The sequence below is a fragment of the Corallococcus exiguus genome (assembly GCF_009909105.1).
Taxonomy (GTDB): domain Bacteria; phylum Myxococcota; class Myxococcia; order Myxococcales; family Myxococcaceae; genus Corallococcus; species Corallococcus exiguus.
Map to the genome: position 1 here is coordinate 683,949 of NZ_JAAAPK010000005.1, position 112,655 is coordinate 796,603.

Annotated in this window: 102 protein-coding genes (2 of these 102 cut by a window edge); 36 read left to right on the forward strand and 66 right to left on the reverse strand. The window is 70.1% G+C overall.

Annotated elements, in window-relative coordinates; genetic code table 11:
- The 6 genes from GTZ93_RS23010 to GTZ93_RS23035 form a co-directional block, all read left to right on the forward strand.
- Nucleotides 1–479, forward strand: partial view of a type IV toxin-antitoxin system AbiEi family antitoxin domain-containing protein gene (locus tag GTZ93_RS23010; RefSeq protein ID WP_139922665.1) — the 3' portion only. Its footprint begins 103 nt before the window's first position; only the last 479 of its 582 coding nucleotides appear in the window; the start codon falls outside the window, past its left edge; its stop codon occupies nt 477–479.
- Complete coding sequence (locus GTZ93_RS23015) at nt 476–649, forward strand: hypothetical protein (RefSeq protein WP_180946173.1); 174 nt, start codon at nt 476–478, stop codon at nt 647–649. Before GTZ93_RS23010 ends, GTZ93_RS23015 begins: the two co-directional genes overlap by 4 nt.
- 81 nt (nt 650–730) lie before the next feature.
- Nucleotides 731–2,227 (forward strand): hypothetical protein, encoded by a 1,497-nt coding sequence (locus tag GTZ93_RS23020; protein WP_180946172.1) that lies wholly within the window; start codon nt 731–733, stop codon nt 2,225–2,227.
- 84 nt (nt 2,228–2,311) lie between these two features.
- Nucleotides 2,312–2,743, forward strand: coding sequence for a VOC family protein (locus GTZ93_RS23025; protein ID WP_121760966.1), 432 nt, complete (start codon nt 2,312–2,314; stop codon nt 2,741–2,743).
- Between the two features lie 11 nt (nt 2,744–2,754).
- Nucleotides 2,755–3,117, forward strand: coding sequence for an ArsR/SmtB family transcription factor (locus GTZ93_RS23030; RefSeq protein WP_120577149.1), 363 nt, complete (start codon nt 2,755–2,757; stop codon nt 3,115–3,117).
- Nucleotides 3,114–3,599 carry an SRPBCC domain-containing protein gene (locus GTZ93_RS23035; protein WP_139922662.1) on the forward strand — a complete coding sequence of 162 codons (486 nt, stop codon included), beginning with the start codon at nt 3,114–3,116 and terminating at the stop codon, nt 3,597–3,599. Before GTZ93_RS23030 ends, GTZ93_RS23035 begins: the two co-directional genes overlap by 4 nt.
- A gap of 14 nt (nt 3,600–3,613) precedes the next feature.
- Here GTZ93_RS23035 and GTZ93_RS23040 read toward each other — a convergent pair whose 3' ends face one another.
- The 3 genes from GTZ93_RS23040 to GTZ93_RS23050 form a co-directional block, all read right to left on the reverse strand.
- Complete coding sequence (locus GTZ93_RS23040; protein ID WP_161662987.1) at nt 3,614–4,558, reverse strand: hypothetical protein; 945 nt, start codon at nt 4,556–4,558, stop codon at nt 3,614–3,616.
- Nucleotides 4,559–4,752: 194 nt separating this feature from the next.
- Nucleotides 4,753–6,321 carry a PAS domain-containing sensor histidine kinase gene (locus GTZ93_RS23045; RefSeq protein WP_161662988.1) on the reverse strand — a complete coding sequence of 523 codons (1,569 nt, stop codon included), beginning with the start codon at nt 6,319–6,321 and terminating at the stop codon, nt 4,753–4,755.
- A 207-nt stretch (nt 6,322–6,528) separates the two neighbouring features.
- Nucleotides 6,529–9,558, reverse strand: coding sequence for a TonB-dependent receptor domain-containing protein (locus tag GTZ93_RS23050; protein WP_180946168.1), 3,030 nt, complete (start codon nt 9,556–9,558; stop codon nt 6,529–6,531).
- A 360-nt stretch (nt 9,559–9,918) separates the two neighbouring features.
- On the opposite strand from GTZ93_RS23050, the gene GTZ93_RS23055 reads away from it, so the two are divergent.
- Entirely contained in the window at nt 9,919–10,338 is a 420-nt protein-coding gene (locus GTZ93_RS23055; protein ID WP_139922504.1) for a hypothetical protein, read from the forward strand.
- Nucleotides 10,339–10,346: 8 nt separating this feature from the next.
- Here the strand turns inward: GTZ93_RS23055 and GTZ93_RS23060 are convergent, their stop codons facing one another.
- From GTZ93_RS23060 to GTZ93_RS23080, 5 genes are all read right to left on the reverse strand, one after another.
- Complete coding sequence (locus tag GTZ93_RS23060; RefSeq protein ID WP_223639461.1) at nt 10,347–10,760, reverse strand: helix-turn-helix transcriptional regulator; 414 nt, start codon at nt 10,758–10,760, stop codon at nt 10,347–10,349.
- A gap of 311 nt (nt 10,761–11,071) precedes the next feature.
- Nucleotides 11,072–11,680 (reverse strand): putative glycolipid-binding domain-containing protein, encoded by a 609-nt coding sequence (locus tag GTZ93_RS23065; protein ID WP_139922501.1) that lies wholly within the window; start codon nt 11,678–11,680, stop codon nt 11,072–11,074.
- A gap of 13 nt (nt 11,681–11,693) precedes the next feature.
- Nucleotides 11,694–12,521 carry a DUF4157 domain-containing protein gene (locus tag GTZ93_RS23070; protein WP_257979476.1) on the reverse strand — a complete coding sequence of 276 codons (828 nt, stop codon included), beginning with the start codon at nt 12,519–12,521 and terminating at the stop codon, nt 11,694–11,696.
- A complete protein-coding gene (locus GTZ93_RS23075) occupies nt 12,481–12,858 on the reverse strand; it encodes a hypothetical protein (protein WP_233597259.1) in 378 nt (125 codons plus the stop codon). The genes GTZ93_RS23070 and GTZ93_RS23075 overlap by 41 nt, the downstream gene beginning before the upstream one ends.
- Before the next feature lie 173 nt (nt 12,859–13,031).
- Entirely contained in the window at nt 13,032–14,279 is a 1,248-nt protein-coding gene (locus GTZ93_RS23080) for a metallophosphoesterase (protein WP_390624900.1), read from the reverse strand.
- A gap of 522 nt (nt 14,280–14,801) precedes the next feature.
- Here GTZ93_RS23080 and GTZ93_RS23085 point away from each other — a divergent pair.
- Nucleotides 14,802–15,176, forward strand: a complete 375-nt coding sequence (locus GTZ93_RS23085) for a DUSAM domain-containing protein (RefSeq protein WP_139921810.1) — start codon at nt 14,802–14,804, stop codon at nt 15,174–15,176.
- Nucleotides 15,177–15,221: 45 nt separating this feature from the next.
- Here GTZ93_RS23085 and agmC read toward each other — a convergent pair whose 3' ends face one another.
- The 4 genes from agmC to GTZ93_RS23105 are packed head-to-tail and all read right to left on the reverse strand — an operon-like array spanning nt 15,222 to nt 19,477.
- Nucleotides 15,222–17,615 carry an adventurous gliding motility protein AgmC gene (agmC, locus tag GTZ93_RS23090; protein WP_139921812.1) on the reverse strand — a complete coding sequence of 798 codons (2,394 nt, stop codon included), beginning with the start codon at nt 17,613–17,615 and terminating at the stop codon, nt 15,222–15,224.
- A gap of 51 nt (nt 17,616–17,666) precedes the next feature.
- The gene (locus GTZ93_RS23095) at nt 17,667–18,167 is read right to left on the reverse strand and encodes a hypothetical protein (protein ID WP_139921814.1); all 501 of its coding nucleotides are present in this window, start codon (nt 18,165–18,167) and stop codon (nt 17,667–17,669) included.
- A gap of 15 nt (nt 18,168–18,182) precedes the next feature.
- Nucleotides 18,183–18,683: a cupin domain-containing protein gene (locus GTZ93_RS23100; RefSeq protein ID WP_139921816.1), complete on the reverse strand. Its 501-nt coding sequence runs from the start codon at nt 18,681–18,683 to the stop codon at nt 18,183–18,185.
- A gap of 14 nt (nt 18,684–18,697) precedes the next feature.
- Complete coding sequence (locus GTZ93_RS23105; protein ID WP_139921818.1) at nt 18,698–19,477, reverse strand: class I SAM-dependent methyltransferase; 780 nt, start codon at nt 19,475–19,477, stop codon at nt 18,698–18,700.
- A 101-nt stretch (nt 19,478–19,578) separates the two neighbouring features.
- On the opposite strand from GTZ93_RS23105, the gene GTZ93_RS23110 reads away from it, so the two are divergent.
- Together GTZ93_RS23110 and GTZ93_RS23115 are read left to right on the forward strand one after the other, a co-directional pair.
- Entirely contained in the window at nt 19,579–21,003 is a 1,425-nt protein-coding gene (locus GTZ93_RS23110) for a citrate synthase (protein WP_139921821.1), read from the forward strand.
- 95 nt (nt 21,004–21,098) lie between these two features.
- Nucleotides 21,099–21,386 (forward strand): hypothetical protein, encoded by a 288-nt coding sequence (locus tag GTZ93_RS23115; RefSeq protein WP_169822075.1) that lies wholly within the window; start codon nt 21,099–21,101, stop codon nt 21,384–21,386.
- A gap of 96 nt (nt 21,387–21,482) precedes the next feature.
- Here GTZ93_RS23115 and ychF read toward each other — a convergent pair whose 3' ends face one another.
- The 6 genes from ychF to GTZ93_RS23145 all read right to left on the reverse strand — a co-directional run bounded on the left by ychF (nt 21,483) and on the right by GTZ93_RS23145 (nt 25,428).
- Nucleotides 21,483–22,592 carry a redox-regulated ATPase YchF gene (ychF, locus tag GTZ93_RS23120; RefSeq protein WP_120598655.1) on the reverse strand — a complete coding sequence of 370 codons (1,110 nt, stop codon included), beginning with the start codon at nt 22,590–22,592 and terminating at the stop codon, nt 21,483–21,485.
- Between the two features lie 45 nt (nt 22,593–22,637).
- A complete protein-coding gene (gene atpF / locus GTZ93_RS23125) occupies nt 22,638–23,186 on the reverse strand; it encodes a F0F1 ATP synthase subunit B (protein WP_139921823.1) in 549 nt (182 codons plus the stop codon).
- Between the two features lie 139 nt (nt 23,187–23,325).
- Complete coding sequence (locus tag GTZ93_RS23130; protein WP_120560834.1) at nt 23,326–23,556, reverse strand: ATP synthase F0 subunit C; 231 nt, start codon at nt 23,554–23,556, stop codon at nt 23,326–23,328.
- Nucleotides 23,557–23,699: 143 nt separating this feature from the next.
- Complete coding sequence (gene atpB / locus GTZ93_RS23135) at nt 23,700–24,752, reverse strand: F0F1 ATP synthase subunit A (RefSeq protein WP_139921825.1); 1,053 nt, start codon at nt 24,750–24,752, stop codon at nt 23,700–23,702.
- The gene (locus GTZ93_RS23140; protein WP_139921827.1) at nt 24,752–25,165 is read right to left on the reverse strand and encodes a hypothetical protein; all 414 of its coding nucleotides are present in this window, start codon (nt 25,163–25,165) and stop codon (nt 24,752–24,754) included. The genes atpB and GTZ93_RS23140 overlap by 1 nt, the downstream gene beginning before the upstream one ends.
- Nucleotides 25,162–25,428 carry an AtpZ/AtpI family protein gene (locus GTZ93_RS23145; protein WP_120560831.1) on the reverse strand — a complete coding sequence of 89 codons (267 nt, stop codon included), beginning with the start codon at nt 25,426–25,428 and terminating at the stop codon, nt 25,162–25,164. The genes GTZ93_RS23140 and GTZ93_RS23145 overlap by 4 nt, the downstream gene beginning before the upstream one ends.
- A gap of 384 nt (nt 25,429–25,812) precedes the next feature.
- Between GTZ93_RS23145 and GTZ93_RS23150 the strand changes: the two genes are divergently transcribed.
- Nucleotides 25,813–26,307, forward strand: coding sequence for a YbhB/YbcL family Raf kinase inhibitor-like protein (locus GTZ93_RS23150; protein WP_139922745.1), 495 nt, complete (start codon nt 25,813–25,815; stop codon nt 26,305–26,307).
- A 15-nt stretch (nt 26,308–26,322) separates the two neighbouring features.
- On the opposite strand, the gene GTZ93_RS23155 is transcribed toward GTZ93_RS23150, so the two are convergent.
- The 7 genes from GTZ93_RS23155 to GTZ93_RS23185 form a co-directional block, all read right to left on the reverse strand.
- The gene (locus tag GTZ93_RS23155) at nt 26,323–26,937 is read right to left on the reverse strand and encodes a hypothetical protein (protein ID WP_139922748.1); all 615 of its coding nucleotides are present in this window, start codon (nt 26,935–26,937) and stop codon (nt 26,323–26,325) included.
- Nucleotide 26,938: 1 nt separating this feature from the next.
- Nucleotides 26,939–27,769 carry a DUF692 domain-containing protein gene (locus GTZ93_RS23160; RefSeq protein ID WP_139922751.1) on the reverse strand — a complete coding sequence of 277 codons (831 nt, stop codon included), beginning with the start codon at nt 27,767–27,769 and terminating at the stop codon, nt 26,939–26,941.
- 4 nt (nt 27,770–27,773) lie between these two features.
- Entirely contained in the window at nt 27,774–28,616 is an 843-nt protein-coding gene (locus GTZ93_RS23165; RefSeq protein ID WP_139922753.1) for a class I SAM-dependent methyltransferase, read from the reverse strand.
- A gap of 21 nt (nt 28,617–28,637) precedes the next feature.
- On the reverse strand, nt 28,638–30,767 hold the full coding sequence (locus tag GTZ93_RS23170) for a carbohydrate binding family 9 domain-containing protein (RefSeq protein WP_139922756.1): 2,130 nt from the start codon (nt 30,765–30,767) through the stop codon (nt 28,638–28,640).
- Nucleotides 30,764–32,080 carry an MFS transporter gene (locus GTZ93_RS23175; RefSeq protein ID WP_139922759.1) on the reverse strand — a complete coding sequence of 439 codons (1,317 nt, stop codon included), beginning with the start codon at nt 32,078–32,080 and terminating at the stop codon, nt 30,764–30,766. The genes GTZ93_RS23170 and GTZ93_RS23175 overlap by 4 nt, the downstream gene beginning before the upstream one ends.
- Nucleotides 32,077–32,700, reverse strand: coding sequence for a hypothetical protein (locus GTZ93_RS23180; protein WP_139922762.1), 624 nt, complete (start codon nt 32,698–32,700; stop codon nt 32,077–32,079). The genes GTZ93_RS23175 and GTZ93_RS23180 overlap by 4 nt, the downstream gene beginning before the upstream one ends.
- A gap of 561 nt (nt 32,701–33,261) precedes the next feature.
- A complete protein-coding gene (locus tag GTZ93_RS23185; protein ID WP_161662989.1) occupies nt 33,262–33,540 on the reverse strand; it encodes a PqqD family protein in 279 nt (92 codons plus the stop codon).
- Between the two features lie 318 nt (nt 33,541–33,858).
- On the opposite strand from GTZ93_RS23185, the gene GTZ93_RS23190 reads away from it, so the two are divergent.
- Nucleotides 33,859–36,528, forward strand: coding sequence for a GAF domain-containing protein (locus GTZ93_RS23190; RefSeq protein ID WP_180946105.1), 2,670 nt, complete (start codon nt 33,859–33,861; stop codon nt 36,526–36,528).
- Between the two features lie 15 nt (nt 36,529–36,543).
- Here the strand turns inward: GTZ93_RS23190 and GTZ93_RS42910 are convergent, their stop codons facing one another.
- Together GTZ93_RS42910 and hemL are read right to left on the reverse strand one after the other, a co-directional pair.
- The gene (locus GTZ93_RS42910) at nt 36,544–39,138 is read right to left on the reverse strand and encodes a serine/threonine protein kinase (protein ID WP_261778768.1); all 2,595 of its coding nucleotides are present in this window, start codon (nt 39,136–39,138) and stop codon (nt 36,544–36,546) included.
- Nucleotides 39,122–40,417, reverse strand: a complete 1,296-nt coding sequence (hemL, locus tag GTZ93_RS23200; RefSeq protein WP_139919818.1) for a glutamate-1-semialdehyde 2,1-aminomutase — start codon at nt 40,415–40,417, stop codon at nt 39,122–39,124. Before hemL ends, GTZ93_RS42910 begins: the two co-directional genes overlap by 17 nt.
- A 193-nt stretch (nt 40,418–40,610) precedes the next feature.
- On the opposite strand from hemL, the gene GTZ93_RS23205 reads away from it, so the two are divergent.
- The 5 genes from GTZ93_RS23205 to GTZ93_RS23225 all read left to right on the forward strand — a co-directional run bounded on the left by GTZ93_RS23205 (nt 40,611) and on the right by GTZ93_RS23225 (nt 45,508).
- On the forward strand, nt 40,611–41,918 hold the full coding sequence (locus tag GTZ93_RS23205; RefSeq protein ID WP_139919819.1) for an AAA family ATPase: 1,308 nt from the start codon (nt 40,611–40,613) through the stop codon (nt 41,916–41,918).
- A complete protein-coding gene (locus GTZ93_RS23210) occupies nt 41,915–42,610 on the forward strand; it encodes an HNH endonuclease (RefSeq protein WP_139919820.1) in 696 nt (231 codons plus the stop codon). Before GTZ93_RS23205 ends, GTZ93_RS23210 begins: the two co-directional genes overlap by 4 nt.
- A gap of 38 nt (nt 42,611–42,648) precedes the next feature.
- Nucleotides 42,649–43,035 (forward strand): lactoylglutathione lyase, encoded by a 387-nt coding sequence (gene gloA / locus GTZ93_RS23215; protein WP_120575573.1) that lies wholly within the window; start codon nt 42,649–42,651, stop codon nt 43,033–43,035.
- A gap of 199 nt (nt 43,036–43,234) precedes the next feature.
- The gene (gene mgtE / locus GTZ93_RS23220; protein WP_120575572.1) at nt 43,235–44,563 is read left to right on the forward strand and encodes a magnesium transporter; all 1,329 of its coding nucleotides are present in this window, start codon (nt 43,235–43,237) and stop codon (nt 44,561–44,563) included.
- Between the two features lie 21 nt (nt 44,564–44,584).
- Nucleotides 44,585–45,508 (forward strand): DUF6929 family protein, encoded by a 924-nt coding sequence (locus tag GTZ93_RS23225; protein ID WP_120575571.1) that lies wholly within the window; start codon nt 44,585–44,587, stop codon nt 45,506–45,508.
- A 72-nt stretch (nt 45,509–45,580) separates the two neighbouring features.
- On the opposite strand, the gene GTZ93_RS23230 is transcribed toward GTZ93_RS23225, so the two are convergent.
- From GTZ93_RS23230 to GTZ93_RS23240, 3 genes are all read right to left on the reverse strand, one after another.
- Nucleotides 45,581–46,330 carry an SDR family NAD(P)-dependent oxidoreductase gene (locus GTZ93_RS23230; RefSeq protein ID WP_139919821.1) on the reverse strand — a complete coding sequence of 250 codons (750 nt, stop codon included), beginning with the start codon at nt 46,328–46,330 and terminating at the stop codon, nt 45,581–45,583.
- Between the two features lie 112 nt (nt 46,331–46,442).
- On the reverse strand, nt 46,443–47,363 hold the full coding sequence (locus GTZ93_RS23235) for a tetratricopeptide repeat protein (RefSeq protein ID WP_120575569.1): 921 nt from the start codon (nt 47,361–47,363) through the stop codon (nt 46,443–46,445).
- A complete protein-coding gene (locus GTZ93_RS23240; RefSeq protein WP_167548271.1) occupies nt 47,363–47,590 on the reverse strand; it encodes a hypothetical protein in 228 nt (75 codons plus the stop codon). Before GTZ93_RS23240 ends, GTZ93_RS23235 begins: the two co-directional genes overlap by 1 nt.
- Before the next feature lie 200 nt (nt 47,591–47,790).
- On the opposite strand from GTZ93_RS23240, the gene GTZ93_RS23245 reads away from it, so the two are divergent.
- Entirely contained in the window at nt 47,791–48,624 is an 834-nt protein-coding gene (locus tag GTZ93_RS23245; protein ID WP_120575568.1) for an SDR family NAD(P)-dependent oxidoreductase, read from the forward strand.
- A gap of 4 nt (nt 48,625–48,628) precedes the next feature.
- On the opposite strand, the gene GTZ93_RS23250 is transcribed toward GTZ93_RS23245, so the two are convergent.
- From GTZ93_RS23250 to lspA (GTZ93_RS23275), 6 genes are all read right to left on the reverse strand, one after another.
- On the reverse strand, nt 48,629–49,003 hold the full coding sequence (locus GTZ93_RS23250; RefSeq protein WP_257979305.1) for a hypothetical protein: 375 nt from the start codon (nt 49,001–49,003) through the stop codon (nt 48,629–48,631).
- A 197-nt stretch (nt 49,004–49,200) separates the two neighbouring features.
- Nucleotides 49,201–49,716: a KdsC family phosphatase gene (locus GTZ93_RS23255; protein ID WP_139919823.1), complete on the reverse strand. Its 516-nt coding sequence runs from the start codon at nt 49,714–49,716 to the stop codon at nt 49,201–49,203.
- A 12-nt stretch (nt 49,717–49,728) separates the two neighbouring features.
- On the reverse strand, nt 49,729–50,844 hold the full coding sequence (locus tag GTZ93_RS23260; protein WP_139919824.1) for an MXAN_5187 C-terminal domain-containing protein: 1,116 nt from the start codon (nt 50,842–50,844) through the stop codon (nt 49,729–49,731).
- A gap of 39 nt (nt 50,845–50,883) precedes the next feature.
- Entirely contained in the window at nt 50,884–52,185 is a 1,302-nt protein-coding gene (locus GTZ93_RS23265; RefSeq protein WP_139919825.1) for a prolipoprotein diacylglyceryl transferase, read from the reverse strand.
- 86 nt (nt 52,186–52,271) lie between these two features.
- Complete coding sequence (gene lspA / locus GTZ93_RS23270; RefSeq protein WP_139917510.1) at nt 52,272–52,886, reverse strand: signal peptidase II; 615 nt, start codon at nt 52,884–52,886, stop codon at nt 52,272–52,274.
- A gap of 32 nt (nt 52,887–52,918) precedes the next feature.
- Complete coding sequence (lspA, locus tag GTZ93_RS23275) at nt 52,919–53,548, reverse strand: signal peptidase II (protein WP_120575561.1); 630 nt, start codon at nt 53,546–53,548, stop codon at nt 52,919–52,921.
- Nucleotides 53,549–53,689: 141 nt separating this feature from the next.
- Between lspA (GTZ93_RS23275) and GTZ93_RS23280 the strand changes: the two genes are divergently transcribed.
- Nucleotides 53,690–54,049 (forward strand): hypothetical protein, encoded by a 360-nt coding sequence (locus GTZ93_RS23280; RefSeq protein WP_233596744.1) that lies wholly within the window; start codon nt 53,690–53,692, stop codon nt 54,047–54,049.
- Between the two features lie 64 nt (nt 54,050–54,113).
- Here GTZ93_RS23280 and GTZ93_RS23285 read toward each other — a convergent pair whose 3' ends face one another.
- Entirely contained in the window at nt 54,114–55,367 is a 1,254-nt protein-coding gene (locus GTZ93_RS23285) for an endonuclease/exonuclease/phosphatase family protein (RefSeq protein ID WP_139917512.1), read from the reverse strand.
- Nucleotides 55,368–55,607: 240 nt separating this feature from the next.
- Here GTZ93_RS23285 and GTZ93_RS23290 point away from each other — a divergent pair, with 240 nt between their 5' ends.
- Nucleotides 55,608–56,375 carry a Mut7-C RNAse domain-containing protein gene (locus GTZ93_RS23290; RefSeq protein WP_139917514.1) on the forward strand — a complete coding sequence of 256 codons (768 nt, stop codon included), beginning with the start codon at nt 55,608–55,610 and terminating at the stop codon, nt 56,373–56,375.
- A 112-nt stretch (nt 56,376–56,487) separates the two neighbouring features.
- Nucleotides 56,488–57,276 carry a hypothetical protein gene (locus GTZ93_RS23295; RefSeq protein WP_139917516.1) on the forward strand — a complete coding sequence of 263 codons (789 nt, stop codon included), beginning with the start codon at nt 56,488–56,490 and terminating at the stop codon, nt 57,274–57,276.
- Nucleotides 57,277–57,285: 9 nt separating this feature from the next.
- Here the strand turns inward: GTZ93_RS23295 and ileS are convergent, their stop codons facing one another.
- The 8 genes from ileS to GTZ93_RS23335 form a co-directional block, all read right to left on the reverse strand.
- On the reverse strand, nt 57,286–60,180 hold the full coding sequence (ileS, locus tag GTZ93_RS23300; protein WP_139917518.1) for an isoleucine--tRNA ligase: 2,895 nt from the start codon (nt 60,178–60,180) through the stop codon (nt 57,286–57,288).
- Between the two features lie 53 nt (nt 60,181–60,233).
- Nucleotides 60,234–60,530: a hypothetical protein gene (locus GTZ93_RS23305; RefSeq protein WP_120575555.1), complete on the reverse strand. Its 297-nt coding sequence runs from the start codon at nt 60,528–60,530 to the stop codon at nt 60,234–60,236.
- A 30-nt stretch (nt 60,531–60,560) separates the two neighbouring features.
- Complete coding sequence (locus tag GTZ93_RS23310; protein ID WP_139917520.1) at nt 60,561–61,250, reverse strand: hypothetical protein; 690 nt, start codon at nt 61,248–61,250, stop codon at nt 60,561–60,563.
- Between the two features lie 13 nt (nt 61,251–61,263).
- A complete protein-coding gene (locus GTZ93_RS23315; RefSeq protein ID WP_139917521.1) occupies nt 61,264–61,593 on the reverse strand; it encodes a hypothetical protein in 330 nt (109 codons plus the stop codon).
- 1 nt (nt 61,594) lies between these two features.
- On the reverse strand, nt 61,595–62,596 hold the full coding sequence (locus GTZ93_RS23320) for a TadE/TadG family type IV pilus assembly protein (protein ID WP_139917522.1): 1,002 nt from the start codon (nt 62,594–62,596) through the stop codon (nt 61,595–61,597).
- Nucleotides 62,596–64,266 (reverse strand): pilus assembly protein TadG-related protein, encoded by a 1,671-nt coding sequence (locus GTZ93_RS23325; protein WP_139917523.1) that lies wholly within the window; start codon nt 64,264–64,266, stop codon nt 62,596–62,598. The genes GTZ93_RS23320 and GTZ93_RS23325 overlap by 1 nt, the downstream gene beginning before the upstream one ends.
- A gap of 5 nt (nt 64,267–64,271) precedes the next feature.
- The gene (locus tag GTZ93_RS23330) at nt 64,272–65,063 is read right to left on the reverse strand and encodes a TadE family protein (protein ID WP_120575550.1); all 792 of its coding nucleotides are present in this window, start codon (nt 65,061–65,063) and stop codon (nt 64,272–64,274) included.
- A 168-nt stretch (nt 65,064–65,231) separates the two neighbouring features.
- Nucleotides 65,232–66,668 carry a sigma 54-interacting transcriptional regulator gene (locus tag GTZ93_RS23335; RefSeq protein WP_172812962.1) on the reverse strand — a complete coding sequence of 479 codons (1,437 nt, stop codon included), beginning with the start codon at nt 66,666–66,668 and terminating at the stop codon, nt 65,232–65,234.
- Nucleotides 66,669–66,745: 77 nt separating this feature from the next.
- On the opposite strand from GTZ93_RS23335, the gene GTZ93_RS23340 reads away from it, so the two are divergent.
- Nucleotides 66,746–67,765: an ATP-grasp domain-containing protein gene (locus GTZ93_RS23340; protein ID WP_139917524.1), complete on the forward strand. Its 1,020-nt coding sequence runs from the start codon at nt 66,746–66,748 to the stop codon at nt 67,763–67,765.
- A 195-nt stretch (nt 67,766–67,960) separates the two neighbouring features.
- A complete protein-coding gene (locus tag GTZ93_RS23345) occupies nt 67,961–68,632 on the forward strand; it encodes a DsbA family oxidoreductase (RefSeq protein WP_139917526.1) in 672 nt (223 codons plus the stop codon).
- Between the two features lie 59 nt (nt 68,633–68,691).
- Here the strand turns inward: GTZ93_RS23345 and GTZ93_RS23350 are convergent, their stop codons facing one another.
- Nucleotides 68,692–69,678 carry a hypothetical protein gene (locus GTZ93_RS23350; protein ID WP_139917528.1) on the reverse strand — a complete coding sequence of 329 codons (987 nt, stop codon included), beginning with the start codon at nt 69,676–69,678 and terminating at the stop codon, nt 68,692–68,694.
- Between the two features lie 184 nt (nt 69,679–69,862).
- Between GTZ93_RS23350 and GTZ93_RS23355 the strand changes: the two genes are divergently transcribed.
- The 4 genes from GTZ93_RS23355 to GTZ93_RS23370 all read left to right on the forward strand — a co-directional run bounded on the left by GTZ93_RS23355 (nt 69,863) and on the right by GTZ93_RS23370 (nt 75,292).
- Nucleotides 69,863–70,801: a hypothetical protein gene (locus GTZ93_RS23355; RefSeq protein WP_139917530.1), complete on the forward strand. Its 939-nt coding sequence runs from the start codon at nt 69,863–69,865 to the stop codon at nt 70,799–70,801.
- 218 nt (nt 70,802–71,019) lie between these two features.
- A complete protein-coding gene (locus GTZ93_RS23360; RefSeq protein WP_139917532.1) occupies nt 71,020–71,868 on the forward strand; it encodes a carboxypeptidase-like regulatory domain-containing protein in 849 nt (282 codons plus the stop codon).
- 150 nt (nt 71,869–72,018) lie between these two features.
- Complete coding sequence (locus GTZ93_RS23365) at nt 72,019–73,992, forward strand: sensor histidine kinase (protein WP_161662990.1); 1,974 nt, start codon at nt 72,019–72,021, stop codon at nt 73,990–73,992.
- A gap of 112 nt (nt 73,993–74,104) precedes the next feature.
- Nucleotides 74,105–75,292: a Fic family protein gene (locus GTZ93_RS23370; protein WP_139917534.1), complete on the forward strand. Its 1,188-nt coding sequence runs from the start codon at nt 74,105–74,107 to the stop codon at nt 75,290–75,292.
- Here the strand turns inward: GTZ93_RS23370 and GTZ93_RS23375 are convergent.
- Nucleotides 75,289–76,335, reverse strand: coding sequence for a TolB family protein (locus tag GTZ93_RS23375; RefSeq protein ID WP_167548352.1), 1,047 nt, complete (start codon nt 76,333–76,335; stop codon nt 75,289–75,291). The genes GTZ93_RS23370 and GTZ93_RS23375 overlap by 4 nt on opposite strands.
- A gap of 76 nt (nt 76,336–76,411) precedes the next feature.
- Complete coding sequence (locus GTZ93_RS23380; protein WP_139917536.1) at nt 76,412–78,022, reverse strand: golvesin C-terminal-like domain-containing protein; 1,611 nt, start codon at nt 78,020–78,022, stop codon at nt 76,412–76,414.
- Between the two features lie 395 nt (nt 78,023–78,417).
- Here GTZ93_RS23380 and GTZ93_RS23385 point away from each other — a divergent pair, with 395 nt between their 5' ends.
- Nucleotides 78,418–79,155 (forward strand): metallophosphoesterase, encoded by a 738-nt coding sequence (locus tag GTZ93_RS23385; protein ID WP_139917537.1) that lies wholly within the window; start codon nt 78,418–78,420, stop codon nt 79,153–79,155.
- Between the two features lie 174 nt (nt 79,156–79,329).
- The gene (locus tag GTZ93_RS23390) at nt 79,330–79,911 is read left to right on the forward strand and encodes a DUF2378 family protein (RefSeq protein WP_126933256.1); all 582 of its coding nucleotides are present in this window, start codon (nt 79,330–79,332) and stop codon (nt 79,909–79,911) included.
- A gap of 64 nt (nt 79,912–79,975) precedes the next feature.
- Here GTZ93_RS23390 and GTZ93_RS23395 read toward each other — a convergent pair whose 3' ends face one another.
- Together GTZ93_RS23395 and GTZ93_RS23400 are read right to left on the reverse strand one after the other, a co-directional pair.
- Nucleotides 79,976–80,992 carry a hotdog family protein gene (locus GTZ93_RS23395; RefSeq protein ID WP_120575539.1) on the reverse strand — a complete coding sequence of 339 codons (1,017 nt, stop codon included), beginning with the start codon at nt 80,990–80,992 and terminating at the stop codon, nt 79,976–79,978.
- 400 nt (nt 80,993–81,392) lie between these two features.
- Entirely contained in the window at nt 81,393–83,390 is a 1,998-nt protein-coding gene (locus GTZ93_RS23400) for a potassium transporter Kup (protein WP_390624901.1), read from the reverse strand.
- Between the two features lie 183 nt (nt 83,391–83,573).
- Between GTZ93_RS23400 and GTZ93_RS23405 the strand changes: the two genes are divergently transcribed.
- Nucleotides 83,574–86,144 carry a sensor histidine kinase gene (locus GTZ93_RS23405; RefSeq protein WP_161662991.1) on the forward strand — a complete coding sequence of 857 codons (2,571 nt, stop codon included), beginning with the start codon at nt 83,574–83,576 and terminating at the stop codon, nt 86,142–86,144.
- Here GTZ93_RS23405 and GTZ93_RS23410 read toward each other — a convergent pair.
- From GTZ93_RS23410 to GTZ93_RS23435, 6 genes are all read right to left on the reverse strand, one after another.
- On the reverse strand, nt 86,141–87,157 hold the full coding sequence (locus GTZ93_RS23410; protein ID WP_139920025.1) for a hypothetical protein: 1,017 nt from the start codon (nt 87,155–87,157) through the stop codon (nt 86,141–86,143). The genes GTZ93_RS23405 and GTZ93_RS23410 overlap by 4 nt on opposite strands.
- Nucleotides 87,154–87,786 (reverse strand): hypothetical protein, encoded by a 633-nt coding sequence (locus GTZ93_RS23415; RefSeq protein ID WP_139920023.1) that lies wholly within the window; start codon nt 87,784–87,786, stop codon nt 87,154–87,156. Before GTZ93_RS23415 ends, GTZ93_RS23410 begins: the two co-directional genes overlap by 4 nt.
- 11 nt (nt 87,787–87,797) lie before the next feature.
- The gene (locus GTZ93_RS23420; protein ID WP_139920021.1) at nt 87,798–88,838 is read right to left on the reverse strand and encodes a hypothetical protein; all 1,041 of its coding nucleotides are present in this window, start codon (nt 88,836–88,838) and stop codon (nt 87,798–87,800) included.
- Nucleotides 88,835–89,524, reverse strand: a complete 690-nt coding sequence (locus GTZ93_RS23425; protein ID WP_139920019.1) for a hypothetical protein — start codon at nt 89,522–89,524, stop codon at nt 88,835–88,837. Before GTZ93_RS23425 ends, GTZ93_RS23420 begins: the two co-directional genes overlap by 4 nt.
- Nucleotides 89,525–89,547: 23 nt before the next feature.
- A complete protein-coding gene (locus GTZ93_RS23430; RefSeq protein WP_120579175.1) occupies nt 89,548–90,093 on the reverse strand; it encodes a hypothetical protein in 546 nt (181 codons plus the stop codon).
- Between the two features lie 90 nt (nt 90,094–90,183).
- Nucleotides 90,184–92,220: a S9 family peptidase gene (locus GTZ93_RS23435; RefSeq protein ID WP_139920017.1), complete on the reverse strand. Its 2,037-nt coding sequence runs from the start codon at nt 92,218–92,220 to the stop codon at nt 90,184–90,186.
- Between the two features lie 360 nt (nt 92,221–92,580).
- On the opposite strand from GTZ93_RS23435, the gene GTZ93_RS23440 reads away from it, so the two are divergent.
- Entirely contained in the window at nt 92,581–94,068 is a 1,488-nt protein-coding gene (locus GTZ93_RS23440; RefSeq protein ID WP_139920015.1) for a DUF4397 domain-containing protein, read from the forward strand.
- Between the two features lie 2 nt (nt 94,069–94,070).
- Here the strand turns inward: GTZ93_RS23440 and GTZ93_RS23445 are convergent, their stop codons facing one another.
- The 3 genes from GTZ93_RS23445 to GTZ93_RS23455 form a co-directional block, all read right to left on the reverse strand.
- Complete coding sequence (locus GTZ93_RS23445; protein WP_139920013.1) at nt 94,071–94,751, reverse strand: hypothetical protein; 681 nt, start codon at nt 94,749–94,751, stop codon at nt 94,071–94,073.
- A gap of 144 nt (nt 94,752–94,895) precedes the next feature.
- Entirely contained in the window at nt 94,896–98,477 is a 3,582-nt protein-coding gene (locus tag GTZ93_RS43295; protein ID WP_139920011.1) for an ABC transporter permease/M1 family aminopeptidase, read from the reverse strand.
- Nucleotides 98,474–99,400: an ABC transporter ATP-binding protein gene (locus tag GTZ93_RS23455; protein WP_139920010.1), complete on the reverse strand. Its 927-nt coding sequence runs from the start codon at nt 99,398–99,400 to the stop codon at nt 98,474–98,476. Before GTZ93_RS23455 ends, GTZ93_RS43295 begins: the two co-directional genes overlap by 4 nt.
- Before the next feature lie 107 nt (nt 99,401–99,507).
- Between GTZ93_RS23455 and GTZ93_RS23460 the strand changes: the two genes are divergently transcribed.
- Nucleotides 99,508–100,038, forward strand: a complete 531-nt coding sequence (locus GTZ93_RS23460) for a hypothetical protein (RefSeq protein WP_126933250.1) — start codon at nt 99,508–99,510, stop codon at nt 100,036–100,038.
- On the opposite strand, the gene GTZ93_RS23465 is transcribed toward GTZ93_RS23460, so the two are convergent.
- The 4 genes from GTZ93_RS23465 to GTZ93_RS23480 form a co-directional block, all read right to left on the reverse strand.
- Complete coding sequence (locus tag GTZ93_RS23465; RefSeq protein WP_161662992.1) at nt 99,947–101,326, reverse strand: FadR/GntR family transcriptional regulator; 1,380 nt, start codon at nt 101,324–101,326, stop codon at nt 99,947–99,949. The two genes, GTZ93_RS23460 and GTZ93_RS23465, sit on opposite strands and share 92 nt — an antisense overlap.
- Nucleotides 101,327–101,809: 483 nt before the next feature.
- Nucleotides 101,810–103,057, reverse strand: a complete 1,248-nt coding sequence (locus tag GTZ93_RS23470) for a hypothetical protein (protein WP_139923399.1) — start codon at nt 103,055–103,057, stop codon at nt 101,810–101,812.
- Nucleotides 103,058–103,148: 91 nt separating this feature from the next.
- Nucleotides 103,149–103,469: a hypothetical protein gene (locus GTZ93_RS23475; protein WP_139923401.1), complete on the reverse strand. Its 321-nt coding sequence runs from the start codon at nt 103,467–103,469 to the stop codon at nt 103,149–103,151.
- Nucleotides 103,466–105,016 (reverse strand): alpha/beta hydrolase-fold protein, encoded by a 1,551-nt coding sequence (locus tag GTZ93_RS23480; protein WP_139923402.1) that lies wholly within the window; start codon nt 105,014–105,016, stop codon nt 103,466–103,468. Before GTZ93_RS23480 ends, GTZ93_RS23475 begins: the two co-directional genes overlap by 4 nt.
- A gap of 217 nt (nt 105,017–105,233) precedes the next feature.
- Between GTZ93_RS23480 and GTZ93_RS23485 the strand changes: the two genes are divergently transcribed.
- A complete protein-coding gene (locus GTZ93_RS23485; protein ID WP_120599180.1) occupies nt 105,234–105,437 on the forward strand; it encodes a YtxH domain-containing protein in 204 nt (67 codons plus the stop codon).
- Nucleotides 105,438–105,544: 107 nt separating this feature from the next.
- Here GTZ93_RS23485 and GTZ93_RS23490 read toward each other — a convergent pair whose 3' ends face one another.
- Entirely contained in the window at nt 105,545–106,921 is a 1,377-nt protein-coding gene (locus tag GTZ93_RS23490) for a hypothetical protein (RefSeq protein WP_139923404.1), read from the reverse strand.
- A gap of 224 nt (nt 106,922–107,145) precedes the next feature.
- Entirely contained in the window at nt 107,146–108,510 is a 1,365-nt protein-coding gene (locus GTZ93_RS23495; RefSeq protein ID WP_161662993.1) for a hypothetical protein, read from the reverse strand.
- 190 nt (nt 108,511–108,700) lie between these two features.
- Between GTZ93_RS23495 and GTZ93_RS23500 the strand changes: the two genes are divergently transcribed.
- On the forward strand, nt 108,701–109,531 hold the full coding sequence (locus GTZ93_RS23500; protein ID WP_120581694.1) for an urease accessory protein UreD: 831 nt from the start codon (nt 108,701–108,703) through the stop codon (nt 109,529–109,531).
- Here GTZ93_RS23500 and GTZ93_RS23505 read toward each other — a convergent pair whose 3' ends face one another.
- Nucleotides 109,532–110,782: a kinetochore Spc7 family protein gene (locus GTZ93_RS23505; protein ID WP_139922154.1), complete on the reverse strand. Its 1,251-nt coding sequence runs from the start codon at nt 110,780–110,782 to the stop codon at nt 109,532–109,534.
- A gap of 123 nt (nt 110,783–110,905) precedes the next feature.
- On the opposite strand from GTZ93_RS23505, the gene GTZ93_RS23510 reads away from it, so the two are divergent.
- The gene (locus GTZ93_RS23510) at nt 110,906–111,691 is read left to right on the forward strand and encodes an urease subunit gamma (RefSeq protein ID WP_139922156.1); all 786 of its coding nucleotides are present in this window, start codon (nt 110,906–110,908) and stop codon (nt 111,689–111,691) included.
- Nucleotides 111,688–112,655: the 5' portion of an urease subunit alpha gene (ureC, locus tag GTZ93_RS23515; RefSeq protein WP_121780692.1), read on the forward strand. Its footprint extends 748 nt past the window's final position; the window shows 968 of its 1,716 coding nt (coding positions 1–968); its start codon is at nt 111,688–111,690; its stop codon lies off the right edge, out of view. Before GTZ93_RS23510 ends, ureC begins: the two co-directional genes overlap by 4 nt.

Below are 112,655 nucleotides of genomic sequence, written 5' to 3' on the forward strand. Positions count from 1 at the left end.
ACTCGCCCCAACTGCTCGCCCACTACGTGCGCATCGGACGAGCCTTGCGAATCCAGCGGGGCATCTACCGGCTGGTGCACTTCCCAGCGGGCGAGCACGAGGACCTCGTCGCGGTGTGGCTCTGGTCAGAACAGGTGGGAACCTTCTCCCATCAGACCGCGCTCGCGCTCTATGACCTCTCCGACGTCCTGCCCGCGCGGATCCATCTGACGATCCCGGAGGCGTGGAAGACGCGCCGCCTGCGCGTGCCAAAGCCCGTCGTGCTCCATTACGCCGACCTGCTCGACTCCGAGCGCCAGTGGGCGGGGGCCGTGCGGATCACGACTCCCTCCAGAACATTGGATGACTGCGCGCAAGGCGCGCTCACTCCGGACCTGATGCGTCAGGCCGCACAGCAAGCCCTGCATCGCGGCATGGTCAAAGGCGCCCTCCCAACCGTGGAGAAAGCACTGAAGCCCTTTGGAGGCCTCAACGCGTGACGGGCCGCACCTATGCTTCGCCAGCGGCCTTCAAACAGGCGCTGGAGCGCCTTCGCCAGGAGGCCCTGAAACGCAACCTGCCACTCGAACGCCAGCGCGAGCTGCTGGTCTTCAGCCGCTTCCTCCTGGTCCCCCGAGACCTGGAGCTGGAACCGATGAGCCCAGGCTGACGTCCAGACAGCCCCTCTGTCCTTTCCGGCGCGACATAGGCTTTACTGAGAGGCGCTTCGCATTTCTCCCGGGGGGGCAGAATGCATTGTCGTTGGCTCGTCGTCGCATTGACCCTGCTGTCCGTCGGCTGTGCCCATTCGAAGCGTGCACCCGAAGCGGCGCTGCCCAAATACGAGCACGTCTTCCAGAAACCCCTGACGGAGGCGCTCGCAGCCACGCGCCAGCTGCTGGAGGAACAGGGCTACACCTTCGAGGAAACGGAGGACCCCAACCAGCTCGTCACCGCCTGGTCCGAACCCGACCGGGCCGGCTCGCGCAACACCACATACACGCGCTACCTGGTGACAGGTATCGCGCTGAGCCCGCGCCAGTCCGTCGTGCGCATCTTCCGCATGACGCACCAGGCGGCGGGCAATGACGTTGAGTGGAAGAAGGTGTGGTGGAAGGTCTACCTGGAACGCGGGGAGCAAGTGTCCAATCCCTTCGTGAAGGAGGTGGACTTCGACCAGGACGACGCGATGACCAAGCGGCTGTCCATGCTGCGCGGCGCCCAGCAGGGCACCCGCGACCTGGACCTGGAGCAGGCGCTCACGTTGCGGCTGGAGTCCGCGCCCTCTGTCGAAGTCCTCGCCGGTAACGCGGCGGAAGACAAACGCCCCGCCCCCGTCCGCGCGCCGGAGTTCTACCTGGAGCGCTGGAAGGAAGAGGCCGTCGCGGAAGGCCCGTGCACCACGTCCGTGCGCGGCCTGCCGGAGCTGCTGCACCCGGGCCTCACGCTGCTCATCGGCGAGCAACTGGGCTCCAACGAAGTGCCGGAAGTGGTGGGCCACGTGGTGTGCCAGGCGGCCCAGTCCGGGCTCGCGGTGACACTGGGCCTGTCCATCCCCGACACGGAGCAGGCGCGCGTGAACGCGTACCTGTCCAGCCCCGGCGCCCCGGCCGACCAGGACGCGCTGCTGGAAGGTCGCTTCTGGACGCGCACGTACCAGGACGGCCGCAGCAGCCGCGCCGTCATGGAACTCATCGACCGCGTGCGGGCCCTGCGCGCGGCGGGACTGAGGGTGACGGTGGTGGCCTACGACACGGACTTGATGAACGGCAGCGAGCGCGACGCGGCCCTGGCCCAGGTCTGGACGAAGCGCCGTGCCGCGAAGCCGGACGAGGTCCAGGTGGTGCTCGCCGGCAACACGCACACGCAGATGGAGAAGGGCACGCAGTGGGACCCGTCCTTCACCCCCATGGCGCACCTGATGAAGGAGAACCGTTCGCTCGTCGTGCTGGACATGAGCTACGCGCAGGGCACGCGATGGGGCTGCGACCTGAACCGCGACAGCAAGCTGGTCTGCGGCATCGTGGGCGCCACGCCCGCGCCGGCGGTGGCCGCCCGCCCCGGCCTGAGCCCGTACCTCCAGCTGCGCGAGACCTCGCCCAACGAGCCCTTCCGGGGCCTGCTGTACGTGGGGCGGCTCACGGCCTCCCTACCGGCCATCCTCGGACCGCAAGAGGCGCCGTCCACCGACCCCGCCCAGGCCCCCCGGATGCCCGGCCGCGACCGGCCTCTGCCGGGCGTCTTCTAGCGGCTCACGGATTGACGACCGTTAACGTCAGGGTTAATCATTCACCCTGACGTTAACGAAATTCGTCCGCCCGGAGTCACCGCCATGAAGCCCATCCCCGAGGACTGGCCGCGCATCTCCTCCAGCCTCTTCTACGTGGACGCTCCCGCCGCCATCGACTGGCTGGAGCGCGCGTTCGGCTTCCAGACGCGCCTCAAGGTGGAGGGCGCGGACAACAGCATCGTGCACGCGGAGCTGGCCTACGGCGACGGCGTCATCATGGTGAACTCCTCCGGGCGCCACGGCCTCCACCAGAGCCCCCGGCTGCACGGGGGCGTCAACACGCAGACCCTCACGGTCTACGTGGACGACGTGGACGCCCACTGCGCCCAGGCTCGCGCGGCCGGCGCCGTCATCCTCATGGAGCCCGAGACCAAGAACTACGGCGACGACTGGGGCACCAACCGCACCTACGGCGCCGAGGACCTCGAAGGCCACCGCTGGTGGTTCACCCAGCGCGTCTTCGGCCCGAAGTAGGTTCGTCCGCCATGGCCACCCCGTCCGCGCTCGACCGCACCCTGGCCGCCCTCGCCGACCCCACGCGCCGGGGCGTCGTGGACCGGCTGCGCCACCGGCCCCACCCCGCCGGCGAGCTGGCCGCCGCGTTCGACATGAGCCCCCCGGCCATGTCCCGCCACCTGCGCGTGCTGCGCCAGACGGGGCTCGTGGAGGAGCGCATCGACTCGGACGACGCCCGCGTGCGCGTCTACTCGCTGCGCCCGGAGCCCTTCGCCGCCCTGCGCGGCTGGCTGGACGAGGTGGAGTCCTTCTGGGGCGACCAGCTGGGCGCCTTCAAGGCCCACGCCGAACGCACCCGCGGCACGAAGCCCTCCAGAGGCCGCAAGTCATGACGGCCGACCGCGCCCGCGTCACTACCTTCGTCGCCGTGTCCCCGTTGGACGCCTTCGAGGTCTTCACCGAGGAGACCGACCTCTGGTGGAAGAAGGGCCCGCGCTACCGCGGCCTGCGGAACCCTCGCGGCGTCCTGCGCTTCGAACCGCCCGGCCCCGGCGGCCGGCTGCTGGAGTCCTTCGAAAACGACATCTACGAAATCGGCCGCGTGCTCGTCTGGGAGCCCGGCGCGCGGCTCGTCTTCCAATGGCGCGCGAGCAACTTCGCCCCCGGAGAGACCACCGAGGTCGACGTCCGCTTCGAGCCCACCTTCGGCGGCACCCGCGTGGTGCTCGAGCACCGGGGCTGGGACGCCATCCGCATGGACCACCCCGTGCGCCACGGCCAGGATGGAGCGGCCACTGTCGCGACCATCGGCCGCTGGTGGGGGGACCTCGTCACGCGCTACCGGCTCCACGCCGCGCGGCCCCGCTCCACTTGAGGAAGCCCCGCTGACTACTTGCAGGGGCCGCAGTCCGCCGCGCAGCTGTCCGCCGTGTTGCTGCCGCCGCACTTCTCCGTCAGCTGACACACGCCGTCGCCGCAGCGGTAGATGTCCTGGGACAGCATGCGCGTGGTGATGGGCCGGTAGTTCACGCCGTTGTACGTGCAGCGCGTGTAGTACGTCCGCGTGGCGTCCAGCGTGCAGTAGTACCGGCACGCGCCCACGTGCTTCATCGGCGTGCACGCCGTCGTGTCGCTCCAGGACGACAGGCCGCAGGTGCGCACCGTGCTCTCGTCGTAGTCCAGGTACGCGCCGTCGTTCGCCGCGAACGTGCCTTCACCCGTGAAGAGGTTGCCGAAGAAGCACGCCTCCTTTTCGTTGTAGGTGCTCAGCTCGTCCGTGGAGTACGGCATCGTCCCGCCCACCGCGTCGCGCCCCAGCACGGAGATGTTCACGTGCACGCCGTACTTGTTCGCGTGCGCCGCCAGACACGCGCTCACCACCTGCTGCTCCGCCACCGTCGCCGGCTGCCCCCCGGCCCACCCCGGCGCCAATCCCAGACTCCCGTCCCACAGGTAGCTCTTCCCCGTGGACGGCGACTGGTAGGTCAGCGTCATCCCCGCCGCCATCGAGCACCTCACCACGTAGCGCATCACCATCTCCGCCGTGGCGGGGTCCTGGTGGAACCAGGTCTGGAATGCGTTCGTGGACAGGCCATTCACTGTCAGGCCATTCACCGTCAGCCCATTCACCGTCAGGCCATTCACTGTCAGGCCATTCACTGTCAGGCCATTCACCGTCAGCCCATTGGAGGAGACCAGCGCGTCCGAGGACTGGCCCGTCACCTCCGTGGCTTCGTTGATGGGAGCACCGCAGCCCACCAGCGCCGCGGCCAGACAGAGCGCCGTCCAGGGGGAGGAACGGAATGAAACATTGCGAGGGGGATTGAGACGCATGGGGACTGCCTCCGCGTGAGGGCCTCACGAGCCGTGCGGCCTGATCAACCGGTAAACGCACTCCGACGAAGCGAGCAGCGCCCCTGCCCTCCCGGCCCATCCCCTTCGGTCCTTCGCACAACACGCGCGGCGTGCGGCGGCGGACGCTCCCTCCCTCAGCGCATGGCTGCGAACGCTCACCCCTTCCAAAAAGGTCAGGCAGTCCGCGTCCGGCTCCGGCCGGCCTTCGCCTTCGCCTTCGGGCGCGGCGGCCGAGGCAGCCGCACCGTGAATGTCGTCCCCTCCTTCTGGGTCGACGTCACCTCCACCGTCCCCCCGTGGGCCAGGACAATCTCCTTCACGATGAACAACCCCAGCCCCAGCCCGCTGTTGCGCCGGCCGCCCTGCTCACGCTCGCCCTCGCCCTGGTGGAACGGATCAAACAGCCGCTCACGCAGCTCCTCCGGGATGGGCGAGCCGGGGTTCTGCACCTCCAGCACCTGGTGCTCGCCCTTCGCCCAGCAGCGCAGGAACACCGGCGCGTCCGGACTGCCGTGCTCCAGCGCGTTGCCCACCAGGTTGGAGAGCACCTGCGCCAGCCGCTCCGAGTCCCACTCCCCTTCCGCCTTGCCATCCACATCCACCGCCACCGCGCGGTCCGGGTACGCCGCGGACAATTCGTCCACCACCTGCTGACACACCGCCCCCAGGTCCGTGGGGCCCTTGCGCAGTGGGATGCCGCCGGCCAGCCGGGCGCGCGTCAAATCCAGCAGGTCCGCGATCATGTTCCCCATGCGCGTCGCGGAGGACTCAATCCGCTGCGCATGCTGCCGGTGCTGCTCCGGCGTGCACTCCAGCGGCCCCCGGCGCTTCTGCGCCCGCGCCGACAGCACGATGGCGTTGAGCGGGTTGCGCAGGTCGTGTCCCAGGATGCCGATGAAGCGCTCGCGGAAGCGCGCCTCCTCCACCATCGTCTCCATCTGGCGGGTGCGCTCGGTGACGTCCATCATGGAGCCGATCATCCGCACCGGGCGCCCCTCGTCGTCGCGCGCCAGCACGCCCCGGTCCAGGACATGCGCCCAGCTGCCGTCCGCGCGCAGGAAGCGGTACTCCTCGCTCCAGACGTCGCCCGTGGACGCGACGAACTCCACCAGCCGGTCCACCACCCGGTCCCGATCGTCGTCGTGCACGCGCTCGCCCCACCAGCCCAGCTTGTGCTCCAGGATGGACGTGGCGTGGCCGAACGCGTTCCCCGTGCCCGGGTCCCACCGCACGTGGTCCGTGGCGAAGTGCCAGTCCCACAGCACGTCGTGCGTGGCGCGCGTCGCCAGCCGGTAGCGCTCCTCCGCCTCGCGCAGCGCGCTCACCGTCTGCTCCGCCCTGGCCAGCGCGGCCTCCACCTCCTGCCGCGCCGCCCGCTCCCGCTCCGCCTGATGCGCGTCCGCCGCCTGGCCCTCGTCGCGAGGCAACAGCCACAGCGCCAATCCCTCTCCGTGCCGCACCACCACGTACCGCCGCCCCGCCGGGTCGCCCGGCAGCAGGCCCACATGCGGAACACCGCGCATCAGCACGCGCACGAACGTCGCCACGTCGAACAGCGCGGCGCCCTCCCGCGTCCACAGGGACACGTGACGGCCCAGCTCCAGGGAGCGCACCCAGCCCTCCGCCGGGACGTTCATGGACGTCCAGCGGAAGTCGAGCGCTTCGCCTGTCTCCCCGTGCAGCGGCTCGAGGAGGATGCAGGGCGTCTCGCTGTCAGCGGGCAGTTCCCATGCCGGAGCCATTCCCGGCCCCCAGGACAAACCCATCATCGTGCTCCCCCCGACGCTACAGGTCTGTTCCCCCACCCTTCACGTCGGTGCCGGGCAGGCTGGAAAAACCCGCGTCTCACGGAATACTGACACATCTGGCCACGAGTGGAGCAGCCCTGGAGGGCAGGGGGCGCGAAAATCGGTTCACCCCCGAGCAGTGGACCTGCCCTTCAGGACAGGTCAGTACCGGCCCTTGACGCCGATGATGGGCAGGGCAATGGGCAGTCCCACCGCACTCTTGGTCAGGGGTTGCCGGCTGTAGCCGCCGCCCAGGTAGTCGAAGCCCAGCGTCTCCGTGTTGAGGGTGACGTTGAGCATGTCCAGATAGGCCTCCAGGGTGAACGTCTCGTAGGCCCAGGCCTTGGAGACGCGCAGGTCGAAGCGGAAGAAGGGCGGCAGCCGGTCCACCTGATCGCGATCCACCTGCACCCACGCGGGGCGGCCGTCTGAGTCCACGCCCTCGCGGTGCGTCTGGCTTCCCAGGGTGCCGTACTCCGGGCGTCCGCTGTTGAAATGGAGCACGCCTCCCAGGGTGATGTTGTTGGAGAACTTGTGGCTGACCACCAGGTTCAAGATGTGTGTCTGGTCGAACGCGAAGGGCAGGTCCGCGGAGTCCTCGGAGATGGCCCGACCTGACGAGTCATATCGATAGAAGGTGGTGCGCCGCGTGCTGCGCTGGAGGCTGTACGAAAGCCAGCCGAACCAGTTGTTCCCCAGCGGGTAGCGGATGAGCACCTCCAACCCATACGCCAGGCCATGGCTGGTGAAGTCCGGGATGTCCCAGTCGTCCCGGCTGACAGGCGGTCTATCGACGTCGATCTGCCGCGCGCGCACCCGGCGGAAGCCGTCCTGGCGAGGCGGGCCCCCACCGGGCGGAGGCTCAACGACGTCCGGGTCCCCCGGGTCTCCGATGTCGTCCGTCAGGCCCTCGTCGGAGAAGGGCGTGAGCTCGATGGTGCGCAGCATGGGGTTCACATAGACGTCCAGCCCCACCTCCCACTTGTCGAAGGCCTTCCACTCCACGCCCGTGGAGAGCTGCACGCCTTCCTGGAGCCCCAACAACAGACTGCCCACGTCCACCACCGGCAGGCTGATGAGGGTGGTGGGCGGCTGGTGGAAGATCCCTGCGCCGCCCTTGAGCGTCACGGTGTCGGTGAGCTTGTGGCGCACGGTGAGGCGCGGCTCGATGACCTTGTGGTCGAAGCCGCCGGACAGGTGGTAGCTGTCCAGGCGCAGGCCGGGCACCACCGTCCATCTGTCATTGGGCGTCCACACCCCTTCCGCGTACGCGCCGGTGAAGGTGGCCAGCGCCACGGGCACGCGCACCGTGTCCTCCTCCACCTCCTGGCCGTTCTCCACCGTGAGCACGTCCACGATGGCGCGCTTGTGCTCCAGGTCCGCGCCCGCGCGCAGCAGCAGCCGCTCATCCCATGGCACGCTGTAGCCCAGGCGCCCGGAGAAGTTGTCCTGGTCGATGTAGATTTCGTTCCCGTTGTCCGGCCCGCGCGACACGACAGCGAAGCGGTCCAGGCCCCACGTCCCGCCAATCTCAAGCTCACCCTTGCCCAGCGGGTGGCGGCCGCGCAGGTCCACGCGGTGGAAGGCAACGGACTGGAGCGCGGTGTCGCCCTGGTCGTCCTGCGCCTCCGAGCCGAACGTGTCCGACGAGCCAAAGGCAAACAACCGCAGCTTGCCCTGCCCCACGTCCTGCTCCACGCGGGCCTGGTAGTCCCAGAAGTCCAACACCACCTTCGGGTTGGTGCGCCCCGGCGGCGGCGGGTCCTGCAACTGATTGGCCGCGAGCGCGATGATCCACGGCGTATAGGAATAGCGGCCCGCGAGGCTGACGCTGGTGCCGGTGGACTTGAAGGGCGTCTCGATGAAGAAGCCCGCGTTGATGAAGTCCGCGTAGGCGCTGCCGTGCACGCGGTCGTCGCGAGGCCGGGTGAGGCGCCCGTCGATGGCGCCGCCCATCAGCCGGCCGTACTGCGGCGGCGGCGAGCCCGGATAGAAGTCGATGGCGTCCAGGAAGTCCGGGTGGATGACCGCGGGCCCCAGGAACAGGTGGAAGAGGATGGGGATGCGGATGCCGTCCAGGAAGTAGCCGGTGGACGCGGGCTGGCTGCCGCGCACCACCGGGTACGCCACGCCGGACAGCATGCTGCCCACGCCCGGCAGCAGCATGACCACGCGGAAGGGGTCGCCCATGGTGCCGGGCACTTCCCGCAGCTCCGCGTCGTGCAGCGTGATGCGGCTCACCTCCGTGCGCTCACGGTCGCCGCGCACCACCGTCTCGTAGGGGTTCAGCACGAGCGGCTCCAGGCCGTAGACGACCTCCAGCGACTCGGTGGACTTCAGCGCCTCGCGGAACAGGCCGGGCTTGTGGCCGGGGGCGAACACGCGCACCGCCTGACCGCCCGTGGGGAAGCGCGCCTCGAAGCGGCCGTTCTCGTCCGTCTGCACCGGCGAGTCCGGCGCCGCGTCCGACACCAGCGTCGCCCCAATCAACGGCCGGCGGTTGCCCTTCTCCCGCACCAGGCCCTTGAGGGTGATGGGGCCCTGCGGCATGGGAACGCCGCCGTCCGCGTTGGTGGCCATCGGGACGGGCGCCTCGAAGCGGTACTCGAAGAACAGGCGCACCGCGACGGGCTGGCCCTCCATCATCGCGGGAGAGAAGCGCAGGGACGGCGCCGCGTGCAGCGCGGCCTCGTTGAGCAGCGGGTGCACGCCGTCCACCAGCGTGGCGGAGTCCACCTCGCCCGCCTCGTCCACCAGCAGCTCCAGCTTCACCGTGCCCGCCACGCCCTCGCCCACCAGCCGGGGCGGGTACGGCGCGGGCGAGTCCCTCACCAGCGAGGGCGGCACGAAGGCCGCCAGCGAGGGGCCTCCGTCCGTGCCAGCAGCAGCCGCACCGGGCTCCACCGCCCAGCCGCCATCGGTGGTGCGCTGGAGGTCCGCCTCCTTCGAGACCGAGCCCATGCCCCCGTCCTGGGGACCGTCCCCTTCCGTCCACGGTGCGCCCATGCTCCGCGGGGCAACGCCGGGGGTGAGGTTCTCCTCCGTGACGGGCAGGCCCGCGTCCAGGGTGTCGCCCAGCCGGGCACTGCCAGGGTCCGCTTCAGGAGATTGGGCTTGAGCCGGCCACGACAGGCACAGGCAAAGCACCAGCGCGGCGGCGTGCCAGGGGGTGCTCCTCTTCGCGAAGGTCATGGGCGATGGCGTTCGTGCAAGGAAGGTCCCGGCCAGCATCCATGAGGCCAGGGGATGTCCTCCCTGACAAGCGCTGCTCCGTGACGCGTGCCATCACCGCCCGCCCGGGGCCGTGCGGGCAGCGGACCTTTTCCGCTGGAGGACATTTGCACTCCGCGTCACGTCTCGCCGTGGATGACGGGACCGCTCCCCGGGACAGGGCGCCCCATTTCGGATCCATCCCCACCTTCCAGGAAGTCGCCCTTTCCCATTCCCGGACGCCATGCCCATGGTGGAACGCCCCAACCCTCCCAGAGCACTCTCCAACGACATGCACCAAGGCAGGGTTCGCGTGGCGCCCGGCGTCACGCGAGCCCGCTTATGATTCCCCCGCCGTCCCTGCGCTACCTTCCTCACGGACTGCTCGCGTCACTGCTGTTGGGCCTGATGTTGATGCCGCTGCTCTTCCCGCCGTCGCTGGCGCGCGCGGGCAATGAAGGACCGGACACGTTCATCGACGAAGGGCCCCCCGGGGCCACGCCCTCCAGGGAGGCCACCTTCGTCTTCACCGCCACCACGCTGAAGCCCGTGTTCTGGTGCTCGCTGGATGGCAGCCTCTACATCCCCTGCGAATCCCCATGGCGCCTGAAGGACCTGCCCGTGGGCGAGCACACCCTGGACGTGTACGCGGTGGACGTGAACACCGCGCAGCGCGACTCCACCCCGTCCGGGTGGGTGTGGCGGGTGACGAAAGCCGACCCGCGCTCGGGCACGGCCCGCCCGCCCGCGTCCGCGCCCTGAAGGCCCCTTTAGCGGCGCGTGGGCAGGATGGCGCTGGCCACCAGGCTCATCAGCTTGAGCTGGGGGCGCGGCAGCCGTCGCACCGCGCGGAGCAGGCGGCGCATCTCCGGCAGGTCGTCCTTGTCCGTGGAGTCCTCCTCCCACAGCCCCGCGCCCGCCGCCGCCGCCAGGGCCAGCCCCAGGGACGCGTCCGCGGACAGCTGCAGCGCCAGGCACAGGCGGAACAGCGTGGGGACGCTGGGCATCATCTTGCCCCGCTCCAGCCGGCCGTAGACCTCCGACGCGATGCCGACGCGATCCGCTACGTCCGCCTGCGTGAGGCCAGCCCGCAGCCGCGCGGCCCGGGCCGCCGCCCCCACACTGACCGCCAGCTTGCGCTCCAACTGCCGCCGCGACAGCGCCGCCGCCGACGCGGGCGCCACACGGGGCTTCTTCCGGAGGCGGCCGGAAGCGAGAGGACCTCGGGGGTGGGTTTTCACCACATCAACCTTGCACGTGACGTCCGGTGGGGTGGCCGCAAGGCTCGCGACCCCTCCACCGCCGGAGCGGTTCAGAGGTCGTTATAACCCGCCACGTCAGTCGGGCCCATCCCTATATGGCAGGTAGTCCTGCATTCCCTCGCCCACGGGAAGCGCGTCGTTCATGGCTCCATTAGCCCACATGAAACGACACGCGAATCCTGGAAGGTCTGGGAGATTGTCCGGGTTCGGGGCCCCGGGGTTGCGCCGGGGGGTCAACCGTCCGTCGAGGCGACGCGCTCCCAGCCGTCCGGGTAGTGCGTGACGAGCCCCGTGGCGTCGGTGTCCACCTCGGCGACGAAGGCGCCTCCCGCGCTCTCGTAGCGGTAGCGGGTGGAGGACAGCCGGGTGTAGCGCTGCTCCAGCCGCTCCAGGGACAGGTCCGGCAGCCGCACCCACGCGGCCGTCACGTCCCGGGACTGGCCCGGCTCCAGCCCCAGCCGGCGGATGGGCAGGGTGTTGGTGGAGGGGGTGACGCTCAGGTCCACGTCCACGCACCCGCGCAGCTCCGGCACCTCGCGCCCGTCTCGCCACCAGCGCTGGTGGTCATCCACCTGGAGCACCAGCGTGCGCCGCGTGCCGCCCTGGTGCACGGCCAGCCGCGCCTCGCGCGTGTGCCAGTCCGGGTCGCACGCCACGGTGTAGCGCACGAGCAGCGGAAGGCCCTCGCCCACCAGCACCACGGTGCCGGCGAGGAGCGGGCCTTCGGCGGACTCCCACAGCTCGAAGTGCTCGGTGCCGGGAGACTCCAGGCGTCGCCAGGTCAGGGCTTGCAGGCAGCGGCCCTCGGGCGCTCCGCCGGGCCGGGCGGTGCGCGCCGTCATGGGACGGGCGGCCTCACGGCGCGCCACGTCCGGCGTAGAGGCAGTCCAGGGCCTCGTCCAACAGGCACAGGGCGGCGTCGCTCCAGCCGCGCAGCCGCTGCTGGGGCGTGGGGCGGCCCACGTGGGGGATGAGCTGCGCGTCGGCGGCGTCCTCGATGAACTGCGCCTGCTGCTCCGGGTTGAGCTCCGCCCAGCGCCGGTGACCCACGGCCTTGCGCCAGTCGTAGCCGTCACCCAGGTATTGCGCGGCGAGCGAACCGCTCAGGTAGCCCGTGCCGCCGTGCTGGTGCTGCCACACGTGCGTGAGCTCGTGCACCAGCAGCCGGAAGCCCACCGCGCCGTAGCCGGGCGGGATGAAGAGGACATCCCCATGAGCGAACGCGCGGCCCGGCAGGCCCAAGAGGCCCAGGGCGCCTTCCTTCACGCGCACGCAGCGGTAGTCCAGGCTGTCGCCGAAGATGGGACGCAGCCGGTCCACCTCCGCGTCCGTCAGCCGGCGGCCCACGGGCTCCAGGCCCGTCACCACCTGCACGGCGGACAGCACGCGCCCGCCCAGCATCAGCACCAGGTCCACCGGCACCTGCGCCACGCGGAACAGGCAGCGCTTGAGCTGCGGCAGCCCGTCGCGGGAGCGCCCCGTCGCGCAGCGGGCCATGCCGCTGGCGAAGAGCATCAGCGCCAGGTACGCGCTGCGCGCGGCGCCCGCGGACGCCCCGGCGATACCGGTGAACAAACCGTGGCCCGCGTCCGCCACCCGCGCCGTCAACGGCGCCAGGCGGGGAGCGTCACCACGGCGGGAGTCACGGACTGCTTGCGGATTGAGCGAGGTGGGAGACCCCAAGGACCCTCTCCAAGAGCGAGCGCAGCTCACCGGCGCGCCAGGGCCGGCCGAGTGCGAAGTGGGTGTCACAAGCCGTCAGGAAGGTGGCGCTCGCTTCAGGACGGAAACCGGAGGACAGGAGGATGCGCGGACCGTGGAAGCCCCGGTCCACCAGACGGCAGAGGAAATCGCTCACGACGCGGCGATCCGCGTCCAGGTCCAGCACCAGCCCGTCCACCGCCACGCCCATGTCCAGCCGCCGGTCCGCCGACGTCGCCCCCAGCGACGTCACGATCCGGCACGCCAGCCCCACCTCACGCGCCACCGCCAGCCGGACCTCCGGGGCCTCGGAGACCACCAGCAGGACCGGCGCCGCCTTCCCCGTCCGAGGCGAAGCGACCGGGACCCGGGCCCCGCGCCGCGCACCCGGGACCGCGGGCGCCGTGGGACGGCTGAAAGCGAATTCCGGGACAAGGAGGGAAGATGGTGCGGTGGACACGCCCCAAACAATAAGCAGCAAGAACGGAAATATCAAGCTTGGCTTGAATCACCGTCAGAACGGGGAGCTCCTACCAGGGTGAGGGATGCGATCTCCGGGGCGGGGCCCAGGCGCAAGGGGGGGCCCCAGTAGCCCGTGCCGCGGTGCGTATAGACCCGGGTCCCGGCGACGGTGGCCAGGCCCTGGACGACGGGCTGCTGGAGCTTCACGAAGAACATGAAGGGGAAGATCTGCCCGCCGTGGGTGTGGCCGGACAGCTGGAGGTCCACGCGCAGGCCCTGCAGGGACAGGGCGGTGCGGGGCTGGTGGGCCAGCAGCAGGCGGGGCACGTCCGGCGGGGCGCCGGCGAGCGCGAGGTCGGGGCGGCTCTCCAGGGGCGGGTCGATGTGGCCGGCGTCGTGGTCGGTGACACCGGCGACGACGAGCCGGGCGCCGCCGCGCTCCACCACGCGGTGTTCGTTGGTGAGGACGGTGATGCCCAGCCGGGCGACCTCGGCCATCCAGGCGCGGGCGCCGTGGTAGAACTCGTGGTTTCCGGTGACGTAGTAGACGCCCAGCGAGGCCTTGAGGGACGCGAGCGGCGTCATCTGGTCGCGCAGCTCCTCCACGGAGCCGTCCACCAGGTCGCCGGTGATGGCGACGATGTCCGGCTTCAGGGCGTTGACCTGATCCACCACGCGCTGGAGCCACACGCCGTCCAGGGTGGGCCCCACGTGCACGTCGGACAGCTGCACGACGCGCAAGCCCTCCAGGCCCGGACCCAGGTCCTTGAGGGCCACGGTGGTGCGCTCCACGCGGGCCTTGCCGCGCGCGGTGACGAAGGCGAAGGCCACGGCGGGCACGACGGTGCCCAGCACGGCGGCCGCGCGGCCCCGGGCGAGCGCGTGCATGTCCGTGACGGTGCCGGACAGGGACAGCGCGGCGCCGACGACGTCCGAGGCCAGCACGGCGGTGAGGAAGATGCCGAACGCGCCCAGCCAGAGGTACGCGCCCCACTGGATGACGCGGGAGAAGCCGGTGGCCTCACGGCGGGCAGCGCGGAAACCCGCCAGCAGGACGAGGAAGCAGAGGCCCAGCAGTCCCCAGCCCACGGCGGCCCAGGGAGCGGGCCAGCCAGGCGCGGTGAAGAGGCGGAGGCCGATGTAGACGTGCAGCGCGACGGGCAGGCCCAACCCCAGGAGGAGGGACAGAACCCCCCGCCAGCCCGGAGCCCCGGCCGAGCGCCGGGCCCGCCGTGATGAAGCTTCTTCCGAGGACACGTCCGTCGTCACGCGCGCCACCCTGTCGTCCCGGGGGCCGGGACGCCTTCGAGCACGGGAAGATAACGGCCACCCCCACGGCGCGCCCGCCAGCCCCGCCGGACGCCTGGCGGGGCCGCCATAAGCTAGTATTCCTTGATAAACATGGAATCACGCCCTGGGTATTCCTGGCCCGCGCTGGCGCTGTGCAGCGTGTTGACGACAGGCTGCGCGACCGCGACGTGCTTCGACAGTGTGACGTGCTGCGTGGAGGCACATCCGGGCAATCCAGCCGCGTGTGGACTCACGGCGGGCGAAGCAGCAGCCCTCATGGGAGCCGCCGCAGGGGCCGGGACTGCTGCCGCGATCACGTCGTCTCAAGCCAAGGAGGATGAGTTCGCGCACAACGCCCACCTTCCCGAATGGAAGCAGCGGTGCATCCGCGCATGGAACGACGGTGCCGACGGTAGACTCGATGGTCCCTGCACAGCCTGTCTCCGCCGATGCGAGGGGCAACACGAGTGGCCTGTCGATATGTGCGGCCCGAAGCCGAGGAAGCGTTAGATGACCGCCCGACCCGATTGGGACGCGATACGGGACCTGTCGCGTCGTGTGCTGCGAGAGGGAGCACCCCTGGCCCTCACGCAGGACGTGCGCGCGCTCATCCTCCGCACCGCTGACGAAGTCGGCATCGACAGCGCCTCCGAAGCCCTCCGGACCGATGCCGGTGCGCTCACGCTCCTGCGCGAGTGCGCCCGCCGCATCACGGACGGATCCAACAGACTCATGGATGCGCTGCACCGGATGTTCCGGTACCAGGACGCGGGCGATTACGAGCGAGCGCGCCAGGAGATGCGCGACGTGCTCTCTGTCGAAGTCGTCCCCTACTACCGCGAGGCAGCACAGGGACAGCTCGACGACATGGCCGACGCGCCGTGACCGGTCTGGGCGCGGCGCCCCAAAGGCAGCCGCGCCCTGCCCCTGTCAGCTCCGCGCCCGGCGGCGGCGCACCAGGGCGCCCAGGCCCACCAGCGCCCAGAGGCTGATCATCCCCGCGGGCGCCGAGCCGCAGCCGCAGCCCACGTCCAGGTCGGTGGGGCCTCGCACCTGGAAGCCCACCTCCGGTGAACGCAGCCCCGCCTCGCCCTGCGGCGTCACGACCTGGGCGACGACCTTGTGCGCCCCCGTCGCGAGCGCCTTGTCCGCCGTCAGCACGTGGCGGAAGACACCTTCGTCATCCGCGGTGGCGGTCGCGAGCGCCGTGCCGTCCAGCTCCAACCGCACGGACGTGCCGGGCAGCGCCACGCCCACGAACATGAAGGTCGGATCCACCGTCGAGCCCTCCTCGGGCACGAGCACCATGGGCGTCGCAGGATCCACCGGGCCCGCGTCGGAGCCGCCATCCGTTCCGCCGTCCGAGCCGGCCACCACCACCTCGAAGCCCACGACGTCGGAGTACGGCCCGTCATCGCCCGCCTCGTTGTGCGAGTGCACCGTGACCTTGTGCGCGCCCACGCTCAGCGGCGCGGAGTCCGGCACCTGGTAGCGGAAGCGCCCCAACAGGTCCAACGGCACGATGTTGTCCGGCCCGTCGTCGATGACCACACCCACGCTGGCGCCATTGAGCGCGGTGCCGGCGAACAGCGGCGTGCGCCCCACCGTGTCCCCATTCGAGGGCACCACCAGCACGGCCATCTGCACGACGCCACCGTCCGCGAGCACCACCGCGGGCGTGGAGAAGCGCACCGGCGTGGAGGGCTTGCTCGCCACGCCCAGCGACTCCGCCCAAGCGATGACGTCATGCGCGCCCGCGCTCAGTGGCGTGGTGGGGTCGTAGGTGAAGCGGCCGTCCGCCCCCGGCACCGCCGCGCCAATCTCCCGCCCATCCACGACGATGTGGACGACTGGCCCGTTCGTGCCCGCGGTCCCTTCGAAGCGAGGGCGCGTGGTGGTGGACGCCTCGCCCGCCTCCGGCGCCGTGATGACGGGCGTGACGGGGACCTGGAAGGGCTGGGACACCTCCTGCACCGTCCCCGTGGACGTGCCCGAGCCCCCGTCCGGAGTGCCGGCATCCGACGTCGTGGTGGCCGGCCCCGCGCCGTACGAACCCGCGCCCGGGTAGGCGGACACGCCCGCGCTGCCCGCGCTCGCGTTGGGCACGCACGCGAGGGTCTTGCCCTCGAGCAGGATGCGGCCCCCGGCGCCACCACCGCCCGGCCCGAAGGGCTGCTTGTCCAACTGGGTGTTGCCGCCCGCGCCGCCCCGCGCCTCGACCCCGCCGCAGTTCACGATGTCCACCGCGCGCAGCACCACCGCGCCGCCCGCGCCGCCACCGCCCGCGCCGTCGTTGCCCGACGAAGCCCCCGCGGTCGAACCCGAGGCGCTGTAGATGCCCTTGCCCTCGAACGCCGTGGAGCGGATGAACACAATGCCGCCGCCCGCTGCGCCGTTGGAGCCGGCCGCGTCGGAGCCCTGCCCCGCGCCACCGCCACCGCCGAACGTGAAGCGCTCGAACACGGAGTAGCTCAGCGCCGCGCCGCCCAACCCGCCCTGGTCGCGCGCGCCGTCCGCGGAAGCCGTGCGCCCACCGATGCCGCCCACGCCGCCGTGCCCGCCACCGCCGCCGCCGGCCGCCGTGCAGTTGCCGCCGCCACCGCCGTTGGCCAGGTTGCCGCGCCCGGTGGCGATGCCGGTCCGGGACACCGTGCCCGCCACGCCCTCGCCGCGCGCGGATCCGCCCTTGCCATGCTCCAGCTCCAGCTCCGTGCAGCCCACCAGCCCCGCGGCGTCGGTCCGGAAGACGCCGCCCAGGTAGCCCAGTCCATCCGCGTCGATGCGGCCTTCGTTGGCGACCTTCCCACTCACCAGCATCGCGAGGATGCCGCCGGACTTGCCGTTCCACGGCGACACGGTGAGCCGCGCGCCCTCCGGGATGATGACGTCGGAGTACTCGGCCACGCGCACCACCTGGGCACGCCCCGTGGCGTACGCGTAGCGCAGCGGCGCGGTCAGCGTGAGGAGGGCGGGCGTGGAGGACGACACCTTCTCCAACCGCGCCAGCTCCCAGCGCCCCAGCGAGACCGTCCCCGTCAGCGTCACGGGCTTCGTGTTGCCCACGTCCGCCGCGGAGGACAGGCCGGTGCTCTCGTGGATCATCACCAGGTCGCCGGCGGAGAGTTTGAGGCCGGACACGACCAGCTCCTGGCCCCCCGCCGCGACGCTCTTCCCCAGCGGTGCGTGCGCGTCCAGGGCGAGGCCCTGTCCCGCGACGAGGTTGAGCAAGCCGTCGCGTCCGGTGCCCAGGTCAAAGGAATCCGGCTCCGCGCGAGCGACCTGCGCCAGGAGCAATCCAACGATGAGAGCCAGCGTGATGCGCATTCCCCCATGGTGCCCCACCGGGCGTCCGGGGTCGAGGGTGGCCCAGCCGCTTCAGCGGGACGGAATCAGGTCCTGGAGCCCCCGCGCGTTGACGGGCGCGAAGAAGGGCTGCCGCAGGAGCCGTCCCAGGGCGCGGCGCTCGACGCAGAGCAGTTGGAGCGAGTCCTCCCACTCCCCCAGCACGGCCACCGCGCGCACGTCGGCCGCGTCGCGGTACAGGTCGTTGAGGTTGTGCACGAGCGCGGACACGTCCTCCACCTCCCAGCGCTCCGTGACGTCGCCCGCCGCGACGTGCAGCTCCAGCACGGGGCGCTCGCGCACGTCCACGACTTTGAACTTCCGGGCCGCGCCGCCCATGGCCGCGGTGAGGGGGCCCACCAGCTCATCCGGTCGGACGCCATACCCCACGGTGAGCCCGCCCTCGAGCAGGCCCGCGTCGCACAGCCGCAGCAGCGACACGTGGGGAGGCTCGCCCTTGGGTACGAGCCCGGACGCGGCGGCGGAATCCTTGAGCAGCCGCTCGCGGTCGAGCGCATCCAGCAGGGAGGCCATGGCCGGGCCACCCTATCAGGGCTCCTCGCCCTCCCAGTAATCCACCTGCGCGTCCAGGGGCAGGTACGCCATCAGCGTGCGCGCGGCCTTGTCGCCTCCGGGAGCGGCGCCCGCGAAGACGCCCACCTTCTTCGAGTCCGGGTACACGAGCACGTCCGGAGCCTCCATGGTGGAGAAACACAGGTAGCGCAGCGGCTCCGAGCCGTCGTTGATGAGCTGGTGCGCGCACTCCGCGCCCGGCGGCAGCGCGACGTAATCCCCTTCGCGCACGGGCAGCGTCTCCGTTCCCAGGCGCAGCGAGCCCGTACCGGACAGGACGTAGACGGCCTCCTCATTGCCCAGGTGGTAGTGCAGCGGCCACGAGCGGCGGCCCGGAGGAAGCTCCACCAGGCTGCACCCGAGCTTGCGCCCATGCGCGGCTGCGCCCAGTTGCTTGCGCTTGAGCGCCACGCGGCTGCCGTGGGCGAGCTCGGTCCAGGGAACGTCTTCGGCGTGGATGAGGTGGGGCGAGGCCATGGAGGACTCCTGTTTCACGGACGCTCCGCGACGAGCGCGAACACGCGGTGGGGAACGGACATCGGCTCCTGGGGGAAGCGCGCGGCGAGGAGCGCGGCCAGCGCGGCGTCGAAGCGGGCCACCTGCTCTGGAGGCAGCATGGCGCCAATCCGCGCGTTGGCGCGCATCCGCCCGCGCCACGCTTCGTGGGTGTAGGGCGTGAGCGTGTCGAAGGTGAAGGATGTAAGGGACTGGAAGCCGGCCACGCCCACGTCACGGAACCACTGCGGGTAGATGCCCACGCCCTGGCCGAAGTGATCCACGGCCAATTTGACGCGAGGGCTGAACTCCTCCACCAGGGCCTCGGTGGCCTCCAGCAGGTTGCCGGGCAGGGCCGTCCAGTCGAAGTGACAGAGGATGAGCTTCCCGCCGGGCTTGAGCAGGCGGAAGACCTCACGCGCGGCGGCGGCGCGGTCGAACCAGTGCCAGCACTGGCCCGCGAACACGCGGTCGAAGGAACCCGAGGGCAGGCCGGTGTTCTCCGCGGGCGCCTCGCGGAAGTCCACGCGGAGGCCTTCGTCGCGAGCGAGTTGCGCCGCGGCCTCCAGCTGCGGCGCGGACACATCCAGGGCGGTGACGTCGCAGCCGCGCCGGGCCAGGTTGCGCGCGACGGTGCCGGTGCCAGTGCCCAGGTCGAGCACGCGCAGGCCGGACGTCAGCACGCCGTCCTGTTCAAGCCGTGTGTAGAAGGCCTCCGGGAAGCCTGCCCGGTGCTTCGCGTAGTCCGACGACGTGCGTCCGAAGTCCACGTTCATGGTCGTTCTCCCCGCCAGGTCATGCCTCGGCCATGGGGAGGCTCAGCTCGACAGGAGGGTCCAGTCGAGTCGAGACTCCGCTCCAGGGAGGCACGCGAAACATGGTGCGTCGTGCAGGGGGACGTTCTCAATCTCGATTCGACCATCCAGTTGAGGAGGAGCTGCTGCGCGCGGAGGAGGCGGCGGCCCTGCTGGGGGTAAAGCGGGCGACGCTCTACACGTACGTGAGCCGGGGGCTCGTGCGGTGCGTGCCGGAGAAGGGCACGAAGGAGAACCGCTACCTGCGCGCGGACGTGGAGCGGTTGAAGACGCGCCACGATGCCCGCGCGGGCCACGCGGCGGTGGCCTCCGGAGCACTGCGCTGGGGCGAGCCCGTCATCGACTCGTCGGTGTCGCGCATCAGCGAGGAGGGGCTCTCCTACCGGGGCCACGACGCGGTGGAGCTGGCCACGCGAGGCCACCGCTTCGAGGACGTGGCGGAGCTGCTGTGGACCGGGCATCTGCCACTGGAGTCCACGACGTGGCCCGCACCGGAAGCACCGTGGGACAACGCCGGGAGCACGGAGCCGCCGGTGCGAAACACGCGGTCATCGTCCTCGGAGCGCAGTGGCGCACCTTCGCGAGACACGCGGCAGTCGGCCTCGGAGCGCGTCGCTTCAGCGACCAGGGACGCGCTGCTCGTGTCCCCCAGCGCTCTCGCAGCGATGCTCCCGCGAGACACTCCGCCCCTGTCCTCCCTGGCCGCGCTGGTGCCGCTCCTCGCCGCGAGCGACGCGGGCCGCTTCGCCGCTCCCGTGGAACAGGACATGCTCCGCGCACGTCGGATCATCCGCCACCTGGGCGCGTGGGTCTGCGTGGCCCAGGCTCCCAGCCGCGTGTCGCGAGCATTGAAGGAACCCACGGTGGCCGCGTCACTCGCCACGGCCTGGGACGCGAGGCCGAAGCGGACCGCGGAGCTGATCAACCTGGCGCTGGTGCTCTGCGCGGACCACGAGCTGAACACCTCCACCTTCGCGGCCCGCGTGACAGCGTCCTCCGGCGCGGACCTGTACGCGTGCATCAGCGCGGCGCTCGCGGCCATCTCCGGCCACCGTCACGGCGGCGCCTGCGACCGCGTGGAAGCGCTCATCGCGGAGGTCGGCCGTCCGGAGCGCGCCGCGCAGGTCATTCACGGCCGCCTGCGCCGGGGCGAAGCCGTGACGGGCTTCGGCCACCGCCTCTACCTGAAGGGAGACCCGCGCACGCCGCCGCTCGTCGCCGCCGCGTTGAGCGTGAAGCCCGAAGCACCCAAGGTCCGCGTGGCCCGCGCCGTCATGGACACCATGCGGGACGCCGGCCATCCCCCGCCGTCACTGGACTGGGGACTGGTGATGCTCGCGGACGCGCTGGGCCTGCCTTCCGGCGCCGCCACCGTGCTGTTCAGCCTGGGCCGCACCGCGGGCTGGGTCGCCCATGTCCTGGAGCAGCGTGAACAGGGCCACCTGCTCCGCCCCCGCGCCCGCTACGTGGAGCCCCCGGCCCGGTAGCACCCTGAAACATGACGGGCGGCTGTCACATGGCGTGCACGCCGCGCGGCTTTCCGTTTGGCGCTCCGGGCTCCCGTGCACACACTGGCAGCCCCGTGAGCACCTCCCGTCCGACCCTGCCCTATCCCGCCCTGATGTTGCTCGGCAACGTGGCCTTCATCGCCTCGTGGATCGTCATCCTCAAGCGCCCCGAGGGCTGGCAGCTCGTCGGCCCCGTCCTCCTCGCCCTCTTCCTGGCCCTGCGCGTGGGCGGCGTGTGGAAGTACGCCCTGAACCACCCGGACCCCGCCGGCCGCACGAGGCGCTCCGCCATCCTCTCCACCGTGCTGGCCGTGCTCGCCGTGGGGCTCTGGGGCTATACGTGGATGAGCGGTCCCCGCTAGGTATGAGCTGCCCCCGGTAGCAAACGAAACGGGCGCCCCTTCCGTGAGTGGAAGGCAGCGCCCGTCGTCACTTCCAACAGCGGAAGCAGTCCCGCGTCAGACGTTGAAGCGGAAGTGCATGCAGTCGCCGTCCTGCACGACGTACTCCTTGCCTTCCACGCGCAGCAGGCCCTTCTCCTTCACCGCCGCCTCGCTGCCCAGCTTCACCAGGTCCGTCCACCCGAAGACTTCCGCCTTGATGAAGCCGCGCTCGAAGTCGGAGTGGATGACGCCCGCCGCCTGCGGCGCCTTGAAGCCCTTGTGGATGGTCCACGCGCGGCACTCCTGCTCGCCCACCGTGAAGTACGTCCACAGGCCCAGCAGCTTGTAGCCCTCGCGAACCACCTTGTTCAGGCCCGGCTCCGTCAGGCCGGAGTCCGCCAGGAAGCCGGGGCGGTCGGCCTCGGCGAGCTGCTGGATTTCCGACTCCAGCGCCGCCGCCAGCACCACCACGCCCGCGCCCTCCTTGGCGGCCATGTCGCGCACCTGCTGCACGCGCGGGTCGCTGTCTTCCTTGCCAATCTGCCCTTCGCTGATGTTCGCCACGTACAGCACGGGCTTGTCCGTCAGCAGGAACAGGTCCTGGATGGCCGCCTTCTCGTCGTCGGTGAGCTTCTGCGCGCGCACCGTGAGGCCTTCATCCAGCTTCGCCTTGATGCGGTCCAGCAGCGCGACCTCGGCCTTCGCCTCGTCGCCCGCCTTGCCACCCATCTTGGTGTTCTTCAGCGAGCGCTCGCGGCGCTTCTCCACGGTCTCCATGTCCTTGAGGCACAGCTCCGTGTCGACCACGTCCCGGTCCCGCACCGGATTCACGCCTCCCTCGACGTGAGTGACGTTGTCGTCCTCGAAGCAGCGCAGCACGTGGAGCACCGCGTTCACCTGCCGGATGTTCCCCAGGAACTGGTTGCCCAGGCCCTCGCCCTTGGACGCGCCGCGCACCAGGCCGGCGATGTCCACGAACTCCAGCGACGTGGGGATCTTCTTCAGCGGCTTGACGAGCGCCGACAGCTGGTCCAGGCGGTCGTCCGGCACCGGCACCACGCCCACGTTCGGCTCGATGGTGCAGAACGGATAGTTCGCCGCCTGAGCGCCCGCGGCGGACAGGGCGTTGAACAGGGTGGACTTGCCCACGTTGGGCAGACCGACGATGCCAATGGAGAGAGCCATGATGGATTCCTGGAACAGGCGGGCGCGGCGGAAGACTCCCGGCCGTTAGGCCGAGCGGCGGGTCGCCGTGGCGCTGGTGGCGCCGGGCAGGCCCTGCACGAACTGCTCGGCCAGCGCGCGGTGCTTGGCGTCGTCCATGCGCTCGCTCATGAGCTTGCCGGCCACTTCCATGGCCAGGTCCACGGCCATGGCGCGGACCTCCGCGATGGCCTTGGCCTTCTGGTCGTCAATCTCGCGGCGGGCGGACTGCTTCAGCTCCTCCGCCTCCTTGCGGCTCTTGGCCATCAGCTCGTCGCGGAACTTCTCCATGTCCGCCTGCACGCGGCGGGTGGTCTCCGCGGCCTCGCGGCGGGCCTCGGCGATGGCCGTCTTCTGGTCGGCGAGCAGCTTCTCCGCCTCGGCGCGCTCACGCTTCGCGCTCTCGATGGCGTTGGTGATCTGCTTCTCGCGCTCCTCGACGAGCGACAGGATGGGCCCCCACGCCTTCGCCCGCAGCACCAGCAGGACGATGACGAAGGTGACGATGGTCCAGAAGATGAGGCCCGGACGGACCTCCACGAAGCTGCTGGCGGCGAGGACTGAGGGCAGGAACATGGCGGGTCCCGGTGAAGCGAAAAGACAGAGGGAGGATGCGGGAGACTTCAGGTGAGACAGGTGCTGCGCACTGCGAGCCGGAACGCCGGCGCCGCTTCTTCCCGAAGCGGACACCGGCCCCCGTTGCGACCTGCCGGCCTTACTGCTTGATGGCGAGCAGGATGCAGACGACCAGCGCGAACAGCGTGGCGCCTTCGATGAGGGCCGCGGCGATGATCATCGTGGTGCGGATGTCGCCGCCCGCGGCCGGCTGACGGCCCGTGGCGTCCATGGCGGCGGCGGCCAGCTTACCGATGCCGAGCGCGGCACCGATGATGGAGAGGCCGGCGCCGATACCGGCGGCGAGGAAGGCAAGAGCGAGGTTGGTCATGGGAGCACGTCTTCTTTCGTGATGCGGGACCCGCTTGTGGGGGGGTCGTGGGGGCCCTTTAGGACTACCTCCGGCGGCCTTTCGAACCGCCGGGTCTTCAACCGGGGCGCGCCGTCGTTTCCGACAGGCGCCCCGTCAACTTGTCAGCCCAGGTGGTGGGCCTTGCCGTGGTCGTGGCTGGCGCCGGTCTCATGGTGGTCATCGTGGTGGTGGCCCATGGCCACGCTCATCCCGATGAACAGCGCCGACAGCATGGTGAACACGTACGCCTGCACGAAGGCCACGAACAGCTCCAGCAGGTAGATGCCGAAGGCGAACGGCACGCTCACCAGCGCCACCGCGGGGTTGCGGAGCATGAAGATGAGGCCCAGCAGGAAGAAGATGACGATGTGGCCCGCCAGCATGTTGGCGAAGAGACGGATGGTGAGCGCGAAGGGCTTGGTGAACAGGCCCAGGACCTCCACCGGAATCATGATGGGCCACAGCCAGGGGGCCACGCCGCCCGTCAGGTGCTTCAGGTAGCCACCGATGCCCGCGGCGCGGATGCCCGCCGCCTGCGTGACGAAGAAGGTGCACAGCGCCAGGCCGCACGTGACGGCGATGTTGCCCGTGGCGGTCGCCATCCAGGGGAACAGGCCCAGCAGGTTCATGAAGAGGATGAAGAAGAACGCGGTGAGCAGGTAGGGCACGTAGCGGGGGCCCTCCTCCTTGCCGATGTTCTTGATGGCCAGCTCGTCGCGAACGAACAGCACGAGCATCTCGAAGAGGTTCGCCCCGGCGCCGCGCGGCACGAGCTTCGTCTTGTCGCGGTTGCTCCAGATGAGCAGCGCGCCGATGAGCAGCAGCGCCGCCAGCCACATCATCACCGTGTGCTTGGTGATGGAGAGGTCCAGGCAGCCCTGGCCCAGGCCCGGGTACACCTCGCCGTGGCCCCCGTGCGTGTCCGCCATGGGCGTGCAGGCGCCCTCGTGGAACGGGATGAGGATGCGCGGCAGGTGGATGGGGATGTGGTTGTGGCTGAGGGGGACCTCGAACTCGTACTCGTTCGAGTCCGCCACGTGGTGGAGGATGTAGCCGGCGACGTCATCGCCCTCGGCGTCCTGGGCCTCGTTCGCGTAGCCGTGCTCGGCGGCCTGGTCGGAGGCCCATACGGCGCCCGCGAACAGACAGGCGAACAGCACCATTGCCTTGCGCATCACTCGTCTCCGCCCGCCGCGTCTTTCGACGCGGCCATCACGTAGCTGACTTCAATCCACTGCAGCGCGAAGTAGACGCCGAAGAAGCCGCCCACGAACGCGATCGCGCTCAAACCCCGGGACACCACCCACGCCAGCCCAATCCCCACGCCCACGCCCCTGAGGGCGAAGACCACACCAACCACCTTCAACGCCGCCTTCAAATCCGCCTGCATCGCCGCGCGTCGCTTCAGCACCAGCGCCAGCACGCCCGTCACCGCCGCGATTCCCACGCCCAGCAGCGCGGCGACCCGATCCTCCGTCACCTTCGGCAGCGCCGCCGCCACCACCGCGCCCACGCCCATCACCGCCGCCGCCAGCCCCGCGTGCGTCCAGAACGGGTCCCGCTTCGGCTGTCCACCCGTCCCCGTCACTTGCGCTTCCCCAGCCGCGTCATCGCATGGAGGAAGCCGTAGAACCCCACGCCAATCCCCACCAGGCTCAAGCCCAAGAGCAGCCAGGGCGACGTCCCCAGCCACTTGTCCAGGAAGTACCCTCCCAGGACCCCCACCACCGCCCCGCCCACCAGCTTCCAGACCGCGGAGATGTACGGCTCCGCCGCCCGCATCTGCCGGGCCGTCTCGCCCAGCTCACTGCCCGGCGCGTCCGCCTGCTTCCGAGGCTCCTGGTCTGCCATGCGGACGCCTCACCAAACCCCGGGAAAGTCTTGGGTTTCCTTCACCAACCCCGACCCCGCCCATACACGCGCGGGCGCCGCTTAGCACCGAATGAGCGGCGCGTGCAACCGGTACGGGGGCGCGGGGCACCCCACCGCCAGCAGCGGTTGCGGCACCCGCAAGCGCAGCTACCACGGCGCTGGGACCGAAGGGGTGGTTTCTCCTCTGTAGGAGGGGCTCAAAGGAGCAGGCGGCCCTGGGGGCGCCCGGTGGATCAGCAACGGCACAGCCCCAGGGAGGTGACGGGCGGCCGGGCGGAGCGCCCTCCGTCTCTCAGCACCGGGACTCCGGCATCGCCAGCTTGGCAGGGGTCACGTTGGCCGTTCATGCCCAAGGAGTCACGCATGCCGAAGCCGCTCGAACTCACCTCGCCGAAGTTCAAGGACGGGATGCCCATCCCCATCGCCTACACCGGCGAGGGCGACGACAAGGCGCCTCCCCTGCACTGGGAGAACCTCCCCGCCGGGGCCAAGAGCCTGGCGCTCATCGTGGAGGACCCGGACGCGCCGGACCCGGCGAACCCCCAGCGCACCTTCTGCCACTGGGTCCTTTATAACCTCCCGATCAACACCCAGAGCATCCCGGACGGGGCGACCCTGGACGTGCTGCCGGACGGGGTGAAGCTGGGGCGCAACGACTTCAACCGGCAGGACTACGGCGGCCCCATGCCGCCCATCGGCAGCCACCGGTACTTCTTCAAGCTGTACGCCCTGGACACGGTGCTGCCGGACCTGAACCAGCCCAACCGCACGCAGCTGCTCAAGGCGATGGAGGGCCACATCGTGGGGGAGACCCAGCTCATGGGCACCTACGAGAAGACGCACCACCGCAAGCACTGAGGTGCACGGAGCACCTCAAGGTGACGGCAGCTCGCGCGTCATCACGGCGGGCAGGTGGGGCACCTTGAGGTACTCCACGCGCGTGGGCTTCGGCTCCACCAGGGGCCAGCCCGGCGCATCCAGCGCGGCGAGCAGCGTGAGCACCGGGTAGTCGAAGGACTCCACGAGCGGGCCTGACGCGGGCATGGGAGCAAGACCCCATGCGAGCGACAGGCGCAGCCGTTCGCACCGCGCCAGCTGTGGCACGTAGGCGGGCAGACGCTGGAGGAGCTTCGCGTGCGGGGCGTGCTCGCCCGCTTCCAGGAAGCGGTAGTACGCGATGGCCTCTTCGCGGTTGAGCACTTCAGGCAGCACGTCCTGGAGGAAGCGCGCTCGCAGCGGGCCCAGCTCCGGCCGCTTCGCTTCGTCCACCCAGGCGAGCTGTTCGCGCACGCGCTCGGTGCGGTGGAAGTCCATCATCCGGCCAGCGCGCTCCACCACCACCGGATCCACCCGTTGGAGCGCCTCCGCTTCCGACGGCGTCAGGTCCAGCGGGGCCAGGGCTGTGGGGGCATCGAGGCGCCACGCTTCACGGAAGCGGGGATCCACGTGCAGCCGCGCCAGGACTTCCAATGTTCGTGGGTAGCTCATCTCAAGCCGCGCTCGCGCCGCAGCGCTGGAGGATGGCGCGCGCGCGGGCCAGCTCCTCCACCAGCTGCGCGAAGGGAGGAAAGCCGCTGTCCATCTCGAAGTTCACCCCGCGCACCGGGCTGCGTGGCGCGACGTATTCCAACAGGCGCCACACCTCCTCCGGCGACGGCGCGGAGTGGCTGTCCAATCTCAATCCCTCCATCGTGACGCCGCCCGCCAGGTGCACCTGCACCACGCGCTCCAAAGGCAGCCGGTCCAGGAAGCCATACGGGTCGAACCCGTGGTTGACCGCGTTGCAATAGAGGTTGTGCAAGTCCAACAACAGTCCGCAGTCCGCGCCCTCCACCACGCGGCGCAGGAACTCCGCTTCATCCAACGTGTTGAGCGGCGTGTGGAAGAGATACGCGATGTTCTCCACCACGAACGGCACGTCCAGGTCCGCCCGCGCCGCCTTCACGTTGCGCACGCACGTGGCCACCGCCTCCTCCGTCAGCGGCACCGGCGTCAGCGCGCGCAGAGGCAGGTTCCCCACGCGCGTGAAGCACAGGTGGTCTCCGTGCCAGACGCTCCGGGTGAGCTGACGGACGCGCTTCAAGCCATCCCGGTAGCCAGGCGCGTCCACACCGTCCGAGCCCACCGACAGCTCCAGGCTGTGGCCCACAATGGGATAGCGCTTCGCGAGCAACTCCAGCCGCCGCTCCGAGTCCGGCGTGAGCGGCAGGAAGTGCTCGGGCGTCACCTCCAGCCAGTCCACGCCGGGGTTGCCACGCGCCAGGTGCGGATTGAGGTCCCAGCGGTAGCTGAGCCCCACGCCCAGGAAGGGAAGGCCCATGGCTTCAGGCCTTGCGCCGCGCCATCACCTGGAAGTGCTGCCCCAGGACGGCGAAGCCCTCGTGCGCCAGCTTCTCCTGCAACGCCAATATCTCCTCGCGCGCGGCCCACGCGTCCCACGGCTTCTCCGCGGTCCCGCCCTGCGCGGCCGCCATCGCCTTGAGCATGTCGAAGAACATCACCGGCTTGCCGAAAATCTCGAGCAGCTCCGCGCCCGCGTCCGCCACCGCGCGCTCCAGCTCGCGCACCGTGAAGGCGTGCACCGGCAAGCCATACGGGCACGTCGTGCGGCCGTCGTGGAGCGTGCGGAAGGCCTCCTGCGGCTTGCCCAGCTTCAGGTAGCCGGAGAAGGCCTCGTAGCGGTTGTCCACGCCCAGCACCACCGGCGCGCCCGGCTTCGCCACGCGCACCAACTCCTTCACCGCGCGCGGGTACGCGTCCAGGCAGTACGACACCGGGTCCCCTTCGCAGAAGACCAGGTCGAAGGCCGCGTCCGGCAGCTCCAGCGCCGCGACGTTCCCCTCCACGAAGGCCACGCGGTCCAGCAGCCCCTTCGCGGTGAACTGCGCCCTGGCGCCGTCCAGCATGCCCGGAGAGATGTCCAGCACGGTGACGTGGTGCCCGGCTTGCGCGAAGCGCGTGCCGAACTTGCCGCCACCGCCGCCCGCGTCCAACACGCGCCAGGTCGTGCCGTCCTTCGGCAGCAGCGCCTCCACCGGCTTCCAGGTGAGGTGCTCGTACGTCAGCCAGAACAGCTTGATGGCCGTGGCGTCCGGCGCGCCCTGGTCGTACTTCGGGGACACCTCGTCGTAGCGGCGCTTGAGGCTCTGCGGGTCGGCGGAGGTCATGCGAATGGCCCTTGGGACAGGTCAGTAGTTGAAGGAGATTTTCGAGAGGATCCGCCGCTCCTGGGAGCCGCCGAAGGGCTGATCCGTGTAGACGAGGAAGATGTCGCTCCACTGGCGGTAGTGCCACCCCACCATCGCGTCCAGGAACGTGCCCTTCACGGAGTTGTAGTCCGCCAGCTCGTACACGCCGCCCTTCTGCAACGTCAGGCGCGCGTAGAGGTCCGGGCTGAAGTGGTAGCGCAGCTGCGCGTAGCCGGAGAAGCTGTAGCCGTCCCCGGACGTGCCGTAGAGGTCGCTGTTCGTGGGCACATTGAAGTTGCGCGTGTAGAAGCCGCTGAAGCGCGCGACGATGTGCGGCCCCACCTTCATGTTCACCGCGCCGTTGAAGCCGCGAATCTCTCCGCCCAGGAAGCGGCCGGCGACGGCCGTCAGCGTGTAGCTCTGCCAGTCGTGCGGGAACAGGGTGAAGCCAAACGTGCCCAGCCGGTCCCGGAAGCCCAGGTTGTCGTCGTAGATGCCCTCCAGGTAGAGCGCGAAGTCGTGGTGCAGGTAGGGCTGCACGTTGAGGCGGTTGCGCCAGCGCGTGCGCTCGCCCTCGTGGTTGCGGCGCCACAGCGAGTCCCACGTCATGTCCAGCCGGGGCAGGAAGCGCCACCCGGGGAACGGGTTCAGGAACAGGCGCGAGTTGTAGCCCTGCTTGTCCACCACCGGCGTCCAGCCCAGCGGGTTCGCGTAGTTCTTCCCGATGTCCTCGAACTGCAACCAGAACTCCGACAGCGTGTCGAAGCGGTGCAGGCCCACGTGGTACGCGTCCGAGTCCTCGTTGCCCAGCGGGCTCCAGCTCTTCAGCGCCTGCGCCTGGATGAAGAACTCCTCGAAGAGGTGGAAGTTGCCGTCCACGCCCACCGTCTGGAAGTCCGAGTCCCCGAACAGCCCGCCCCGACCGCTGCGGTTGAGCGCCACCAGGGAGATCATCGACCGCTTGCCGATGTCCTGCTGCAAGCGGATGACGCCGGAGTTGACGTTCTCGAAGACCTCGCGGCCGTTGGCGTCCCGGCCGGTGAGGTCGCGGTGCTGCACGTCCATCATGGAGAAGCTCAAGCCCCCCAGCTTGCCGGTGAGCTGCAGGCCGCCCCACACCCGGTCATGCGGCCGCAGCGCGATGCGGCGCGAGGTGAAGACGTTGATGGGCGCGATGAAGAGGTGCTCGCTCTCCGTGAAGAACGAGCGGCGCTCCGGCAGCAGCGGCTGATCCGTGTCCAGCAGGAGGAAGCTCTGGTCCGCCTCCGCGTCGCTGAAGTCCGGGTTGGCGGTGAGCTTCACTGACAGCCAGGGCGTCGGGTCGATGCGCGCGTCCGCGCCCACGTTGGGACGGAAGACGCCCCGGTCGTCCGTCGTCTTCAGCGCCACCGTGCTGGCCACGTACGGGGTGATGCTGAAGATGGAGCGCGGCTTGATGCCCTTGAGCCCCTCCAGGTGCGGGTAGCGGCTCACCTTCGCGCTGTTGACGCCGTCCGGCGTCCAGTTGCTCCACTCCTGGTTGCGCGACTGTTCGCGGTCCAGGAGCATGCCGAAGGAGATTTCGTCCTTCGTCTCGAACTGGAAGTTGGCGAACGGGATGCGCACCTCCGAAATCCACCCGTCCTTCACGATGGTGGACTTCGTCTCCCACTCGCCGCGCCAGTTGGTGGAGAACGCCTCGCCGTCATCCACGATGCGCCCGTCGGTGCGCACGCCCAGCGGGTTGGTCCAGAAGTAGTACGCGTTCCGGTGGTCCAGGAACGTGTCCAGGATGATGGTGATGTTGTCCTCCTGGTGGAGGAACCCCTCGTTCTGCACCGTGTAGCCGGTGATGCGCTCCGGCTTGGAGTCGATGCAGTGGAAGAGGAAGTACAGGTTGTCCTGGTCGTAGAGGATGCGGACCTTGGTGTCGTCCGGCGCGGGCTTGCCGTAGTTGATGCGCGTGAGGTACCAGCCGTCGATTTCCGGGGCCGCCTGCCACGCGGGCTCGTCCCCCGTGCCGTCGATGGTGATGGTGTCCTGCGTCCGCGTCGCGGTGACCTTGTACGTCGAATCAGCGTGCCCCAGCGTGGGCACCAGCGCGGCCAACAGCGCGGTGCCCCAGCGACACACGTGGCGAAGGGGACTCATCCAGGCTCCGAGGTGGGGGTGAGGGCGGCCACGGGGGCCGGTTCAGGCGTGGCGTGTGAAGACGCCTCGCGCACGCGCGACACACAGCCGAGCGCAAGCACGAGGGACACCGACGAAATGAGGAACGTGCTGCCGATGCCGGCGGCTTGCGCGACGAAGCCGTAGGTGACGGGCGCGAGCACGGAGGCCAGCGCGCCGCAGGCGCCCAGCGCGCCCATGAACCGGCCGCGCTCGGAGGGCGCCGGGGACTGCTCCACCACCAGCGCGGACGCGGAGGAGCGGTGCAGGCCGTCTGGGATGGCCAGCAGCACCCAGGCCACCACCAGCGTCATCAGCGCGGCGCCGTCCGGCAGCCATCCCGCGGCCCCCAGCACCGCGGCCATCACCGCCATGCCCGCGAGGCCCGGTACAATCATGCCCACGCGCCGGGACAGCCGGTCCGACAGCCGTCCGCCGAAGGGCTGCACGAACGCGTACGTCAGCCACGACGCCGCCACCAGCGGCCCTACGGCCTCCCGGGGCGCGCCCAGCTCCACCGCGTACAGCGGCAGGTACGTGGGGAACAGCGCCAGCGCGAAGGTGAAGAAGAACTGCCAGAGGAACAGCGCCGCCGCGCCCGGCCGGTCCTTCACGTAGGTGAACGGCGACAGGAGCCCCCGGAACACCAGGCCCCACGCAGCGCCCGCCCCACCGCGCACTGCCTCCGCGCGCGGGGGCCGCGCCGGTTCGTCCAGCCCCAGCAGCAGCAGGCTGCCCGCGAGGAACAGGCCCCCCGCCAGGAAGAAGGTGCCCGCCACCGACAGCGCGCGGATGACGGCGGAGGACGCGAAGAGCGCCGCGACGAACACCAGGTTCGACGTGGCATCCAGCAGCGCGAACAGGGTGGCGCGCTGTCTGGCGGGCGCGAAGTCCGCCACCATCGCGTTGGCCACCGGCGCCGCGCTGCGCGACAGCAGCATCTTGAGGATCATCACGGCGGCGAGCGGCTGCGGGTCGTCCACCAGCGCCACCGCCGGCACCATCAGCGACGTGACGAGCGACAGGCCCACCACGAAGGGCTTGCGCCCATGGCGGTCCGACAGCGCCCCCAGCACCGGCTGCACGAAGATGGGCAGCAGCGCCCCCACTGTGTAGAGCGCGCCAATCTCCTGGAAGCCCAGCCCGCGCGAGCGCAGGTACAACGGCATCACCGGGTTGAGCAGGCCGGAGGCCGCCATGCCCAGGAGCCCCGAGCCCAGCATCACCCGCAGGTTCCCCAGCCCCCGCGTCAGCCCGTACATCTCCCGGATGGCACCCACGCCCTGGCGGATCATCCCCCCACCCCTTCTCCGGAGCCGGGCGCGTCGGCATGAGGCTTCAGCCCCAGCACCGCCTCCACCGCCTTCGTGAGCGTGGGCACCGGCCGCACGTCCAGCGCCGTCAGGGGCGCCGCGTCGAACCCGCTGCCCTCCGGCACGAACACCGCCACCCTGTCCGCCCGCGGAAACACCTGCTTCACGTAGGACTGCGCCACGCCCAGCTTTCCCTGGAGGAACTCGCGCGGCGCGGGCGCGAGCTTTTCCCCATGCGCCTCCAGCGCCACGCCCGTGCCCAGGAAGGGCGACGGCAGCGGCAGGCCCGCGAGCAGCGCCACCCACGCGACGAACAGCGGCAGCGACGCGCTCCGGCCATCCAGCGTCACGTTCCGGCCGCGCGGCGAGACGTGCAGGTCCGTCTCATCCCACGGCAGCGCGTAGCGCGCGCGGCCCACCGCGGACAGGTGGCGCGCATGGTCCTGCCACGCGGCGGTGAAGGCATTGCCCCGCGACACGTCCGTCCACAGCCGTCCCTGGCCGGGGCGCACGGACACCTCCACGGGCACGACTCGAAAGAGCGCGTGTCCGCCGACGTCCGCCTGGGTGAAGAGCAATACCTGCGTGGATGCGGGCAGCATGGGCGGGCGTGTCGGCGTGTGAGAGGAAAGACACAGCCGGGAGGAGGACCACAGCCCTCCTCCCGGCCATGAAACGCGTTACTCCGCGACGACGATCACGCTCATGCCGTTGGAGCAGGTGCACTTGTCGGACGACGCGGAAACGCGGACGATCTCGGACTGGATGTACATGGTGGTTCTCCTGGGATGGATGTTTGAGACTTGGGAACCGACGGGCGCGACTACTCCGCCTGCGTGCTGGTCGAGGCGATGACCATGCCGTTGGAGCAGGTGCACTTGTCGGTGGCGGCGGACACGCGGACGATCTCGGACTGGATGTACATGGTGATTCTCCTGGATGGATTGCTGCGTTCACTGCGGTGAAACATGGCGGAGTGTGGACAGGGGGTCTGACATTGCCTGCCAACACTCCGGTGCTTCATTCCAGCCGTGAAAAGACGTCTCACGTCTGGCATCACGCGCACCCGGGGCGACCCGGGCACACGGGATTCCCAAGGGCCAGGGCATGGCCCGGCCTGTCCCTCTCACGAGGGGAAAAAGCCACTCAGCGGACGGCGAAAGTCAGACGGGACGCGAGGGCTCGCACAGCCCCAGTTCCTGGAACTGCGTCACGGTGCGCTGGACGTCGGCGCGGATGGTTTCTTCCTGGCCCGCGGCGCCCAGCCGGAGCGCCAGCGACGCCACCGCCCCCTCCAGGGACGTGTCGCCCTGGCACAGCTCGAAGATGCGGGCGGCGGTCTCGTTCACCCGGAAGACCTCTCCGCCCTCGGTATCCATGAGGAAGAAGGCTTCGTCCTGCTGCTGGACGATGACGCCGGAAGTCGCGCGGGGCAGATTCAAGACATCCCCCTCCGAAGGCGCGGCCCCCGGGGATTCCTGACGGAAGCAGGAAGGCGTCGGAATCCGGTTCAAGCCGCGCTGTTACAATTCCATGTTTCTAAATGCTCCAATAAAGCCTGTCAACACATGCAAGGATTCGGGTTGGGGCATCATGAGAGGGTTTGCGAACGTGCCGGGTCCTGAAGCGCCGCGTCGGTCCAGAGCGGGGACCGGCTGTTGTGCGGTGGTGGGCGATTGACGGGCGGGGGTGGCTTCACCGCGGGGGGCCAGGGGTGCGAAGGTAGGGGGGTGAGGAGCACAGAGCGCACGAACCGTCGGGTGGGGACGGTTTCCGAGGAGCCAGGGGCGGAGTACCGCCTCTTCGACGACATGCCCCTGGGCATGTTCGTGCTTCGGGACGGCCTGCTCATCCATTCGAACGCGGCCCTTTCCCGCCTGATGGGCGTGGAGCGAGAGCAGCTGTCGGGCAAGCCCGTGACGGCGCTCCTGTGGGAGCCGGGACCGTTGGAGGACCCAGCGGATCGGCTCGCGCGGAGGCTGGGTTCGTCGCCCGTGGCGGGCACCTACGAGGCGTGGCTGGCCGTGGGCAACGAAGGGCTCCGCGTGGAGCTGACGGTGCATCCGCATGCCAGGGATTGGGTGGTGCAGGTGCGCGACGTGACGTCCCGCGTCCGGCGCCGCACGGTGCTGCGACGGCTGGCGGAGCTGGGCAGCGCGGTGCGCGCACTGCACTCCGAGGACGCGGTGCGCGAGGAGGTGTTCCGGGGGCTGGAGGCGCTGGAGCTGGGCTTCGCGTGGCTGACGCCCCGGGGTGTGGGCGTGGAGCTGTCCGTGGCGGGACTGTCCCCCCGGCTGGTGCCGCACGCGCCGTCGCTGGGAGGTCGCGTGCGGGTGGAGGCCCCTGGCGGCTGGGCGCCCGCGCTGGTGCGCACCTGGCGCGAGGGCGATGCGTGGATGGAGGACCTGGGCGTGGAGGCGTCCCGCTTCGTGTCCGAAGCGCGCATGGACGCGGTGCTGGCGGTGTTCCGGCGCGTGGAGACGCACCGGGCGGTGGGCGTGCGCATCGACGTGGAGAACGCGCCCACGGCCATGCTGGTGCTCGCCTCCGACTGGCTGAGTGAGGAGGACGTGGCCGCGGTGCGGCTGTTCGGCCAGCAGGTGTCCTCCGCGCTGGACGCGGCGCGCACCATCCAGCGGCTGAGCGTGCGCGCGACGGCGCTCACCGCGTTGGGACGGCTGGCGTCACAGGCCGCGTCCGCGCCCCACCCGCGCGCCTTCTTCGGCTCCGGCACGGAGGAGATTTCCGGACTGCTGGGCTGCGACGCCGTGTGCCTGCTCCTGCCCGCGGACACGCGGCACGAGTCGGGCGAGGCCCTGGAGCTCGTGTACGCGCGCGGCCTGTCCGAGGACGCGGTGGCGCGCGTGCGCCGTGCGCGGCTGGGGTCGCTTCCCCGTCCGGGTGGGATGCCGGACGCGGTGCAGGTGCTGGACGCGGAGACGTGTCCCGCGCCCACGCGCGACGCGCTCCGGGCGCTGGCGTTCCAGACGCTGGTATCGGTGCCGCTGCGAGTGCGCTCGCGCGGCGTGGGCACGTTGAGCGTGCTGTTCCACGCGCGCCGCCGGCTCACCGCGCTGGAGGTGGAGACACTCCAGGCCATGGGCACGCACTTCGCGGCTGCCATCGAGTCCCACCGGCTGCTGGACGAGGTGCGCGGCCGGGCGGAGGACCTGGCGCTGATGCATGAGGTGGGCAAGGCGCTGGCGGCCACGCTGGAGCTGGACCGGCTGCTGGCCACGGGCGTCACCAGCCTGGCGCGCATCGTGGACGTGCCGGACGCGTACGTGCTCCTACCGGATGCCCAGGGGAACCGGCTCGCCATCCGCGCGGCGACGGGCAGCCACCCGGAGCTGGTGGGGCGCCACGTGTCGCTGGACCTGTCGGTGAATTCGCTCGCGGGCCAGGTGTTCCGCACGCGCCAGCCGCTGCGCGTGGAGGACGCTCGGCTGGAGGTGCGGGCGGACGACGAGCTGCGCCGCGCCGCGGAGGCCCAGTCGTACATGGTGCTGCCGCTCGCCGTGCACGACCAGATGGTGGGCGTGGCGGTGATGGTGGAGACGCGCCGGCCCCGCCGCTTCACGCCCGCGGAGCTGGAGCGCGCGGACGCCATCGCCAATCAGCTGTCGCTGGCGCTGGAGGGCGCGCGGCTGGTGGAGGACCTGAAGCAGAGCTACGCGGAGCTGGCGCGCGCGCAGGAGCAGCTGGTGAACCGCGAGCGGCTGGTCGCGCTGGGCGAGCTGTCCGCGGTGGTGGCCCACGAGGTGCGCAACCCCCTGGGCGCCATCTTCAATTCGGTGGCCACCATCCGCCGCATCATCGGTCCGGAGAATCCGGCCATCCCGCTGGTGGACATCGTGGGGGAGGAGGCGGACCGGCTCAACCGCATCGTCGCGGACCTGCTCACGTTCGCGCGGCCTCCGTCGCCGCACCTGTATCCGGTGTCGGTGACGCAGCTGTTGGAGGAGGCGGTGGGCAGCGCGCTCGCCGACGTGGGCGGCACCTCGCCGTCTCAGGTGCGGGTGGAGTGGGTGATGGAGGAGGACGTGCCGACGGTGACGGTGGACGAGCGGCTCATCCGCCAGTGCTTCCTCAACGTGGCGCTCAACGCCGTGCAGGCCATGCTGCCCCAGGGCGGCACGCTGCGCGTGATGGCGCGCAAGGCGTGGACGGACCGGGCCGGCGTGCAGGTGGAGATCAGCGACACGGGGCCGGGCATCCCGGCGGAGCTGCGCGCGCGCGTCTTCGAGCCCTTCTTCACCACCAAGGCCCAGGGCACCGGGCTGGGGCTCGCCGTGGTGAAGCGCATCATCGATTCACACGTGGGCCAGGTGTCGCTGGACGCGCCGGAGACAGGCAAGGGCACCATCTTCCGCCTCTTCCTGCCGCTGGAGCCGCCGGTGGCGCCGAACCTGCCCCTGACGGGTGCGTGACGGAAAGGCGCGCGCTCAGATGCCGCCTTCGCCGCCGTTCAGGAAGAGCCACATCACGCCGAAGCCCAGTCCGCACGCCAGGGCCACCACCACGAGCATGGCCCAGAAGCGGTACTGAGGCGGGATGGGCCACAGGCCCTGGAGCGGGTTGCCCCCCTTGGACTTCACGGGCTTCTTCTTCTTGGTGTTGCGCTTCTCGGCGGCGAGCTCGGCTTCGCGGCGCTTCAGCTCCGCTTGCCGGAGCGCCTCGGAGATGTCCATGTCGTAGCCCACGAGCGTTTCGCGCGTCTTGGTCCGCACCTGCATGGGGCGCGTCTCATGGGGCCGCTCATTCACGACGGGGGCCTGGCGGCGAGGGACTTCCTTGGGCGGGACGTAGGGGGTCGCCTTCTCGTCCAGGTAGGCCGGCATGTTGCCCGTCGTCTGGGACAGGGCTCCGAAGATCTTCGCGGCCTCCAGGGCCTCGGTGGCTTCGCCCGCGCCCTGCGGCGACCAGGGCACCGGCAGCTCGTCCTGGGACATGGGGCGGGTGGCGTCCGGGAACGCCTCGGCGGGACGCGCCTGGGGGGCGGCCCCCACGGAGGTGGCGGGACGCGACTGCGGCGCGGGTCCCACGGAGGTCTGGGGACGAGGCTGGGAGGCAGGGGCGCGCGGCGCCGCGTTCGCCTTGGGGCGGCCGGGCTTTTCGACGTCGGTGCTCTCTTCTTCCGCGTCGTCCGTGCTGGGGCGCGCAGCCATGGGCGAGGAACCAGCGCCCTCGGTGGCGTCTTCCTCGCCGGAGCCCGGAGTCCAGCCACCCTTGCCGGTGGCGGGCAGGCCCGTGGCGCTCTTGCGCGCGGGCCGCTCGTTGGTGGTGGAGTCCTCACTGCCTGCGCCGGGAGTCCAGCCCGGGCGCGAGGGGCGGTTCTGCATCGGTGAGTCCTCCGGGGCCGGGGGGGGCCCCTCACTGTGAGACGCTCGAAGGTGTGTAACGGAGTCTTTCGCGTCCGGGCCCGGATTCCAATCCGGCCGGGACGGTTCTTCCGCCGGAGCCTGCCTGCCCGCGGGGGTGCGCTCCCCCGGGTCGGTGGTGTCCTCCGCGCCCGGGCCCCCACGGGATTCCAGCGGGCCGGGAACCTCCTGGGGGGTGGCCTCGTCCTCGCCCGGCCCGGGCGTCCACTGGAGGTCCACCGCCGGTGCCGGCGGGGCCTTGCCCACCTCCGGGGTCTGGGGAGGAAGTCCTGGCGTGGTGGGCTCCGCGGCGCCGATGCCTGGCAGCCATGCATCCATGGTGATTTCCAGGTTGTGAAGCCGCGCCGGAGGCGCCTTGCGCGGCAGCTCCGCCGCGTCGCCGGACTCCTCCTGGAGCCTCTTCGCCTCCGCCGCCGCGCGCAGCGCCTGCTCCACCTTCGCCGCGTCCAGGGCCTCGGTCTCCTGCCCCACGCTGGCGTACTCCGACGGTTGCGGCTTCGCGGCGTCTCGCGCTCCGGTCGCCGGGCCCGCGCCCTCCGCCCGCTGTAACTTCGCCGCGTCCAGCGCCTCCGTCGCGATGTCCTCCTGTGCCCGGAGCGCCTCCGCCGGATCCATGGTCCCGGGGGGCGCGAGCACGGACGGAAACTCCTGACGCGTGTTCGCGCGCTCGGGCTGCTCGCGCAGCAGATCGTCCAGCATCTGCTGCTCGATGACCTTCTCTCGCGGGAAGGCCGCGGACATCAGCCGCACCAGGTCCTGATCCGTCACGTTGGGCGCCAGCTTCTCCTTCAGCGCGCCCAGCGCCTCCGCCATGGCCGTCGCCGTGGGGAAGCGGTCGTTCGGCTCGGATGCCAGCGCGCGCGCCAGGAACGCGTCCACCGCGCGCGGCAGGTCCGGCCGGTAGCGCCCCGCCGGCTCCCACTGCGGATAGGCCGCGCGTCGCCAGCGCTCCAACGGGTCGCCCCGCTGCGACAGCGGCTTCCACGAGAACAACTCCCACAGCACCACGCCCACCGCGTACAGGTCCGCGCGCCGGTCCACCGTGCGCTTGCGGGCCTGCTCCGGCGCCATGTACGTGAGGTTGCCAATCACCACGCGCGGCGCCGTCTGCTGCTCCTTCAGCGTGGACTGCGCCGCGCCGAAGTCGATGATCTTCACCTCGCCCGCGTAGCTCACGCACACGTTCGCGGGGGACAGGTCACGGTGCACCAGGTGCAGCGGGTGCCCTTCTTCATCCGTCGCGTCGTGCGCGTACGCCAGGCCCTCGCACAGCCGGATGCCCATCTGGAGCAGCGGCCCCAGGGGCATCATCCGCTGGCGCTGCCGCAGGCGGTACGCGAGCCGGCTGAGCGTCTTGCCCAGCACGTACTCCATGGCGAGGTACAGCTGCCCGTCCACCTCGCCCATCGCGTACACGCGCGCGATGTTCGGGTGCGCCAGCCGCACCACCACGCGGGCCTCGTCGCGGAAGCGGCCCACGAACTGCCGGCTGTCCACCAGCCCCGGCAGCACCTTCTTCACCACGACCGCGCGCCCCACGCCCTCCTCGCGCGCGAGGAAGACCTCCCCCATCCCCCCGGCGCCAATGCGGCGCACGAGGGTATAGGGACCGAAGCGCACGGGCCCGGTCAGGGCCTCTGGTTCAACGGGCGTCGCCAAGCGCGCGGAACGCCTTGCGAGCCGCGGCGAGCACGTGCGCCACCTCCGGCTCGCCGATGGCCAGCGAAATGAACGCCGCCTCGAACTGGCTGGGCGGCAGGTACACACCTTCCTGAAGCATCGCGTGGAAGAAGCGCCCGAACTTCGCCGTGTCCGCCTTCTTCGCGGACGCGTAGTCGAACACCGGCTCCGACGTGAAGAACACCGTGATCATGCTGCCCACGCGGTTCACCGTCACCGGCACGCCCGCCGCCTTCGCCTCCGCGCGGAAGCCCTCCTCCAACAGCAGGCCCAGCTGCTCCAGCCGCGCGTACGTCCCCGGCGCCGCCAGCGCCTTCACGCACGCCAGGCCCGCCGCCACCGCCACCGGGTTCCCGGACAGCGTGCCGGACTGGTACACGGGCCCCTCCGGCGCCACCTTCGACATGATGTCGCGCCGGCCGCCGTACGCGCCCAGCGGCATGCCGCCGCCCACCACCTTCGCCAGGGTGGTCAGGTCCGGCTTGAGCCCGTACAGCTCCTGCGCGCCACCGCGAGCGAGCCGGAAGCCCGTCATCACCTCATCCAGCACGAAGAGCACGCCGTGCTTCTGGCAGAGCTTCTGCAACCCTTCGAGGAAGCCGGGGCGCGGCACCAGCACGCCCATGTTGCCCACCACGGGCTCGATGATGGCGCAGGCGATGTCCTTGCCCTTCTCGTTGAAGATGCGCTCCACGGCCTCCAGGTCGTTGAAGGGCGCGGTGAGCGTGAGCGACGCCAGCGCGGACGGCACGCCCGGGGAGTCCGGCAGGCCCAGCGTCTCCACGCCGCTGCCCGCCTTCACGAGGAACGGGTCACCCGCGCCGTGGAAGCAGCCCTCGAACTTGAGGATGGAGTCGCGGCCGGTGAAGCCGCGCGCCACGCGGACGGCGGCCACCGTGGCCTCCGTGCCGCTGGACACCAGGCGCACCTTCTCCACCGAAGGCACCGTGGCGCAGAGCAGCTCCGCGAACTCCACCTCCGCGGCGACGGGCGCGCCGAACGTGGTGCCGCGCCGGGCGGCCTCCACGATGGCCTCCACGATGGGCGGGTACGCGTGGCCCAGGATGAGCGGGCCCCAGCTGCCCACCAGGTCCACGTAGCGGTTGCCGTCCACGTCGGTGAGCCACGCACCGGAGCCTTCCTTGAAGAAGACGGGGTCGCCTCCCACGCCACGGAAGGCACGCACCGGAGAGTTCACGCCGCCCGGGATGCGCGCCTGCGCACGGGCGAAGAGGGCCTGGCTTTGAGCGTGTTTCATGCCGGTGGGCATAGCACGCGCCGGACGCGCGTCCCTGCCCCGAGTGGCCCTCCGATGTCGCCTTTTCACCCCAGAGCGGACGCCTGCCTGGCTGACCGGGGCGCGCTCGCAACGTAGGGAATTCACGTGCGTCGCCAGGGACCTGGAAGATACTGGCGGACACGATGTCCCACAGGTCCCGACGAAAGCACCGATGAGAATCGAGCGCATCGAGGTCAAGAACTTCCGTGGATTCGCGTCGCGAGCCTTCGAGTTCTCGCCCTCGTTCAACGTGCTCATCGGCGACAACGGCACGGGGAAGACGGCCATCCTCGACGCGCTCTCCATCGCGGCGGGCGCCATCTTCCTGGGGCTGGAGGGCGCCACGCCTCCCGGCATCCATCGCGATGACGTGCGGCGCGTGATGCACACCGCGGGCGAGGTCCCCACGCTGGAGGCCCTCTACCCCGTGGAGGTGCGCTGCAAAGGCCTCGTCGAGGGGAAGAGCCTGGAGTGGGCGCGGACGCTCGAAGGCCCCAACAAGCACACCACCCATGGACAGACATCCGACCTGTCCAAGCGGACGCTGTCCTGGCGTTCGCAGGTGCGCAAGGGCAAGGACGTCGTCCTGCCGCTCATCGCCTACTACGGGACGGGACGCCTCTGGCTGCAACGCCGGGCCCGCCAGTCCACGGCGTCGGATGGAGCCAGGGTCCTCAAGCCCCGCTCCCGGTTCAGGGGCTATCACGGGTGCCTCGACCCCTCCTCCAATCACAAGGACTTCATCTCCTGGTTCAAGACCATGGAGCTGATCCAGCTCCAGGAGGGGCGCGCGCTCGGCACGTTGGGCGCGGTGAAGCACGCGCTTCGCGAGTGCATGCGGGACTGGACGGACGTCCGCTATGACCTGCGGCTGGGCATGCTGGTCGCGAGCAAGAAGGACGGCGCCCAGCTGCCCTTCGACATGCTGAGCGACGGCGCCCGGAGCATGCTGGCCATGGTGGGCAACATCGCCTACCGCACCGCCACCCTCAATCCGCACCTGCGTGAGCAGGCGCCCTCCCAGACGCCGGGCATCGTCCTCATCGACGAGTTGGACCTGCACCTGCATCCCAACTGGCAACGCGAAGTGGTGGACGACCTGCGCAAGGTCTTCCCCCAGATGCAGTTCGTGGCCACGACCCACTCGCCCTTCATCATCCAGTCGCTGCGCGAGAACGAGCTCATCAACCTGGATGATCAATCCCGCGAGACGCTCCCCAGCCGGAGCATCGAGGACATCGCGCAGGAGGTGATGGGCGTGGACCTTCCCCAGCGCAGCCATCGCCATCAGGTGATGATGGAGGCGGCGCGGAAGTACTACGCGGCGCTGGAGCAGGCGAAGGGCTCCAAGGGCAAGGAGCTCCAACGCCTCAAGCAGGAGCTCGACGAACTCTCCGCGCCCTTCAGCGACGACGTCGCCTACCACGCCTTCCTGGAGATGCAGCGAGGCAAGGCCGGGCTCCCCGGAGACGAATCGTGAGGCCCGTGGAGCGGGGGGACTGGCCCGTCGACGGCGAGGGCGTGCGCCGGACCTTCTCCGATTACCCGGAGGCGCGCGGCGCCCTCATCGAGCGGATGGGTGAGTACTGCTCGTTCTGCGAGGGCCGGATGAACGCCAGCCTCGCCGTGGAGCACATGCTTCCCCAGGAGCATCACCCCGGGCTCGCGCGGGAGTGGCACAACTTCCTGCTCGCCTGCGTGAACTGCAACAGCACCAAGAGCGCCAAACGCATCCGCCTGGGGAGCTACTACTGGCCGGACCGCGACAACACGGCCCGGGCCTTCGTCCACGCCGCGGACGGAGTCGTGACCGCGGCGCCGAACCTGAGTCCCCAGGAGCGGCGTCGCGCGGAGCGGACGCTTCAGCTCACGGGGCTCGACAAGCTGCCGCCCCACCATCCCAGGGCCAGCGACCGCCGCTGGCAGCATCGCAGGGAGGCGTGGGCACGAGCGGAAGAAGCCCGGGACTGCCTCGCTGCCTCCGACACGCCCCACATGCGGAGGCTGGTCATCCGGCAGGCCACGGCGCTGGGCCATTGGTCCATCTGGATGACTGTCTTCGCGGCGGACGCGGACATGCGCCAGCGGCTCATCACCGCGTTCACCGGCACCGCCAGGGCCTGCTTCGACTCGGCCACCCGGCCCGTCCCCCGCGCGCGCGGCGCGCTTTAGCCTGCGCACCTACACGCTGGCGCGGTTATAGCCACCGCATGCGCATCCTCCACACCATGCTCCGGGTCGGCGACCTGGAGAAGTCGCTCGACTTCTACACCCGCGTCATCGGCATGAAGCTCCTGCGCCGCCAGGACTACCCGGACGGACGGTTCACCCTCGCCTTCGTTGGCTACGGCCCGGAAGACACCCACCCCGCCCTGGAGCTCACCCACAACTGGGACACGGCGAAGTACGAGCTGGGCTCCGCCTACGGCCACATCGCCCTGGGCGTCAGCGACATCCACGCCACCGCCAACGCCATCCGGCAGGCCGGCGGCAAGGTCGTCCGCGAGCCCGGCCCCATGAAACACGGAACCACCGTCATCGCCTTCGTGGAGGACCCGGACGGCTACAAGGTGGAGCTCATCCAGCAGAAGGCCTGACCCATCCGTGGCGCCCCCAACAACCGGGGCGCCCTCCCGTGAACCCATGGACACGGGCGGCATGGGCAGGCAGGCGGACGCGATTTCCACACGATGTTTCGCGCCTTCCGCTCGCCGCGCCCCCTGCGGGGGTGTAGAGAGGCCCGCGCGCGATGCAGCGAGGCGCGCACCCTCCCCCTCTTCTTTCGAGGCCGTCGTCATGGTGGAGAGTCCCCAGAGCCAGAACGCGCTGTCCCCCGACGAGCTTCACGAGGCGTGGGCCGTGCTCTCCATGGACGAGCGCCTGGAGGGATTCCGCCTGCTGCCCGCGGCGGTGGCGGACGACTTCTTCCTGGGCCTCACCGCGCGCGAGCAATCCGAGCTCATCCTCAGCCTCCCCCAGGGCGAGCGCCGCACCTGGGTCCGCCTGCTCCCCCCGGACGACCTGGCCGACCTGGTCCAGGCCGTGGAGCCGGAGCAGGTGGACGCCATCCTGTCGCAGCTGGACGACGCCAGCCGCCGCGAGGTGAACGTCCTGCTGGCGTACTCGGAGGACGACGCCGGCGGTCTGATGAACCCGCGCTTCGCCCGCGTGCGCCCGGACATGAGCATCGACGAGGCCATCGGCTATCTGCGCAAGCAGGCGCGCGAGAAGGTGGAGACCGTCTACTACGCGTACGTGCTGGACGCCGAGCAGCGGCTGCAGGGCGTGCTGTCCCTGCGCCAGCTCTTCCAGGCCGCGCCGGACAAGCGCGTGGCGGACGTGATGATCCGCGACGTCATCACCGTGGCGGAGAACACGGACCAGGAGGCGGTGAGCCGCACCTTCTCCGAGCACAGCTTCATGGCCATGCCCGTGGTGGACGAGCAGCGGCGCATGAAGGGCATCGTCACGGTGGACGACATCGTGGACGTGGTCCAGGAAGAGGCCACGGAGGACATCCAGAAGGTCGGCGGTATGGAGGCCCTGGACGCGCCCTACTTCGACGTGGGCTTCCTGGCGATGCTCAAGAAGCGCGCCGGCTGGCTGATGGTGCTCTTCCTGGGCGAGATGCTCACCGCCACGGCCATGGGCTACTTCGAGCATGAGATTGCCCGCGCCGTCGTGCTGAGCCTCTTCATCCCGCTCATCATCAGCTCCGGCGGCAACTCCGGCAGCCAGGCCACCACGCTCATCATCCGTTCGCTGGCGCTGTCGGAGATGCGGCTGAAGGACTGGTGGCGCGTGGCCCGGCGCGAACTCAGCACGGGCCTGGCGCTGGGCGCGATCCTGGGAGTCGTGGGCTTCACCCGCGTGATGGTGTGGCAGGGCCTGTTCCACAGCTACGGCGAACACGCGTTTCTCATTGGCATGACGGTGGGCGTGTCGCTGGTGGGCGTGGTCATCTTCGGCACGCTGTCCGGGTCCATGCTGCCGTTCATCCTCCGGCGCGTGGGCTTCGACCCCGCGAGCGCGTCCGCGCCCTTCGTGGCCACGCTGGTGGACGTGTCCGGACTCGTCATCTACTTCACGGCCGCGAGCCTCTTCCTGAGCGGAACCCTGCTGTAGTCGGCGACGCTCCCGGGACCCATGATTCCCACCACCCGTCGGCGCACGCTCACCCTCGCGGCGCCCGAAGCCCCCGGCCGTCCCGCGCACGTCTCCGCCGCCAGTGGTCTGGTGCGCGCGGGGGACTGGCTCTACGTCGTCGCGGACGACGCGCTCCACCTCGCGGTGTTCCCCGCGGCCGGAGACGCGCCGGGCCACACCGTGCGCCTCTTTCCCGGAGAGCTTCCGGCAGGACACGCGGAGCGCAAGGCTGCGAAGCCGGACCTGGAGGCGCTGTGCAGGCTGGGGCCCTCCGCGTCCTTCGCGCACGGGGCGCTGCTGGCCCTGCCCTCGGGGTCCACGCCCGCGCGGCGCCGGGCGTCGGTGCTGCCCTTGAACGCGGACGGGACGCTCGCGGGCGAACCGCGCACGGTGGACTGCACGTCGCTCTACGTGCAGTTGGAGCGCGAGCTGGTGGCGCTCAACGTGGAGGGCGCGGCGGTGGCGGGCAAGCGGCTGCGGCTGCTCAACCGGGGCAACGGCGAGGGCGGCGTGGACGCGCTGGTGGACCTGGACCTGGACCGCGTGCTGGCCAGCCTGGACGTGGGCGTGATGGGGCCGGAGGCCGTGCGCACCGTGCGGCGGTGGGAGCTGGGTGAAGCCAATGGCGTGCGGCTGTCCTTCACGGACGCGTCGCCGCTGCCGGACGGGCGCGTGGTGTTCACCGCCACGGCGGAGGCGTCTCGCGACCGCGTGGCGGATGGGCCGTTGAAAGGTTCGGCGGTGGGAGTGCTCGCGCCGGATGGCACGCCCGTGTACCTGGACGCGGTGGACGTGCCCGTGAAGCTGGAGGGCGTGGACGCGCGCGTGGAGGGTGGCCGCGTCCACGTGCTGCTGGTGGCGGACGCGGACGACCCGTCGGTGCCCGCGCCGCTCCTGGAAGCCGCGTTGCCCGTGCCGGGCTGAAGCACCTGGCGCGCCGCCAGCGTCGCGGCGAGGCCTTGCGCCTCACGCCGGCATCGTGGCGCCTTCGCTTGTTCAGCCGCCGCGCGTCACCAGCAGCGGCCCGAAGGCCTGCGCCACCGGCATCATGGAGATGACGTTGATGTTCACGTGCGCGGGGCGAGTGGCCACCCAGTACGCCGTGTCCGCGACGTCCTCGGGCGTGAGCGGCTGGGTCTTGTCGTAGAGCGCGGCGGCCTTCGCCTCGTCGCCGCGGAAGCGCACGTGGGAGAACTCCGTGCCGCCCAACAGCCCCGGCTGGATGTCCGTGACGCGCACCGCGGTGCCGTGCAGGTCCGCGCGCAGGTTGAGCGTGAACTGATGCACGAACGCCTTCGTCGCGCCGTACACGTTGCCGCCGGGGTACGGGAACTCGCCCGCGATGGAGCCGATGTTGATGACGTGCCCCCGGTCGCGCGCCACCATGCCCGCGAGCGCCTCACGCGTGCAGTACAGGAGGCCCTTCACGTTGGTGTCCACCACCACGTCCCAGTCCTCCAGCCGTGCCGCCTGCGCGGGCTCCAGCCCCAGCGCGAGCCCCGCGTTGTTCACCAGCACGTCCACCTGCGCGAAGTCCGCCGGCAGCGAGGCGAACGCCGCCTTCACCGCCGCCTTGTCCGTCACGTCCAGCGTCACCGGCAGCAGCCGTTCGCCCAGCTCCGCCTTGAGCGCGTCCAGCCGGTCGCTCCGCCGTCCGGCGGCGATGACCCGCGCGCCCTCCTTCACGAAGCGGCGCGCGATGGCCTGCCCGATGCCCGCCGTGGCCCCTGTCACCAGCACGATCATGTGAATGCCTCCCACGCGAGAAGGGCCGCTTGCGCCCCGTCAGGGCATGGCCCGGCCGTTACATGGCACGCGGGAGGAACGGGCGCACGCGAATGCGCCCGACGGAACAACGTCAGTCGCCGCGGTCGCGGGCGGCCTCTTCGGCGCTGCCGCCCATGGCTTCCACGGAGGTGCGCGCCTGCTTGCTGCGGTCGAACGCCACCTCCTTCTTGCCAATCCCCTCCACCGTGAGGTTGGCCAGGCGGCGGCGTGCCCGGGTGATGGCGTCCTGCACCAGCGACGGGTCGGGGTGCGTCTTCAAGCACTCCACCCAGGTCTCGATGGCCTTCTCGTTGTCGCCCGCGTCCGCGCGCAGCTTGCCCATCTCGAAGAGGGCGTGCGGCGCCAGCTCCGAGTCCGGGAAGCGCGTGCGCAGGTCCGCGTACGTCTTCAGCGCTTCCTGGCGCTTGCCGTCCACCATGGCCAGGGCCTGCGCCTGGAGGAAGAGCGCGTCGTCCACGTAGGGGCTGGTGGCGAAGCGGTCCGGCAGCTTCTTCGCCTCCAGCTCGCACTGCGGATAGTCCTGGAGCTCGAAGTACGTCTTGGCCACCTGGTACTGCAGCTCCGCGCCCTGCGGCGGGTTGCGGTGCAGCGCGGCGGTGAGCTGATCAATGGAGCCGCGCAGGTCGCGGTAGTGCACCCGCAGCAGCTCCGCCAGGATGATGCGCGCCTCCAGCGACTCCGGCGCCTCCGGGCACTGCTGGATGAGCTGGCGGTAGACGCTCACCGCCTCCTTCACCTTGCGCTGCTCCAGCCAGTACACGTCCGCCGCGCCCTTGAGCGCCCGGGCGCGCATCACCAGCGCCTCCGGGGTCTCGTCGCGCAGCAGCATCTCGTAGGCCTTGCGGTACTCCACCAGCGCTTCGTCCGGACGCTTCTCGAAGATGGCGTCGCGGGCGCGCTGCATGTGGTCCACCGGCTTGTCGCGGCAACCCGTGACGGCGAGCGCCCCCACCGCCAGGACACATGCCCACCGCGACAGCGCGCGCGTCATCAGCAGGACTCCGGGATGAGGCGCACGCAGCGCGTCTCGTCGCAGCGCACGCACTCGCGCTCCGAGGAGACGTCCGTCACGCACACGGAGACGCGCGACGTCCTGGGGCAGTCCTCCGACGTCACACAACGGTAGAGGCCCCCGTCGGTCCGGGTGATGTCCACCGCCGTCGAGCCGCAGCTCTCCAGGTCGTTGCATCCCAGGAGCGCCGCCGCCGCGACTGCCATTGCTGCCACCAAGGCGCGTTGCACGGCTGTGGGTTCTAGCCAACTTCCGACCCCGGGTCACGAACCGTGCGCCCGCCTGCCCGCCCGGAAGCAGGAGTTCCCCGGGAAAGCGAGCACCCATGCATGGCCAGCGTTTCGCCCGCCGTGCTAGCCCTGTCGCGTCACGCCATTCTCCCTCTCGCCCCAGGAGTCCGAAAACCATGAGCCTTCCCTCTCGTCCTCGCGCGGTGGTGACGGGCGCCGGCAGCGGTCTGGGCCGTGCGCTGTGTGAAGCGCTGGCGGCCCGTCAGGCGCGGGTCATGGTGTCGGACATGAACGCGGCCAGCGCGGAGGAGACCGCCCGCCGCGTCACGGAGCTGGGCGGCGAGGCGCGCGTGCACCCGTGTGACGTGACGGACCCGGACGCGGTGGAGGCGCTGGCGCGCGCCACGGACGAAGCGTTCGGCGGCGTGGACCTGGTGGTGAACAACGCGGGCGTCGCCACCGGAGGCGCGGTGGGCACGCTGCCCCTGGCGGAATGGAAGCGCGTGCTGGACGTGAATTTGTGGGGCGTCATCCACGGCTGCCACGCGTTCGTGCCCCGCCTGAAGAAGCAGGGCTCCGGGCACGTGCTCAACATCGCGTCCGCGGCGGGGCTCGTGTACGCGCCGAACCTGGCGGCGTACAACACGTCCAAGGCGGCCGTCGTCGCGCTGTCGGAGACGCTCTACGCGGAGCTGCAGCCGCTGGGGCTGGGCGTCACGGTGGCGTGCCCCACGTTCTTCCGCACGAACATCGCCGCCGCGGCCGCGCCCTACTCCGACCCGGAGACGCGCCGCATGAGCGTGAAGCTGGTGGACCAGTCCAAGATTGGCGCGGAGTGGGTCGCCGAGCGGCTGCTCAAGGCGGTGGACCAGGGCGCGCCGCACGCGCTGCCCATGGCGGATGCGCGCTGGTTCTGGCGGCTGCGGCGGCTGGCGCCCGGGCTGTTCCTCCGGGGCGTCATCGCGGTGGAGAAGCGCCTCCGCGAGCGCACCGCGCGCATCCCCGGCTAGAACCTCAGTTGCTGCGCTGCTGCGTGGGCGCCTTGCCGGACGTGAGCACGGTGGTGTCCACGGACGCCATCGAGTTGCGCTGCTTCACCATCCGCGCCTTCTGGTTCTGCTTGCCCTCGTGCTTGAGGATGGCGGCCATGTGGGCGTCGGCCACCTTGCACTGGATGGCACTCACCTCCTGGTGACGCCGCCCCAGCTCGTTCCACATGGCGAGCCGTCCCTGGCTGCCCAGGAGCCGGTCCTCGACCGCGTCCAGGGCCTGGTCCATCTGCTTGCCCTCGGCCTCCAGGGCCGCGAGCCGCGCTTCGGAATCCTCGGGGGACTGCCCGCATCCGGTGGCCACGGCGACCCCTACGGCCACCGCCAGTCCGAGCCACATCCGCCGCATCCCCACATCGCCTCCCAGGTGTCTCGGGCCGTCCACCGGCCTTCAGGCAGCGCAAGGTAGGAACGGGCCCTGGGAGCGACAACCCGAACGCCAGCCGGGGAGGTAGGCGTTTCCAGGAGCGAACGTTTGGGCATCTTTCCTGTCCCACCGGTTTGACGGTGAGGCAGAAGGCCCGTGAATTCCGCGCGTCAGGGCGCGGAGCGCGTCCGGTGCTTCAGGATGAACTCACACACCTCGCGCGCGGCACCGAAGCCCGCGGCGCGCTGGGCCACGTAGTGCACCTGGGCGCGCACCTCGTCCGGCGCTTCCGGCACGGTGGCTGAGAAGCCCACCGCCTTGAGCAGCGGCAGGTCCACCACTTCGTCACCCATGTAGCCGCAGTGCTCGGCGGACACGTTGAGGAGGGCGAGCAGCTTCTCGAAGTGCGCCACCTTGTCCTGGCTGCCGAAGTGCACGTGGCGCAAGCCCAGCGACTGCATGCGCATCTGCGCGGAGAGGCTGTCGCCGCCGGAGATGGCGGCCACCTCGATGCCCACCTCCTGCAGGCGCTTGATGCCCATGCCGTCACGCACGCTGTACATCTGCGTCCAGCCGGAGTTGGGCACCCAGAAGATGCGGCCGTCGGTGAGCGTGCCGTCGATGTCGAAGATCATCACCGACAGGCGCGCCACCCGAGCCTTGAGCGACTCCAGGTCCTGGTTCATCCGTGCCTTTCGCTACTTGGGCACGGCCTTGAGCGAGGCCTTGCCGTCCTTGATGACGACCTTGAACTCCACGGCCTTCGCGTTGTGCTGCTTGAGCAACTCCGGCACCTGCTTGCGCAGCGTGGCCGCCACCGACTCGTAGGACAGCTTGGACGTGTCCTCCTGGCAGCGGCGCTTCGCGGTGACGTACGCGTCGTACACCGCGCGCAGCTTGTCGTCGGCCATGCCGCCACCGGGGCCGGCCGCCGCGGGACGGGGCGCGGCGGCAGCCACCGGACGCGCGGGCTGCTGCGGGGCCGCCGCTGGAGCCCTGGTGGCCATGCCCGGAGGCACCGCCGGACGCCCCGCCGCCGGGGTCCCACCCGGGGCCACCGCCGGCGTCACCGGGGGCAGCTTCGACGTCCCCACCGCCGGGGTCCCCTTCTGCGGCGTGCCCGCCACGGGTGAGATGGACGGCAGCCCGCTCACGGGCGCGACCGCCGGGGTCCCCTGCTTCGGAGGCACCAGCCCCGCGGGCGTACCCCGGGGCGCGCCGGCCGGCTGCGCCGCGACAGGGGCCACCGACGGACTGCCGCGGAAGGGCGTACCGCCCGCGGACTGCTTCTCCGCCAGGTACTCCGAGGAGAGCTTCGGCTCGTTGATGGGGCGGCGGCCGGTGAGCTCTTCAATCTCCTCGAAGTCCATGTCGTCGATTTCTTCGGGGATCTCCACCACGCCCTTCTGGCGGTCGCCCGTGGCACCGGCCTGCTTCGGCCCGGCGCGGCGGCGGGCCTTGGCCAGGTCGCGGCGGTAGGTGCCGGCTTCAATCTCCTGGATGGTGCGCACCCACAGCCGCTCGTAGGTGAGGAACTTGTTGTGGAGGCTCTGCACGCGGAACTTCACCGACGTGCTGCGGATGAAGGCCCCCTTGAGCTTCAGCATCCGCTTCTTCAGGTCTTCATGCGCGCGGATGGGCGCCTGGCGCTCCATGCCCAGGAAGTACTGCTCGTAGCTGTGGCGCAGCTCCGCGATGGCCGCCTCCAGCTCTTCACATTGCTGAAGGGCGGCTTCGCTGGAGGAACTGGCGTCCAGTTGCGCGGGCCGGACCCCACCTTTGGCGGCGGACCGTGCGTTGTCGGGCGGCGGCATGTTCCCAGAGTGTCCCCAACCCGGGCGCGGCTCGCAACCTCAGGCCGCTGACGGTGTAGGCCCCAGGCCAGCGGCCTCACCCGCCGGTCGGTGGCGCGCCATCAGCAGCGCACCGAAGGTGAACATGCACAGGGAGATGAACTGGCTGGTGGACACGTTGTACCAGGCCTCCAGGGGCACCGCTCCGGCCAGCCCCTGGGCCCCCAGCGACTCCAGCAGGCCGTGCAAGGTGCCGCGCTCCACGTCGCCCCGGAACAGCTCCACCGTGGTGCGCAGGCAGGCGTAGGCCATCAGCCACAGGGCGAAGATGTGCCCGTGGAAGCGGCGGAAGCGACGCGCGTAGAGGAGCGCCACGAAGAGCACCAGCTGCCCCACCGACTCGAAGAGCTGCGTGGGGTACACCGGCAACGTGGTGCCGTGCTGGGCGACCCAGTCGGAGATGCGCACCGCGCCCGGAGCGGCCTGGTGGAGCACCTGCCCGGTGGCCTCCACCACGAAGCGGTCATCCCCCGCCTGCGAGCCATACGCCAGGCTGGACGCACGCCCCAGCTGGCCAAACAGGTCCTGGGCCAGCCCGGAGCCCGGGAAGGTGACCCCCGTGTGCGAGTGGCTCCCGGCCATGTCGCCCCAGCAGCACCCGGCGGAAAAGCACCCCAGGCGCCCCAGGCACTGCCCCAGCGACACGGTGGGGATGCACACGTCCGCCAGCCGCAGGAAGTCCAGGCCGTGCCTGCGGGCGAAGAGGAACGCCGCCAGCCCCGCGCCAATGAGGCCGCCGTAGAACACCAGCCCGCCGCCCAGGGAGAAGACCTGCGTCCAGTCGCGCGCGTAGTCCTGCCAGTTCACCAGCACGAACAGCACGCGGCTGCCCACGAGCCCGCCCACCAGCACCCAGAACGCCATGTCCAGCACCTGCTCGCGCTTCTGGGGCCCCTCCGTGTCCACCCAGCCCCGGCCCTCCACGAAGCTCACCCGGCGCCACTCGTCCTGCGCCAGCCGGCCCGCCACCGACACCGCGGTGACGAAGCCCGCGGCCAGGAGCACGCCGTAGGTGTGCAGCGGGATGCCCTCGCCCCTTCCCCCGGGGAACGCGTCCGCGGGCAGCGCGTACATCAGGCCGAAGTACGCGAGGAAGCCGCCCACCACCGCGAACCCCACCGCGCGCAGGAGCTTGTCCTGGAGCGACGCGGGTCCCTCCTTGCCCGTCTTCGCGTCCACCGGCCCCAGCGTGCCTCGCCAGCCATTGACGGCGACGGAGGCCACCACTCCCACCGCGGCGGCGTACAGCAACAGCTGCATCCACAGCGTGGTGAAGGACAGGCGTAGCAGGACGGGGAGCATGGGGACCTCTTGCCCGGGAGGCCCGGACGAACGGCGGGGACAACCGGGACGGGCGGGAGGGACATTCCCGGCCCGCCGTCACGCCACTACGCGGCCTTCGCGGGAGTGGCGGCCTCCGGCTTCTCCTTGCGCACGAAGGCATCCACCACGAGCATGCCTACGCCGATGCAGATGGCCATGTCCGCGACGTTGAACGACGGCCAGGCGGCCTTGTCGTACCAATGGGCCTCCAGGAAATCGATGACGAAGGCCCGCGCCACGCGGTCGATGTAGTTGCCCAGCGCGCCGCCCAGCACCAGCGGCAGGCCCCACAGCGCCCACACCTCCGCGGGGTCCTTGCCGGACAGCTTCCGGAAGTAGAAGACGATGAGCAGCACCGCGCCCAGGCTCACCAGGTGGAAGAGCGGGCCGCGCACGTTCGGGGCCAGGTTCCTGAACATGCCCCACGCCGCGCCCGGGTTCTCCGCGTAGCGCAGGCGGAAGAAGTTCTCCGCCACCTCCACGTGCGTTTTCGGCTGGAAGTGCAGGCCTCGGAAGCCCGGCTCTTCCGCGGGCGAATAGAACTCGCCCAGCCGTTCCGACAGCGTGGTGGCCCCGTCGAAGCGGGTCGTGAGATCGCGCACGACCAGGTACTTCGTCCACTGGTCCAGCACGATGACGCCCAACGTGAGGGCGAGGAGGATGACGTATTTGCGCGGCACGGAGAGGGCTTATACCAGCCCACCCCCGCGCGTCACGGCTGCGGGCTGCTGCCCTGGGGCAGCGGCTGAGCGGCGGCTGCCTCCGGCCGGCGCACCGAGTCCAGGAGCATCAGCGCCACGCCCACGCAGATGGCCGCGTCCGCCACGTTGAACGTGGGCCAGCGCATGCCCGGCTGGTTGCGCCAGTGCCAGTCGATGAAGTCGATGACGTAGCCCCGGATGAGGCGGTCCACGAAGTTGCCCAGCGCGCCGCCGGTGATGAGCGCCAGCGCCACGCGCACCAGCTTCTGCGACGGCTCCGTCTTCCGGTACAGCGTCAGGATGAACCCCAGCGCCACCAGGCTCACCACGTGGAAGAACGCCTTGCGCGCCGTCTCCGGAAGGTTGGAGAACATGCCCCACGCCGCGCCCGGGTTCTCCACGTAGCGGAAGTGCCAGTAGTCCTCGATGAAGCGGTACGGCCGGGTGTTCTTGCGGAACACGCCCTCCACCGGAGGGTCGTTGTCCAGGTTCTGCTCGCTCAGGAAGCCGGACACGCGCGCCATGCCGCTGCGGCCATCCAGCGCTTCCGTCAGCCGGGACACGGCCAGGTACTTGGTCACCTGATCCGCCGCCAGCACGGCGAGGACCACCACGAGGAGAAGACGGAAGGAGGCTTTCATGGGGTACCCGAACCTCTATCGCGCCCCCGGGAGCCCTGACAACCCGGACCCGGGCCGCACGCCGCCGGCCCGCCTGCCCTCTCCCTCCCGGAGTCCGCCCGTTTCGGGCATGGTGCGCCCATGGCGCCTGTTGAGCCCGACGTGAAACCTTCCACTCCCGACATTGCCCCACCCGGAACCACCGCGCCGCCGGCGGCGAAGCCGACGTTGATGGCGCGCTTCAAGGCGTTGCTCCTGGAGTACGGCCCGGTGGCCTTCGCCCTGTACTGGCTGAGTTTCTTCCTATCGTTGGCGGGCTTCTGGGCGGCCATCCGCGCCGGCTTCCAGCCGGAGGGCACGGGGGCGCAGGCGGGTGCGTGGGGCGCGGCGTACGTGGCCACGCAGGTCATCAAGCCGCTGCGCCTGGGCGCGGTGTTCGTGCTGACGCCGCTGGTGGCGCGCATCCCGCCGGTGGCGCGCTTCCTGGAGCGCAACCGGCACAAGTGGAGCAACCTGCTCTGAAACGGCGCGGGCCGGGCACCGGGGAGCTCCCGATGACCGGCCCGAGTTGCCTGCGGGGTGCCCGTTAGAAGTTGGGCGTGCGGAACGTCTTGATGACGCCCATGTGCTGCATGCTGGACGCGCCGCTGTCGGAGTTCAGCGCCGGGTAGATGTCCGAGATGGGCGTGTACACGCGGCTGTCGAGCACCAGTCCGTTGTTGAAGGTGCTGGTCCCGACGACGGTGGGCACCTGGTACTGGCGCAGGTCGGAGTCCACGATGACATGGTCGTAGGGCTTGCTGCGGCCGGCGTTGGTGCCCTCCTTGCCGTTCTTGTCCGCGGGGTGCGGGCCCGCGATGTCGACCACCTGCTTGAAGGTGGTGAGGCACGCCTCGGAGCGGGAGTCGGTGTTGAAGTCACCGCCAATGGCCAGGTAGTCGCCCTCGGGGATGTTCGCCTTGATGTAGCCCACGAGCTGGGTGGCTTCCGCGTTGCGGTTGCTGGAGCTGGTGGTGAGCAGGTGGACGCTGATGGCCCAGAGGTCGCGAGGCCCGGGGATGTCGATGCGGGCCCAGGCGAAGTCGCGGTTGGAGACCTTGGCATCCTTCCACTCGCCCGACTCGAGGATGGGGTAGCGGCTGATGATGCCGTTGGGGATCTGCGCGCCGGTCTCGCGGTAGTAGTAGAAGCCCGCGCCGATCATATCGACCATGGAGCGCATGTCCGAGGCGGAGTCCGACTTGTAGTTGAACTCCTGGATCATCACGACGTCGGGCTTCACGCCCTGCATCAGCCGGATGCCGTGGCCCGGGTCGTAGTCCTGGCCGTTGCCGCTGGAGAGATTGGCCGCCATCAGGCGGATCTGCGTGTAGCCACCGTCGGTATCCGTCTCGCCAATCGGGCCCGCGTCCGCGGAGCCACCGTCGGTCGTGGTGCCCGCGTCCTCGGTGGTGCCTGCGTCGGTCGTGGTGCCCGCGTCGGTCGTGGTACCCGCGTCGGTCGTGGTACCCGCGTCCTCGGTGGTGCCCGCGTCGGTCGTGGTACCCGCGTCCTCGGTGGTGCCCGCATCCACGGACGTGCCCGCGTCCACCTCGGTGCCGGCATCATTGGAGCCCGAATCCACATCGGATCCGGCGTCCTCGGTGGTGCCCGCATCGTCCGTGGTCTGACCCGCGTCGGATCCGGCATCGACGGTGGTGCCCGCGTCAGTGCGGGTCCCGGCATCGACGGAGGTCCCCGAGTCCGGAGGCGTGGTGGGCTCTTCGCCCTCGCCGCAAGCGAGGGCCAGGAAGCCCATCGCCAGGAGGGGGCGGAGATACGGGGAGAGCTTCATTGCCATGCAGGGCCTGGATCCTTGCTTCCGAGGGTGTCGAGGGGGTGACCCATCGGCTTCGGCGCGCCGACTGGCGCGTGAGTATAGAAGTTTGCAAGAAGGCTGTCCTCTGACCGCCCGTGAGGATTGCGTCACTGCCTTTCAAGAATCCGAGATTTTCGTCGCTCCGCAGCTGGGGAAGGCGGGGATTCAAAGAAAGGCATCACGGGCATTGGCTACGACGCAGCAGGACGTGAGGAGTCCAGGATGTCATCAAGGCAGCTCACGGTGCGGATCCACGGCGCACTGAACGACTTCGTCGCACCAGAGCGCCGGGGACAGGCGTTCACGCACGTGCTGCAGGGAAGCCCGTCCGTGAAGGACCTCATCGAGTCGCTGGGTCCACCGCACCCGGAGGTGGACGTGGTGTTGGTGGATGGAGCACCGGTGGACTTCGCTCACCGCGCGGAGGAAGGCACGAGCCTCGACGTGTATCCGGCGTCGGATCCATCAGCGCCGCAGGTGGCGAGGGAAGCGCGAGTGGGGCAGCCCCTCCCGGAGATGCCGCGCTTCATCCTGGACGTGGGGTTGGGGAGGCTGTCGGGCTTCCTGCGGATGCTGGGCTTCGACACGCTCTGGCGCAACGACTCCGCGGACGACCAGTTGGCGCGCCTGTCCCACGACGAATCGCGAGTACTCCTCACGAGGGACCTGGGCGTGCTGAAGCGCTCGGAGGTGGTGCACGGCTACTTCCCGCGAGCGACCGACCCCGCGCACCAGTTGGTGGAGGTGGTGAGGAGGTACGGCCTGACGTCGCGCATGCGGCCCTTCTCCCGCTGCATCGCCTGCAACGCGCCCCTGTCCACCGCGACGCCGGAAGAAGTGCAGGGCCGCGTCCCGGAAGGCGTGGCCCAACGCCACAGCCACTTCCAGCAGTGCCCCGGCTGCCAGCGCGTCTTCTGGCCCGGCACGCACCACCAACGCATGCAGAACCTGGTGGAGACGCTGCGCAAGCTGGAGGCCACCAATCCCTAGGCAGTCCCAATTCCTGACAGGAGCATTTTCGCCACGAATTGGACGCACCCTTGGGAAACGGGTTCATTGCCATCCGGCCAACATGACCCTTCCTCATTCCCGTCTCCTGCTCTTGGGCGCCGCGATGTTGATGGCTTGCGCTTCCAGCAAGCCCCCTGTCGTCTCGGCTCCCGCCGCCACCAGCCAATCCCTCTCCACACCCAAGGCGCGCGTCCTGGCCGTCCCCCACTGGCTGGGACACTACAAGCTCAAGATGCGCTCCCATGGCACCTGGATCCAGGGTGACAAGCGTTTCGACTGGGCGGACCAGCTCGAGTTCAGTGGCATGTTCCGGATTCACATGGATGCCGCCCGGGGGGAGGGACATGGCACCGTCCATCACGGATGGGTCAATCTCACCAGACGCTCCAAGACGACGGACGGAGCCCAGATCACGGAGGAGCTGGACGGAGGGTGCTCCGATTCCGTGCCCGACGTACCCATGGACGTCCTGTCATTCCCCACGGACGACACGTTCCTGTTCCGGGGGTTCGTCGCCCAGGCGGAGTACCTCCGCTGCGCCGCGTTCCGCAAGGTTGCCGGAGGCGAGCCTCAGAGGACCGAGGTCACGGCCCCCGCGTTTCCCTCTCTCCCGGCCGCGCTCTTCACGTTCCCCATACCCGATGGAGGCAAACCGAAGCTTCCGGGCCGACTGCGCTTCATCACCCTTGGCGACAAGGTCGTGCAGGAGATCCCCTCCACGCTCCGTTGGGGGGAGACGCCTATCGAATGGGAGATCGATTGGCGTCTCGGCCGTGAGGCAACCAACGGACCCACGCTCAGGATGCAGCCCGAAAGCAGCGAAGCCTATGACAACTGGCTTCCCATGGGCCCCAAGCTCGAGCCGCAACCCCAGCCCTGAGCCTTGCTTTCAGCTCAATGCCTCACGGCATTTGAGACAGACATCATCCCCTTGCCCCACCGCCTCGGAATACACCCAGCAGCGCGGGCACTTGGTGCCCAGTGCGGGAAGCACCTCGACGGAGAGCGACGCGCCGTCACCGAAGGTCTGTGAAACATCCAAGGCCTTCGCTGAATCAGACGGATCATTCGCCAGCTCCACCTGGCTCACGATGAACAGCCCGGGCAGCTCCGCGAGGTGCGCCTCCAGCATCTCGCGGACCGCGCCCGTGGCGCTCAGCACCACCCGGGCCTCCAGTGAAGCACCGATGCGCTTGTCCCGCCGCGCCACTTCCAGCACGCCCTGTACCGCGCTGCGCACCGCGAAGAGCTTCGCGTAGCGCGCCTCCAACTCCGGCGGCATCACGGCGCCCACGTTCGTGAAGCCCGCCAGGAATACGCTCTTCGTGCGCTCGCCCGGCAGGTGCTGCCACGCCTCCTCCGCCGTGAAGCTCATCACCGGTGCCAGGAGCGGCAGCAGTACCGTGAGCACCTCGTGCAGCACGGTCTGCGCGCCACGTCGCGCAGGCCCGTCCTGCTTCGCCGTGTAGAGCCGGTCCTTCAGGATGTCGAAGTACACGGCCGACAGGTCGTTGGCGCAGAAGTCCACCACCGTCGCGTAGACGAGGTGGAACTCATAATCCTCGTACGCCTGCCGCACGCGCGCGGCCACCTGTGCCAGCCGTCCGCGCGCCCACTGGTCCAGGGGCAACAGCTTGTCCCCTGCCACCGCGTCCTTCGCCGGGTCGAAGTCGTGCAGGTTGCCTAGCGCGTACCGCAGGGTGTTGCGGATCTTCCGGTAGCCCTCCGACAGCCCCTTCAGGATGGCGTCCGACAGGCGCACGTCGTTGCGGTAGTCGCTCGCCGCCACCCACAGGCGCAGCACCTCCGCGCCGTACTGCTGGATGACCTTGTCCGGGGCCACCGTGTTGCCCCGGCTCTTGGACATCTTCTCGCCCTGACCATCCACCACGAAGCCATGCGTCAGGCACGCCTTGTAGGGCGCCACGTCGCGCGTGCCCACTGACACCAGCAGCGAGGAATGGAACCAGCCCCGGTGCTGATCACTCCCCTCCAGGAACAGGTCCGCCGGCACACGCTGCCGCTTCGCCAGCACCGCGGACGCCATGCACGCCGAGTCGAACCACACATCCAGGATGTCCGTCTCGCGGTGGAACTCGCCCTTGCCGCAGCGCGGGCACGTGAAGTCCTGCCCGAGGAAGTCCTTCACCGGCGTGCGGTACCACACGCCCGCGCCTTCCTTCTCCACCGCCGCCGCCACCCGCTCCATCACCTCCGGAGACACCACCGCATCGTCGCACCCGTCGCAGTACGCGATGGGAATCGGCACGCCCCAGCTACGCTGCCGGCTGATGCACCAGTCCGGACGGCCCTCCAACATGCCGCGGATCCGCGACTGTCCCCATGACGGCACCCACTGCACCTGCTCCACCTGTTCCAGCACCACCTGCCGGAACGTCTGCGTGCCGTGGAACGGCGCGTCCATCGGGATGAACCACTGATAGGTCGCCGCCTGGATGACCGGCTGATGGCAGCGCCAGCAGTGCGGATAGCTGTGCGTGACGGTGTCCGACCTGTCATTGAGCAGCGCGCCCCGCTGCACCAGCAGATCCAACACCACCGGGTTCGCCTCGAACACGCGACGGCCCGCGAGCACCTCGCCCACCGTGTCGTCGTAACGGCCGTCCGCGCGCACCGGGTTGTAGATGTCCAGGCCGTACTTCAGGCCGACCTCGTAGTCCTCCTGGCCATGTCCCGGCGCCGTGTGCACCAGCCCCGTGCCCGCGTCCAACGTGACGTGCTCGCCCAGCACCACGCGCCCCTGCCGCTCCAGGAACGGGTGCTGATACGTCACGTGCTCCAGGTCCTCACCCGTCGCGTACGCGAGGATGCGGGATGGATCCACCAGCGCAGGAGAGGACACCTCGCCCGTGGGCAACTGCACGTGCTTCACGGCGAGCTCGTCCGACTTCACCTCCGCCAGCACCTTCGCCAGCAGGTCCTTTGCCACGCAGAGGACGCGGTCCTCCAGCCGGTAGAAGACGTATTCGAACTCGGCGTTCACCGCGATGGCCAGGTTGGCCGGCAGCGTCCAGGGCGTGGTGGTCCAGATGACGAAGGACACGCGCTGCCCTTTCAGCTGCGGCAGCTTTTCCACCAGCGCCGGCCCCGCGTCGAAGGCCACGTATGCGGACGGCGACGTGTGCTCCGCGTACTCCACCTCCGCCTCCGCGAGCGCGGTCTGGTCCTGGAGGCACCACGCCACGGGCTTCTTGCGGCGGTACAGCATGCCCCGGCGCGCGAACGCGGCCAACTCGCGGACCTCCTGTGCCTCGTAGCTGAAGTCGAGCGTCCGGTAGGGCGCGTCCCACGTTCCGAAGACCCCCAGCCGCTGGAACTCCGCGCGCTGGATGTCCACGAACTCCAGCGCGTACTCGCGGCAGCGCTCCAAGAGCGCGTCGCGCGACAGCGTGCGCTTGTCCAGCTTCTGTTCCTTGAGGCGCTTCTCCACTGCCTGCTCGATTGGCAGACCGTGGGTATCCCAGCCGGGGATGAAGTCACACGGGCGTCCGGTGAGGTTCCGGAACTTCACCACGATGTCCTTCAGCACCTTGTTGAGCGCATGCCCGGCATGCAGGTGGCCGTTGGCGTACGGCGGCCCGTCCGCCAGCACGAAGGGCTCACGGCCCGCGTTCTTCGCGAGCAACTGTGTCCACACGTCCTGCTCCCGCCACCAGGCGAGCAGGCGCGGTTCGAGCTGGCCCAGGTTCCCCTTCATTGGGAACTCCGTGCGCGGCAGGTGGACGGTGGCGTCGAGATCCTTGCGGGAGGGGGCGTCGCTCATGGCTTGAGCGCCCGTAACACCCTCCCGCCGGTCCTTCAATCACACCCGCGGACTCACTCGTCGTGGTGGTCGTCGCCGTGTTCGTGCGTGTGCGGCTGGGGCGTGTTCTTGCCCTTGCCCTTGGGACACTTCTTGGCGCACTTCGCCTTCGCGGCCTGGAACGCCTTGGTGCACTTGTCCGTGCAGTTCCTGTCCTTGGCGGAGCACTTCTTCACACAGGCCTGCATCGTGGGGCCTGCGTTGATGGAGCACTTCTCGTCGCACGTCTGCGCGAGCGCCTGGGGCGCCACCAGCACCGCGCCCAACGCCATCAGTCCCAGCCAGCCCCGCACCGCGATACGCGTCATCATGTCGCTCTCGTCTTCCCTTGCCCGATGGCGTCACTTGCCCGGGCGAATGTCATCGTCCGCCGCCACGGCCCGGCGCACCAGCCGCACCGCCACCGGACCGTCCTTGGTGACCGCCACGTTGAGCGAGACCTCTTCCGTGGAGGACTTGAACACGCGGGGTTGGATCTCCTTGAACCCCGCCTGGGTGAGCACCTCGCGGTAGAAGGCCTCCACCTCGGTGACCGTCTTGCCCGCCACCGAGTAGCTCACCGTGCGCGAGCCTTCCGTCGCCGCCGTCAGCACCCCGGAGCCGCCGGGGAAGACAGGCAGCCCTGCCGGCTGCGGAGCCTTCGCCGCGCCCAGGTTGGCCTGGCCCAGGAACACCGTGGTGGTGCCGTCCGGGTTCACCTGGAGGATGGCCGTGTAGGAGATGAAGTTGCGCGTGTCGAGGCCCGTCACCATCGGCTCTCGCAAGAGCTGAGGCTGCTTGTACGCCTCCTGCACCGAGAAGCCCCAGGACTGGAAGCGGTCCACCACGCTCTGGAGGATGACCTGCGGCTTCTCCTTGCTGCGCACCGCGAGCAGCTTCACCGGCACGCCATTGGCGTCCACCTGTCCCGGCACGTCCACGACGCTGACGGTCTTGGGGATGTCCCAGGTGAAGTTGGCCCGCTGCGCCCACGCAGGGGCGGCCCCCGCCAGCGCCAGCACCAGGCTCCAGCGCGCGATCAAACGCTTCATCCCCGGTTCCTTCCTACTGCCGGTTCGACCGCGCGGCCTTGACGGACTTGCCCGACTTCGGACCCGTGTCGCCTTCCGGCTTGGGGCAGCGGGACTTGCACTGGTTGAACTGGGCCTGGAACTTCTGCGCGCAGCGCGCGGAGCAGGCCCGGCTGCTGTCCTTCGCCGACCCCGGGCTGCTCGGCGCCGGGCAGGCGGTGATGCAGGCGTTGAGCGTGTCCCCGTTCTTCGTCGCGCAGTCCGTGTTGCAGGAGCTGCTGTCCGCGCGCGCGGGAGAAGCCGCCAGGCACATGCCCATCACCAACGCCAGAACTCCACCCGACAGCAGGCTTCGCTTCTTCATCTCAGCAGTCCTTTCCAAGGAAACAGCCGCCATTACCGGTGCGATCCAGATAGCCCAGACCGTAATGGGGCGTGGTGATGCCAATCATCGCGCCGGGCGTCGTGTTCCACAGGTTGCCCAGGGCCGCGGGCTTCATGAAGTACTGCATGAAGTTGCTCTCCTCACCCGCCGCGCTCATCCAGAAGGTGTTCTCCCGCTGCATCAGCACCAGGGGCGGCAGCGGGTTGAAGAAGAGAGCGTCCATGGCCAGGAAGCTGGCGAAGGTCGGGATGGGCAGCGTCGTGGGCTCGTAGACGAGCTTCGTGGCCGAGTAGAACGGCACGTTGGTGCACGGCACCGCCATGTCCTGGAACAGCAAACAGGTAGAGGATTCGACCTCGTTGGACAGGCCCCAGTCATCCACGAGCATGGAGAAGCGGCCCCGGCAGGTGCCGCCCACCGCGCGGCCAATGCCACACACCTGGATGTTGGCGTTGGCCGCATCCTGGTGCTGCTCGTTGTACAGCCCCGTCTCCGAGCTCTGGTCCAGGAACCGGGTGGGGATGTTCCAGGAGCTCAGGTTCGCCTGGGACGTGCACGCCGTGCCGCCCTCGTCACGGTAGACCAGCCGGGTCAGCACGGGGCCATTCCAGTCCAGGCCCCCGTTCCGGCTGCAGTTCACGCGCAGGTCCGAGCCCCGCGTGAACACCTGCGTGATGGTGTCGCCGTGGTTGACGGACGACAGGCCATTGAAGTCCGCGTACCTCGCCTGCGCGTCCTCGCCCGCGCGCTGCATGGAGTCATGCGCCGAGCCATAGTCCACAGGGATGTCGTGCATCTCCCCGTGCGTGCCATTCCACAGCGCGGACACGGCGGCCTCCTGCACCTTCAGCGACAGGAAGCCCACCTCCGCGAAGTGGATGCCGAACACCAGGATGGTGATGAACAGCGTGACGCCGAGGGCCGCCTCGACGATGGACTGGCCCCGCGCCTTCTGGCGGCGGCGACGAAGGTGGCTGTGCATCACTGGAACCCCCTGAAGCCCACGCGCCGCAACTCCTGGATGGTGGCGGCGGCGGAAGGAGCGCTGGAACCCAACGTATCGATCGCGTCCTGAAGACCCGACTCGTCCGTGTCCACCGGCACCAGCGTGGCGCGCCAGTACGGGTTGAGCAGGTTGGGCGGCTCGCTCCAGTGGGAGAAGCTCGCGCTGCGGCCACGGTGGTAGTACGCGATGCCCGTGGACAGCGCCGTCTGGACGCCCAGCGGCGTGACGCCGTCCGCCATGGTGGCGCTGGTGTTGTCGAACTTGCCCGCGTTCGGGTTCGGATTGGCCGCCTTGAAGCGGAAGCGGAACGCCAGGTTCCACGGGTCCTGCTGCGCGAGGGGCATGTTGGTGCGGTCTCGCTGGATGACCGCGAAGTTCTTCGGCTGCCCGTAATTGTTGTCCGCGCCGTTGGGCCACAGCTCCGTCAGGTTGTAGTCCATGAACGGCGGCCAGATGCCCGGGCAGCTGGACGGGCCGCCCAGACACGGCGCCAGCATGTGCCGCGCGAAGGGCGCAGGATCCGTGCCGCCCAGCCACATGTGCATGGGCGTGGGCATGACGCCACCGGAGGCCGCGAACAGGGCCGTGGTCGGGACCGTACCGCCCACCATCACCGGGCACGGCGGCCCACCGCCATGCGCGATGTGGTTGTAGATGAAGGCCACGACGCCCTCGTCCTCGGCCGAGACGGCGGGAGCGTAAGGGGGAAAGAGCCCGTACTGGAGGATCGGCTTGCCGAAGTGGGCCGTGCCCGCGGCGAACGGGAGCGTGACGATGTCCGGCGGCATGATGACGAAGGCCAGGTTCGCCTCGTGCGCGATGTACTGCTCGATGGTCCGCGACGTGACGAAGGTGAAGCCGCGGCTGCCCATGGCCGCGTCCACGCTGTGGGCCACCGTCAGCGGCAGCGGATCACATACCGCACCGCCACCCACGCACGCCGTGTTGTCCGCCAGCTCGTTCCGGGAGACGTTGCCCGCGGATGGCGCCAACCACCCCGCGTCACGCGGGTTCTTTCCCGCCACCAGGTCCCCAAGGATGTCGTTGGCGAAACCCTGGTTGCCAACCTTGTCCTCGAGATCCATGTAGTTCGTCAGCGAGGAAGCATACAGCGCGCCCGCGGCCAGCTGGTGCAGACGCATCTGCAGGCCCACCATCGGATCCATCGACTGGAAGACGGCCTCCACGCGCAGGTCCTCGCGCTGGAGCATGGTGATCAGCCGGCCCAGGTCCGTCACCCCACGGATGCCGCACTGGCACATGCGGGCGCAGAAGCCGTTGGACCAGGCGCAGGGGCAGCCCGCGGCGGCGAACGCCTGGTAGACGGGCACCCACACGCCGTAGCCGATCTTCGCCGCGTTCAACTCGCCCCGGTAGAGGCTGGCCCAGCTCAGGAGGCTGGCCGCGCCCGCGTTCGCCACCATGTGGGCGATTTCGGCGCGGTTGCTGACGGCGATGGTGTTGAACGTGCGCGCCGTGGCCACCGCGTTGGAGTACGCGGCCGCGTCCGCCACTGTCTGCACCTCGATGCGCTCGCGCACCTTCATGGTGAACGACAGCGTGAGGGCCACCATCAGCAACAGCAGCAACATGCTGAGGACGAACAGCACCAGGGTCTGACCGCGCTGGGGGGAGGAGCGCTTCATCGTTTTCACCGGGGACAGGCCATGGTGGCGAAGAAACGCGACTTCACGGGCGTCATCATTCGCATGGTGAACGTGGTGATGATGGGGAACACGTACTGCCGGTTGAGCACGCGGTCCGCCAGCTCCATACCCAGCTCGCCGTCCAGATCGTGCACCGCCGTCACGTCACTGCCGTTCCAGTTGGCGTTGCGCTCGGCGACGATGAGCGGGTTCGCGTCCGTGTAGGGACGCAGGTTGAAGTGCGCCAGGAACATGCGCGACATCACCCAGTTGGCGAACGGGATGCGCAGCGGGTACCAGAACACCAGCTGCACCTCCAACCGCCGCAGGTGCCCCGGCCGGTCGAAGTCGCTGTCCTCCGGGCTGTCCACGCCGCCGCCCGCCAGGTCCCGCTGGATCCACACGATGCTGCGGTTGTGCACGCCGTCCAGGCCCGGGCCCGAGTAGCGGTTGTTCATCCGCGCCGCGAACGCCTCCGCCAGGAGCCGGGGCGCGTCCGAACCCGCGCCTCGGGCCAGCGGACCGTTGAGCGAACCCGTCCCCTGCCCCATGAACGAGTGGAAGGTCGGAATCAGCGCCAGGATGGCCGCGTGGGTCATCCGCTCGCAGTCCCCGTGCGCCACGCTGCCCGCGCGCGTCGCCCGGAAGGCCGCGTAGTGCGTCATCACCCGCGCCTGCATCATCAGGAACAGCTGCAACGCGCCCAGGATCAGGAACGTCACCAGTGGCAGCGACAGCGCGGCCTCCACCAGGGCCTGGCCGGATTCGCCTGCTTCACGGGGGGATCGTGCGCTCATACGGAGGCTCATCCTGCGGGATGGGGGAATCTCGCAGTATCCGTCAAGTGACCGCCGACACACTGCGTCGGGGTCTGAAAGGGGGGCCGGGATTGTCTCAGAGGATGGGCCCGGTGAAAACTTCCTGGGGAATCAACACCCTCAGTGAAACCGTGTGACGACGCTGTTTCAGCGCGGTTTCAGCCCCTTGGCGTCGAGCTGATACTTCTTCACCAACCGCTCGATGGACTTGCGGTGCAGCCCGCTCTCCCGGGCGGCGCGGGACAGGTTGCCCTCGCAGCGGGTGAGGACGCTGGTGACGTACTCGCGCTCGAAGTTCTCCAGGAGCTGCTCCTTGGCGTCCTTGAAGGCCAGGTGCTCGTTGAAGGGCAGCGGCCCTTCGCGGGCCTGGCCCCGGACGCGCGGAGGCAGGTGGGAGGGGAGAATCTCCTCGCCCTCGTCGGAGAAGGTCAGCACGTGGGAGAGCACGTTCATCAGCTCGCGCACGTTGCCGGGCCAGGGGTAGGCCATGAGCAGCCCCAGGGCCTCCGCGGAGAAGCGCTTGCGGCCGTGGGTGTCCACCACCTCCGGCTCCGCCAGCGCCCGCTTGAGGATGAGCGGGATGTCGTCCCGGCGCTGGCGCAGCGGCGGCAGCTGGATGTGGATGACGGACAGGCGGAAGTAGAGGTCCTCGCGGAAGTTGCCCGCGGCGATCTCCTTCACCAGGTCGCGGTGGGTGGCGGCGATGACCCGGCAGTCCACCTCGATGACGTCGTTGCCGCCCACCCGGCGCACCTCGCGGTTCTCCAGCACGCGCAACAGCTTGGGCTGCAGGTCCAGGCGCAGCTCGCCCAGCTCGTCCAGGAAGATGGTGCCCCCTTGCGCGCGCTCGAAGGCGCCGGGGCGGCTGGACGTGGCGCCGGTGAAGGCGCCCTTCTCGTGGCCGAACAGCTCGCTCTCGATGAGGTTGGGCGGGATGGCGCCGCAGTCCAGCACCACCATGGGGCCCTTCTCGCGGCCGGACAGCTCGTGGATGGCGCTGGAGACCAGCTCCTTCCCGGTGCCCGTCTCCCCCTGGATGATGACGGACACGTCCATGGGCGCGATGCGCTTGATGAGCCCGAACACCTGCCGCATCTTCACGCTCTGGCCCACCATGCCGCACAGCTCGCCCTCGCGGTCGGGCTCCACCGCCACCTCTTCGTCCATGGGAGCGAAGGTGATGACCGAAGAGCCGGCGCGAATCTGCGAGCCCGGGGACAGGTAGGCCCGTTCGATGCGGCGGCCGTCCAGGAAGGTGCCGTTGGTGGAGTTCAGGTCCACCAGGAGGCGGCCGCGCTCGGTGTATTGCACCTCGAAGTGGTGGCGGCTGGCGGTGCGGTCCTCCACCAGCACCAGGTCGTTGCCCGGGTGGGCCCCGCAGCGCAGCCGCTCCTTGTCGCTGACCATGGAGCGCCCGGTGTCCGGTCCCGACGTCACCAGCAACCGGCACTTGTGCATCTTCACGCTGGCGCGCGGATCCACCACCAGTGTCTCCCCCAGCAAGGGGGACTGGGAGGACAGCTCGAGGCCGACGTCTCCTGGATTGGTGTGGATGTCGTCGGGATGCGGGTTGGGTGCGGTCATCAGTGAACGCGAGGATAGCAAAGGGTGCCCACGTGCCGTGCCTCCACGCCTGTGCGTGCTAGTGTCCCGCGCCCCGCATGCCCCCCCGAAAAGCCCAGCCGAAGAAGGCGCCGGTTCCGCCTGGCGCACAGGCACCCGAGCGCGGTGACGCACCGCGACCCAAGCGGCCCCGCGTGAAGAAGACCGTGGCCATCCTGTCCCGCAAGCGCTCGCTGTACTCGACGCGCCGGCTGGTGGAGGCCATCAAGGCCCGGGGGCACCGGGCGCTCGTGTTCGACACGCTGCGCTGCTGCCTGCTGCTGGCGCGGGGCCAGCCGCGCATGACCTACCGCGGCGCGGAGGTGAAGGGCGTGGACGTGGTGATTCCGCGCATCGGCGCGTCCATCACCGCGTACGGCCTGGCCGTGGTGAATCACTTCGAGATGATGGACGTGCCGGTGCTCAACCCGCCCACGGCCATCGCGCGCAGCCGCGACAAGCTGCGCGCGCTCCAGTTCCTCGCCCGCGCGGGCCTGGACATGCCCCGCACGGTGATGGCGCACGACCGCGGCAACGTGCGCAAGCTGGTGCAGGAGGTGGGCGGACTGCCCGTCATCATCAAGCTGATCAGGGGCACCCAGGGCGTGGGCGTGATGATTGCCCACACGCTGCCGGAGGTGCAGACCATCCTCGACACCTTCTGGGACCTGGGCCAGGAGATCGTCCTCCAGGAGTTCGTCGCGGAGAGCGAGGGCCGCGACGTGCGCGCGCTGGTGGTGGGCGACACCGTGGTGGGCGCCATGCGCCGCAAGGCGAAGAAGGGCGAGTTCCGCTCCAACATCCACCGCGGCGGCGAGGGCCGCGCCATCACCCTGTCCTCGGACTACATGGAGGCCGCGGTGAAGGCTGCGCGCATCATCGGCCTGGAGGTCGCGGGCGTGGACATGCTGGAGGGCCGCGAAGGCCCGCGCCTGATGGAGATCAACTCCAGCCCCGGCTTCGAGGGCCTGGAGGGCGCCACCGGTCAGGACATCGCGGGCCACATCGTGGAGCACGCGTTGGTGTACGCGGGGACCCAGGGCAGCGCGTTGCGCGCACGGGCAGGCCGCGCTTCCTGATCGAGATGTTGTGTTGAAAGCAGGCACGCGAGCAGCACCTGCGTGCCTGCCCGCCTGCTCCATGGCATGCGTGCGGGACTTCACGGTGCGCACGGTGCCTTGGATGCTCCTCAGGAATACGGGAATGCCTTCTGGCGGGGATTGTCCAGGGGTGTTGGCAGCGGTGGGGATGCGCCTCTAATCTGGCGACCCCCGATGAAAACGCTGCACAAGCCGCTGCAGATCACCGTCTACCAGGATGTGCTTTGCGCCTGGTGCTACCTCGCCGACCAACGGTTGGAAGTGCTTCGCCAGGAGTTTGGCGATGCCGTCCGCTGGAGCGTGCGTCCCTACCCTTTGCGTCTGCACGACGTACTGCCCACGGAGCGCGAAGTGCGCGGGCTGGTGGAAGAGGTGAAGCGCGCGCAGCGCGAACCCGACCCCACGGCCTCGCTGCTCTCCACGGACCTGTGGCTTGGCGGTGATCCGCCGCGCTCCAGCGTGCCGGCGTTGGCGGCGTTGGAAGCCGCGCGGTTGCAGGGACCGCAGGCGCGGGCCTTCCTCGCCCGGTCCATGCAGCGCGCCGCGCTGGAGCAGGGCGTCAACGTGTCGCGCTCGGATGTGGTGTTCGAGCTGGCGTCGCGCGTGGGCCTGTCCATGAACCAGTTCTCCGCGGCCTTCCGTTCGGAAGAGACGCGCCGGCTCATCTACGACGAGCACCGGCTGGCCGGCAGCCGCGGCGTGCGCGGCGTGCCCTCGCTGGTGATTGGCGGCCGGTGGATGCTGTGCGGCCTGCGCGAGCTGTCCGAGTACCGCGAGCACATCCTCGCGTGCCTGGGCAAGGTCGTCACACCCCGCTCGGGATCCTCCGAGCGGCTGGTGCACTGAGGTCGCCCGCGCGCCTTCGCCCTGTTCGCGAAGGCGCGCCTCCTGGCTTCCCGCGGCTTTCAGCCCGGGAAGGACTCCGCGGCGTCCTCCCGCGGGGAGCGCATGGACAGGAACATCCCCGCGATGAGCAGCTGGGCCAGCGCCATGCCGGGGATGAAGCCCACGCAGCACACGAAGAACCCCGCCACCATGACGGCGCCCCCCGCGAGCCCCACGCCCAGGATGCTCAGGCGCTGACCGCGCGCGGCCTCCCAGCTGCGGCGCAGCACCTCCACGGGCGAGGGCGGCACGTCTTCGTACGCGAGCTCCGGCTGGACCAGGTACAGCGGCAGCACCAGGTACGCGATGGGCCCCAGCAGCACCAGGAAACCCAGCCCCATCACGCCGAGCATGGGTGCCAGCGCGCTCCAGACCTGGTCCGATGAGGAGTTCAGGTCCACGCCGCTCAGGATGCCCGTGCCCACGAGCGCGAGGATGACCAGGACGCTCAGCAGGGCCAGCGGCACCATCACGATGGCGAAGACGAGGAGCATCGTCAGCGTGTAGGGCACCGCCTTGTGCATCTGGCTGAAGAGGCGCGCCACGTCCGCGCGGCCTCCGTGCAGCACGTCGAAGCACACGCGCAGGAGGCCCAGCTGCACCAGGCCCTGCACCAGTTGCTGCGCCACGAGCCCCACCACGCTCAGCACCACGGCGACGACGACACTGTCCACCGCCGCGCCAATGCCCGTGGCCACGTTGACGAGCAGGTTCGCGCCCAGGGACACGCCCAGGGTGATCAACACCGCGAGCGACAACATGCCCCACTCGCGCTGGAACGCCGCCCAGCACACGTCCCACAGCTTGCTGAAGTTCCAGTTCTCCCGCTGGAGCGGGAACGTGGCGCCGGAGCGCTCCCGGCACGTGGGGCAGCGCGGCGACGTGCCGTTCTGGCTGCACGTGTCGCACGTGAAGTTGCCGCAGCGGGCGCAGGTGCCCGTGGCCTCCCGCCCCGGGTGCAGCGCGCAGGACGCCCCCATCGCGCGTCCGAAATCCACATCCGACATCCGTATGCCTCCCAAGGCGCGACGCCCCCAGGGGCCGCGACCCGGGTGTCATATCAGGCGGGCCCCTTCCCTTCCCGGCGGGCAGGCGTCCCGGGTGAATTTCCGGGGCAGCGGGCCGTCATGGGGGGCAGAGGTTGCGAAGCGGGATGCTTTGAGGGTCCACTTCCGCGACAGGAGACTCTTCATGAACCGCTTGCTCGCCCTGGTCGTCCCCGTGGCCCTCCTGATGGGGACGGGCTGTGTCGTCGAGGCTCACTCGCACCGCCCCGTCGTCCGCCGCGCGGCCTACATCGCCCCCGCCGCCGTGGTGGAGTACCGGTTCGCCGGCGCGCACCCCGTCCCCGACGACTACGGCGGCGGCTGGTGCCCGGAAGACTACGCCCACGTCCACGACTACCAGCCGCCCCAGGCGTCCTACGTCTACACGGACGACGTCTACTACTACCGGGGCCCGACGGTGGTCTGGTACTGGGACTACCACCCCACCCCCAGCGGCGCGTACTGCAACTTCCACGGCCGCCACCAGCACGACTTCTATCCGCAGGGCTCGTGGGGCGCGGGCTACTCCTACGACCGCGGCACCCGGGGCTACCGCTGGAGCAACAGCCACTCGGCCTCCGCGGTCCCTGGCGGCCGCAACAACATCGCCCCCTCGCGGCCCGCGCCCGCTCCGGCCCCCGTCAACCAGGGCCGCAACGCGCCTCCCGGCGGTACGGGCACCGGCGCCCGGCCTCCCAGCGGCTCCAGCTGGGGCCGCGGCAACAACGCCGCTCCCTCCAACAACGCTCGGGACAACGACAGGGACAACGACCGGGACAACAGCCGCAACAGCGGCGGCTGGGACACCCCGGCCAGCAAGAGCCGCGACGACGACAAGGACAACAACCGCGGCAACAGCAACAGCGGGAGCAGCAACAGCGGCAATAGCGGGAGCAGCGGCAGCGGCAGGAGCAGCGGCGGCTGGAGCACCCCTCCCGGTGGCAACAGCGGCGGCAGCAGCGGCAGCAGCGGCAGTGGCCGGAGCAGCGGCGGTAGCAGTGGAAGCAGCGGCGGCAGCAGCGGCGGCGGATGGAACACCGGCAAGAGCTCCGGCTCCTCCGGCAAGAGCGGGTCGGGCTGGTAGACGCTCCGCTTCCTCCTCCCTGGCGTGACCCGCGGCACCGGGCGCGGCCTTCCGTTTCCAGCGGAAGGCAGGCTCCCGGTGCCGACGTGTTTTCAACACCCGGAGGGCCCGGTGTCTGGTGCGTCCTGCCCGCGAGCGCGGCGGTGCGTCGTGAAGGGGACGGACGACACCCGGGGACGGATTGCGTGCCTCCCCCGCCGTGAAGATGTTGCCGACCGATGAAACACTACATTCGGGCGGCGGGTGGTGCCGTGCTCGGGCTGTTGGCGATGGCCTGTGGCGACGGCGGCTTCACACCGGACCCCGGCGTGCGGACCGAGGACGCCGAGGCGGTGGATCTGGAAAACCTTCGCATCCTCGTGACGGGCGAGGCACGCGTGTTCCCGGAGGCCGAGGGCTCGGCCGCGGCACCGGCGTCGCTCACCGGGATGGCGCTCACCGTGGAGGAGCCGCTGCGCGTGGCCGTCAACGACGCGGCCGCCACCTTCGCCACCGGCGAGGTGTCCGAGGACGGCGCCTTCCGCATCACCGACGTGCCCGTGCGGGACGTGCACCAGGGGCTCGCGGTGGGCCTGGCGCACGAAGGCCTCGTGCGCAGCACCACGCTCGTCTACGACACCGCCTTCACCGGCACCCGTCCGCGCACGGACGTCATCGACGCGCACGCGTGGGCCCTCCCCATCGCGTTCGTGGATCAGCTGGGCGCCGCCGTGGGTGCGCCGCGCCTCCAGGGCCACACCGGGGACCCGGAGGCCACCCTGGCCTCCGCGGGCTTCGTGCTGGGGCGCGTGGTGGACCTGAACGGTCAGCCCGTGAGCGGCGCGCGCGTGGCGTTGAACCGCGCCGACCTGGCGGACCGCGTCTACTACCCGTCCGGTGACCTGACGTCCGTGGACACCGCAGGCACGGCGGCCCATGGGCTGTTCCTCTTCGTCCACTCCGGCGCCGGGGCCTCCTCCTTCCAGCTGTCCGTGGAAGGCACCGACACGTACGTGCCGCGCAACGTCGACGTGGGCCCGGGCCTGGGCGTCGTCCTCACCGTGTATCCAGGCCGCTACGCACCCTGACCCAACCCTGGATAGGTCGGACATCCCCGCCTAGGACGGACATCCTTCCAACCCCGGCGTCCCATTGCCGGGGGGGCCCCTGAGGCGAGATGTTGTGGCAGGATGCAGGGCTGGCGTTCCGGGGGGACGCGGATGATGAGCGGCCAATCCATGCCACGAAGCACGGCGTTGGTCCGTGCCCTTGCGCGCAGCTCCGCGGCGGCCTCCTGCCTGGTGGGCCTGCTGGTGCTGGTGGGCTGGGCGTTGGATGTCATGGTGCTCAAGTCCATGGGCGCCGCGCTCCCCGCCATGCGCCCCAGCGCCGCGCTGGGGTTGATGCTGGGTGGGGCCGCGCTGGGACTGCGGCTGCCGGCCACTCCCCACCGCATCCAACACCGGCTGGGCACCGCGCTCGCCCTGGCCACGGCCCTGCTGGGCGCGGCGAGCCTCGTGGATGGCGTCATCACCGGAGGCAACGGAGGCCTGGACGCGCTGTTCCTGCGCCTCTTTGGCGAGGACGTCAGCGCGTCGCCGGGCATCGTGCCGTCGCCCCTGACGGGGTTGTGCCTGATGCTCCTGGGGCCGGCGCTGGCGCTGGTGGACCGGGGTCACCCGCAGCGGCTGTCGTGGTCGGACGCGCTGGTGGTGCTCGCGCTGATGGCGGCGCTGACGGGGCTCAACGGCTTCTTGCTGGGCCCGCTGGTGACGCCCGTCGCCGCTCCGTTCTTCCAGGAGCGCAGCATGGGGCTGCACACCACCTGCGTGCTGATGCTGCTGGCCATGGGCACGCTGTGCGCCCGGCCGGAGCTGGGGCTGATGGCGCGGCTCACGCGGGACACGCTGGGCGGCTTCGTGGCGCGGCGGCTGGTGCCGGTGATGCTGCTGGGGCCGCCGGTGCTGGGGCTGACGCTGGTGTTGCTCCACCTGATAGGCGGGCTCAGCCACGACGCGAAGCTGCCGCTCTTCGCCACGGTGGTGGCCGCCGGCGGCGTCACGCTGGTGCTGCTGGCGGCGCGGGCGCTGGACGTGCTGGACACCGAACGCATGCGGGCCACGGCCGCGCTGGAGGCCTCCGAGGAGCGCTTCCGCACCTTCCTGGACACCGCGCCGGACCCCATGGTGGTGGTGGACGCCACCGGCCGCGTGCGCTTCGCCAACGCGGAGGCGGAGCGCGTCTTCGGCTACCGCCGGGAGGCCCTGCTGGCCCGCGAGGTGGAGCTGCTGGTGCCGGAGGGGCTCCACGGCCCGGCCGCCCCCGGAGAGGGCCCGGAGCGCGCCACGGGAGGGCGGCTGGTGGTCGGGCAGAGGCAGGACGGCACCAGCGTGCCGCTGGAGGTGCGGCTGAGCCCGATGAAGGGCGAGGACGACGCCACGCGCATCGCCATCCTGCGCGACGTCACCGAGCGCCGGGACCTGGAGAAGCTGCGCGAGGAGTACGTGGGGCTCATCTCCCATGACCTGCGCAACCCGCTGAACACCATCAACCTGCGCGCCCACCTGCTCCAGCGCGCGCTGCACGAGCGGAAGCTGGAGCGCGAGGGCATCATGGCCCAGGCCATCATCCACAACGTGGAGTGGATGAGCACGATGATCGAAGAGCTGCTGGAGGGCTCGCGGCTGGAGTCCGGCCGGGTGAACCTGCGCCGCGAGGCGCGCGACCTGGGCCGCTTCCTGGAGGAGGTGCTGGAGCGCGACGTGCCGCCCGACGCGCGCGAGCGCTTCCGGCTGCACCGGGTGGATCCGCTGCCGCCGGTGCCCATGGACGCCGCGCGCCTGGAGCGCGTGGTGACCAACCTGCTGACCAACGCGCTCAAGTACAGCCCCAAGGAGACGCCGGTGGACGTGCGGCTCGCCGCCGTGCACGACCACGCCGTGGTGTCGGTGACCAACCAGGGCGCGGGCCTGTCTCCGAGGGACGCGGCGCGCCTGTTCGACAAGTACTACCGCACGGAGGACGGCCGCTCGGCGGACGGCAAGGGCCTGGGACTGGGGCTCTACATCAGCCGGCTCATCGTGGAGGCCCACGGCGGCCACATCTGGGTGGAGAGCGAGCCGGACCGGGGCGTCACCTTCTTCTTCAGCGTGCCCCTGGAAGCCCCCGCCGCTCCCACGGCGCCCGCACCGCTGCGCCAGCGTGCGGGCTAACCCATTGGAATCACAATGAAAATGAGGCTATTCAAGCCAGCTTTCCTTGGGCTGGACTCTATTTAAGCCAAGGCCATTTGACTTAAATAGCCCTCGTTCGAATGCTGGCCGAATGACTGACGCCTCAATGGCACCTTCGAGGCTGGGCCGGTTCGTGGAGACCACCGCCGCCGGCGAGCGCGTGCGGTCATTCGTCCCGCCGCCCCTGCCGCCAATCCCCTCCATCGACGTTCTGGGCCTGCTGGACCGGCTCAGCCGAGCCGACCGGGCACTGGGCCGCCTCGATGGAATCACGGTGCTCCTGCCGAGCCAGGAACTGTTCCTCTACATGTACGTGCGAAAGGAGGCGGTGCTCTCCTCGCAGATCGAAGGGACGCAGTCGACGCTCTCCGACCTGCTCCAGTTCGAGCTCGGGGCCCAGGAAGGACAGCCCATCGACGACGTGCGAGAGGTCTCCAACTACGTCGACGCGATGATGTACGGGCTCGAGCGCCTCAAGGATTTGCCACTCTCGCTCCGACTCATCCGTGAGATGCATGCGCGGCTGCTGCAAAGCGGTCGCGGAGGCACGATGGATCCGGGGGAGTTCCGTCGCTCGCAGAACTGGATCGGAGGAACGCGGCCTGGAAACGCGCTGTACGTTCCACCTCCAGTGACGGAGCTCGACGGCTGCCTCGCTGCATTCGAGAACTTCATGCACGAGGAGCAGTCCCGGCTGCCCCCGCTCATCAAGGCGGGGCTCCTGCACGTGCAGTTCGAGAGCATCCACCCCTTCCTCGACGGCAATGGCCGTATCGGACGACTCCTCGTGACGCTCTATCTGTGCGTCCACGGCGTGCTCGGGAAGCCACTGCTCTACCTGAGCCTCTACCTGAAGACGCACCGGGCCGATTACTACCGGCTGATCCAGGAGGTCCGCGAACGTGGCGCATGGGAGGCCTGGCTCGAGTTCTTCCTGGAGGGCGTCGAGAAGACAGCGAACCAGGCGTTCGACGCGGCGACAAGAATCGCCGAGCGCTTCAAGCAGGACCGGGAGCTCATCAACAACAAGAGTGAGCGCACCAGCTCAGCGCTTCGTGTGCACGACTTGTTGCAGACGCACCCGTACCTGACGTCGAACCAACTCGTCGCTCGGACCGGGCTGACCGCTCCCACCGTCAACGCAGCGCTCGCGGACCTGGAGCGGCTGGGCATCGTCGAGGAGGTCACCGGACGCAAGCGAGGCCGCGTCTTCGCGTACCGCGGCTACCTCGCCATCCTGAACGAGGGGACGACTCCGTTGCAGGGAAGCAGGGCTTAGCGCGGCACGAACCAGCGCGGCAGCCAGTCCGCGCCCTTCGCCGTGGTGAGCCGCGTCTGACCGGTGCCGTCTGGACGCATGAGGTACAGGTCGGTGTCGCCGTCGCGCTCGGAGACGAACACCAGCGCCTTGCCGTCCGGGCTCCATGCCGGCATGTCGTCGCGGTGCTGTCCGTCCGTCAGCGCCACCGGCGCGCCTCCCGCCACGTCCGCCACCCAGATGCGGCTCTTGCCGTCCGGGTGCCGGGCCACGTACGCCACGCGCTTGCCGTCCGGGCTGAAGACCGCCTCGCGCTCGTCGCCCGCGAAGCCCTCTCCGGACAGGGCTCGCAGGTCCGCGCCGTCCGCGCGCACCAGGTACATGCGCTCCTTGCGCTCGCGGTTGCTCACGAACAGCAGCCACTTGCCGTCCGGGCTCCACTGCGGCGTCCGGTCCTCCATGTAGAACGTGGTGATGCGGCGGGGCTCGCCCGTGCCGTCCGCGCGGAAGACGTAGACCTCCGGGTCACCGTCACCGCTGCAAACGCACGCCACCTCCGTGCCGTCCGGGGACACCGCGGGCTCGAAGCAGCCCTCCTTCACGTGCGTCAGTTGCGTGTCCACCGCGTTCGCCTCGGGCAGCACGCGCACCACGTCGCTGAAGCCCTGCGCGTCGGACTCCGCGACCAGCCACGTGCCGTCCGGCGCCCAGCTCGCGTTGCGCGCTCGGGGCCGGGGCGGATGCAGCGCCACCTGGCGTCCTCCCTCGAGCGGCTGCAGGCGCAGCTGCTGGAAGACACGCCCGTTCGCCTCGCCCGACGCAATCACCAGCAGCGTGCGGCCGTCCGGTGACGGCGGGCCGGGGTACTCGTCCTCCGGCGCGGAGGTGACCTGCGTCTCTTCTCCGGCGGGCGTCACCCTCCAGACGTCCTTCTGTCCCGCCCTTTCGGAGAGGAAGACGATGGTGCCCGGCAGGGCCCGCCGCTCCGCCTCCGACAGGGCACCGGGCGCCGTGGCTCCACCAGCGCCGCCGCAGCGGCCCTGACAGCCCATGGCGCCCAGCATGGCGAGCACGGCCCACCACCGCCGTGCCCGCGAGGGCCCGGAACGCTTCCGCCGTTCAAGGCCCTCGTGCCTCACGTCAGCGCACCCGGACGGCGTCGGCCATGACCACGAAGCCCGGGGTCGTCCAGCGGCTCAGCTGCACCTTGTTCCAGCCCGCGGAGAAGCTGTACGTGCCCAGCGTCACCCACTTGCCGCCGTTGGTCTGCTGGTTGACGGACACGCGGCCCACCTCGGTACCCGCCGCGTTGTAGGCGATGAACGGCGCCGTGGCGGAGCGGTTCGTGCCCGCCACCCACCAGGCGTCAATCGTGCGCGTCTGCGCGGTGGGCAGGTAGAACTCGAATGAGGCCGGCGCGGAGATGGCCTCCGTGGCCGCGTAGAAGTAGCCGCTGCCGTAGTAGCCGGCGCTCGTGCCCTCCGACCAGTTCCCCGTCAGCGAGAGCCTCGCCTTGGACGCGTCGTTGTTGGCGCTGTTGCTGTCGATGATGATCTCACCGGTCGGCGTCGTCGTGCCGCAGTAGCTGTTCACCTTGCTGAGGTACGTGGACCACGGCCAGTTGGGACCCGGGTCCGTGCGCGTCGCCGGCTGCAGCTTGCCGTGCGCCACGATGTGGTAGCTGTCCTTCACGATGGAGTTGTCGCGCGCGATGTCGCACGACAGCTTCGCGGACGCGTCAATCTGCCCCGCCGGGAAGGACGTCTGGCTGGCGTAGCCGCCGTGCTCGATGCCGATGGTGAAGTTGTTGGACTGCACGCCGTTGAGCCACGCCTCCTTGCCACTGTTGAGCGACGAGTCGTAGTTCGCGCCGATGTGGTAGGCCCGGTGCGCCTCGCGCACCAGCTGGGAGATTTCGGAGCCGCTCTCGTTCACCACGTAGTGCGCGCTCACGCCCGCGGCGCTGTTGGTGAGCCAGCTCCAGCACGAGCCGTAGGAGCCCTCACAGGTGTGGATGATGATCATCAACGGGTTGTGCGACCTGCTCGTGCTGTAGTTGCCCGACGGCGCCGCCCGCCAGATGGACGACGCGTAGTCCGGGCCCGCCGCCATGGCGCGCACCTGGGGACGCGCGAACTTCGCCTCCACCTTCACGGGCTCCAGCGACACGGCCACCGAGCCGTCCTGGTTGAGCGCCACCGCGCCCTCGTTCACCACCGCGTACACGGCGCGGTGCACGTGCTCCGCCTGCGCCTCCGGGTTGGTGATGCCGCTCAGCTGCGCCACCACCGGCGCCCACGCGGCCAGGTCCCCGCGCTCCACCTTCGCGTCCGTGGCCAGCTGGGACAGCCGCGCCGCGCCCGCGCGCAGGTTGGACAGCGCGTCCGTGCGCGCCTCCTCCGCCGTCACGCCCGCCAGCGCCGCGCCCTGCTCCAGGTCCTCACCCCGCAGCGCCATCAGGCCGAACGCCGGCTGCTGGCCCGGGAACTCCGCCTCGCCCCGCACCATCTGCCAGCGCGTCTCCGCGTAGGAGACCGCCTTGAGCAGCTCCGCCGGGACGTTGAACTCCTGCGCGGCCTGCGCGAACAGCGGGTCCATCTCACGAGGCAGCGTGCTGCCCGCCGTGTCCGGGGAGGGCTGCGACGGCGTCTCGGCCGGAGGGGCCTCGGAGGGCTGCTGCGCCTGGGGACCGCACGCGGAGAGCACCAGGGCGACGGCCGCCGCCGCGAAGGGATTGCGGAAGGTTGACATGAGGGGACTCCAAAGTCGGGGGGAGGAACTCCACGCCTTCACAGCACCGTGCGTGCCAGCCGCCTTCATCCGTCACCTTCGTCCAGTTTTCTTCCTCGACCGGTGCATGCATGCTCCACCCGCACCGGGCGCGCGAAGTTCCTTGTGACTTCAAGCACCTGAAATCACGGAATTACCTACATCCCAGGACCCGCTGTTTCACGCGGAGTCCGAGATGGCACACGGATGCCGCACTGCCGCAATTCAGGACATCCGTGACGTAACGTTTTGTTACGCCATTTCTTGTATTAATCACTATTTGCACCCTTGGTGGACCGAGCCAGAAAGCCGTCCGGGCGCGCGCCGCGCTGGAAGGGCCGACATGGGGCCAGGGCATCCGCTATGACGCCACCATCATGCGGCTCTTCGGTATTGGCGACACGCACCTGCCCTCCACCCGGCAGAAGGACATGCACCGCTTCGGCTGGACGGACCACCCGCTGCCCTTGCAGCGCGCGTGGGACGAGCGGGTGCGGCCGGAGGACGCGGTCATCGTCGCGGGCGACATCTCCTGGGCCACCCGCGCCCACGAGGTGATGGAGGACCTGGCGTGGCTGGACGCGCGGCCGGGGCGCAAGGTGCTGGTGCGCGGCAACCACGACTACTGGTGGGGCGACTCCGCGTCCAAGCTGCGCAAGCTGCTGGAGCCGTTCCGCACGCTGGAGGGATTCCTCCACAACAACGCGTTCGTGCTGGGGCCTTGGGTCATCGCCGGCACGCGGCTGTGGACCGCGCCCGAAGCGCCGCCCATGCCGGGCGGGGAGATGGGCGACGAGCAGGGGGATTCCGGCTACGTGGAGCGCGAGACGCGCCGGCTCAATACGTCCATCGATGACGCGCTCAAGAAGGAGGCGGCCTCCCCCACGCCGCTCACCCGCATCGTCGCGGTGCACTTTCCGCCCGTGTACGCGAACGAGCGGGCCACCGCCTTCAGCGCCCCCATCGAAGCGTTCGCCCCCAAGGTGTGCGTGTACGGGCACCTGCACTCGAGCGGCATCCCCGCGGGCTTCACCGGCGAACGGGCAGGCGTGCGCTACGTGCTCGCGTCCTGCGACGCGGCCGGCTTCGCGCCGATGCTGCTGGACGAGCGCTGATGCCCTCCCCGGGGCCCGAAGTCACGGGAGCCCCAAGGAACCTGCCACGTCGGCCCGGACACCGGACATGGGAGGTCGGGACGGGTGCGACGCCCGGTGAAGCGCTTTGTCGACAGGTGAAAAGGGGCCGTTAAGCTGGCCCCGGGTTCGCCCGTGAACCAAGGAGTGGAAGTCATGCCGTCGGACAAGGCCGAACTCGCCGCCCGGATCGCCATCCTCCAGCAGGGGGACTCCATCCGTGGACTCATCTTCAAGTCCGTCTTTGGCCTGGTGCAGCAGCACTCGGGCGCCATCGGCATGGAGAAGCTGCGCGTGGGGGAGCTGAACCACGACTACGCGGAGCTGCGCTCATACCCTGCGCGGGAGTTCCTCACGCTGCTGTACAGCGCGGCGGACGTGCTGGAGAGCGCGCTCGGCGCCCAGGACGCGGTGTTCCACGCGTGCGGCGAGGTGAGCATCACCCGCTACTCCACCGGGCCCGGGATGCTGGTGTTCGGCATCATCTCCCGGGGCGACCCCCAGAAGCTCTTCGCGGGCGCGCAGATGGCGTACAGCGCGGCGGTGTCCTACGGCAACCGCGAGTACCTCACGACGGGCCCCAAGTCCGGCACCCTGCGCATGCGCCGGGACATGATGCCGCCCGCGTACCACGTGGGCATCCTCACCGGTTCGCTCAAGGTGTTGGGTTTGACGGGCAAGGCCACCGCGAAGCCGCAGGGCATCGACCGCGTGGACTACGACATCGAGTGGGCCTGAAGCGGGACGCGGGGCCGCGCGTCGACAGCGCTCCGGGTGCGCTTCAAGCGGACTTCAGGGGACTTCAGTCGACGCGGGTGTAGGTCACGTCCAGCTGGGCCACCACGCGCTCGCCCACGGACGCCCAGCAGGCGAAGGTGTGGTCCGCGCCGCGCACGCGGGTGCGGTGCGCGCCGAACACCACCGTCTGGCCCGCGTAGGCCAGGCTGTCCGCGGACAGCTTCACGTCCTTGGCCACGAAGCGGGCGCCGGGCGCGCGCTCCAGCGAACGGCCCAGCGTGGTCGCCATGCGCGTCATGCCGCCCGCGACGACCGCCACCGGCATCACCGGGTGCATGGCGAAGTGGCCCTTGCACAGCTCCGGGGTGACGACGAGCGACGAGCGCATGATGTCGCCCTCCACGCGGAAGTCCTGGAGGTCCAACGGCTTGCTGTACGGGTTCTGCCGCAGCTTCGCCCACTCCTCCGGGGTGCGCTGCACGGTGTCCGCGGGACGCGGCTCACGGCGCATCTCCTGGCGCGCCTCGCCGAACAGGCGGGTGAAGGCGGCGGCGGACAGCACGTTGTAGTCCACCTCCAGCTTGAACAGCGGCGTGCCGTCCGACGAGGACAGCAGCGTGCGCGCCGTGCAGGTGCGCTTGCCGGTGTACTCCGCCTGCGCCAGCGCCCAGAGCATGTCCGTGGCGCGCTCCTGCGGGGCCGGCTGCAGCCACTGACCGCGCGCCGCGCTGGCCAGGTAGAAGTGCTGCCCGTCCTTGGGCGCCACCAGCGCCGCGCCGCACGAGCCCAGGATGGCCAGGTGCCGGCCCGCCTCGCCCAGGCCCAGCGGCATCGCCTCCGCGTCCGACGCCATCTGCACCGGCACGCGCGCCACCACCTCACCCGGCAGCACCGTCACGTCCTTCAGCGCGAAGTACGGATCACGCACGCAGATGCGCGGGTACAGCTCCTGCGCGCTCAGCACCGTGTACGGCGCCGCCTCCGACAGCGGCATCCTCGGCTCGGCCATCCACGACATGACGGACTTCACCGGAGAGACGGCCGGGGACGACACGGGGGCGGGGGAGATGGCCTGGAGCATGGAAGGGCTGACCTCGTTTCAGACGCCGGGTGCCGGGGGACACCTGGCCGCAGGGTAACCAAGTTCTATTGCGCTGGGACAGTATTTTTCTCTGCCCCGCGAAAAGATTCTCGATTCATCGACGAAAGTGTTGCTGCCCTGCCGTATTTTTCTATCTGAACCGGAAAAAACGGACAGGGGCGGTGTAATCTGAAGCAGGCAAGCCCCTGCGTAAAGGGCCGTGTGGCAGTCAGTTACTGACACCCCTGGGTCGAAACAACCCCTCCCTGGAGAACCCTGCCCATGTCTTTTCAAGGAGTTACGAGGCGGAATAAGCCTCAAGCCCGGTAAAACACGTGCAACACCGCCCGAGTAGGTTTTCTACTCCTGGGGTGAAGTCGCGGTGCGGTAACGCTTTGGGTTACAGCTCCACCTGACTGCCCAGCTCCACCACGCGGTTGGGTGGAATCCGGAAGTAGGCGGTGGCGCTGCGGGCGTTGCGGCTCATCCAGGTGAAGAGGGCCTCGCGCCAGGCGGCCATCCCGGGCTTCTTGGTGGGGATGAGCGTTTCGCGGCCCAGGAAGAAGCTGGTGCCCATCAGCTGGAACTGGAGGCCCTTCTCCCGGCAGCGCTTGAGGATGTCCGGGATGCTGGGGTTCTCCATGAAGCCGTAGCGGGCCACGACGCGCACGAAGCCCTGCTCCAGGGGCTCCACCTCCACGCGCTCCTGGGCCACCACGTGGGGAATCTCCTCCGAGATGATGGTGAGCAGCACCACCTGCTCATGGAGGATTTTGTTGTGCTTCAGGTTGTGCAGGAGCGCGGGCGGGGTGCCTTCCGGGTTGCCCGTCATGAAGATGGCGGTGCCGGGCACGCGCAGGGGCGGGTGGTCCCCGAAGCTGCCCAGCAGGTCCTTGAGGCCCAGGCTGGCCGCGCGCAGCTTGCCGGCGAGGATGTCCCGGCCGCGCTTCCAGGTGGTCATCATCGTGAAGATGCAGACGGCGAGCAGCAGCGGGAACCAGCCGCCGTCAGCGATCTTCGCCGCGTTGGCGCCGAAGAAGGCCAGGTCCACCACCATGAAGAGGCTGGCGATGGGCAGGGCCACGGAGCGGCGGACGCCCCAGCGCTCCCGGGCCACCACGTAGGCCAGCACGGTGGTGATGCCCATGGTCGTCGTCACCGCGATGCCGTACGCGGCCGCCAGCCGGCTGGAGGAGCCGAAGCCCAGCACCAGCGCGATGACGCCCACCAGCAGCGCCCCGTTGACGCCGGGCAGGTAGATTTGCCCCATCTCCTCCGCGGACGTGTGCACCACCTCCATGCGCGGGCAGTAGCCCAGCTGCATGGCCTGCCGGGTGGTGGAGAAGGAGCCGGAGATGAGGGCCTGCGACGCGATGACGGCGGCGGCGGTGGACAGGGCCACGAGCGGATACAGGGCCCACTCCGGGGCCAGGAGGAAGAAGGGGTTTCGGGCGGCCTCCGCGTGGCGCAGGAGCAGCGCGCCCTGGCCCAGGTAGTTGAGCACCAGCGACGGCAGCACCAGCAGGAACCAGGCCCGCCGGATGGGCCCCGCGCCGAAGTGGCCCATGTCCGCGTAGAGCGCCTCGCCGCCCGTCACCACCAGGATGACGGCGCCCAGCACCAGGAAGCCGTGCCACCCGTTGTCCATGAAGAACTGCACGCCGTGCACGGGCGACAGCGACCAGAGCACCGCGGGGTTGTGCAGCAGCTCCTTCACGCCCAGCACCGCCAGCACCAGGAACCACACGGTCATCAAGGGGCCGAACACCGTGCCGATGCCCGCCGTGCCCTTGCGCTGCACCATGAACAGCAGCAGCAGGATGACGAGCGAGATGGGAATCACGTACGGCTGGAAGACGGGGGTGGCCACGCTCAGGCCCTCCACCGCGCTCATCACGGAGATGGCCGGGGTGATGACGCCGTCACCGTAGATGAGCGCCGCGCCGAAGAGGCCCAGGGTGATGAGCACGGGCCGCGCGCGGTGTGACTGCCCCCGGGGCCGGTGCATGGCCAGCGCCATCAGCGCGAGGATGCCGCCCTCGCCCCGGTTGTCCGCGCGCATCACGAAGATGATGTACTTCACCGACACGACGATGATGAGCGACCACACGATGAGCGACAGCACGCCCAGGACGTTGGCCGGCGTCGGCGTGACGCCGTGCGCTCCGGTGAAGCATTCGCGCAGCGCGTAGAGCGGACTGGTTCCAATGTCTCCGTAGACGATGCCCAGCGCGCTCAGGGCGAGCATCGCGATGCGTTTGGGAGATTCCGGCCCCTCCGAAGGGGCGGCCGGTGATTCCGAGGGTGCGTTCACGGCCCCCGCTTTAGCCGAACCCGGGCCCGGAGCAACCGGCGCCTTGCCGCTCCTCTGGTTTCCAACCGCTCCAGGTGTTCCCATGTGCGCGCTTGAGCGCCCTGCCCTCGGGGGTGCCGGGCCACGGAACGAGGCAGGTGCCCGTCACCAACGCTTCCGGTGGGTGGGTGTCGAGCATCCGCAGAAGTCAGGGATGGCGGGACCTGGGACGCAGAGCGCCGCGAGCGAGGGCGTGCTCCCATGGCGGGTGCAACGGGGGGACGTGGCATGACGATGGTCGCAACCAGGCTGGGGGAAGCGCGGCAGTACGGGGCGCGGCTTCCGGAGATTGAAGAGCGGCTGGCGCTGCTGGCGGAGGCCTCGCGGGTGCTGGCGGACGCGTCGCTGGAGCCCCCGGCGGTGATGGAGCGGCTGTGCGGGTTGGTGGTGCCCCTGCTCGGCTCCGCGTGCGCGCTGCGGCTGTTGTCGGAGGACGGGTTGTGGCTGCGCACGGTGGCGTCGGCGGCGGCGGTGCCGGAGGCGCGCGTGCGGCTGCAGGCGGTGTTCTCCCAGCGGGTGCGCGCGGACGAGGGCGTGGCGGCGGAGGTGCTGGACACGGGCCTGGCGCAGGGGGTGGAGGCGGTGCTGGTGCTGCCGCTGCGGGCCCGGGGGCGCGCGCTGGGGACGCTGACGGTGTGGCGGGAGGCGCCGGAGCCGGCGTCGTTCGATTCGGCGGAGCAGCTGCTGCTCCAGGAGCTGGCGGACCGGGCGGCGCTGGCGCTGGACGTGGCGCGGGCGTACGCGTCCGAGCGGCAGGCGCGACAGGCGGCGGAGGTGGCGGCGGGAAGGCTCGCGCGGCTGCAGCACGTCACCGCGGAGCTGTCGGAGGCGCTCACCGCGGCGCGCGTGGCGGAGGTGGTGCTGGAACAGGGGCTGGCGGTGGCGGACGCGAAGGCCGGGGCGCTGTGGGGCGTGGCGCCGGACGCGATGAGCGCCTCGCTCCTGCGCTGCGCGGGCTGCACGCCGGACGCGGCGGAGCGGCTGAAGCGGATGTCCCTGGAGGAGGACTCGCCGGTGGCGCGGGTGCTGCGCGAGTCGCGGCCGGTGTGGCTGACGGCGGAGGACGCGCTGTCCGGGGCGGAGCGGCCGGCGAACTCGTCCGCGTGTCTGCCGCTGGTGGTGGACGGGCGGGCGCTGGGGGCGCTGGTGTTCACCTTCGGCCTGCCGCACGGGTTCGACGACGACGAGCGGGCCTTCCTCCAACTGGTGGCGCACCACGCGGCGCAGGCGCTGGCGCGGGCTCGGCTGTTGGAGCGCGAGCAACGGGCGCGGGCGGCGCTGCGCGAGGCGCACGGGACACTGGAGGCCATCATCCAGGCGAGCCCCACGGCCATCATGCTGTTGGATCCGGACGGCACGGTGCGGCTGTGGAATCCGGCCGCGGAGCGGATGCTGGGGTGGACGGCGGAGGAGGTGCTGGGGAAGGTGTTGCCTGCCGTGCCACCGGAGCACTGGGAGGCGTTCCGCCACGGGCTGGAGCGCGCCACGCGGGGCACGGTGCTGGACGGCGCACCGCTGGCGGCGCGGCGGCGCGACGGGGGCGCGGTGCAGGTGGCCATGTGGACGGGGCGCGTGCACCCGGCGAGCGGCCCGCCGCAGTGCCTGAGCGTGATGGTGGACATCACCGAGCGCCAGCGCGGCGAGGCGGCGCAGCGCTTCCTCGCGGAGGCTGGCGGAGTGCTGGCGGGGAGCCTGGAGGAGGAGGAGACGCTGGAGCGCGTGGCGCACCTGGCGGTGCCGCAGTACGCGGAGGCCTGCGGCGTGTTCCTGGAGGACGAGTCCGGCGGCGTGCGCTGCGTGGCCACGGCGGGCGTCGAGGACGGTGACGTGCCGCCCCCGGGGCTCGCGGTGGTGTCGCGGGTCATCCAGTCCGGGAGGCCAGAGTCGCGCTCGGGGTTGTCGGAGGGGGACCCGTCGTACGCGCGGGCGGGCGGGACGTGCGCGTACCTGTGCGTGCCGCTGCGGGTGCGCGGGCACACGCTGGGGGCGCTGACGTTCGTCACGTCGAAGGGGGCGTACGACGCGCAGGACCTGGCGCTGGCGCAGGAGCTGGCGCGGCGGGCGGCGCTGGCGCTGGACAACGCGAGCCTCTACCGGGACGCGCGTCAGGCCATCCGCCTGCGCGAGGAGTTCCTGTCCATCGCGAGCCATGAGTTGAAGACGCCCATCAGCGCGCTGCAGCTCCAGGTGCAGAGCCTGCTGGCGGGACTGAATCGGTCGGGGGCTGCCTTCGACCCGGAGCGGCTCAAGCGCGGCCTGGAGCGGGTGGACCGGCAGGTGAAGCGGCAGACGCTGCTGGTGAACGACCTGCTGGACGTGTCCCGGTTGAGCGCGGGGAAGCTGGAGCTGGTGCTGGAGCCCCTGGAGATGGGGGCGCTGGTGCGGGAGGTGGCCGAGCGCTTCGAGCAGGAGTACGCGCGCTCGGGCACGCCGCTGGAGCTGGTGCTCGCGCCGGAGGTGCTCGGGCAGTGGGACCGGCTGCGGTTGGACCAGGTCTTCACCAACCTGTTCTCCAACGCGCTGAAGTACGGGCGGGGCAACCCGGTGCACGTGTCCCTGGAGGTGGAGGCCAACCGGGCGCGGCTGCGCGTGAAGGACAGCGGCATCGGCATCGCGAAGGAGCACCTGCCGCGCTTGTTCCACCGCTTCGAGCGCGCGGTGTCCGAGCGCAACTACGGCGGCTTCGGGCTGGGGTTGTGGATCGCCCGCCAGATTGTCGAGGCGATGGGCGGCCACATCGAGGTGGAGAGCGTCCTGGGCGAGGGGTCCACGTTCATCGTGGAGCTGCCGCGTGGCTAGCGGTGGAAGGCGGGGAGCCCCTCCGCGATGAAGCCGCAGCCGCGCTGGGATTCGCGGCGGTGGAGGACGTGGCAGCGCTCGGGGGTGGGGCAGTCGGTGTCGTGGGTGCAGGGCTGGAAGCAGTAGCCGCTGGTCTCGTCGCAGGTGAGGCCCGGGCCGCACGGGGCCTTGTCGTCACAGCGGGTGCGGCACTCGAAGGCCCCGGTTTCGAGGGTGGGTTCCGCGAAGCCGCGCAGGCAGTCCTGGTTCGCGGCGCAGGGCGAGGCGTCCAGGCAGGCGGGGCCCACGAAGGGGCGGCAGGTGGGGACTTCGCCCGGGTAGTCCGTCTCGCAGCGTTCGCCTTGCGGACAGGCGCGGTCGCGGCAGCTGGGGACGCAGGCGCCGCGGACGCGGTAGGGATTGGGGGCGCACTCGGTGCCGGTGGCGCAGGCGTCCGGGTCGTGCACGTTGCACGGCGGGCCGCAGAACTCATGGACGCAGAGGAGCCCCGGCGCGCAGCGGCCCTCCGGCTCTCGTGAGTATCCGGTGCACCGCTCCCCGGCGCGCAGCGTTCCCTGTGGCACGCAGCGACGGAGGACCTGGCCCGAGGCGGACGTGTCCACGGGGTGGCAGGTATCGGACGGGGTGCAGTCCGACGCGTCGTCGCAGAAGCGGTGCAGGGGTTGGCAGTCGCGGAAGCCGAAGTCCGGGTGATGCGCGCACACGGTGTCGGCGGGGCACGCGTCGTCCGCGTTGCAGCGGTCCTCGCAGGCGAGCGAGCCCCGGGTGTCCGCGTGGCAGTTCGTCGGGACGTTGGTGAGCCGGATGCCGTTGCTCAGCACGACGACGTCAGGAGGTTCGCTCCCTTCGCTGTCCGGGTCGTCGCTGGATTCGAGGCGCAGGCGGACGGGGTCGTCCGACAGGTCCGCCTGCGCGGTGAGGTCCGGTCCGGGCCACGCGAGCCACACGCCCGTGCCCACGGCGGTCACGAGCGCGGTGAAGGCGATGAGGAGGCAGAGCCTGCGCGGAGTCACAGGTCGAGCACCTGTTGCATCCACCGCTGACTCTCCTCGTCCCGGGTCACGAGTCCGTCGAAGCGACCCGTGCGCATCATCTCCACGAGAGCCGTGTCCTGCGCGACGCGTTCGGGTTCGAAGCGCGGGAAGTCCATGTCATCCCATGCGTCCGGCGAGGGCGTTGTCCCCATCGCGGCGCTCTCGATGCTTCGGGCATAGGCATCGAAGAAACGGTCGAGATTCGATGCGACCGGCAGGACTTCCTTCTCGATGTGGTCATCAATGAAGACCACGGGTTGCAGCCCCTGCGAGTCCGCCAGCCCGGGCACGAGCGCGAACCGATACGCCAGGCTGGGGACCTGACCAAATACGAGACACGAAGGGAAAGGAGCCGCTCCCTGCTCCCGGAGCGTCCTGTTGATGGCCTCCAATCCGTGCGCTCCTTCCGAGGCGTAGAGGACGAGCTCCGCCAGACGCGCGTCCCCTACCCGCCTGAAGACGGCTGCGAGCAGGGGGTCCAGGGGTTGCCCCGGGAACAGCTCCCGGCCAGTCGAGTCTTCCGTGGATGCAATCCCCAGCCGCAACGGCAGCCGCTGTTCGCGGCACCGTGCCATCAACCGCTCAAGGCCCTTGAGTGAGGACTCCATCCACGCTCCCTTCACCGCTCCAGCAGTCCCTTCACCGCACGGAGCGCATTCTGCTCCGCGGTCGCGAGCGCGGAAGCGGATTCCGCTGGAACGTGGACGCGATGGAACCACGAACCATATTGCTGATCGATCACCCGGGAGAGCGCTTCCACTTGTCTGTTGTCCAGTCGCTGGGCTTGCTGCCCCACGGACTCCCAGACCCTGTTGATGCTCCGGTGCACCGTGCGCTCGACAGCGACCAGGTTCGTGCCCTGGTTGATGTCCATGCGCGGAAACAGGCGCGCATACTCCAAGGGGATGCGGTGGTGGATTTCATACTCCTCCATCCTCAAGGGTCCCAACTCCCGAGCGAGCCGGGGGTTCACGGTGTCGAAGTACTCACGCCGCGCCCATTGCCGGAGCCGCTTCTTCGCCTGCCGGTCGAGAGGTTCATGCAGGGCCTTTTCCACCCGAGCCAGGATGTGCCGAAGCTCGGCCTGCTCCCCAGCCTTGAGTGCCGTCAGGCCCTCTGCCTCCACCTTCATCCAGATGCGCTGGAGGGCTTCGCGCTCGGCGGGCGGCGTGCGGATCAACACCGTGCGGAACCACTGCGCGGCCTTCGCCCCTCCTCTGCCGAGCACCGAGACCACCGTGGGCGCGACGGCCTCCATCGCCCCGAGCGCGCCCTTCGCGATGAAGCCTCCCACGTACCAGTACGCGAGCTGCTCGAAGGACCACACGCCCGCGAGGCGCGCACTGTCCTTCACCTCCTCACGCCAGTGCCGGAGGATCTCCTCCTGCATCGCCCGGTACTCCCTGGCGATGTCCTGCATCTCCTCTGGAGGCTCGGAAGGTTCGAGCGTCGTCGCCGCCACCACCCGCCAGCGTGGCTCGGGTTCACCGCGAACGTGCCTTCCCTCCAGCTCCACTTCGACGGTGCGGCTTCCCACCGCGTTCGCGAAGGGCAACAACGCCTGCACCACCGGCATGCGCAGGTCAGCGCTCCCGGGCGCGCTCCGGCGGCCTGAGCCTTCCTGGACCTCGAACACGCCCAGCTCTACCTCCGGCTTCAATCGCAGTCCTTCGAACTGGAGTCTTGCCCTTTCACGCACCCGGCCCTCCCAGGGCACGCGAGACGCGGCAGCAGCTGCCGGGCCACTGTCAGCGCATCAGACACCAGGGGCTCGGACGCTCCCGGCAGGGACTCGGGCACCGTTCGCGCGTGGGCCGCGACCGGGCCACGCACCGTCTCCAGGTCGAAGCGCCAGCGCTCCACCCCGCGCTCCAGCGTGAAGCGCAGGCGGCGCGGCTTCACCCCCACCAGCGTGGACAGGCTCCGCGTCAGCTCGCGGGAGAACCCGCTCCACTCCACGGTCGCACCGGCACCCTGGCCCGTCGCCGTGCGCCGGAAGGACACCAACGTCAGCGCACCGTCGTGCACCTGGTAGTCGAAGGTCCACGCCTCGCCCGGAACTCCGCGCGCACCCGCGACATCCCAGAGCTCGCGCACCACCCGGGCCGCTTCCGCCTGCCGGGCGCGCTCACCTCCCACGGGCCCGGCACGCTCCAACGCCCCCTCTCGCGTGAATCCGAGGCCCGCGCGCTCGGCTGGGGTGTCGTCACCCGTCGCTGCTTCGAACGACTCCCGCTCGAAGGAGCCATCGCTCGCGCACGCGGCCAGCGCGAACACCCACAGGAGTCCCAGCACCGGCGGCATCCGGTGCCAGGGCCCCTCTCCACGGGAAACGGAACGCGTCATCGCGTCCCGAGCCTACGGGGAAACTACAGCGCCAGGAGCAGCAGCGACGCCTGCTCCGCGGGCGAGGCCGCGAGGAAGGCGTCCGGCAGCGTGATGACCGTGGGCGGCATGAACGAGCGGTCGCAGCTGCGCTTCCCCTCGTAGGTGCGGCCCTCCTCCTTCGCCTTCAGCCGGTACGTGCAGTCGCGCACGTACACCGTCAATTCCTGCGGCGACAGCGTCAGGTTGACGGGGCGCCCGTAGAAGCCGCCCTTCGCCTTCACCGCGTCGCCGTCCTTCTTCACTTCCAGGTTCACCACCGAGGTCCCGATGTTGCCCTTCACCTTCTCGTCCTCCAGCCGCAGCGTCACCGGGGCGTCCGCCACGCGGCCTCGCAGCTCGCCTGGAAGACGGGACACCTGGAACTCGGGGCCCGTGACGTTGTCCGGCGTCATCCGCAGGTTGAACTGCGTCCGCGCGACGCTGAAGGCAATCTGGTCCTGCTCCGAGGACGCCCACGCTCCGCCCACACCCGCGAGCACCGCCAACACTCCCACACCCCGACGCAATGACTGTCTGTCTCGCTTCATGGATAGGACCCTCCTCGCTGACATGGACAATGTGTAACGTCCCCGGGGCGGGGACATATCGGCCGCGCCCGGGTCCCTCCGAAGTGGGGGCTACTTTCCGCCCGCTGCCCCGCTCCCCTGCCCTGCCGCCGGGCCCAGCAGGTGCTTTTCGAAGAACATCAGCGCCGTCGTCTGGGCCATGTCCCGGTTGGTCTTCTTCTGGAACCCGTGCCCCTCGTCCGTGGCCAGCAGGTACCAGACGTCCGCGCCCTTCTTGCGCACCGCCTGGGCGATCTGCTCCGCCTCCGACTGCGGCACGCGCGGGTCGTTGGCCCCCTGCTGCACGAAGAGCGCCGCGCGAATCTTGTCCACCGACCCCAGCGGCGAGATGCGCTCCTGCACCTTGCGCACCTCCGGGTCGCGCTCGTCGCCGTACTCCGCGCGCCGCAAGTCCCGCCGGTACGCCTGCGTGTTCTGCAGGAATGACGGCAGCGACGAGATGCCCACCACGTCCACCGCCGCCTTGATGCGGTCCGGGAAGAACGCCGCCGTCGCCAGCGTCATGTAGCCGCCGTAAGAGCCGCCGTAGATGCCCACCCGCGCCGCGTCCAGCTCCGGCCGGGAGGCGACGAAGTCCAGCGTGGCCCCGATGTCCGCCAGGCTCGCCTCGCGCTTCACGCCGTCATCCATGGCGCGGTACGCCTTGCCGTACCCTTCCGAGCCGCGCACGTTGGGCAGCAGCACCGCCATCCCCAGCTCCGTCACCATCAGCTGGGTCTGCGCGCTGAAGATGGGCTGGCTCTGCCCCTCCGGACCGCCGTGGAACATCACCACCACCGGCACCTTCCCCTTCGCGTTCTTCGGCAGGTACAGGAACGCCGGCACCTTCACGCCGTCCGTGGACGGGTAGCGCACCAGCTCCGGCTCCACGAACGTCTCCGGATCCAACCCGCCCACCTCCGAGCGCGTCCAGCGCGTGGTCTTCTTCGTGCCCAGGTCCACCGTGAAGATGTCCAGCGGCACGCGCGCCGACGTCAGCGAGAACGCCACCCGGTCCGACCGCTTCGCCGGGAAGCGGACCTGTGAAATCACCCCGCGCGGCGTCTCCACCGGCGACAGCGCCTGCGTGCGCGTGTCCAGCAGGTACAGCCGGCCGAAGCCCTCCTCGTTGATGGCCACCGCCAGCTTGCGCCCGTCCGGGGACAGCTCCAGGTTCTGCACGTTCCAGCGCACCGACTTCGTCAGCGACGGCGGCGCGGCCTGGGGCGCACCCGTGAGCGGCAGCCGGTACACCTCCGCGAAGTCGCTGTAGCGGTCCGTGGCCACGTACACGCCCTGCCCGTCGTGCGTGAAGACGGCGGCGTCCACGCTGCCCTTCCCCTCCTTGGGCGTCAGCTGCGTGCGCGCGTTCGTCTTCACGTCCACCACGCTCAGGTCCGCGTCGTCCGCCGCGCGGAACTGGCGCACCAGCAGCTTCGAGCCGTCCTGGGAGAACTCCAGCGGCGCCCAGCTGCCCTCCACCTCCGTCACCCGCTTCGCCTGCTTGGGGTCCGCCGTGGGCGCCACGTACACGTCGGTGTCCTTGCCGTTGCGCCCCGTGCCCGCGTACGCGAGCCAGCGCCCGTCCTTCGACACCACCAGCTCCTCATGCCGGCTCTTGCCGTCCGTCAGCAGCTCCGAGCGGCCCGTGCGCCGGTCCAGCTTGAGCACCTGGTAGAACTCTCCGCCGCCCGTGTCCTGCAGGTAGAAGACAACCTGCGGATTGCCCGGCAGGAAGCGCGCCCGGTTGATGGGCTCCTTCGTGAAGGTGAGCTGCGTGCGCGCGCCCAGCGGCATCTCCACCAGGTGCAGCTGATTGACGTCCGCGAAGCGCGTGGAGATGAGCACCTGCTGGCCATCTCCGCTCACGTCCAGCAGCTGCGCGGAGCGGGACTCCAGGTACTGCTGCACGCGCTGGGAGAGCGCGGGCGGCACCGGCGGCACGCCGCTCACCCACAGGTTGGGCAGGCCGGGCAGCGGGGCGATGCCAGGGACGGCGGACGGTGCCTTCGCGGCGGCGGCCGGCGCGGGGGGCGTCTTCGACGGGGCCGGCGCGGGCGTCTGCGCCGCGAGCAGGGACACGATGAGCGGAAGGGACGCGAGGTTCATGGTGCCACCGACCCTACCAGCGCCATCACGTTCCCCGGCACCCACGCGCGCCGTTCCTCCCTCTCCGCGCGATGATGCGTGTTGAACACTGGATGGCCCGGGCGGCCACCCTGTTGGATGCCGCGCCGCGGCGGCCGGACGAGCGTGACCGCGGGGCAGGGTGATCGCTCCCGGCCTCACCTCGAAGCCCTCCACGCCTGTGATGCCCGGGGCTTGCGACGTGCGCCGGTGCACAACGTCGCGGGCGGACAGTGGCCCTTGCGTGGGGGTTCGCCAGCGTGGGGGTGATGACCACCCTTACCCCTGTCGACATCGGTGCCGAGCCGCGTCCGCGGCCCGCCGAGGAAGGGGGACTTCGACATGGCCTGGATGCGGGAGAAGACACTGCTCGTCGTCGCGCTCACGTCGCTGGGGGTGTTCGCGCCCGCGTGCGGCGGCGGCTCGGCGGAGGACTCCGACGCGCCGCCCACCCAGGACGGGCCGGTGCTCGTTCCGCCCACCGAGGCGCAGCTGCGCCTCGTGCAGGCAGCGCCGGGCTCGCCCGCGATGGACGTCTACGTCGCGGGCGACCCCACGCCCGTGGCCCGGGCCGTGGCCTATGGCGCCACCACGCCCTACCTCACGCGCGACGCGGGCGCTGTCACCGTGGAGCTGCGGCCCGCGGGCTCGGCGGCGAGCACCGCGCCCGTCGTGTCCCAGCGGGTGGGCATGGAGGCCGGGACGCGCTGGACGGTGGTGACCGCGGGGGCCTTCGGCGCCTCGGACTCCGGCGCGGCGATGCGCACGCTGCTCCTGCGCGACAACACCGTGCCCGCTGACGGAGGCCAGACGCGCGTGCGCATCGTCAACGCCGGCACGGACGCGCCGACGGTGGACGTGGACCTGGGCAATGACGGCTCGGTGGAGGTGGCGTCGCTCGCGCGCTTCCGCGACTCCGGCGAGCAGGCCCAGGTGCTGCCCTCGGGCGCCGCGTTCCAGGTGGGCCTCCGCACGGGTGGCCAGCCCCTGACGTCCTTCACCGTGCCCGCGCCCGGCTCCGGCACCGACACGCTCATCGTCGCCACCGGCCTCATGTCCGCCTCCGCGCGCGCGGGCGATGGCTTCTCGCTGCTCACCGCGGGCCGCGACGGCACGCTGGCCATCCTCCGGCAGAACCCCACGGTGTACGTGCTGCACGCGTCACCGGACGCGCCCGCGCTGGACCTCTTCGCTGGCGAGCGTGAGCTGTCCGGTGGCCTCTCCTACGGCACGCTGTCCTCGCCGCTCCAAGTGCCGCCGGGCGCGTACACGCTGGACTTCTTCGCCGCCGCGTCCGGGACGGAGCGCCCCTCGAGCGCTCCGGTGGCGACGGCGACGACGCCCACGTTCGTCCCGGGCGAGCGCTACCTGATGGTCGCCGCGGGCTACCTCGAGCCGCCCCGGCCGGCGGCGTCTCCGTTCACGCTGCTGCCCCTCACGGACCGCTTCGCGAGCGACCCGTCCAACCTGCGCCTGCGCTGGGTGCACGCGGCCGCGGACACGCCCGCCGTGGACGTGGGGCCGCTGGGCTCGGAGCGCCGCGTGCTGCCGGACGCGCCCTTCCTCAACGTGCCCTTCGCCTCCGCCACCGCGCAGGACGGCCTGCCGCTGCCCTCCGGTGGCACCGTCACGCTGGGAGTCGTGCCGTCCGACGACGCCAACCGTGCGCCGCGCACGAGCTTCTCCGTGACGCCCCAGCCGGACACGCGCGTCTTCGCCGTCGCCACCGACACGCCCGGCTCCGCGCCTGGCAGCTGGGACCTCCAGCTCCTGTGGGTGGACACCACCCGCACGCCGTGGACCGTGAGCACGCAGGCCGACGCGCCCTGACGTCAGAAGGCCCAGCCCACGTTGAGCACGATGCGCTGGGTGAGCAGCCACGCCGACTCGCGGGCCCGCCCCATCTTCAGCCCCTCGACGGAGTCCATCATGATGGCGTCATAGGCAAGCGCTTCGCGCCGGGCCCCCAGCGCGACGCCACCCTGCACCGTGAAGCCGGGATCCAGCACCACGCTGTAACCCAGGGTCGCCGTCCCACCCACGGACCAGAAGTCCATGCGGTTGTCCCTGGCAATAGGCTCGTCCGCGAAGTCCCCCACCAGCGAGCTGGAGCTGTGCCCCGCGCTCACCTCCAGGCGAGGCGACACCCACAGCCCCTGGGGTGCCCGGCCCGTCAGGTAGAAGCGCACCGAGGGCGCCAGGCCGACCTGATAGCTCGTGTCGTCGTAGCCCTCGAATCCGTTGCGATCCGCCTCCTCGCGCCGCCTGCGGTCGTGGAAGACGGACGCGAACACGCCCAGCCCCACGGAGAAGCGCTCCCCCATCACGCGCTCGCCCTCCAGCGACAACTGAGTCAGGTTCTGGAGGGGAACGGACACCGTCACCACGTTGCGCCGCTCCACCGGGAACGACCCCGAGGTGACGCCCTGCTCCGCGAACGCCACCGTCGACACGAACATCAGCGACACACCCAGCATCCACTTCATCGCGACCATGTGATGAACCCCCGTCATGGAGCAGGACCCCCTAGGTCCGCCATGCGGAGGATGCCCATCGCAATCGATGTGCCAGCCCGCTCGCAGAGGGAGCGGCACACCGTGGGCGTCCGACACCATGACAACGTGTCCCCGGTGCGCGGAGACATGCGTGTCATCGCGTCACGGCGGCGCGAGCGTCGTCTGGGCCTGCTCACGGCGCAACTGGAGCACGCGCACGTCCGGATCCACGAGCAGCCGCTCCGGCTCGAACTCCGAGCGCAGCGTCACCTGAACCGCCTCGCCCGCCCCGGGCTCCACGCGCGTCACGGCCTCCGCGGCACCCAGGGGCGCGGCGGACTCACCGGCCTTCGTCACCGTCACCTCCACCGGCATGCGGCCCGTGCCCACGTTCGTCACCGTCGCCGTGGTCACCCACTGGCCGCTGTCCTTCGTCACGCGCGCGTCGCTGACGCGGTACTCGGGCACCACCACTTCGAAGAAGGCCTGCCGGGTGAAGCGGTCGAACGCTTCGGGAGACGGCGCGAACGGGCGCATCCCCGCGATGAAGTCCTGCAGCACCGGATGGTCGGCGTTGTTCATGTATTGCTTCAGGAAGGCCTGGAGCCCCGCGTGCATCGCGTCGCGGCCCATCAGGTCCTCCAGCATCCAGAACGTCCAGCCGCCCTTCTCGTAGAGGACCACCGTGTCGCCGTCGCGCGAGCCGTCCAGCTTCACCAGCGGCTGCTCCGCGTCCACGCGCCGGTCCTTGCCGTAGCGCTCCTCCATGCGCTTCGCGGTCTGCCGGCGAGCCTCCTGCCCATCGAGTTGCTCGATGAGCTTCAGCGACGAGTAATGCGACATGCCCTCTGACAGCACATTGCCACCGGGCCCCTTGCCGGGGATGAGCAGGTCGCCCCACCACTGATGCGCGGCCTCGTGCGCGGTGACGAGCAGCACCGCGTTCGACTCCGGTGTGGTGAGCGTGAGGAACCCGATGGACTCCGAGAACGTGATGTCCGTGGGGAAGCCCTGCGCGTAGTTGTCCAGGCCGGCGAACTCCGACAGCTTCAGCTCGGCCCACGGGAACGGGTGGAACCATTCCGAGTAGTACCGGCGCGCGGCCTCCAGCCCGCGCATCATCTCCGGCACGTTGTAGCCGTGCGAGGGGTCGTGGAACACCACCGTGCCCGCGCCGTCCACGCGGGTCCACTTCCCCGCGATGACGTTGAAGAAGCTCACCGGATGGTCGCTCCGCCACACCGTGGTGCGCCGGCCGTCCTTCACCGTGTCGCTCTCACGCACGCCCACGGAGTTGAGCGTGTAGGCCTCCGGGCCGCTGACGCGGATCCGGAAGGGGAACGGCATGTTGCTGCCCCAGGCGGCATCCGTGGGCCCTTCGTAGAAGTCGTCCGCGTACACGCGCGGCTCGTAGCGGTTCTCCTTCGGGTCGATGCCGCGCTCCTCCTCGTAGCCGACGACCGGCGCGAACGTGGGCGTCTCGCTGGTGAGCACCACGCCGGACGGGAGGATGAACTCCCTGAACGCGCCGCCCTCGCGGGACACGCCATCCGGCACATGGCCCGCATACTGGAAGCCCACCGTCACCTTCGCTCCGGGCGGTAGCGGCGGGGACGGCGTGAAGACATACAGCCCGGCGCGGTCCTCCGGCGTCACGTCCTTGCCGTCCAGCGTCCAGCGCACGTCCGTCCAGCCATCGCCGCCGCTGAGGGCGAAGCGCGGCAGCGCCACGGTGTGCCGGTTCAGCAGCGTGTACGTGCCCTTCATGCGGAAGGCGCTCGCCTCCGGCTCCAGGTCCACGTCCACGTCCACATCCGCCAGCATGGGCTGAGGCGCGTCCTTCCACGTCGCCAGGTTCTTCTGCCAGTACTCCTTCGCGCGCTTCTTCGCCGCCGCGCCCTGGTGGCCCTGCCCCACGAGGATGCCCAGCCACGTCAGCGCCACCACCGGCACCGCCAGGTACGGCGCCAGCCGCCACAGCCCGCGCGCGAGGCCCGAAGGCTTCAATCCTTCCAGCGTCGTCACCGAGTCGCGGACGCGGCGGCCATCCAGGCGCACCGCCAGCGCAGTGAAGAAGACGGCCGCGCCCAGCGCTGCCACGCGGTTGAGCACCAGCGCGGCGCGATCCACCTGGAAGGCGCCCAGGTCGGTCCACCGCACTGCGTCCCACAACGGCCAGTTCGTCACCCAGGTGAGATCGCCGCGCACGGCGAGGTAGCCGGTGAGGCCCAGCGCGGACAGGGCCAGCGCGTAGGTGCCGAAGCGGCCTCCCGTCACCGCGCGCGCGGCCAGGATGAAGCCCGTCCACAGGAGGAACGTGGGGAACAGCAACAGCCCCCACACGAGGACATACGGCGTCAGCGACAGCGGCACTTTGCCCTGCGACACCTGCACCAGCGTGCCCGCGAGCGCCATGGCTGCGAGCAGCGCCACCGCGACGAGGCTGTTCGCCAGCGCCTTGCCCAGCAACACCGACAGCGTGCGCACCGGGGTCGCGTCGTGGATGGGCGCGAAGCCGGAGGCCTGCTCACGCTCCAGCGACTCCACCACGTAGAACATCAACAGCAGGCACACGAGCACCGACGCCTGCCCCATCGTGCGCACCGCGAAGCGCCCGGGCACCAAGAGGAGGCTCGTGTCGAAGGGGCCCACCGCCGTGGCGCCCTGCGACACCACGTGCAACATCAGGAGCGGCAGGAACAGGTAGAGCCCCGGCTGCGACAGCAGGCCCCGTCCTTCCGCGCGCGTCACCGTCCACAGCCCCGTCCAGAAGCCCGGCGGACGGACGCCCATGCGCAGCGCGGACAGCGGTGCTTCCGCGTGCGACAGCGCCACCTGTGTTGGAGGCGCGTCGATGACCACGCCCTTGCGAGGGGTCTTCGTGCGCACTTCGCCCCGGAGCGCGCGGCGGAAGTGGCGTTCGCTCCAGGCCACCGCGCCCAGGCCCAGGGCCATGAGCACGAAGCGGCTGGTGACGAAGAGGGCGTCCAGGCCCACGGGCTGCGTGTTGTAGAAGTCCACGCCCCGGTCCACCTTGATCCACGTCTCAGTGAGCCACCGGAAGCCACCGGGATCCAGCGCCATCAGGAGCCGGTTCACGCGCGGGTCCAGCCAGCCGGGGGACCAATCCCAGAGGAAGAACGCGCTGAGGAAGAACAGCCCCACCGGCAGGAAGTACACCGGCACCGCGCGGCGCGTGCGCTCGCCCGTGGCGAAGGCCGCGCCCGCCATGAAGACAATGAGCGGCAGGCCGAACCACACCGCGCCGCCCACGTAGTTCCCGAACGCGAAGGGCCCTCGGAACTCCGCGTCCGCGCCCGCCGGCACGACGTGGTGGAAGAAGACGAGCCACCCCATCATCCACCCGAGCGCCAGCACATACGCGCCCAGCACGCCCGCGAACTTGCCCCACACGTACTCCGAGGGCGTCAGCGGCGTGGTGTGCAACAGCGGCTGCACGCGGGCCTCGTCGTCGGAGATGACGGACATGCCCGCGCCCACGGACACGAAGAAGGTGAACAGCATGAAGGAGAGCAGCAGCACCGTCTGCGCGACGGCGAAGGCGCTGGTGATCCACGCCTTCTTGCCGCCCACCTCCGTGCTGCCCGCGGCGATGGTGACGTTGCCGGAGGACACGCCCCACACCAGCAACACCAGCAACACCAGCAACACCCAGAACAAGGGGCGCCGCGTCTGGTGACGCCACTCGGTGCGCGCCACGCGCCAGAGCCGAGCCGCGTTCACGCGCCCACCGCCGGGGCGGATACGGACACCGGTGCCGGGGCCTTGGGCTCGGGCGCGTCCTTCATCAGGAGGAGATAGGCGTCTTCGAGCGTGGGCGGCGTGCGCTCGAAGCCCGGGGGCACGGGCGCGCCCGGAGCGGCGTGGATGCGCACGCGGTTCTTGCCCTCGAAGAGCACGGCCTGGGTGACGCGGTGGGACTGCTGGAAGGCGGCCATGTCGGCCGGGGGGACGGTGCCTTCGAAGAGGGAGTCGTGGAGGGCGGCCTTCGCCTCGGTGGGACTGGTGATGGCCATCACGCGGCCGTGGCGGATGACGGCGAAGCGAGGGCAGAGCATGGCCACGTCCTCCACGATGTGCGTGGACAGGAGCACCGTGCGCTCATGGGCCACCTCCGCGAGCAGCCGGTAGAAGCGCTGGCGCTCCTCGGGGTCCAGTCCCGCGGTGGGCTCGTCCACGATGAGGAGCTTCGGGTCACCGGCCAGGGCCTGCGCGATGCCCAGCCGCTGCCGCATACCGCCGGAGTACTCCTTCACCTTGCGCTTCGCCGCGAAGGTGAGGTTCACGCGCTCCAGCAACTGGGCGCACAGGGCCTTCAGCCCTTGCGGCGCGGTGACGCCCTTGAGCTCCAGCAGGTAGCGCAGCATGTCCTGCCCGGAGAGGTACGGGTAGAAGCCGAACTCCTGCGGCAGGTAGCCCAGGTGCGGGCGCAGCGCCTCCGGGTGGCGCACGAGGTCCAGGCCGTCGAGCGTCACCTCGCCGGAGGTCGGCTCCAGCAGGCCGGAGAGGATTTTCATCAGCGTGGATTTGCCCGCGCCGTTGGGCCCGAGCAGGCCGAACATCCCCTTGGGAACGTCCAGGTCCACGCCACGAAGGGCCGTCACCGGGCCCGGATACACCTTCACCAGGTTGCGCAGGCTGAGCATGTGGCCCGTTCTACGCCGAAGCCGGGGTCTCCATTTCCAGCTTCGCGAACGAAGGGTGCACGGCGCGTCCATGAGCGCTCTCGCGCGGTGTGTTAGACAGCCTGAACATGAACCTTCGACCTATCTGCCTTTCCGTCTTGGTGGGCGCCTTCGCGTTCCTGGGCTGCTCGGGTCCGACCTACCTCCACGGCAAGGCCCTGGAGCAGAACGAGTACCGGGGCTACGGCGAATACCTGCCCGAGCGCGACCGAGAGGTGCTGGCCCAGGCGGCGGCGGTGAAGGACGCGGCGGCGGTCATCTTCCTGCAGGAGACGTTACCGGAGGGCATCGAGATGACCTCCCACATGCTCCAGGTGAAGGACGGGTATTCGCACCAGTTGCTGGGCAAGCTGGCCTTCAGCCAGGGGCGGGTGGACTCCAAGCAGGACCTCATCGCGCACGTGAGGAAGGTGGCGCAGGCGGCGGGGGGCGACGCGGCCGTCGGCCTCTTCCTGCTTACGCCGGCCAACGACTACACCCAGGCGCAGGCGGTGGAGGCGGTCATCCTCAAGCTGGACCCGCGCGTGCGCGCGAAGCTGCGTCCGGATGAAGCGACGGTGAAAGGCTCGTCGGCTGCTCCCGGCATTGAGCAGCTCTGAGCAGATCGCCTGAAGCGCGGTAACTCGAGGCGAGTCGTCCCAGGGAATGCGCAGTGGACCGCAAGAGGCGAGCCACCCACCGTCTCAGGTGGCCGTGAATCGCGCCACCCACCTCGCGTTCCGCCACGCCCGCTTGTCCATGGGCGCGGGTGGGTGGTGGTTCGGATTGAAGGCCGCCATCCGAAGACGAATCGTCACAACTTGTCCGACAGTCGGAAAGGTTGCCCAAGGCCGCTTCCAGCAGGTCCGTCTCGATGCATTCCCCCCGAGACGCGAGCAAGGCGAGCCCGCCGGCATCTGAAGACAACGACCCTCCGCTGTCGGGGGCCACAGGGAAGCAGGGAGCAATCCCGAGCGCCTGGATATCCCCAGCGGCTGACGCAACGCCGCCAAGGTCGCGCTCCTCGCCCAAGGGCCGTACCTCCAGCGCATTCTCCTGCACGCGGCATTGTGTGGAATCGCCGGGACGGCACTCCTGGACGCAAGGCCGCGCCTCCAGCACATCGTCCCGCGCGATGGCTGACACAGGGGTGCCGTGAACGTCCGACTGGGAGCCTGGGGCCACGGGGGACGCAGGTACCTGAGGAGCAGGGGCGAAGGCATTCAGCACGCGCTCATCGCGAGCCTTCAGCAGTGCCGGCAGCTCATGCTGAAGTGCCTGCACGTCGCGCTCGTGCAGGATTGCCATCGCGCGGAAGGCCCACTCGCGCAGCGCGTCTCCTCCCATGAGCGGCAGCAATTGGGCTGCGCATCCCAGGAAGGCCCGCTGCAAGGACTGCACGAGGAGCACGTGCCCGGGACGCGCCGCCACCCGCGCCGCATGCCGCAGCAACTCGAACTCCGCCTGCGCGCAGGTTTCCCCCGACTCCCAGCGCGCCGCGTCCTGGAGCTGGTAGCACGTGCTCCCCAGCCGGTCCAGGTCGAGGTCCGAGGCCCTCGCGCAGCAGTCGGCCAGCAGCTCCACCAGCACCTGCCGCTTGAGGCTGAAGTAGCCCTCCAGAAGCCACCGGGCATCCGGGTTGCTCGCGTCATGCAGCGCCAGCCCCAGGTTCTCCAGCGTCAGCGACTCATCCAGCGGCACCGCGCGCGTCTTGCGTCCGGGGCGCTGCACCACCAGCCCCCGTGCCGCCAGCCGCCTCAGCGCCTCGCGGATGGTGCCCCGACACACCTCATAGCGGCGCGCCAGCTTCGCTTCGGAGCCGAATTGTCCGCTCGGGTGCAGACGCCCCAGCGCGATATCGCGCTCGATTTGCGCCTCCACATAGGCCACGAGTCCTCGCCGTTCCATCCCCATCCCCCTCCTCGTCCCAGCATCGCCATCCAACCACAGGGGGCTGACATGGACGTGCGGGCCCCCCCTTCTCATTGCCAGCCAGGGGGCACCCTCCGGGCCCGGTCGGAGAAAAACCTGTCCGACTGTCGGACAGGTTTTGAGGCAACCGGTCCCGGGCGGGGCATCTGTCCGTGCCCTCATTCTGGCGTCTGCGCACGCACGACGTCCTGGCTGCTGCTGTGCTCCGCGAGGCAGGCGTGCGGTTCAGGTTTCATGCAGTGCGGACCTGTCCGACAGTCGGACAGGTTTTGAGGCCACCGTGCCCTGGCGGGCGCCTCTGTTCGTGGGCCCGCCTTTGCGTCCGCTTGAGTTCCCGTTTTGGCCTGCCGCGGCGCTCCGCGAGGCGCGTGCCCTCGCGGAGGATTTGAAGTCGCGGGATGGAGTGACGGACTGCTGGGGGCCTTCTTGGACGCCGCACTCCCTTAGGGGCCTCTCCGCTCAGTACTCGTGCTGGATGAGCCAGAACACCGCGGTGCGGTGCGACTGGGGGAAGTACACGATGTAGAGGTTGTGGAAATCATGCGCACCCGGGGCCACCAGCGGGTCGTCGTAGAGGTGCGCCACCACCGGTACCTCCGTGCCGTTGCCCAGCTCCTGCGGCAGCACCTGGCCCAGCTCCGGGAAGGCCCACGCGATGCGGCTCGCGAAGTCCGCGTACGTCAGGTTGGGCTGCCGCGTGAACTGCACGCGCTGATTGGACGACAGCTCCGGCAGCGTGGCGAAGGCGCCCTCCACCACCCAGTCCAGCTGCGTGGGCTGCGTGTCCGCCACGGAGGGCACGTTGAGCGTCCAGAGGAACTCGTCGCAGTAATTCTCGCCGGCCTTGCACCGCGTGTGGCCGTCCGCCCGGGCCTCGTTGATGGCGTCGTTGTCCTCCAGTTCCGTGAGTGGCAGCGGGCCCGCGCCGTAGTAGCGCCGGTAGAAGTCCTTGCACACCGGCCACATCCGCGACGTGAAGGCCGCTTCGCCGTTGGCGCACCAGGGCTTCTGGCCCGACGACACAGCGCACTGAGACAGCCAGGCGTCGTGCGCGTCCTGCGCGTCCGTGCACTGCGGCAGCGCCTGCGCTGGTGTCACGCTCTGCGTCTCCACCACGCTCTCGTCACACACCTCGATGCGCGTGGCCACGTCCAGGTCGCACGCGGTGAACAGGTCATCCTGCGCGCAGGCTCCGTTGAGACAGCCCAGCGCCAGGCGGAACTTCTTGCCCGCTCCCGTGCCGGTGCTCACCACCGCCAAGTACTCGCCGCCCTGGGCCAGCGTCAGGCTGGCCACCTTGGACAGCTGGCCGTAGCCCGCGTCGTCGTCCTGCGCGAGCACCGTGGTGCCGTAGCTGCCGCTCGCGTTCTTCGGGCCGTAGATGAACAGGCCCGTGTCCAGGTACATGCTGCTGCCGAGGTGCGTCACCTCCAGGCTCACCCTCGCGCCCTCGGCCACGTTGAAGCTGAAGGAAAGATACTGCGGGTTCGTCGTGAACTGCGTCTGCACCGCGCCGTTCAGCCCCACCGGCCCCAGGTACGCAGTGCTGTCCACGATGTTGCCGCTCGAGGGCACGGGCGGTGGGTACAGGATGGACTGCGTGCTCGAGCCGACCTCCGTGGGCGCTTCCTGCTCCTGCGATGGACCACACGCCGCCACGAGCAACGACGGCACCAGCCACCACAGCCGATTCCAGGCGTGACGCATGCAACACTTCCTTCTTGTCTTGGGGGGAATACAGCTTTGAGACAGAAGGCGTGTTCCACACCTGGAGGTGGGCGTTCAAGTCACAACCGGTTCACAGGTCCTGGACCCAGGCGGCGTAGGGCGTGTTCTGGACGAGGCGCCGGTTGAGGTCCGGCGTGCCATCCGTCCACCACGGCGCGCCCCGCTCTCCCAAGCCCACCTTGGCGCGGTGCACGCGGTCTCGCGCCCGGCGCTCCAGGGCCGCGTCCTTTGTTCGCTTCGCCCGGCCCACGTCGGCGCGGGCCCGCATCAGCGCGGCCACCAGCAGTTCTCGCTGCCGGGGCCCGAGCGCTGGATTGCTGCGGCGCCACAGCCGCCCGTCCACCACCAGGTAGCGTCCATCCGGGGTGGTGGGGGGCGGCGGCTTCGTCACTGCTTCACGGGATACAGGAAGCGCAGGAGGTCACCGAAGCGCGCGCTCCACGCGGCCTCGTTGTGCTGGCCTCCCTCCACCACCGTGTACTTGAGGTCGTCGTCCAGCACCCAGCCCTTGGCCACCAGTGCGTCGCGCAGCGCCTGCGCGTCCGCCACCGTCTCCGCCTGGCTGCCGGAGCCCTCGTTGGTGCCGATGTCCTCCCAGATGCGCAGCTCGGGCTTGGCGGTGAGCGCGTTCACCTCCGAGACAATCTCCCGGTCCGCCCACCACACCGACGGCGACACCACGCCCAGGCGGGTGAAGACGTCCGGGTGCTTGAGCCCCAGCGACATGGACACGAGCCCGCCCAGCGACGAGCCCGCGAGCCCCGTGAACCGCGCCTCCGGCTTCGTGCGGAACTCCGCGTCGATGCGCGGCTTCAGCTCCTGGACGAGGAACTGGCCATACACGTCCGCGCGGCCCGCGTTCGGGTACTCCGGCGGGAAGGGCACGGGCGTGTACTCCGCGATGCGGTCGCTCGTGTTGTAGATGCCCACGATGATGAGCGGCTCCACCTTGCCGGACTCCACCAGCGCCTGCGCTGTCTCATCCACGTTCCACTCGCCCGCGAACGCGGTGCTGACGTCCATCAGGTTCTGGCCGTCGTGCATGTAGAGCACCGGGTAGCGGCGCGTGGTGTCCGCCTCGTAGCCGGGCGGCAGCCAGATGATGACGTCGCGCGGCTTGAGGCTTGCGTCCTGGGGCACGACGTTGCGCAGGTAGCGCACGTCGCCGGTGAGCGGCGGGGGCGGCGGGGGCGTGGAGAGGTCCGCCCAGCCCTTCACCGCCACGGGCACGCGCTCGAAGCCGCCGCCGGTCGTGAAGGTGTGGTTGGCCACCTCGGCGCCCGTTTCGCTCTTCTCCACCGTGTCCCACGAACCGCGCGTCACCTTGAACTCCAGGCCCGTGCTCGCCGCGAAGGTGACGGCGCCGGCGTAGGCGTTGTCCACGGCCTGGTAGAGCTCCACCTCCGCGCCATTCCAGTTCCCCAGTTCCGGCTGGTTTCCGGACAGCCACACCTTGGCCCCAACCGGCGTGATGTCCGGGACCTGGACGATGAACACGGTCCTCGCGCCTGTCTGCCCCCCCTCGGCGCCGAAGCGCTCCACCGTGAGGGTGACAGTCTCCTCGTTCTCACGGGCGGTGACGGTGCGGTCCGCCTCCGGTGCACCCTGGGCGTCCAGCGCCACCTGGGCCGTGGGCGCCGTCATTCGCACCGCGTAGGTGAAGGCGGTGTTCTTGGGCAGCCGGGCCTTCAGGCTGAACTGACGGCCGCCCTGGTAGACCATCTCCAGGCCCCGCCCGTCCGTGCCGCCGAACGTGGCGGTGGGGCCCTTGAGGAAGATCTCCGCGTCGACCGGCGTCTCCGGCGGGACGGTGAGGTCGAACTGGACGTCGGAGAAGAGCTGCTCGACGGGCTTCGGCTTGTCGGAGGAACAGCCCCAGAGGGCCGCCAACGCCAGGACGAGCAGCAGGGTGGGCCTTGAGGGCCGGGGATGCGACATGGATGGGTGTGCCTCCGGGGGGCGGGATCAGGCCCCTCGTGAAGGCGCACCCTAACAGCGTGTTCCGGCGCCCATCAGTGGGGCGCGGACGCCCCGGAGCGGACATCCCAAAAGGGCTGCCCCCTTGGCAGCTGGTGGACAGTGCCTACCTTGCGCGGCGCACGGGGGACGGCGGGTCGCATCCCGCCACCCCCTTCAAGCGAAGGAGTCACACCGTATGAAGAAGCTGACGCTGCTGGCCTTGACGCTGGGTGCTATCACCGTGGGCACGGGTTGCCACCGCAACACCCGCGAGGCCGCCAAGGACGACGTGGAGCAGGCGGGCGACAAGGTGAAGGACACGGCCGAGGACGCCGCCGAGGCCACGGGCGACGCCGCGGAGAAGGCCGGCGACAAGATCGAGGACGCGACCGACAAGTAGTCAGCCGCTGCCTTTCGCGCGCGGAAGAAACAAGCACCCCGGACGCCGGACCTTCACGGTGCCGGCCTCCGGGGTGTTGTCATTCATCGCGGATCAGCCGTGCGCGGCTAGAAGCCCGCCGCGAAGTCCAAGATGCTCCAGATCAGGCTGAGCTGGTGGGACGTGCCCTGCGTCGTGCCGTAATCCGAGACGGTCCTGCCCGGCAGCGCGGGAATCTGGGGGCAGGTCAGCTGGCCGTGGATGGCCTGGGCGTAGCCGTTGGTGGTGATGGCGCTCGCGAAGCTGGACGTGGAGGGAATCGTCACCTGGCCCGACGTGCTGACCGTGTTGTAGGCGCTGGTGTTCGAGAACGAGACGCCGATGGCGTCCGTGTCGAAGGCGTTGTTCCCGGTGATGAGCTGGTTGATGGACGGCACGCCGCCGTTCACGCGCCAGGTACCCGCTTCACGCGCGGTGGCCACGCCGCTGATGGTCGTCCGGCCGGAGACGCGGCCCATGTGGTCGAAGCGGGCCTGGCACGGCGAGGTGCAGGGAATGCTGACAGGGAAGGGGAAGCGCACCGGGAACACCCCGCCCGGCCGGTGGATGACGAAATCCCACCAGTAGAAGTAGATCCGGCGCGAGCACCGCAGTCCCAGCGACAGCTGGCTGGAGCCGGTGACCGTCCGGTTGAGGGTCGGGCCCGTCGGGATGGCGTTGGCGCTCAGCGTGTGCTTCGCGCCCGGCCCGTTCCAGCCGTAGAGGCTGCGGCCCGGGGACGAGACGAGGATGGACTGGGTGGTGGTGGGCGTGCGCGTCGTCGTGGTCGTCCAGCCGCAGGTGCAGGGTCCGATGATGGGGTACCACCAGTACCACTGCTGGACGTAGACCATGGCCTCGCCGCGCAGGTGCGGGAAGTCCTTGGACACCTCCTTCACCAGGTCGTACTCGCCCTGGCCATACCTCGCGTCGAGCTCCGTGACGACGGCGTCCAGCTCGCTGCTCACGTGCACGACGTCCTTCTCCGACGTGACGCCCTTGGACACGGTGAGGCTGCACTCCTTTTCGGTCGCGCAGTCCAGGTTCACGTCATAGGGCTGGGTGGCCAGCGCCTGGCCCTGCGGATCCTCCAGCACCAGCTTCTGCGCCCAGCCCGTCTCCCAGGGCTTGTCCAGCGCGCCAAACACCTTCACCTGGGAGACTTCGCCCAGCTTGGGCGTCACGTTCACGCCCGCGGTGGCGGTGTCCTTGCCGTCATAGGAGACGAGCTTCGAGGACCGGGGCAGGTCGTCCTGCCGGTCCGTCCACAGGATGCTCGCGGTCAGCTCCCCGTCCACCAGCGCCACGTCGAGCACGGTGGCGATGTTCGGACGGACCTCCTGCGGATCCGCGGCGTGGGCCGGCGCGGCCGCGAGCAGCCCTCCGAGCGCGAAGGAGGAGACGGTCAGCGAGCGCAGCCAGGACGGCACGAGGCCGGACAGGCCTCGCGAGGAGTGTTGGGGCATGTGGCAATCCCTTACGGACGAATGGGGGTCCGCCCCCCGACGCGGGAGGTCGGAGGGCGGTTCCCTGTCAGAGCAGGTCCCGTGCCAGGGATTGCGTCGTGTCTGCCATTGATACTGGTTTCAGAGGGAATGCATGGTTTTCCACGATGTTTCCGAAATCGTTGCTTGCACTGGGAATGTGTCCCTTCACGTTACGGAAACCCCGCCGGGTGTAGCGCGGCGGGCTACAGGATGCTGAAGAAGTCCTGGACGCTCTTCTCCATGGAATCCACCTCGTTCTCTGGGAGTGTATAGGTGGACTGGATGTCAAAGGCGCGGCCCATGGGACCCAGGCCTTCGCCCGGGCACACCGCGACGCCCTGCACGGCGATGGCGTAGTTGCCCTGTGCTCGGCCGTACGGCTGCCAGGTGCTGGCGTTGCCGTTGTATGCGTGGAAGGCCTCGCCAGACGTCTGCACGTAGCCGGAGCCGCTGCTCACGTTGTGCATGGCAATCCCCCTGTCGAATTCCTGGTCGCCGGTGGGCGCGTAGCGGGTCTCGTTCAGCAGTGGGCTCAGGCCATTGCCCAGGTGGTACTTGCTCTGCTCCATGGCCGACCCGTTGGGGATGGTGGGCGGGGGGAAGGGGGTGGTGCTCTGCGCGGTCGTTTTGCCGGTGATGCGGCCGAAGTGGCTGAACCGGCCGCTGCACGTCCCGGCGCAGGTGCTGTAGACGGGCTGGAGCATGCGCACGGGCTTCACCAGCCCTCCGGGCTGCCGGATGCCGAACTCCTGCGTGAGGATGGAGGCCAGCGACGTGCAGTGGAGGGTCAGGGTGACGCGGCTGCTGTCCTGCGTGGTCAGGCGGGCGTTGGAGGGCTTGTTCTGGGACAGGGGGCGCGAGTACAGGTTGTGCGCCGCGCCCAGGCTCGTTCCCGAGGAGTTGGTGCGTGAGTAGGACGCCTCCCAGGAGCACTGGCAACCCTCGGCGGGGCCGATCTTGATCAGGCCGTGGGCGTAGCTCAGGGCCTCGCCGTACAGCGAGGGCTCACGCCGGGCCACCTCGCGCACCAGGTCGAACTGCTTCGTCCCCATCTCCTTCTCGATGGCGCCGAGGGTCTTCTGCAGGGCGTTGCTCACGTGCAGGACCTCGCGGCTGGCGGAGATGCCCGGCGCGGCCGTCAGCTGGCAGGTCTTCTCGTCCTCGCAGGCGAGGCTGACGTCATAGGGCTGGCTGGCCAGCTCCCGGCCCTGCGCCTCCCGCACGACGAGCCGCTGGGCCCAGCCCGTCTCCCACGGCTCCTGCACCGCGCCGGACAGCTTCACCTCCACCTCCTCGCCGGCCTTGGGCGAAAGCCGCTCGCCCGCGGTGATCTTCTCCGTGCCGTCATAGGACAGGACCTCCACCTCCCCCGGCAGGGACTTCGACTCCGCGGACCAGCGGATGCGCGCGGTCAGCTCTCCGTCCTGCATGGACACGTTGACGATGGTGGCAGGCATCTCGCGCGTTTCAGCGGCGTGGGCGGGCGCGGCCACGAACAGGCCACCCACGGCGAACGAGGAGAGGGTCAGGGCGCGAAGCCAGGAGGCTCGGGGGGAACGACGGTGCATGGTGCTGTGCCTTGGGAAGAAGGTTCCGCCATATCTGACACGCGATGTCAGGATTGGCGGGCCGTCCCAAGAGCAGGTTGCGTGCCAGTGAGCCTCCACGTCTGTCGCGAGGGAGGGGGGCTGTAGCGCGAAACGCTACGCAGGACCGGTGCACGGCTTTCCGGTGCGGCTCACGTGTTAGAAGGAGAGGGTGATTGCCGCTCTTCCCGGCCCGGAGCGCGCGGGCGTCGCGAGGCTCGCGTTCGAACGCTCGGGGCCTCGCACCGTGGTGCGCACCGCGCTGGCGCACAGCCCCTTGCGGCTGCTCACGCCGCGCAACCACGGCCACGCGGCGTGGGCCTATACCAGCTCCTTCGGTGGCGGGCTGGTGGACGGGGACCACCTGCGGCTGGAGGTGGATGTGGCGGACGGCGCGTCGGCGCTGCTCGCGACGCAGGGCTCGAACCGTGTCTACCGCTCGCCCAACGGTTGCCGCAGTGACCTCGTCGCGCGCGTGGGCCGGGACGCGCTGCTGGCGTGGGTGCCGGACCCCACCGTCTGCTTCACCGACGCCCGCTATTCACAGACATTGGATGTGACGCTTTCGCCGGGCGCGTCGCTGGTGCTCGCGGACGTGGTGACGGCGGGGCGGAGCGCCCGGGGCGAGCGCTGGGCCTTCCTGCACTACGCCTCGCGCCTGCGCGTCGCGCGGGAAGGGCGCGCGTTGGTGGATGAGCGGTGGGTGTTGGACCCCGCGCACGGCGCGCTGCCCGAGCGGCTGGGCCGCTTCGACGCGCTGGCGTCCGTGCTGCTGGTAGGGCCCGCGTTGAAGGATGCTCGGGAGGCCCTGGCCGCGCGCGTGGCGGGCCTGCCGGTGAAGCCTCGCGCCCGGGAGGTCATCTCCGCCAGCCCCCTGGGCGAGGACGGACTGCTGCTGCGCGTAGCGGCCGTGTCGTTGGAGACGCTGCTGGCCACCACGCGCGACTGGCTGTCCTTCCTACCGGGCCTGCTGGGTGACGACCCGTGGGCCCGGCGGGTGTGACTAGTAGCGGGTGATGTCGAACGTGCTGTAGTTCTTGTACAGCTCGCTGACGTGATCCGCCGTCAGGTTGACCGCGTCCTTGTGGTTGTTCGTCTTCCACTCGGCGGTGTTCGCGTCCAGCAGGCGGTTCGGGCCGTCCGTCTTGTGCAGGCCCAGCACGTGGCCCTCCGCGGACTCGCCCGACTTGCGCAGGCCGATGCGGTAGTGGCCGTTGTCCTTCGTGCCGTCGTACAGCTTCTGCGCGAAGGTGTCGTGGGTGATGGGCTCGAAGTCCTGCACCTTCACGCCCGGGTGGCCGCCGCCACGGCCCGTGCGGAAGTCGTCCACCAGATGGGAGATGGACTCCTGCTTCTGGGCGATGGCGTCCTTGTCCTGGTTGAGCTGCGCCATCCCCGTCTTGATTTCCTGGGTCAGCTCGCTGCGCTTCGCCTTCAACCCCTGGCGCTCCTCCGGCGAGAGGTCCGGGTTGGTGAGCAGCTCGTTGATCTCCTTGCGCTGCGCGCTCTTGCCCTGGAGCTCCTTCACGCTGCCCTGGAGCTTGTCGATGTCGGCCATGTGCGCGCCGTTCAGCTTCGTGAGCGCGTCGCTCTGCAGGTGCTCCGCGTGCTGCTTGTCGATGAGCTTCCCGAAGTGGTTGTCCGTCAGCTTGCCGAACGCCTGCGAGCCCTTCATCGGGTCACCACCCGCCTCCTTGCCGGTGCGGATCCACTCGGAGGTCATCGCGCTGCACACGCCCGCGTCCGTGCCCGCGGGCATGTTCGGCTGCTTCAGCATCGGGTGGCTGCTCTGGTCCGTGTAGCGCAGCACGTCCGCGCCCGGATTCTCCAGCTTCATCTGCTCGACGATCTTCTGGATTTGAGGGCTCGGCGTCATGGCCTTGCCCTTGCCCGGCGTGCGGCCCAGGGCCATGTCCGCGATGTCGCTCTCGGAGAGGTTGGGCGACTGCATCTGCGGACCCTGGAGCGAGTTCGCGTCGATGGTCGGGCGCGACGAAGACGCCTGGGGGCTGCCGGTCGGCTTGAACGCGTCACCCTGGGGCGTCGTGCCGGTGGGAGTCGTCGGCCGGGAGACACTCGGCGAGCCCGTGGGCGACGCGGTGGGCGAGGCCGTGGGCGACGCGGTGGGGGTCGACGGCTTCGCGCCCGTCGTGCCCGGCTTCGAGAAGGTCGGCTGGGCCACCGTGTTCGTCGTCTTCGGTGGGGCGGGAGGCGCCTTGGGCGTCTTGGGGAAGCCGGCCTTGAAGCTCTTCATGGGGGACTCCGGAGGGGGCGAACGGCGCGAGGGGCCTCCATCCTGGCTCACGCTGACGCGTCGCGCTAGGGTCTGACGGGTCGGCGCATCCCGCACCCGGAAGAACCGAGGGAGTCGGACCCCATGCATCTGTCCCCCCGTGACGTGGACAAGCTGCTCCTGCACCAGGCGGGCGTCGTCGCCCAGAGGCGGTTGGCGCGAGGCCTGCGCCTCAACTACCCGGAGGCGGTGGCGCTCATCGCCACGCAGCTGCTGGAGTTCATCCGCGACGGCCGCAGCGTGGCGGAGCTGATGGACCTGGGGCGCCGGTTCCTGGGGCGCGCGCAGGTGATGGACGGCGTGCCGGAGATGCTGGCGGAGGTGCAGGTGGAGGGCACCTTCCCGGACGGCACCAAGCTCGTGACGGTGCACCACCCGGTGGTGGCGGAGCACGGGGACCTGGCGTTGGCGCTCTACGGCAGCTTCCTGCCGGTGCCTCCGCTGGAGCGCTTCACCGTGCCCGCTGCGTCGCCGGAAGGGCCACCCGGACTCGTGCGCGCGGCGGAAGGCACGCTGGAGCTCAACGCGGGCCGCGAGGCCATCACCCTGCGCGTCACGCACCGGGGCGACCGGCCCATCCAGGTGGGCAGCCACTACGCGTTCGCGGAGACGAACCGCGCGCTGGTGTTCGACCGGGGCCGCGCCTACGGCCACCGGCTGGACATCCCCGCGGGCACGGCGGTGCGCTTCGAGCCCGGCGAGGTGAAGACGGTGTCGCTGGTCCCCATCGCGGGCGAACAGGTGGTGCGCGGCGGCAACGCGCTGGGCAGCGGCAAGGTGTCCGATGAAGGCCGTGAGCGCTTGCTCGCGGCGGTGCGCGCGCAGGGCTTCGGTCACGAGGAAGAGACCCCCGAGGAGGACCGCTCATGAGCCGCAAGCTGGACAGGCGCCACTACGCGGACATGTTCGGTCCCACCACGGGGGACCGGGTGCGGCTGGGAGACACGGGCCTGTGGCTCCAGGTGGAGCGCGACGCCACCGTCTACGGTGACGAGTGCAAGTTCGGCGGCGGCAAGGTGCTGCGCGAAGGCATGGGCCAGCGCGCGGGCACAGGCGACGCGGACGCGCTCGACTGCGTCATCACCAACGCGCTCGTGGTGGACTGGACGGGCATCTTCAAGGCGGACGTGGGCATCAAGGCCGGGCGCATCTCCGCCATTGGCAAGGCGGGCAACCCGGACGTCATGGCGGGCGTCACGCCGGGCATGGTGGTGGGCGTCACCACGGAGGTCATCGCCGGTGAAGGGCTCATCCTCACCGCGGGCGGCCTGGATACACATATCCACTTCATCAGCCCGCAGCAGGCGGACGAGGCCATCGCCAGCGGCATCACCACCTGGGTGGGCGGCGGCACCGGCCCGGCCACCGGCACCAACGCCACCACCTGCACGCCGGGCGCGTGGAACCTGGCGCGCATGCTGGAGGCCACGGACACGATTCCCCTGAACATCGGCCTCACTGGCAAGGGCAACACGTCCCTGCCGGAGGGCTTGCTGGATCAGGTGCGCGCGGGCGCCATTGGGCTCAAGCTGCATGAAGACTGGGGCACCACGCCCGCGGCCATCGACACGTGCCTCACGCTGGCGGACGCGGAGGACGTGCAGGTCACCATCCACACGGACACGCTGAACGAGTCCGGCTACGTGGATGACTCGCTGGCGGCGTTCAAGGGCCGCACCATCCACACGTACCACTCGGAGGGCGCGGGTGGCGGCCACGCGCCGGACATCATCCGCGTGTGCGGCGCGCCCAACGTGCTGCCCAGCTCCACCAACCCCACGCGGCCGTACACGGTGAACACGCTGGATGAGCACCTGGACATGCTCATGGTGTG

Excerpts from the sequence above, each read along its gene's own strand:
- GTZ93_RS23020 (WP_180946172.1), top strand. The coding sequence starts at position 731 with ATGCATTGTCGTTGGCTCGTCGTCGCATTGACCCTGCTGTCCGTCGGC.
- GTZ93_RS23025 (WP_121760966.1), top strand. The coding sequence starts at position 2,312 with ATGAAGCCCATCCCCGAGGACTGGCCGCGCATCTCCTCCAGCCTCTTC.
- GTZ93_RS23030 (WP_120577149.1), top strand. The coding sequence starts at position 2,755 with ATGGCCACCCCGTCCGCGCTCGACCGCACCCTGGCCGCCCTCGCCGAC.
- GTZ93_RS23035 (WP_139922662.1), top strand. The coding sequence starts at position 3,114 with ATGACGGCCGACCGCGCCCGCGTCACTACCTTCGTCGCCGTGTCCCCG.
- GTZ93_RS23040 (WP_161662987.1), bottom strand. The coding sequence starts at position 4,558 with ATGCGTCTCAATCCCCCTCGCAATGTTTCATTCCGTTCCTCCCCCTGG.
- GTZ93_RS23045 (WP_161662988.1), bottom strand. The coding sequence starts at position 6,321 with ATGGCTCCGGCATGGGAACTGCCCGCTGACAGCGAGACGCCCTGCATC.
- GTZ93_RS23050 (WP_180946168.1), bottom strand. The coding sequence starts at position 9,558 with ATGACCTTCGCGAAGAGGAGCACCCCCTGGCACGCCGCCGCGCTGGTG.
- GTZ93_RS23055 (WP_139922504.1), top strand. The coding sequence starts at position 9,919 with ATGATTCCCCCGCCGTCCCTGCGCTACCTTCCTCACGGACTGCTCGCG.
- GTZ93_RS23065 (WP_139922501.1), bottom strand. The coding sequence starts at position 11,680 with ATGACGGCGCGCACCGCCCGGCCCGGCGGAGCGCCCGAGGGCCGCTGC.
- GTZ93_RS23085 (WP_139921810.1), top strand. The coding sequence starts at position 14,802 with ATGACCGCCCGACCCGATTGGGACGCGATACGGGACCTGTCGCGTCGT.
- agmC (WP_139921812.1), bottom strand. The coding sequence starts at position 17,615 with ATGCGCATCACGCTGGCTCTCATCGTTGGATTGCTCCTGGCGCAGGTC.
- GTZ93_RS23095 (WP_139921814.1), bottom strand. The coding sequence starts at position 18,167 with ATGGCCTCCCTGCTGGATGCGCTCGACCGCGAGCGGCTGCTCAAGGAT.
- GTZ93_RS23100 (WP_139921816.1), bottom strand. The coding sequence starts at position 18,683 with ATGGCCTCGCCCCACCTCATCCACGCCGAAGACGTTCCCTGGACCGAG.
- GTZ93_RS23105 (WP_139921818.1), bottom strand. The coding sequence starts at position 19,477 with ATGAACGTGGACTTCGGACGCACGTCGTCGGACTACGCGAAGCACCGG.
- GTZ93_RS23110 (WP_139921821.1), top strand. The coding sequence starts at position 19,579 with ATGGTGCGTCGTGCAGGGGGACGTTCTCAATCTCGATTCGACCATCCA.
- ychF (WP_120598655.1), bottom strand. The coding sequence starts at position 22,592 with ATGGCTCTCTCCATTGGCATCGTCGGTCTGCCCAACGTGGGCAAGTCC.
- atpF (WP_139921823.1), bottom strand. The coding sequence starts at position 23,186 with ATGTTCCTGCCCTCAGTCCTCGCCGCCAGCAGCTTCGTGGAGGTCCGT.
- GTZ93_RS23130 (WP_120560834.1), bottom strand. The coding sequence starts at position 23,556 with ATGACCAACCTCGCTCTTGCCTTCCTCGCCGCCGGTATCGGCGCCGGC.
- atpB (WP_139921825.1), bottom strand. The coding sequence starts at position 24,752 with ATGCGCAAGGCAATGGTGCTGTTCGCCTGTCTGTTCGCGGGCGCCGTA.
- GTZ93_RS23145 (WP_120560831.1), bottom strand. The coding sequence starts at position 25,428 with ATGGCAGACCAGGAGCCTCGGAAGCAGGCGGACGCGCCGGGCAGTGAG.
- GTZ93_RS23150 (WP_139922745.1), top strand. The coding sequence starts at position 25,813 with ATGCCGAAGCCGCTCGAACTCACCTCGCCGAAGTTCAAGGACGGGATG.
- GTZ93_RS23155 (WP_139922748.1), bottom strand. The coding sequence starts at position 26,937 with ATGAGCTACCCACGAACATTGGAAGTCCTGGCGCGGCTGCACGTGGAT.
- GTZ93_RS23160 (WP_139922751.1), bottom strand. The coding sequence starts at position 27,769 with ATGGGCCTTCCCTTCCTGGGCGTGGGGCTCAGCTACCGCTGGGACCTC.
- GTZ93_RS23165 (WP_139922753.1), bottom strand. The coding sequence starts at position 28,616 with ATGACCTCCGCCGACCCGCAGAGCCTCAAGCGCCGCTACGACGAGGTG.
- GTZ93_RS23170 (WP_139922756.1), bottom strand. The coding sequence starts at position 30,767 with ATGAGTCCCCTTCGCCACGTGTGTCGCTGGGGCACCGCGCTGTTGGCC.
- GTZ93_RS23175 (WP_139922759.1), bottom strand. The coding sequence starts at position 32,080 with ATGATCCGCCAGGGCGTGGGTGCCATCCGGGAGATGTACGGGCTGACG.
- GTZ93_RS23180 (WP_139922762.1), bottom strand. The coding sequence starts at position 32,700 with ATGCTGCCCGCATCCACGCAGGTATTGCTCTTCACCCAGGCGGACGTC.
- hemL (WP_139919818.1), bottom strand. The coding sequence starts at position 40,417 with ATGAAACACGCTCAAAGCCAGGCCCTCTTCGCCCGTGCGCAGGCGCGC.
- GTZ93_RS23205 (WP_139919819.1), top strand. The coding sequence starts at position 40,611 with ATGAGAATCGAGCGCATCGAGGTCAAGAACTTCCGTGGATTCGCGTCG.
- gloA (WP_120575573.1), top strand. The coding sequence starts at position 42,649 with ATGCGCATCCTCCACACCATGCTCCGGGTCGGCGACCTGGAGAAGTCG.
- mgtE (WP_120575572.1), top strand. The coding sequence starts at position 43,235 with ATGGTGGAGAGTCCCCAGAGCCAGAACGCGCTGTCCCCCGACGAGCTT.
- GTZ93_RS23225 (WP_120575571.1), top strand. The coding sequence starts at position 44,585 with ATGATTCCCACCACCCGTCGGCGCACGCTCACCCTCGCGGCGCCCGAA.
- GTZ93_RS23230 (WP_139919821.1), bottom strand. The coding sequence starts at position 46,330 with ATGATCGTGCTGGTGACAGGGGCCACGGCGGGCATCGGGCAGGCCATC.
- GTZ93_RS23235 (WP_120575569.1), bottom strand. The coding sequence starts at position 47,363 with ATGACGCGCGCGCTGTCGCGGTGGGCATGTGTCCTGGCGGTGGGGGCG.
- GTZ93_RS23240 (WP_167548271.1), bottom strand. The coding sequence starts at position 47,590 with ATGGCAGTCGCGGCGGCGGCGCTCCTGGGATGCAACGACCTGGAGAGC.
- GTZ93_RS23245 (WP_120575568.1), top strand. The coding sequence starts at position 47,791 with ATGAGCCTTCCCTCTCGTCCTCGCGCGGTGGTGACGGGCGCCGGCAGC.
- GTZ93_RS23250 (WP_257979305.1), bottom strand. The coding sequence starts at position 49,003 with ATGTGGCTCGGACTGGCGGTGGCCGTAGGGGTCGCCGTGGCCACCGGA.
- GTZ93_RS23255 (WP_139919823.1), bottom strand. The coding sequence starts at position 49,716 with ATGAACCAGGACCTGGAGTCGCTCAAGGCTCGGGTGGCGCGCCTGTCG.
- GTZ93_RS23260 (WP_139919824.1), bottom strand. The coding sequence starts at position 50,844 with ATGCCGCCGCCCGACAACGCACGGTCCGCCGCCAAAGGTGGGGTCCGG.
- GTZ93_RS23265 (WP_139919825.1), bottom strand. The coding sequence starts at position 52,185 with ATGCTCCCCGTCCTGCTACGCCTGTCCTTCACCACGCTGTGGATGCAG.
- lspA (WP_120575561.1), bottom strand. The coding sequence starts at position 53,548 with ATGAAAGCCTCCTTCCGTCTTCTCCTCGTGGTGGTCCTCGCCGTGCTG.
- GTZ93_RS23285 (WP_139917512.1), bottom strand. The coding sequence starts at position 55,367 with ATGGCAATGAAGCTCTCCCCGTATCTCCGCCCCCTCCTGGCGATGGGC.
- GTZ93_RS23290 (WP_139917514.1), top strand. The coding sequence starts at position 55,608 with ATGTCATCAAGGCAGCTCACGGTGCGGATCCACGGCGCACTGAACGAC.
- ileS (WP_139917518.1), bottom strand. The coding sequence starts at position 60,180 with ATGAGCGACGCCCCCTCCCGCAAGGATCTCGACGCCACCGTCCACCTG.
- GTZ93_RS23305 (WP_120575555.1), bottom strand. The coding sequence starts at position 60,530 with ATGATGACGCGTATCGCGGTGCGGGGCTGGCTGGGACTGATGGCGTTG.
- GTZ93_RS23310 (WP_139917520.1), bottom strand. The coding sequence starts at position 61,250 with ATGAAGCGTTTGATCGCGCGCTGGAGCCTGGTGCTGGCGCTGGCGGGG.
- GTZ93_RS23315 (WP_139917521.1), bottom strand. The coding sequence starts at position 61,593 with ATGAAGAAGCGAAGCCTGCTGTCGGGTGGAGTTCTGGCGTTGGTGATG.
- GTZ93_RS23320 (WP_139917522.1), bottom strand. The coding sequence starts at position 62,596 with ATGCACAGCCACCTTCGTCGCCGCCGCCAGAAGGCGCGGGGCCAGTCC.
- GTZ93_RS23325 (WP_139917523.1), bottom strand. The coding sequence starts at position 64,266 with ATGAAGCGCTCCTCCCCCCAGCGCGGTCAGACCCTGGTGCTGTTCGTC.
- GTZ93_RS23330 (WP_120575550.1), bottom strand. The coding sequence starts at position 65,063 with ATGAGCGCACGATCCCCCCGTGAAGCAGGCGAATCCGGCCAGGCCCTG.
- GTZ93_RS23335 (WP_172812962.1), bottom strand. The coding sequence starts at position 66,668 with ATGACCGCACCCAACCCGCATCCCGACGACATCCACACCAATCCAGGA.
- GTZ93_RS23340 (WP_139917524.1), top strand. The coding sequence starts at position 66,746 with ATGCCCCCCCGAAAAGCCCAGCCGAAGAAGGCGCCGGTTCCGCCTGGC.
- GTZ93_RS23345 (WP_139917526.1), top strand. The coding sequence starts at position 67,961 with ATGAAAACGCTGCACAAGCCGCTGCAGATCACCGTCTACCAGGATGTG.
- GTZ93_RS23350 (WP_139917528.1), bottom strand. The coding sequence starts at position 69,678 with ATGTCGGATGTGGATTTCGGACGCGCGATGGGGGCGTCCTGCGCGCTG.
- GTZ93_RS23355 (WP_139917530.1), top strand. The coding sequence starts at position 69,863 with ATGAACCGCTTGCTCGCCCTGGTCGTCCCCGTGGCCCTCCTGATGGGG.
- GTZ93_RS23360 (WP_139917532.1), top strand. The coding sequence starts at position 71,020 with ATGAAACACTACATTCGGGCGGCGGGTGGTGCCGTGCTCGGGCTGTTG.
- GTZ93_RS23365 (WP_161662990.1), top strand. The coding sequence starts at position 72,019 with ATGCCACGAAGCACGGCGTTGGTCCGTGCCCTTGCGCGCAGCTCCGCG.
- GTZ93_RS23370 (WP_139917534.1), top strand. The coding sequence starts at position 74,105 with ATGACTGACGCCTCAATGGCACCTTCGAGGCTGGGCCGGTTCGTGGAG.
- GTZ93_RS23375 (WP_167548352.1), bottom strand. The coding sequence starts at position 76,335 with ATGCTGGGCGCCATGGGCTGTCAGGGCCGCTGCGGCGGCGCTGGTGGA.
- GTZ93_RS23380 (WP_139917536.1), bottom strand. The coding sequence starts at position 78,022 with ATGTCAACCTTCCGCAATCCCTTCGCGGCGGCGGCCGTCGCCCTGGTG.
- GTZ93_RS23385 (WP_139917537.1), top strand. The coding sequence starts at position 78,418 with ATGCGGCTCTTCGGTATTGGCGACACGCACCTGCCCTCCACCCGGCAG.
- GTZ93_RS23390 (WP_126933256.1), top strand. The coding sequence starts at position 79,330 with ATGCCGTCGGACAAGGCCGAACTCGCCGCCCGGATCGCCATCCTCCAG.
- GTZ93_RS23395 (WP_120575539.1), bottom strand. The coding sequence starts at position 80,992 with ATGCTCCAGGCCATCTCCCCCGCCCCCGTGTCGTCCCCGGCCGTCTCT.
- GTZ93_RS23400 (WP_390624901.1), bottom strand. The coding sequence starts at position 83,390 with ATGGGAACACCTGGAGCGGTTGGAAACCAGAGGAGCGGCAAGGCGCCG.
- GTZ93_RS23405 (WP_161662991.1), top strand. The coding sequence starts at position 83,574 with ATGACGATGGTCGCAACCAGGCTGGGGGAAGCGCGGCAGTACGGGGCG.
- GTZ93_RS23415 (WP_139920023.1), bottom strand. The coding sequence starts at position 87,786 with ATGGAGTCCTCACTCAAGGGCCTTGAGCGGTTGATGGCACGGTGCCGC.
- GTZ93_RS23425 (WP_139920019.1), bottom strand. The coding sequence starts at position 89,524 with ATGACGCGTTCCGTTTCCCGTGGAGAGGGGCCCTGGCACCGGATGCCG.
- GTZ93_RS23430 (WP_120579175.1), bottom strand. The coding sequence starts at position 90,093 with ATGAAGCGAGACAGACAGTCATTGCGTCGGGGTGTGGGAGTGTTGGCG.
- GTZ93_RS23435 (WP_139920017.1), bottom strand. The coding sequence starts at position 92,220 with ATGAACCTCGCGTCCCTTCCGCTCATCGTGTCCCTGCTCGCGGCGCAG.
- GTZ93_RS23440 (WP_139920015.1), top strand. The coding sequence starts at position 92,581 with ATGGCCTGGATGCGGGAGAAGACACTGCTCGTCGTCGCGCTCACGTCG.
- GTZ93_RS23445 (WP_139920013.1), bottom strand. The coding sequence starts at position 94,751 with ATGACGGGGGTTCATCACATGGTCGCGATGAAGTGGATGCTGGGTGTG.
- GTZ93_RS23455 (WP_139920010.1), bottom strand. The coding sequence starts at position 99,400 with ATGCTCAGCCTGCGCAACCTGGTGAAGGTGTATCCGGGCCCGGTGACG.
- GTZ93_RS23460 (WP_126933250.1), top strand. The coding sequence starts at position 99,508 with ATGAACCTTCGACCTATCTGCCTTTCCGTCTTGGTGGGCGCCTTCGCG.
- GTZ93_RS23465 (WP_161662992.1), bottom strand. The coding sequence starts at position 101,326 with ATGGAACGGCGAGGACTCGTGGCCTATGTGGAGGCGCAAATCGAGCGC.
- GTZ93_RS23470 (WP_139923399.1), bottom strand. The coding sequence starts at position 103,057 with ATGCGTCACGCCTGGAATCGGCTGTGGTGGCTGGTGCCGTCGTTGCTC.
- GTZ93_RS23480 (WP_139923402.1), bottom strand. The coding sequence starts at position 105,016 with ATGTCGCATCCCCGGCCCTCAAGGCCCACCCTGCTGCTCGTCCTGGCG.
- GTZ93_RS23485 (WP_120599180.1), top strand. The coding sequence starts at position 105,234 with ATGAAGAAGCTGACGCTGCTGGCCTTGACGCTGGGTGCTATCACCGTG.
- GTZ93_RS23490 (WP_139923404.1), bottom strand. The coding sequence starts at position 106,921 with ATGCCCCAACACTCCTCGCGAGGCCTGTCCGGCCTCGTGCCGTCCTGG.
- GTZ93_RS23495 (WP_161662993.1), bottom strand. The coding sequence starts at position 108,510 with ATGCACCGTCGTTCCCCCCGAGCCTCCTGGCTTCGCGCCCTGACCCTC.
- GTZ93_RS23505 (WP_139922154.1), bottom strand. The coding sequence starts at position 110,782 with ATGAAGAGCTTCAAGGCCGGCTTCCCCAAGACGCCCAAGGCGCCTCCC.
- GTZ93_RS23510 (WP_139922156.1), top strand. The coding sequence starts at position 110,906 with ATGCATCTGTCCCCCCGTGACGTGGACAAGCTGCTCCTGCACCAGGCG.